The sequence below is a fragment of the Chryseobacterium sp. CP-77 genome, from assembly GCF_036362765.1.
GTDB lineage: Bacteria > Bacteroidota > Bacteroidia > Flavobacteriales > Weeksellaceae > Chryseobacterium > Chryseobacterium cupriresistens.
Window position 1 is genome coordinate 1,095,759 of the sequence record NZ_CP143637.1, and the last position, 115,343, is coordinate 1,211,101.

General features: G+C 36.4%; 110 protein-coding genes (2 of these 110 cut by a window edge). 42 read left to right on the forward strand and 68 right to left on the reverse strand.

Annotation, left to right across the window (positions count from 1 at the left end):
* On the reverse strand, positions 1–1,054 hold the 5' portion of the coding sequence (locus V0410_RS04825; protein WP_330746543.1) for a M14 family zinc carboxypeptidase. The gene continues 56 nt to the left of window position 1, outside the view; 1,054 of the gene's 1,110 nt are visible here — the first part of the coding sequence; its start codon is at positions 1,052–1,054; the stop codon falls past the left edge of the window.
* Positions 1,055–2,023: 969 nt separating this feature from the next.
* Here V0410_RS04825 and V0410_RS04830 point away from each other — a divergent pair.
* A complete protein-coding gene (locus V0410_RS04830) occupies positions 2,024–2,560 on the forward strand; it encodes a helix-turn-helix transcriptional regulator (RefSeq protein ID WP_330746544.1) in 537 nt (178 codons plus the stop codon).
* A gap of 431 nt (positions 2,561–2,991) precedes the next feature.
* Here the strand turns inward: V0410_RS04830 and V0410_RS04835 are convergent, their stop codons facing one another.
* From V0410_RS04835 to V0410_RS04990, 32 genes are all read right to left on the reverse strand, one after another.
* Entirely contained in the window at positions 2,992–4,158 is a 1,167-nt protein-coding gene (locus V0410_RS04835; RefSeq protein WP_330746545.1) for a proline dehydrogenase family protein, read from the reverse strand.
* A 63-nt stretch (positions 4,159–4,221) separates the two neighbouring features.
* On the reverse strand, positions 4,222–5,151 hold the full coding sequence (locus V0410_RS04840; RefSeq protein ID WP_330746546.1) for a UbiA family prenyltransferase: 930 nt from the start codon (positions 5,149–5,151) through the stop codon (positions 4,222–4,224).
* Positions 5,152–5,161: 10 nt separating this feature from the next.
* On the reverse strand, positions 5,162–6,088 hold the full coding sequence (locus V0410_RS04845; protein WP_227942248.1) for a mevalonate kinase family protein: 927 nt from the start codon (positions 6,086–6,088) through the stop codon (positions 5,162–5,164).
* 147 nt (positions 6,089–6,235) lie between these two features.
* On the reverse strand, positions 6,236–8,398 hold the full coding sequence (locus V0410_RS04850; RefSeq protein WP_330746547.1) for a T9SS type A sorting domain-containing protein: 2,163 nt from the start codon (positions 8,396–8,398) through the stop codon (positions 6,236–6,238).
* Between the two features lie 159 nt (positions 8,399–8,557).
* Complete coding sequence (locus tag V0410_RS04855) at positions 8,558–10,048, reverse strand: MFS transporter (protein WP_330746548.1); 1,491 nt, start codon at positions 10,046–10,048, stop codon at positions 8,558–8,560.
* A gap of 295 nt (positions 10,049–10,343) precedes the next feature.
* Complete coding sequence (locus tag V0410_RS04860) at positions 10,344–11,522, reverse strand: acetyl-CoA C-acyltransferase (protein WP_227942249.1); 1,179 nt, start codon at positions 11,520–11,522, stop codon at positions 10,344–10,346.
* Positions 11,523–11,578: 56 nt separating this feature from the next.
* Positions 11,579–11,989, reverse strand: a complete 411-nt coding sequence (locus V0410_RS04865; RefSeq protein WP_330746549.1) for a hypothetical protein — start codon at positions 11,987–11,989, stop codon at positions 11,579–11,581.
* 1 nt (position 11,990) lies between these two features.
* Positions 11,991–12,395 (reverse strand): hypothetical protein, encoded by a 405-nt coding sequence (locus V0410_RS04870; RefSeq protein WP_110010253.1) that lies wholly within the window; start codon positions 12,393–12,395, stop codon positions 11,991–11,993.
* 298 nt (positions 12,396–12,693) lie between these two features.
* Entirely contained in the window at positions 12,694–14,076 is a 1,383-nt protein-coding gene (locus V0410_RS04875; RefSeq protein WP_137904919.1) for a nucleoside permease, read from the reverse strand.
* Between the two features lie 22 nt (positions 14,077–14,098).
* A complete protein-coding gene (locus V0410_RS04880; RefSeq protein ID WP_330746550.1) occupies positions 14,099–14,698 on the reverse strand; it encodes a bifunctional nuclease family protein in 600 nt (199 codons plus the stop codon).
* 190 nt (positions 14,699–14,888) lie between these two features.
* Positions 14,889–15,836: an electron transfer flavoprotein subunit alpha/FixB family protein gene (locus V0410_RS04885; RefSeq protein WP_227942253.1), complete on the reverse strand. Its 948-nt coding sequence runs from the start codon at positions 15,834–15,836 to the stop codon at positions 14,889–14,891.
* A gap of 40 nt (positions 15,837–15,876) precedes the next feature.
* Entirely contained in the window at positions 15,877–16,623 is a 747-nt protein-coding gene (locus tag V0410_RS04890) for an electron transfer flavoprotein subunit beta/FixA family protein (RefSeq protein WP_047429867.1), read from the reverse strand.
* Between the two features lie 198 nt (positions 16,624–16,821).
* Positions 16,822–17,529: an SDR family oxidoreductase gene (locus V0410_RS04895; protein WP_330746551.1), complete on the reverse strand. Its 708-nt coding sequence runs from the start codon at positions 17,527–17,529 to the stop codon at positions 16,822–16,824.
* A gap of 80 nt (positions 17,530–17,609) precedes the next feature.
* On the reverse strand, positions 17,610–18,533 hold the full coding sequence (locus V0410_RS04900; RefSeq protein WP_330746552.1) for a T9SS type A sorting domain-containing protein: 924 nt from the start codon (positions 18,531–18,533) through the stop codon (positions 17,610–17,612).
* A 211-nt stretch (positions 18,534–18,744) separates the two neighbouring features.
* Positions 18,745–19,665 (reverse strand): T9SS type A sorting domain-containing protein, encoded by a 921-nt coding sequence (locus V0410_RS04905; protein WP_330746553.1) that lies wholly within the window; start codon positions 19,663–19,665, stop codon positions 18,745–18,747.
* A 210-nt stretch (positions 19,666–19,875) separates the two neighbouring features.
* On the reverse strand, positions 19,876–21,255 hold the full coding sequence (locus V0410_RS04910; RefSeq protein WP_330746554.1) for a dipeptidase: 1,380 nt from the start codon (positions 21,253–21,255) through the stop codon (positions 19,876–19,878).
* A 157-nt stretch (positions 21,256–21,412) separates the two neighbouring features.
* The gene (locus tag V0410_RS04915; protein WP_330746555.1) at positions 21,413–21,667 is read right to left on the reverse strand and encodes a hypothetical protein; all 255 of its coding nucleotides are present in this window, start codon (positions 21,665–21,667) and stop codon (positions 21,413–21,415) included.
* A 140-nt stretch (positions 21,668–21,807) separates the two neighbouring features.
* Entirely contained in the window at positions 21,808–22,956 is a 1,149-nt protein-coding gene (locus V0410_RS04920; protein ID WP_330746556.1) for a class I SAM-dependent methyltransferase, read from the reverse strand.
* A 33-nt stretch (positions 22,957–22,989) separates the two neighbouring features.
* The gene (locus V0410_RS04925) at positions 22,990–23,271 is read right to left on the reverse strand and encodes a GxxExxY protein (RefSeq protein WP_330746557.1); all 282 of its coding nucleotides are present in this window, start codon (positions 23,269–23,271) and stop codon (positions 22,990–22,992) included.
* Between the two features lie 173 nt (positions 23,272–23,444).
* Complete coding sequence (locus tag V0410_RS04930) at positions 23,445–24,608, reverse strand: methylmalonyl-CoA mutase family protein (RefSeq protein WP_330746558.1); 1,164 nt, start codon at positions 24,606–24,608, stop codon at positions 23,445–23,447.
* 103 nt (positions 24,609–24,711) lie between these two features.
* Positions 24,712–25,068, reverse strand: a complete 357-nt coding sequence (locus V0410_RS04935) for an FtsB family cell division protein (RefSeq protein WP_002979124.1) — start codon at positions 25,066–25,068, stop codon at positions 24,712–24,714.
* A 3-nt stretch (positions 25,069–25,071) separates the two neighbouring features.
* Positions 25,072–25,686, reverse strand: coding sequence for a uridine kinase (udk, locus tag V0410_RS04940; RefSeq protein ID WP_002979122.1), 615 nt, complete (start codon positions 25,684–25,686; stop codon positions 25,072–25,074).
* A gap of 217 nt (positions 25,687–25,903) precedes the next feature.
* A protein-coding gene (locus V0410_RS04945) for an IS3 family transposase (RefSeq protein ID WP_330746536.1) occupies positions 25,904–27,156 on the reverse strand; the annotation gives its coding sequence in 2 pieces (ribosomal slippage) (positions 25,904–26,829 and positions 26,829–27,156; 1,254 coding nt in all).
* Positions 27,157–27,249: 93 nt separating this feature from the next.
* Positions 27,250–27,555 carry an ATP-dependent Clp protease adaptor ClpS gene (locus V0410_RS04950; protein WP_099049883.1) on the reverse strand — a complete coding sequence of 102 codons (306 nt, stop codon included), beginning with the start codon at positions 27,553–27,555 and terminating at the stop codon, positions 27,250–27,252.
* A gap of 10 nt (positions 27,556–27,565) precedes the next feature.
* Complete coding sequence (locus V0410_RS04955; RefSeq protein WP_330746559.1) at positions 27,566–28,924, reverse strand: hemolysin family protein; 1,359 nt, start codon at positions 28,922–28,924, stop codon at positions 27,566–27,568.
* A 268-nt stretch (positions 28,925–29,192) separates the two neighbouring features.
* Positions 29,193–30,056, reverse strand: a complete 864-nt coding sequence (atpG, locus tag V0410_RS04960) for an ATP synthase F1 subunit gamma (RefSeq protein ID WP_227944405.1) — start codon at positions 30,054–30,056, stop codon at positions 29,193–29,195.
* 76 nt (positions 30,057–30,132) lie between these two features.
* Positions 30,133–31,710, reverse strand: a complete 1,578-nt coding sequence (gene atpA / locus V0410_RS04965; protein WP_227944406.1) for a F0F1 ATP synthase subunit alpha — start codon at positions 31,708–31,710, stop codon at positions 30,133–30,135.
* Positions 31,711–31,726: 16 nt separating this feature from the next.
* On the reverse strand, positions 31,727–32,266 hold the full coding sequence (atpH, locus tag V0410_RS04970) for an ATP synthase F1 subunit delta (protein ID WP_110010269.1): 540 nt from the start codon (positions 32,264–32,266) through the stop codon (positions 31,727–31,729).
* Between the two features lie 2 nt (positions 32,267–32,268).
* Positions 32,269–32,766 carry a F0F1 ATP synthase subunit B gene (locus V0410_RS04975; protein WP_110366266.1) on the reverse strand — a complete coding sequence of 166 codons (498 nt, stop codon included), beginning with the start codon at positions 32,764–32,766 and terminating at the stop codon, positions 32,269–32,271.
* A gap of 89 nt (positions 32,767–32,855) precedes the next feature.
* Positions 32,856–33,047, reverse strand: coding sequence for an ATP synthase F0 subunit C (gene atpE / locus V0410_RS04980; RefSeq protein WP_027384648.1), 192 nt, complete (start codon positions 33,045–33,047; stop codon positions 32,856–32,858).
* A 60-nt stretch (positions 33,048–33,107) separates the two neighbouring features.
* Positions 33,108–34,205, reverse strand: coding sequence for a F0F1 ATP synthase subunit A (gene atpB, locus V0410_RS04985; protein WP_330746560.1), 1,098 nt, complete (start codon positions 34,203–34,205; stop codon positions 33,108–33,110).
* Between the two features lie 59 nt (positions 34,206–34,264).
* Positions 34,265–34,636, reverse strand: a complete 372-nt coding sequence (locus V0410_RS04990; protein WP_330746561.1) for a hypothetical protein — start codon at positions 34,634–34,636, stop codon at positions 34,265–34,267.
* Positions 34,637–34,812: 176 nt separating this feature from the next.
* On the opposite strand from V0410_RS04990, the gene ffh reads away from it, so the two are divergent.
* Positions 34,813–36,174, forward strand: a complete 1,362-nt coding sequence (ffh, locus tag V0410_RS04995; RefSeq protein ID WP_330746562.1) for a signal recognition particle protein — start codon at positions 34,813–34,815, stop codon at positions 36,172–36,174.
* 68 nt (positions 36,175–36,242) lie between these two features.
* Here ffh and V0410_RS05000 read toward each other — a convergent pair whose 3' ends face one another.
* The 6 genes from V0410_RS05000 to V0410_RS05025 form a co-directional block, all read right to left on the reverse strand.
* Positions 36,243–36,896, reverse strand: a complete 654-nt coding sequence (locus V0410_RS05000; RefSeq protein WP_330746563.1) for a porin family protein — start codon at positions 36,894–36,896, stop codon at positions 36,243–36,245.
* Between the two features lie 84 nt (positions 36,897–36,980).
* Positions 36,981–37,643, reverse strand: a complete 663-nt coding sequence (locus tag V0410_RS05005; protein ID WP_330746564.1) for an outer membrane beta-barrel protein — start codon at positions 37,641–37,643, stop codon at positions 36,981–36,983.
* A 75-nt stretch (positions 37,644–37,718) separates the two neighbouring features.
* Entirely contained in the window at positions 37,719–38,375 is a 657-nt protein-coding gene (locus V0410_RS05010) for an outer membrane protein (protein ID WP_114821338.1), read from the reverse strand.
* A gap of 462 nt (positions 38,376–38,837) precedes the next feature.
* Entirely contained in the window at positions 38,838–39,335 is a 498-nt protein-coding gene (locus tag V0410_RS05015; RefSeq protein WP_330746565.1) for a hypothetical protein, read from the reverse strand.
* A 132-nt stretch (positions 39,336–39,467) separates the two neighbouring features.
* Positions 39,468–40,133 carry a porin family protein gene (locus tag V0410_RS05020; RefSeq protein WP_330746566.1) on the reverse strand — a complete coding sequence of 222 codons (666 nt, stop codon included), beginning with the start codon at positions 40,131–40,133 and terminating at the stop codon, positions 39,468–39,470.
* A 118-nt stretch (positions 40,134–40,251) separates the two neighbouring features.
* Complete coding sequence (locus V0410_RS05025) at positions 40,252–41,211, reverse strand: PhoH family protein (RefSeq protein ID WP_002979097.1); 960 nt, start codon at positions 41,209–41,211, stop codon at positions 40,252–40,254.
* 133 nt (positions 41,212–41,344) lie between these two features.
* Between V0410_RS05025 and V0410_RS05030 the strand changes: the two genes are divergently transcribed.
* The 7 genes from V0410_RS05030 to rplI all read left to right on the forward strand — a co-directional run bounded on the left by V0410_RS05030 (position 41,345) and on the right by rplI (position 47,253).
* Entirely contained in the window at positions 41,345–42,172 is an 828-nt protein-coding gene (locus V0410_RS05030) for an SAM hydrolase/SAM-dependent halogenase family protein (RefSeq protein ID WP_062675025.1), read from the forward strand.
* Positions 42,173–42,235: 63 nt separating this feature from the next.
* Complete coding sequence (locus tag V0410_RS05035) at positions 42,236–43,543, forward strand: dihydrolipoamide acetyltransferase family protein (RefSeq protein WP_330746567.1); 1,308 nt, start codon at positions 42,236–42,238, stop codon at positions 43,541–43,543.
* A gap of 263 nt (positions 43,544–43,806) precedes the next feature.
* A complete protein-coding gene (locus tag V0410_RS05040) occupies positions 43,807–44,442 on the forward strand; it encodes a hypothetical protein (protein WP_330746568.1) in 636 nt (211 codons plus the stop codon).
* Positions 44,443–44,483: 41 nt separating this feature from the next.
* Complete coding sequence (locus V0410_RS05045; protein ID WP_330746569.1) at positions 44,484–45,857, forward strand: chloride channel protein; 1,374 nt, start codon at positions 44,484–44,486, stop codon at positions 45,855–45,857.
* 113 nt (positions 45,858–45,970) lie between these two features.
* Positions 45,971–46,312, forward strand: a complete 342-nt coding sequence (gene rpsF, locus V0410_RS05050; RefSeq protein ID WP_034695444.1) for a 30S ribosomal protein S6 — start codon at positions 45,971–45,973, stop codon at positions 46,310–46,312.
* 32 nt (positions 46,313–46,344) lie between these two features.
* Entirely contained in the window at positions 46,345–46,647 is a 303-nt protein-coding gene (gene rpsR / locus V0410_RS05055) for a 30S ribosomal protein S18 (protein ID WP_002979091.1), read from the forward strand.
* A gap of 108 nt (positions 46,648–46,755) precedes the next feature.
* On the forward strand, positions 46,756–47,253 hold the full coding sequence (rplI, locus tag V0410_RS05060) for a 50S ribosomal protein L9 (RefSeq protein ID WP_047429787.1): 498 nt from the start codon (positions 46,756–46,758) through the stop codon (positions 47,251–47,253).
* A 271-nt stretch (positions 47,254–47,524) separates the two neighbouring features.
* On the opposite strand, the gene V0410_RS05065 is transcribed toward rplI, so the two are convergent.
* A complete protein-coding gene (locus tag V0410_RS05065) occupies positions 47,525–48,331 on the reverse strand; it encodes an AraC family transcriptional regulator (RefSeq protein WP_330746570.1) in 807 nt (268 codons plus the stop codon).
* 136 nt (positions 48,332–48,467) lie between these two features.
* Between V0410_RS05065 and V0410_RS05070 the strand changes: the two genes are divergently transcribed.
* The 3 genes from V0410_RS05070 (at position 48,468) to V0410_RS05080 (ending at position 52,690) form a co-directional block, all read left to right on the forward strand.
* On the forward strand, positions 48,468–49,802 hold the full coding sequence (locus tag V0410_RS05070) for a TolC family protein (RefSeq protein ID WP_330746571.1): 1,335 nt from the start codon (positions 48,468–48,470) through the stop codon (positions 49,800–49,802).
* Positions 49,803–49,807: 5 nt separating this feature from the next.
* Positions 49,808–50,854 carry an HlyD family secretion protein gene (locus V0410_RS05075; RefSeq protein ID WP_330746572.1) on the forward strand — a complete coding sequence of 349 codons (1,047 nt, stop codon included), beginning with the start codon at positions 49,808–49,810 and terminating at the stop codon, positions 50,852–50,854.
* A gap of 273 nt (positions 50,855–51,127) precedes the next feature.
* Entirely contained in the window at positions 51,128–52,690 is a 1,563-nt protein-coding gene (locus tag V0410_RS05080; protein WP_330746573.1) for a hypothetical protein, read from the forward strand.
* A gap of 2 nt (positions 52,691–52,692) precedes the next feature.
* Here V0410_RS05080 and V0410_RS05085 read toward each other — a convergent pair whose 3' ends face one another.
* Both V0410_RS05085 and V0410_RS05090 read right to left on the reverse strand, forming a co-directional pair.
* Positions 52,693–53,202 (reverse strand): hypothetical protein, encoded by a 510-nt coding sequence (locus V0410_RS05085; protein WP_330746574.1) that lies wholly within the window; start codon positions 53,200–53,202, stop codon positions 52,693–52,695.
* Between the two features lie 17 nt (positions 53,203–53,219).
* Entirely contained in the window at positions 53,220–54,899 is a 1,680-nt protein-coding gene (locus tag V0410_RS05090; RefSeq protein WP_330746575.1) for a hypothetical protein, read from the reverse strand.
* Between the two features lie 190 nt (positions 54,900–55,089).
* Between V0410_RS05090 and V0410_RS05095 the strand changes: the two genes are divergently transcribed.
* The gene (locus V0410_RS05095) at positions 55,090–56,451 is read left to right on the forward strand and encodes an aldehyde dehydrogenase (RefSeq protein WP_330746576.1); all 1,362 of its coding nucleotides are present in this window, start codon (positions 55,090–55,092) and stop codon (positions 56,449–56,451) included.
* A gap of 82 nt (positions 56,452–56,533) precedes the next feature.
* Here V0410_RS05095 and V0410_RS05100 read toward each other — a convergent pair whose 3' ends face one another.
* The gene (locus V0410_RS05100) at positions 56,534–57,106 is read right to left on the reverse strand and encodes a thioredoxin family protein (RefSeq protein WP_330746577.1); all 573 of its coding nucleotides are present in this window, start codon (positions 57,104–57,106) and stop codon (positions 56,534–56,536) included.
* A gap of 81 nt (positions 57,107–57,187) precedes the next feature.
* Here V0410_RS05100 and V0410_RS05105 point away from each other — a divergent pair, with 81 nt between their 5' ends.
* The 3 genes from V0410_RS05105 (at position 57,188) to V0410_RS05115 (ending at position 59,831) form a co-directional block, all read left to right on the forward strand.
* A complete protein-coding gene (locus V0410_RS05105; RefSeq protein ID WP_227944412.1) occupies positions 57,188–58,072 on the forward strand; it encodes a lysophospholipid acyltransferase family protein in 885 nt (294 codons plus the stop codon).
* Positions 58,073–58,078: 6 nt separating this feature from the next.
* On the forward strand, positions 58,079–59,056 hold the full coding sequence (locus V0410_RS05110) for a glycosyltransferase family 2 protein (protein WP_330746578.1): 978 nt from the start codon (positions 58,079–58,081) through the stop codon (positions 59,054–59,056).
* Positions 59,057–59,276: 220 nt separating this feature from the next.
* Positions 59,277–59,831, forward strand: coding sequence for a 3'-5' exonuclease (locus V0410_RS05115; protein WP_062675053.1), 555 nt, complete (start codon positions 59,277–59,279; stop codon positions 59,829–59,831).
* Between the two features lie 67 nt (positions 59,832–59,898).
* Here V0410_RS05115 and apaG read toward each other — a convergent pair whose 3' ends face one another.
* The 7 genes from apaG to glgB form a co-directional block, all read right to left on the reverse strand.
* On the reverse strand, positions 59,899–60,288 hold the full coding sequence (gene apaG, locus V0410_RS05120) for a Co2+/Mg2+ efflux protein ApaG (RefSeq protein ID WP_062675055.1): 390 nt from the start codon (positions 60,286–60,288) through the stop codon (positions 59,899–59,901).
* A gap of 80 nt (positions 60,289–60,368) precedes the next feature.
* Positions 60,369–61,622, reverse strand: coding sequence for a 2-oxoglutarate dehydrogenase complex dihydrolipoyllysine-residue succinyltransferase (gene odhB, locus V0410_RS05125; RefSeq protein ID WP_110010291.1), 1,254 nt, complete (start codon positions 61,620–61,622; stop codon positions 60,369–60,371).
* A 39-nt stretch (positions 61,623–61,661) separates the two neighbouring features.
* Positions 61,662–64,478, reverse strand: coding sequence for a 2-oxoglutarate dehydrogenase E1 component (locus V0410_RS05130; RefSeq protein WP_330746579.1), 2,817 nt, complete (start codon positions 64,476–64,478; stop codon positions 61,662–61,664).
* A gap of 125 nt (positions 64,479–64,603) precedes the next feature.
* Positions 64,604–65,644, reverse strand: a complete 1,041-nt coding sequence (locus tag V0410_RS05135) for an SRPBCC domain-containing protein (RefSeq protein WP_202840721.1) — start codon at positions 65,642–65,644, stop codon at positions 64,604–64,606.
* A gap of 255 nt (positions 65,645–65,899) precedes the next feature.
* Complete coding sequence (locus V0410_RS05140; RefSeq protein WP_330746580.1) at positions 65,900–67,168, reverse strand: glucose-1-phosphate adenylyltransferase; 1,269 nt, start codon at positions 67,166–67,168, stop codon at positions 65,900–65,902.
* A 94-nt stretch (positions 67,169–67,262) separates the two neighbouring features.
* Positions 67,263–68,669 carry a glycogen synthase gene (locus V0410_RS05145; RefSeq protein ID WP_330746581.1) on the reverse strand — a complete coding sequence of 469 codons (1,407 nt, stop codon included), beginning with the start codon at positions 68,667–68,669 and terminating at the stop codon, positions 67,263–67,265.
* Between the two features lie 3 nt (positions 68,670–68,672).
* On the reverse strand, positions 68,673–70,619 hold the full coding sequence (gene glgB, locus V0410_RS05150) for a 1,4-alpha-glucan branching protein GlgB (RefSeq protein ID WP_330746582.1): 1,947 nt from the start codon (positions 70,617–70,619) through the stop codon (positions 68,673–68,675).
* 199 nt (positions 70,620–70,818) lie between these two features.
* Here glgB and V0410_RS05155 point away from each other — a divergent pair, with 199 nt between their 5' ends.
* The 9 genes from V0410_RS05155 to V0410_RS05195 all read left to right on the forward strand — a co-directional run bounded on the left by V0410_RS05155 (position 70,819) and on the right by V0410_RS05195 (position 80,540).
* Complete coding sequence (locus V0410_RS05155; protein WP_330747662.1) at positions 70,819–71,940, forward strand: alpha/beta hydrolase; 1,122 nt, start codon at positions 70,819–70,821, stop codon at positions 71,938–71,940.
* A gap of 90 nt (positions 71,941–72,030) precedes the next feature.
* Entirely contained in the window at positions 72,031–73,446 is a 1,416-nt protein-coding gene (locus V0410_RS05160) for a M17 family metallopeptidase (RefSeq protein ID WP_330746583.1), read from the forward strand.
* A 141-nt stretch (positions 73,447–73,587) separates the two neighbouring features.
* On the forward strand, positions 73,588–74,802 hold the full coding sequence (locus tag V0410_RS05165) for an ATP-grasp domain-containing protein (protein ID WP_330746584.1): 1,215 nt from the start codon (positions 73,588–73,590) through the stop codon (positions 74,800–74,802).
* Between the two features lie 111 nt (positions 74,803–74,913).
* The gene (locus tag V0410_RS05170; protein WP_110010303.1) at positions 74,914–75,627 is read left to right on the forward strand and encodes an alpha/beta hydrolase-fold protein; all 714 of its coding nucleotides are present in this window, start codon (positions 74,914–74,916) and stop codon (positions 75,625–75,627) included.
* Between the two features lie 53 nt (positions 75,628–75,680).
* Positions 75,681–76,634, forward strand: coding sequence for an ATP-grasp domain-containing protein (locus tag V0410_RS05175; RefSeq protein ID WP_330746585.1), 954 nt, complete (start codon positions 75,681–75,683; stop codon positions 76,632–76,634).
* A gap of 31 nt (positions 76,635–76,665) precedes the next feature.
* On the forward strand, positions 76,666–77,787 hold the full coding sequence (locus V0410_RS05180) for a carboxylate-amine ligase (RefSeq protein WP_202840733.1): 1,122 nt from the start codon (positions 76,666–76,668) through the stop codon (positions 77,785–77,787).
* 33 nt (positions 77,788–77,820) lie between these two features.
* A complete protein-coding gene (locus tag V0410_RS05185; RefSeq protein WP_330746586.1) occupies positions 77,821–78,654 on the forward strand; it encodes a type 1 glutamine amidotransferase in 834 nt (277 codons plus the stop codon).
* A gap of 225 nt (positions 78,655–78,879) precedes the next feature.
* Positions 78,880–80,058, forward strand: a complete 1,179-nt coding sequence (locus tag V0410_RS05190; protein WP_330746587.1) for a hypothetical protein — start codon at positions 78,880–78,882, stop codon at positions 80,056–80,058.
* Positions 80,059–80,081: 23 nt separating this feature from the next.
* A complete protein-coding gene (locus V0410_RS05195; protein ID WP_330746588.1) occupies positions 80,082–80,540 on the forward strand; it encodes a hypothetical protein in 459 nt (152 codons plus the stop codon).
* Between the two features lie 240 nt (positions 80,541–80,780).
* Here the strand turns inward: V0410_RS05195 and V0410_RS05200 are convergent, their stop codons facing one another.
* Positions 80,781–81,191, reverse strand: coding sequence for an N-acetylmuramoyl-L-alanine amidase (locus V0410_RS05200; protein WP_330746589.1), 411 nt, complete (start codon positions 81,189–81,191; stop codon positions 80,781–80,783).
* Positions 81,192–81,764: 573 nt separating this feature from the next.
* Here V0410_RS05200 and V0410_RS05205 point away from each other — a divergent pair.
* Genes V0410_RS05205 through V0410_RS05215 form a run of 3 tightly spaced genes read left to right on the forward strand, consistent with a single transcriptional unit; the run spans position 81,765 to position 83,619 of the window.
* A complete protein-coding gene (locus V0410_RS05205; protein ID WP_330746590.1) occupies positions 81,765–82,223 on the forward strand; it encodes a hypothetical protein in 459 nt (152 codons plus the stop codon).
* Position 82,224: 1 nt separating this feature from the next.
* Positions 82,225–83,163: a 4Fe-4S dicluster domain-containing protein gene (locus V0410_RS05210; protein ID WP_330746591.1), complete on the forward strand. Its 939-nt coding sequence runs from the start codon at positions 82,225–82,227 to the stop codon at positions 83,161–83,163.
* Positions 83,164–83,166: 3 nt separating this feature from the next.
* The gene (locus tag V0410_RS05215; RefSeq protein WP_330746592.1) at positions 83,167–83,619 is read left to right on the forward strand and encodes a hypothetical protein; all 453 of its coding nucleotides are present in this window, start codon (positions 83,167–83,169) and stop codon (positions 83,617–83,619) included.
* A 62-nt stretch (positions 83,620–83,681) separates the two neighbouring features.
* On the opposite strand, the gene cphA is transcribed toward V0410_RS05215, so the two are convergent.
* Positions 83,682–86,312 (reverse strand): cyanophycin synthetase, encoded by a 2,631-nt coding sequence (cphA, locus tag V0410_RS05220; protein WP_330746593.1) that lies wholly within the window; start codon positions 86,310–86,312, stop codon positions 83,682–83,684.
* A gap of 201 nt (positions 86,313–86,513) precedes the next feature.
* On the opposite strand from cphA, the gene V0410_RS05225 reads away from it, so the two are divergent.
* From V0410_RS05225 to V0410_RS05235, 3 genes are all read left to right on the forward strand, one after another.
* Positions 86,514–87,401 (forward strand): cyanophycinase, encoded by an 888-nt coding sequence (locus tag V0410_RS05225; RefSeq protein WP_002979057.1) that lies wholly within the window; start codon positions 86,514–86,516, stop codon positions 87,399–87,401.
* Between the two features lie 410 nt (positions 87,402–87,811).
* Positions 87,812–88,654, forward strand: a complete 843-nt coding sequence (locus tag V0410_RS05230; RefSeq protein ID WP_330746594.1) for an isoaspartyl peptidase/L-asparaginase — start codon at positions 87,812–87,814, stop codon at positions 88,652–88,654.
* 99 nt (positions 88,655–88,753) lie between these two features.
* A complete protein-coding gene (locus tag V0410_RS05235; RefSeq protein ID WP_110010931.1) occupies positions 88,754–88,990 on the forward strand; it encodes a YtxH domain-containing protein in 237 nt (78 codons plus the stop codon).
* Between the two features lie 92 nt (positions 88,991–89,082).
* Here the strand turns inward: V0410_RS05235 and V0410_RS05240 are convergent, their stop codons facing one another.
* The 7 genes from V0410_RS05240 to V0410_RS05270 all read right to left on the reverse strand — a co-directional run bounded on the left by V0410_RS05240 (position 89,083) and on the right by V0410_RS05270 (position 94,444).
* Entirely contained in the window at positions 89,083–89,874 is a 792-nt protein-coding gene (locus tag V0410_RS05240; RefSeq protein WP_330746595.1) for a class I SAM-dependent methyltransferase, read from the reverse strand.
* A gap of 59 nt (positions 89,875–89,933) precedes the next feature.
* On the reverse strand, positions 89,934–90,470 hold the full coding sequence (locus V0410_RS05245) for a PH domain-containing protein (protein WP_330746596.1): 537 nt from the start codon (positions 90,468–90,470) through the stop codon (positions 89,934–89,936).
* A 64-nt stretch (positions 90,471–90,534) separates the two neighbouring features.
* Positions 90,535–91,182 carry a GNAT family N-acetyltransferase gene (locus tag V0410_RS05250; protein WP_330746597.1) on the reverse strand — a complete coding sequence of 216 codons (648 nt, stop codon included), beginning with the start codon at positions 91,180–91,182 and terminating at the stop codon, positions 90,535–90,537.
* A gap of 16 nt (positions 91,183–91,198) precedes the next feature.
* Complete coding sequence (locus tag V0410_RS05255; RefSeq protein WP_330746598.1) at positions 91,199–92,047, reverse strand: PH domain-containing protein; 849 nt, start codon at positions 92,045–92,047, stop codon at positions 91,199–91,201.
* A 100-nt stretch (positions 92,048–92,147) separates the two neighbouring features.
* Positions 92,148–93,518: a histidine--tRNA ligase gene (gene hisS, locus V0410_RS05260; protein WP_330746599.1), complete on the reverse strand. Its 1,371-nt coding sequence runs from the start codon at positions 93,516–93,518 to the stop codon at positions 92,148–92,150.
* A 123-nt stretch (positions 93,519–93,641) separates the two neighbouring features.
* On the reverse strand, positions 93,642–94,097 hold the full coding sequence (locus V0410_RS05265; RefSeq protein WP_228406545.1) for an HRDC domain-containing protein: 456 nt from the start codon (positions 94,095–94,097) through the stop codon (positions 93,642–93,644).
* Positions 94,098–94,111: 14 nt separating this feature from the next.
* On the reverse strand, positions 94,112–94,444 hold the full coding sequence (locus tag V0410_RS05270) for a single-stranded DNA-binding protein (protein ID WP_047429680.1): 333 nt from the start codon (positions 94,442–94,444) through the stop codon (positions 94,112–94,114).
* A 350-nt stretch (positions 94,445–94,794) separates the two neighbouring features.
* On the opposite strand from V0410_RS05270, the gene V0410_RS05275 reads away from it, so the two are divergent.
* Positions 94,795–95,157, forward strand: a complete 363-nt coding sequence (locus V0410_RS05275) for a helix-turn-helix domain-containing protein (RefSeq protein WP_330746600.1) — start codon at positions 94,795–94,797, stop codon at positions 95,155–95,157.
* Positions 95,158–95,341: 184 nt separating this feature from the next.
* On the opposite strand, the gene V0410_RS05280 is transcribed toward V0410_RS05275, so the two are convergent.
* On the reverse strand, positions 95,342–96,367 hold the full coding sequence (locus V0410_RS05280) for a methyltransferase (protein WP_330746601.1): 1,026 nt from the start codon (positions 96,365–96,367) through the stop codon (positions 95,342–95,344).
* A gap of 106 nt (positions 96,368–96,473) precedes the next feature.
* Positions 96,474–97,265 carry a hypothetical protein gene (locus V0410_RS05285; protein WP_330746602.1) on the reverse strand — a complete coding sequence of 264 codons (792 nt, stop codon included), beginning with the start codon at positions 97,263–97,265 and terminating at the stop codon, positions 96,474–96,476.
* A 526-nt stretch (positions 97,266–97,791) separates the two neighbouring features.
* On the opposite strand from V0410_RS05285, the gene V0410_RS05290 reads away from it, so the two are divergent.
* The 10 genes from V0410_RS05290 (at position 97,792) to V0410_RS05335 (ending at position 104,969) form a co-directional block, all read left to right on the forward strand.
* Positions 97,792–98,613 (forward strand): DUF2971 domain-containing protein, encoded by an 822-nt coding sequence (locus tag V0410_RS05290; protein ID WP_330746603.1) that lies wholly within the window; start codon positions 97,792–97,794, stop codon positions 98,611–98,613.
* Between the two features lie 119 nt (positions 98,614–98,732).
* Positions 98,733–99,326, forward strand: a complete 594-nt coding sequence (locus V0410_RS05295; RefSeq protein ID WP_330746604.1) for an HPP family protein — start codon at positions 98,733–98,735, stop codon at positions 99,324–99,326.
* 5 nt (positions 99,327–99,331) lie between these two features.
* Positions 99,332–99,676 (forward strand): hypothetical protein, encoded by a 345-nt coding sequence (locus V0410_RS05300; RefSeq protein ID WP_110010942.1) that lies wholly within the window; start codon positions 99,332–99,334, stop codon positions 99,674–99,676.
* Positions 99,677–99,701: 25 nt separating this feature from the next.
* Positions 99,702–100,610 carry a TIGR01777 family oxidoreductase gene (locus V0410_RS05305; protein ID WP_330746605.1) on the forward strand — a complete coding sequence of 303 codons (909 nt, stop codon included), beginning with the start codon at positions 99,702–99,704 and terminating at the stop codon, positions 100,608–100,610.
* 4 nt (positions 100,611–100,614) lie between these two features.
* A complete protein-coding gene (locus V0410_RS05310) occupies positions 100,615–101,205 on the forward strand; it encodes a Crp/Fnr family transcriptional regulator (RefSeq protein ID WP_330746606.1) in 591 nt (196 codons plus the stop codon).
* 52 nt (positions 101,206–101,257) lie between these two features.
* Positions 101,258–101,617 (forward strand): DUF4406 domain-containing protein, encoded by a 360-nt coding sequence (locus V0410_RS05315; protein ID WP_202840771.1) that lies wholly within the window; start codon positions 101,258–101,260, stop codon positions 101,615–101,617.
* Positions 101,604–102,185, forward strand: a complete 582-nt coding sequence (gene nudK / locus V0410_RS05320; RefSeq protein WP_330746607.1) for a GDP-mannose pyrophosphatase NudK — start codon at positions 101,604–101,606, stop codon at positions 102,183–102,185. Before V0410_RS05315 ends, nudK begins: the two co-directional genes overlap by 14 nt.
* A 90-nt stretch (positions 102,186–102,275) precedes the next feature.
* Positions 102,276–102,959: a DUF2306 domain-containing protein gene (locus tag V0410_RS05325; RefSeq protein ID WP_330746608.1), complete on the forward strand. Its 684-nt coding sequence runs from the start codon at positions 102,276–102,278 to the stop codon at positions 102,957–102,959.
* A 547-nt stretch (positions 102,960–103,506) separates the two neighbouring features.
* Positions 103,507–104,271 carry a hypothetical protein gene (locus V0410_RS05330; RefSeq protein ID WP_330746609.1) on the forward strand — a complete coding sequence of 255 codons (765 nt, stop codon included), beginning with the start codon at positions 103,507–103,509 and terminating at the stop codon, positions 104,269–104,271.
* 251 nt (positions 104,272–104,522) lie between these two features.
* Entirely contained in the window at positions 104,523–104,969 is a 447-nt protein-coding gene (locus tag V0410_RS05335) for a KTSC domain-containing protein (protein ID WP_330746610.1), read from the forward strand.
* A 301-nt stretch (positions 104,970–105,270) separates the two neighbouring features.
* On the opposite strand, the gene V0410_RS05340 is transcribed toward V0410_RS05335, so the two are convergent.
* The 7 genes from V0410_RS05340 to V0410_RS05370 form a co-directional block, all read right to left on the reverse strand.
* Positions 105,271–108,459: an efflux RND transporter permease subunit gene (locus V0410_RS05340; RefSeq protein ID WP_330746611.1), complete on the reverse strand. Its 3,189-nt coding sequence runs from the start codon at positions 108,457–108,459 to the stop codon at positions 105,271–105,273.
* A gap of 7 nt (positions 108,460–108,466) precedes the next feature.
* A complete protein-coding gene (locus V0410_RS05345) occupies positions 108,467–109,528 on the reverse strand; it encodes an efflux RND transporter periplasmic adaptor subunit (protein WP_330746612.1) in 1,062 nt (353 codons plus the stop codon).
* A gap of 9 nt (positions 109,529–109,537) precedes the next feature.
* On the reverse strand, positions 109,538–110,890 hold the full coding sequence (locus V0410_RS05350) for a TolC family protein (protein ID WP_330746613.1): 1,353 nt from the start codon (positions 110,888–110,890) through the stop codon (positions 109,538–109,540).
* 90 nt (positions 110,891–110,980) lie between these two features.
* The gene (locus V0410_RS05355) at positions 110,981–111,574 is read right to left on the reverse strand and encodes a TetR/AcrR family transcriptional regulator (protein WP_227943757.1); all 594 of its coding nucleotides are present in this window, start codon (positions 111,572–111,574) and stop codon (positions 110,981–110,983) included.
* 366 nt (positions 111,575–111,940) lie between these two features.
* Complete coding sequence (locus V0410_RS05360) at positions 111,941–114,508, reverse strand: hypothetical protein (RefSeq protein ID WP_330746614.1); 2,568 nt, start codon at positions 114,506–114,508, stop codon at positions 111,941–111,943.
* Between the two features lie 23 nt (positions 114,509–114,531).
* Positions 114,532–115,260 (reverse strand): GLPGLI family protein, encoded by a 729-nt coding sequence (locus V0410_RS05365; RefSeq protein WP_330746615.1) that lies wholly within the window; start codon positions 115,258–115,260, stop codon positions 114,532–114,534.
* A gap of 66 nt (positions 115,261–115,326) precedes the next feature.
* A protein-coding gene (locus tag V0410_RS05370) for a hypothetical protein (RefSeq protein WP_330746616.1) crosses the window boundary here: on the reverse strand, positions 115,327–115,343 show its 3' end. The gene runs 268 nt beyond the window's last position; 17 of the gene's 285 nt are visible here — the last part of the coding sequence; the start codon falls outside the window, past its right edge; its stop codon occupies positions 115,327–115,329.

The following is a 115,343-nucleotide window of genomic DNA, read 5'->3' on the forward strand; positions in this document are numbered from 1 at the left end:
AAATAAATTTCTTTCCGGTACAGTCTATTTCCAGCCAGCCCTTCTTTTGTTTCACATCTCCGGCTTCCATTACGAAAGGAATAAATGAGATGTCACTTTTCCCATCTTCTTTGATTTCCCTGTACTGTACTGCAATATCCAGAATACATTCATGCTCTGTATTCAGCTTTACATTTCTGTAAATCAAGTCATAATGGGTTTCCTGGTTTTCAGGGATTTCAAGGTAAGTTTCCCAGCCTGTAGTATCAGAGTTCAGTTCACTGATTGCTTTCAAAGCATAATAAAGAGCAATTGTATAGTATTTTCTTGTTCCTGTACGGGTATAATCTTCTACAAAGTGCCCGCCTTCAAATAAGATGGTTGGCATCCCTGCTTTGATAAAGTTATCTCCGGTAGAAGTCGGATAAAATTCATCAGAATATCTTCCGATCTGGTTGGGAATCATTTCTTTTAAATGGTTGTACACGCTTCCAATGACTGCCATACATTTTTTTCTGTTTTCGGTAATGGTACGTTCTACATTTTCAGAAGGTGCCAAAAAGGAAAGCGTGGCAGGATGAATACCATCAGTGGTAAAAATGGTTCTCTGCTCATGAAGATTTAAAGCATAATCATATTTTTTGGAAGCTGCTGCTTTTTTCAGGAATTTAATCTCCTTACTTGCTTCGTTATGAAAATCTCTGTTCAGGTCAATATCGGCTGCATTCAGCCTGGTCCATCTTTCGGATCCATCCGGATTCAGCATGAATATAAAATCAAGTGTTATTTTACTGAACAAATCATCTTTCATTTCGGGAGCTTTATCAAGACTTATCAGAAGGTCAAGCATAGCATGGGTGGCATTGGATTCATTTCCGTGCATTTGTGACCAGGCCAATACCTGAATGTTTCCGGTTCCGATGCTTAACTGATAAATCGGTTTATCTAAATAGGATGTTCCGATCTCCCGAATATAATCGCTGAGATTGGCCTGTAGATAAGAAAATAATTTTTCAGGGGAAATATAGCGATTTGAGAAATCGGGGTTTTGAGAATAGATCTGTTCAAAATTCATTGTAGGAATAGTTTACAAGAATCAAATTTAGCCATTTTTAGCCAAAAACTTAAATTAACATTTGTAAATATTAGCAAAATTCACAAATTTACATTTGACATTCGCTTTGAAAACTGTTTACAAAGTTTAAATTATTCAAATTGAGCGTTATAAAAGTAAGTTGACACTTGTAACATTATTAAACAGCACTGAAGGACAATTTGTCTGTGGATAAAATTGTGGATTGCGAATAATTCAATAACAAATATTTAAAATATTAAAATTCAGCACTTTATAAAGTTTAATTCAACTGTATTTATAACTGTACTTTAAGTGTAAAAATAGAGCATTTTTGCTATTTGAGAGTTATTTTACTAAACATAAAAATTGTGGAAAACCAAGTTGTTTAGTAGTGTATACATATGTAAAATCACAGAAAAATCAAATGGATGTCTGAAAATTATTCAAATAATACTTTTTATCAGGAGTTTTAATCTTTGATAAAATGAGTTGCTTAACAGGAACAGTATTTTCCCCTCAATTTGGCCAAATATGGGCCAAAATAGTGTATTTACATCAGTAATTTACTACTGTAAACTCTATTAAAATTGCTTTATATGTGTTTTATAAGGTATTTATCGATAATCTTATTTCCGGAAACGATTTAAGTGGTTTAATAATGTATATTCTGTTTTTAAAGCTATTTAATGGATAAAATAGCTCCATCGATGGGCTTAATTTACATTTTTAAACCAGTTTTTTTAAAGAATCGTAGTCTTTTACCAGATCGAAACTATCTGTCTACAGCGGTAATGGTAGATTCATCTGATAAGTAAATACAATTGTAATTTACATATAATGATTTGATTTTAAAACAATTAAAACCTTGTTACAAATGTATACAAAAGGAATTTCAAATTATTTACATTTGTATTTTGCATTTGTAAATTATATATGTTACATTTGTAAAATAATTAAAGGCTTATTTTTATGAGTTTAAATGAAAGAATTTCCAAAATTATAGAGTATTCTCGTCTTACTCCTTCTGAGTTTGCAGATGAGATTGATGTACAGCGTTCATCCATTTCACATATCACATCAGGAAGAAACAAACCGTCTCTTGAATTTATCATAAAAATAAAATCCCGTTTCCCGGAACTTCTTTGGGACTGGCTGGTTACTGGTGAAGGTGAGATGCTGAAATCTCAACTGCCGGAATCAGAAATTAACGAAGAGCATACCGAAGAGGAAAAAATAAAGACAACTCCACTACCCGATCTTTTTACTATGATGAATGATGATGATGAATTCGGAAGTGATGAAACGGAAGCAGAACCTTCAATATCAAGTCCTGGAGAATCGTTTATACCGGCCCATGATAAAGCTCCGGAAAAAATATCGGATTCTCAGCGATTAGAAAATTCGGGTGATCATATTTTGGGACAACTATTTGGTAATCAACAAAGTAAGATAAAACGTATTGTTCTGTTCTATGAAAACGGAAAATTTGAAAGTTTTGAGCCTTAAAAAACCTGATCAAGGAAATGATCAGGTTAAAAAAATATTTGAAGAAGAAAACTAAAGCTATTGCTTTATTTTATTTTTAAAAAATTTTCACGGATACCAGTGACAGAGTTTTTACCTTTTATGATCGTCTGATCCCCTACTATATTTTTATAATTTAGTTTTAATAAGAGTGATTAGTGTATTGGATAGTTACTGTCATAGGACAGAAGTGTATTAGTAAATGAAGATATTGTTTTATGTTTTTTTATAGCTTTATCAAATATAACTATTTTAAATCAAATCAGCAATAAAAACTGAATTATTTTACACTATAACCAACACATCTTATCATTACATTCATTATCATTAATTTACTTTTCATTTCCATCTTTTAATTCCAATAAAAAAGACCTGCAAAACTGCAGGCCCAATATATATTGTGGACAATATTATTATTTCTTTCTTCTTTCCAATTCTTTTTTGATCAGTCCAAGCTCTCTTCCGGTTTGTCCGGCTACAGAGGTGTTTTCTTGGGCTCTTCTCGTCAAATAAGGCACGACATCCTTTACAGGTCCGTATGGAAGATATTTAGCCACATTGTAGCCTTTATCAGACAAATAGAAGGTGATATTATCACTCATCCCGTAAAGCTGTCCGAAATAGACGTGCGGATTGCCGTTTTCCAGAGATTTTGCCTTCATTTTATCCATAATCAACTCTGAGGAGATTTCATTATGGGTACCAAAGAATGCTGAAACCTTATCCAGGTGATCCATCACAAAATCAATTCCTGCATTATAGTTCTTATCTGAAGCCTCTTTGGTTGGCTGAATAGGATCTGCGTACCCTTTTTCTGCGGCTCTGGCTCTTTCTTTTTCCATGTAAGCACCACGAACGATTTTGTAACCGATGAAGTAATTTTTCTCTCTTGCTCTCTGAAGATGTGCCTCCATATACTCCAGTCTTCCGGTTCTGTACATCTGGATGGTATTCCAAACGATAGGTTTCTGCTGGTTATATTTCTCCATCATTTCTTCACAAAGATGGTCTGCTGCATCCTGCATCCAGGTTTCTTCAGCATCTACCATTACTTTTTTATCATGTTCGTGACAAAGACTGCATACTTCATCAAATCTTTTTACCACTCTTTCCCATTCTTCTTTCTGGCTGGTAGTAAGCTCAGCGCCTTTTCCAACAGCTTCATAAAGATCAATTCTTCCGAATGCGGTAGGTTTAAATACAATAAAAGGAATTGCCGGATTTCCTACTGAGAATCGTACAATGTCCTTGATTTCTTTGCAAACCGCATCAAAAGTTTCTTCATCTTCTTTCCCTTCGATGGAATAATCAAAAATACTCCCAACTCCTCTTTTGAACAGTTGCTTTACAACTTTCATGCTTTCTTCACGGGTTTCACCACCACAGAACTGCTCAAATAAGGTATTTTTTACAATTCCGGTAACGAAAGGGAAATTATTGTGTACTGTGAAATTCAGAACAGATGTTCCAAGGCTTGTAAGAGCGGGCTGTTCAATCATTTTAAACATCCAGTAAGCCTTTCTCAGTTGTGCATCAGACTTGTCTGCAAATGCAATTTTAGTATCATTAAAAATGGGCATTCCTATTTATTAAATTTAGTTATGCAAAGGTAATAATAACCTCAGTTTATTTAAAGATTTTTTTTACAATTTATGCTCTATTCCATTTAAAAGCATGGCGATGATTCCCACAAAAACCCAGAATCGTAACACGTTCAATGTAAGAAAGTTACTTCTTCTGGAAGCATTTAAAAGAAGATATATGCATACAATCATGACAAAAAGCCCGCCGGCAAAATAATAAGCCATGAATCCGGTAGTGCTGGTTTTCGTAATAATATTCATTGAAACTGCCATGGTAATGATCAATAAAGAAGTCAGAATAATTTTTGTATTTCTGCTTTTAAAATAATTGGGAATGGTAGTATATCCGAAAGCTTTATCCACACTTCTGGTAAGAGTATCTTTCACAATATCAATACATAACAGGATAAGGAATAGAAAAACAGCCATCAGGAAAACCTTTTTGGAAAAGGTTTCGTAATACACCATCATTCCAAAGAACGGATATAGCGTCAGACTGACAAAAGTAAGATTGTTCAGGATCAGTATTCTGCTCAGTTTATGGCTGTAAAACCACATAAAGAACTGATAGACCAGGAAAAAAACAAATACATTATGAGAAATTATCCAGGCTACCCCCAGAGAAATTGCACTTAGTGCCAGGTAGGCATAGAGAAAATATTTCTGTTTGATGAAGCTCTGAACCCTTGTTCTGAAAGGCTTTACTACATGATCTTTCTCCAGATCGTAAAACTGGTTGATAATACCACCTGCCAGAATTGTAAGGACGGTACAAAAAATAATACCGTGAACTTTAAAATCAAAGACAAATTTTCTGAAGGATTCATCCTGATTGAACAGGAAAAAAGTAGAAACATAGAGAGCAAACGTCAGCAGAGCCGCTACAAAAAACCGTGCTCCGAGAAGAAAGCCCACGAATTGTGAAAATCTGTAGAATAGAGATTTTGAGAGATAATTTTTAGATTGGAAAGGTTCTTTTTCAGAATTCATTCCAATCTGTTTAAAATCTGTAAATCACTTCTTTTTGGAAGCCGTCAAGCATTTTTTCTGCTTTTGCATAGTCTTTGGTAAATCCTAAGATATAGCCGCCTCCACCGCTACCGCACAGTTTCAGATAATAAGCGTTAGAATCCAGACCTTTTTTCCAGATGTTAAAAATACTTTCAGGGATCATAGGACGGAAATGTTCATAAGCCCAGTGAGAAAGCTTTTTAAGATTTCTGAAGAATGGATTCATGTCTTTTTTAAGGAAAGATTCGATACATGCGTTGTTATAACGGATGAACTCTTCTTTCAGGGTTTTACGGAAACCTTCTGTTTTCATTTTTTCGAAGAAAATCTGGATCATAGGACCTGTTTCACCAGTCATTCCGGAATCGATCAGGAAAATAGCTCCTTTTCCTTCTTCGCCTTCGGGAATATTTACCCTGTCTAAATTTTCTTTATTTTCGATAAGGATTGGCAGATTCATATAACAGATCAGTGGATCCATTCCTGAACTTTTTCCATGGAAATAACTTTCCATTTCACCGAAAACAGCTTTTAATTTTTTAAGATTATCTTTTGAAATGTTTTCAGGATTTAGTTTGCTGACTGAATATTTTTCAAAAATAGCAGCTACCAAAGCCCCGGAACTTCCCACTCCATATCCCTGAGGAATATTGGAATCAAAGAAAAGTCCGTTTGAAATATCATTTTTAAAGCTCTCGATATCCAGCTTAAAGTCGTCGGAAAGATCAAGTGCTGTAAGAAATTCAGAATATTTCTGCAAATGTCTGTTGGAATTAAGTTCGAAATCAGAACTCAAATCTGAGAATTTCAAAGTCCCTTTATAGAAGCTGTAAGGTACAACAAGCCCCTGGGAATCTTCAATCATTCCGTATTCTCCAAACAGGATTATTTTTGCATAAAATAAAGGATTGGTCATATTGACAATAAATCTTTTTGCAAAGTTAAAATTATTCCGCTGAATATAAGCAAAACTCAGGCCGAATTGTCTTCTATTTTACTTTCTTCAGTTCTCTATTTATTAAAAATAGGAAAAAGCCTGATATTTTCAGGCTTTTATTTAAAATTACTGCTTGATCAATTTCTTATTCACAGTTTGCTTTTCAGTTTCAATACTGATTACATAATTTCCTGTTTTAATAGAAGATAAATTAATCTCGGTTTTATTACCTTTCAGGGAAGAAGTTGATGTAACCAATCTCCCTGCTTCATCAAAGATTTTATAAGATTTTAAATTTTCTTTTGATGAAATAATGATTGTTGTTTTTGCAGGATTTGGATATATGGAGACTATATTATCCTTCACATCTATATCTTCAACTCCTAAAAATTTACATAGAAACCCTGCATTCCATCCGTTTGCTGTGCCAGCTTCATTGGAGAAAAACTCGACAGTAATAGCGCCGGTAGGATCTGTGGAGACAAACGGTCCAGGAAGTAGTGTTCCTGTCAAATTATTACCGTTTGGAAATAATGGAGCCCCTGCTGAAGGTCCATTATATACATACATATAGTCTTTAAAATTTTCCAAATTAAATTCATTGAAATACAATGTCAATTTTGAGTTGGAAAGTGGGTAAAAAGTTTTGGTTAATTTTTCATTATTGGTATATCCTCCTGAAAGACCTCCAGAGTCTGTAAAGCGTACACCTGAACACCAATCTCCATCCGTTAAAAATGTTCTATGCTTCTGAAATGCCAGAGGTCCAGAGCATTCACTTCCAATGAATATATTGTAGTAAGTATTTGGAGTCAAATTATTTAAAACAAAGCTATTAGAATTAGTAGTTCCTGACTGTACAACTGTTCCATCAATTTTGCAAAGTTTATATCTCCAGGACGACATACTTCCATCTAGAATAAAAATATCTGCAGAATTTTGAGTTACACCAGAAACACTAACATCCAGTACGGTAATCTCACATGAAGAAGTACAGTTCATCCCAAGACAAGATTTAGAATTAATGATATTTCGTATTAGTTCGGCAGGCTGCGTTCCAAAACCATTACTAAAATTGATTCCAACCCCAGAAACCAGGTGACAATAGCTCATTATTGTTCCTCCTGCATTTCCCGGCAGTGGTCCGGGGCATGTACTTCCCTGAGATCCGGCCAAAACTCCACATCCATCAATAGCAGTATTATTTCCATTCCATGCACAGGCGTGCGTATGTGGAGATCCTAAACCATGTCCCATTTCATGTGCAATTATAAAGATATTCCAGGAATACAGTGGAAACTGCTCATAGTTTGGGCGAACAGGAGAATAGCAATATTTCAAATCCGAACAAAGTGAATTAATATAGGCTACCCCTGTACTTGAAGGAGAAGTTACTAAGCTTGCAATATCTCCATTAAACAAAATTCTATTATTACTAAACATGGCTAAATTCGCATCATGCCCTGCTATATAAGGATCCTGTGTTGTCCATACATAAATTTCACTTAAAGATATCCTGATATCATCATTAAAATACAATGTTTCAACGTTATTATGCATAGCCGTCATCCAATTAACAGTAGCTGTCATATTGAAACCGTTATTTTCATAGGGTTTATATCCTACCTCATAATAGGTCCTGACGCAATTGTCAGTTACTGTCTTTTGGGTTAACTGAGAAGGTTGAGGAGATTTTTGCAACTTGTTTTTCATCAATTCATCTGCTTTGCAAACAAAACTGTTTTGTATGGCCAGTTTAGAGTCTGAATAGCTTACAAAAGTTTCTGAGTCTTTAAGCTTTCCAACAACCACATTCCCCAGAGCAGGTGTGGAAATAATTCCTACCACATCATTATCAAAAAAACTAAAGGCTGCGAGGGAATTATCGTCCCCTTTCACAATACCCCGATAATAGATCCCAGGTTTGTAAGAGACCAGTTCATCCTTTTTGGTTTTGACATTAAATCCTTCTGCAAAAATTGATTGTTTATAAAGTTGAACTATTATTTCTTTATCATCCTCAAAAGGAAAAGACACTTCGAGAAGTTCAGGGCTTTCCGCGAGTAATCTCATCAGCTTAGGCATATTCAGCCTGAATACTGTTGCATCGGCAGCTGTTTTCCTCAAATCTGACATGTCACCGTCATCTTTCACATCAAATAAATCATACTTAGGTGCCCGGTAGTTTAATTTTTCGTATTCATGGATTTTACGGGCTAAAGGTTTTAAATTTTGCCCAATACAAAAAATGCCCAATAGTAATGAGCCTAATAGTAAGAGTTTTCGCATTATTAGTTTTTTTTATAAAAATAAGAATATTCTCTCAATTATAGCAATGTAAAATGTTTAAATACAAAAATTTGTAAATAATAGACAATAATCAAAACAATAATGGAAATTATTATTTCAGTGCAATAAAAAAGACGTTAAAAATAACGTCTTTCAATTTTATAATGTTTCTCTGTCTTTTCTCATTTTAACCTTCAGGAATCTGATTAAAATCAATCCTGCGGCGAAGAATATAGTCATGGACAATGCTGCAATACGCATATTATTGAAATGCTCGATCAATGTTGCAAAGATAAATGTTCCAATGATAATAGCTATTTTTTCCAACACATCATAGAAGCTGAAATAGGTTGTATTCTCCATTGAGTTCTCAGGAAGTAGTTTTGAATAGGTGGATCTCGACATAGCCTGAAGACCACCCATTACCAACCCTACTACTGCAGCAACTCCATAAAACTGGTATTCTACTGTTGGGTTTTCTTTGTTCAGGAAATAAGCCCAAAGACAAGCTACAATCCATAGGATGATCGCAATTGAAATAACATTTTTGTTACCGATTCTCTTAGATAATCTTGAGAAAATAACGGCTCCAATGATCGCTTCAATCTGAATCACCAAAAGAGTTCCGATCAGCTTATCCTGAGCAAGGTTAATTTCACTTTTTCCAAATAATGTTGCCATAAGGAAAATCGTCTGCATTCCTACACTGTAAAAGAAGAAGCTCGACAGGAAGAATTTCAGATTTCTATCTTTGAAAAGCTCTCCTCCTACTTTAAACAGTTCGTGGAAACTTTCTTTTGCAATATCTTTATAGAAGCTCAGGTTATCTTTAAATACTTCAAAGAATCCTCCCTGTTCTTCATGTTTTTTGAAGATATTCTTATAGTTCAGCAGTACTAAATCTTTAGGCAGTTTATCTTTCACATCCCCAAACTGAGGAAGGTGCTTGAAGGTATATTGAGAAAACCCGAACCACCATGCTCCTGTTAAAAGGAAACTGATTCTCGTAAACAGTAACTGCTGCGCGGCTCCTTTCGCAAAAACCTGAATCAGTACCAAACAGATTACGACCAAAACTACGGAACCGATGTATCCGTAAACATATCCTCTTGCAGAAAGAGCGTCCTGTCTGTCCGGTGTGGCAATATCCGGAAGGAAAGAGTTGTAAAAGACTAAACTTCCCCAGAAACCTACACTGGCTGTAATACTGAATAAAAGTCCTAAAAATACGTTATGCATTCCCGTAAACATAGCCAATCCCATACAAGATGTGGCACCAAGATAGCAGAAAAACTGCAGGAAAGATTTTTTGTTTCCGATGGTATCGGCCAGAGAAGACAAAAACGGAGATAACAATACTACGATAAAGAATGATATCGTGAGAGAATATCCATACACGGCATCCGGCTGATATTCCTCACCGAAAATTCTGATCATATGCCTTACCGGAACATCAATCCATGTTTTTGTTTCCGCTACATATTCCTTTTTCTCGTAAGCAGTAGTAAGAATTGAGTAGTAAATGGGGAAAATGGTAGAGGTAATCACCAGGGAATAAACAGAATTTGCCCAGTCATATACAGCCCAGGCTTTCATAATTTTCGGATTATTCTTTATGTTTTTAGGCTGTCGATTCTCAGTTTCAGACATTTCAAATATATATTAGTAGCACAAAAATAGAAAAACTACGGAATATTCTACAGTTTTTAATATTATTTTGAAAATAATAATTTTAAAGTATTGAAATAATTCAGCAAAGTTTTAATCCTATTTTATACCATCAGAGGTTAAATCATATCTGTTGAAGGTATACGGCCTGCTATATCTATGTCGATAAATTATCTGGCTGAAATGGTAATTTTCAGACCCTGTAACTAAAAAATCGGGGTTTTTGAACCCCGATTTTTATATTTTAAACCACAAAATGCGGTTATGTACTTATCAATTATAAGTTTTCAATTACAATAGCAGAAGCACCACCACCACCATTACAGATAGCAGCAGCTCCGTATTTCGCATTATTTTGCTTCAATACATTGATCAATGTAACGATGATTCTTGAACCTGAACTTCCCAGTGGATGCCCTAATGCTACCGCTCCTCCGTTTACGTTTACTTTAGCAGCATCCAGTCCTAAAATCTTGTTGTTTGCCAGTCCTACCACTGAGAAAGCTTCGTTGAATTCGAAGAAATCGATATCGGAAACTTCTAATCCTGCTTTTTTAAGCGCGATAGGTAACGCTTTTGCCGGAGCTGTTGTAAAGTTTTCAGGCTCCTGTGCTGCATCAGCATAAGAAACGATTTTTGCCAGAGGCTTCAATCCAAGTTCTTCCATTTTTTCTTTGGAAACAAGGATTAATGCAGAAGCACCATCGTTCAGAGTAGATGCGTTTGCTGCTGTTACTGTTCCTTCTTCTTTTTTGAATACGGTAGGAAGTGTTGAAATTCTGTCAAAGTTGACTGCTTTGTATTCTTCATCTTCAGCAAAAATCACAGGCTCTCCTTTTCTCTGAGGGATAGAAACCGGTACAATTTCTTCGCTGAATTTACCTTCGCTCCAGGCTTTTGCTGATCTTTTGTAAGATTCGATAGCGAAGTTATCCTGATCTTCTCTTGTAATATTATAGTCTGTAGCACATTTTTCTGCACATACTCCCATATGTACTTTATTGTACACGTCTGTAAGTCCGTCAAGTACCATTCCGTCAAGCATCTTGATATCGCCTAACTTTGTAGCCACTCTTGCATTGTAATAATGAGGAACTAAAGACATGTTTTCCATACCTCCGGCAACAATTACATCAGCATCACCAGCTTTGATCGCCTGCGCTGCCATTGTTACAGCCTTCATTCCTGAAGCACAAACTTTATTAACTGTAGTAGAAGGTGTATTGATTGAAAGACCTGCTCCTATAGCAACCTGACGAGCCGGCGCCTGGCCTTCTCCAGCCTGAAGAACATTCCCCATATAGATTTCCTGAACAATATTAGGATCTAAACCAATTTTATCTAATGCTCCTTTTACGGCAGTTGCTCCCAGTTTTGTAGCCGGAACTGTTGATAAGCTTCCCATAAAACTCCCCATAGGTGTTCTTACCGCGGAAACAATGAATACTTCTTTCATGTATATAATTTTTATTTAGCTGAAACGGAATAAAAATCCCGTTTTATAGTTAGAATTTATTTCACTTTTATATATACCACGTCAAATTGAGTCCCTTCAATTTTGGTATTCACTTTCAGAAGATTATCCTGAGTAGCGACTATTTTATTATTGAAGACGTCTCCTATCTGTGCAGGATCATTTTTATCGGATTTCTCTATCACGATTGCTTTATAATTGCAGTCATCCACAAAAACCAATGTCGATTTGATATAATCTTTTCCATTATTGAAATATTCGGTTTGAACATTGTCTTTAATGGTCATATGCCATATTGATTCCGGATAATTGGGTCTTAGAAATTTTCCTTCTTTTATGTTAGTACACTTAGGCGGATTATCCGGTTTTTTCTGTTCTGTTGTCTGAGCATGCACCTGTACAGCGGTCGTCAACAAAATTCCTGCTGAAAATATTTTTAAAAAGTTCATATTATATTTGTGTTCTGTTATTTACTTTTTTATTTCCTCCTGCAAAAACCATCAGAAAAGCACCTAAAAACTCTACAGCCCAACCCCATTTCAGCTTAACGATCCCTGCAAAAGTTTCCTGCCAGGATTTGAATGGTAAAAAGCTAAAGTATTGCAGCGACTGCATTTTCACAGCAACTAAGGTAAATCCGAATAGAAGAATAAGGAGAATACCAAAGAACCTTACAATTTTTGCACTATTGTTTACGATCCCAAAAACGGCACATGCGGAGAAAATCCAGCATGCGATAGCCAGATAATGATCAAGCTTCCAATAGTTCCAGTTCCCTATTACAGGTACATGTACCAAGGGTAGAAAACTACCTACAATTACTAACAGTAATCCTAATAACTGAATATTTTTCATATTTACTAAAGTGCCAAAATACAAAAAAAAACACAGTTTTAAATAGGGTGATTTAAAAATAGAAATTCTGCACCCGAACACTTGTTAGTCATAAAAATGATTCAATATTTTTAATTATTATATAAAGAAAAATACAATTTATTATCAAATTAAAAATTAACATTTACTGTTCTATATCCATCTGAAGTCCATAATTTTCTTCTGCAAAGCTTTATTTGATAAAAGGATATTGGAATATAAAAAAATTGCATCTTTTTTCAAAAATGCAATTTAATATTTTAATAAAAATAAGTTTCAATTAATGTTTCACTGAGGATACATCTTCCGGGTTATGTTTATGCTTGAACAATACCGCAAAGAAAATCGCCAGTATTAATGCGTAGATTGCGAAAGAAAGCCATATCTGCTGCCAGTCTTTCACCATTACTATAGAAGAAAGAGTTCCATCTGTATTCACAGCTGCATTGAAGCTGTTCTTTAAAATGTTCAGGAAAGTAGGATTATCAGGTGTCGTTTGCAGATAAGCAGACAGATCTGAAGCTGTAGAAAACTTATGGGTAAAGAACTTGTCAATAGCCCATCCTGCGGCATAACTTCCGAAAACTGCTCCAAAACCGTTCGTCATCATCATGAATAATCCCTGAGCTGAAGAACGTATCTTTTTGTCAGTAGTTGTTTCTACGAAAAGCGATCCTGAGATATTAAAGAAATCGAAAGCCATTCCGTATACAATACACGAAAGGATGATTAACGAAAGTCCAAATCCGTCCGGCACCCCATACGCAAAGAAACCGAACCTTAATACCCAGGCCAGCATAGACATCAGCATTACTTTTTTAATTCCGAATTTCTTCAGGAAGAAAGGAATTGCCAAAATAAACAGGGTTTCTGAAACCTGGGAAATTGACATAATGATGGTAGATCTCTGTACCACGAATGAGTCTGCATATTTAGGGAAATTAGCAAATTCACTTAAGAATACGTCACCATAGGCATTGGTAAGCTGAAGCGCAGCTCCCAAAAGCATTGAAAACATAAAGAATAATGCCATTTTATAGTTTCCAAAAAGCTTAAATGCATTCAAGCCTAATTGCTCGGATAATGGTGAGTTTTTATCAATCAGTTTTTGTGGTGGGCATTTTGGAAGTGTAAGGGCATAAATTCCTAAGAAAATTGCTACAACACCTCCGATATAAAACTGACCTTCTGTTGCTTTATTTCCACTAAGGTTGGTGATCCACATGGCAACAATAAAACCAATAGTTCCCCATACACGAATCGGCGGGAAGTCTTTCACCACATCCAGATTGTTATTTTTCAGGATTGTATAAGAAATTGAATTGGCCAATGCGATGGTAGGCATGTAGAAACACATGGCCACGAGCATTACCGAAAAGAAGGAATTCGGATCTGCAGAATGAGGCAGTATAAAAAGAATAACCCCATAAAGAATGTGTAATACTGAAAATATGCGCTCCGCATTTACCCAGCGGTCAGCGATAATTCCAGTAATGGTTGGCATAAAGATGGAAGCTATTCCCATTGTTCCGAACACAGCTCCAAACTGAGTCCCGTCCCAATGCTTTGTACCAAACCAGAAGTTAGCCATCGTAATCAGCCAGGCTCCCCAAACAAAAAACTGGAGAAAACTGAGGATGGTCAGTCGTAATTTTAAATTCATAGTTTATAAAAAAAGTATCTCTTTAGTCAATTTTCTTTTTCCTCCTCTTGATTTCTTCCTGGATTTCAAGGGCGGTATCATAGTCTTCTTCTTTAACGGCTTCATCCAATAATTTCTGAAGTTCTTCCATTGAAAGAGATTTTAAGTTATCTTCTGTCTGTACAGTTTCTGAGAAAGATTGATCTTCTTTTGAAACATCTTCCAGTTCCAGTAAAATTCCGGCTTCATTTAAAACCTGCTGTGTTGTAAATATAGGCGCATCAAATCTTACGGCCATTGCAACGGCATCGGAAGTTCTGGCATCAAGGATCAGTTCTTCGTCGGTTACTTTATTTTTAAAGTTGATATTGGAGAAGAAAACTCCGTCTACAATCTGATAGATAATGACAGAAATCAGCTCATAATTGGCAGAAACTATAAATTTTGTAAATAAATCATGAGTAAGAGGACGCGGTGGATGAATATCTTTCTCCAATCCGAGAGAGATAGACTGAGCTTCGAAATTTCCTATAACAACAGGTAATTTTATGTGTGTTTCTTCATGCTCCAGTAACAATGCGTACGCCCCCGACTGGGTCTGGCTGTACGATATTCCGCGAATAATTAGCTGCTTATAATCCATAGCTACAAATATAGATTAATTTTTTGTTGTGTTTTCACTTTTTTACGCAAAAATAAAAGCCCGGAAAGCCGAGCTTTTATCTGTATTGTTGATGATTGTCAAACGTCAATAGTGAATTTTGCTTCGCAAGTGAATTATTTCATTAAAAAATTGACGAGCAAAGCGAATTGACTATTCACAATTCACTTTCTTATCCTTTAATTGCTTTAATTTTCTCTGTTAGTGCAGGAATAATCTGGAAAGCATCTCCTACTACTCCGTAGTCAGCAGACTTGAAGAACGGTGCTTCAGGATCACTGTTGATTACTACGATAGTTTTTGAAGAGTTAACTCCCGCAAGGTGCTGAATCGCTCCTGAAATTCCTACTGCAACATAAAGATTCGGAGAAATTGCTTTACCTGTTTGTCCTACGTGTTCCGTGTGAGGTCTCCATCCGATATCAGAAACCGGTTTAGAACAAGCTGTAGCTGCTCCTAAAACGTTTGCCAGATCTTCAATCATTCCCCAGTTTTCAGGTCCTTTCATACCTCTACCTGCAGAAACAACAATTTCAGCTTCTTTAAGGTCTAATTTACCTGAACTCTGCTCGTGAGAAATCACCTTAGTATCTTCATTGGCAACAGATAAGTTTTTCACTTCTTCTGAACCTGACACTGCATTTTCTTTAACACCGAAAGCGTTTTGAGAAACAGTAACGATTACTCCGCTTCCTTCTGCTTTTGCGTGCATGAAACCTTTTCCTGAGAATGCTCTTCTTTTTACCTGGAAAGGAGAAAGGCTTTCTGGAGCTTCCAATGCATTGGTAATTAAAGAATAGTTCTTCATCACAGCAAGCATAGGAGCTACGGAAGAAGCGTCAGTAGTGTGAGGGAAAACGATAATATTTCCATCTGCTACTTCACTTACAGCCTGTGCAAATGCTTTTGCTGAGAAATTTTTAAGACCTTCGTCTTTGATATTGATAACGTTTGATGCTCCATATTTGTATAATAAATCTGAAGAATCAGTTGGGTTTACAGAGATTGCCGTAACGGTATCTCCCGCCTTATCAGCGATAGCTTTAGCATAAGAAACTGCTTCGAAAGCTGCTTTTTTGTAAACTCCGTTTATATTTTCTGCGTATACGAATACTGCCATTGTTTTACATTTAAGATTTAAAGATTGAAAAATTTAAAGATTAGATTACTTTAGCTTCTTCGTGAAGTAATCTTACCAACTCATCCAGATTATCAGGAGAAACCATTTTCACTGCGGCTCTTGGCGGAACGCTGTCATAAGATACTCCCTGAACTTTTACTTCTGAAGAAGAAGGCTCTACTACCTGCAAAGGTTTTGTTCTTGCAGACATAATTCCTCTCATATTCGGGATGATAAGATCTTTTTCATCTACCAATCCTTTCTGACCTGCAATAACTGCCGGTAATTTTACTGAAATAGTTTCTTTTCCTCCTTCAATTTCTCTTACTGCTGTAGCTTCACTTCCGTTCACGTCTAGTCCTACAGAAGCGTTTACGAAAGGCTGGTTTAATAGCTGAGCTACCATTCCCGGAACAGAACCTCCGTTATAATCGATGGATTCTTTTCCACAAAGGATAAGATCATATCCTCCGTTCTGAGCCACAGCTGCAATTTCTTTTGCTGTAGAATAGCTGTCTTTCGGGTCAAGATTTACTCTTACCGCATCGTTAGCTCCAATTGCCAAAGCTTTTCTGATTACAGGCTCTGTAGCAGCATCACCTACGTTGATTACCGTTACTGTTGCTCCCTGAGATTCCTGAAGTTTAACCGCTTTTGTCAACGCAAATTCGTCTAGAGGATTGATTACCCACTGAATTCCGTTTTTGTCGAAAGCAGATTTGTCTGCTGTAAAGTTAATTTTGGAAGTAGTATCCGGAACACTACTAATACAAACTAATATTTTCATATGTTGTTCTTAATTTTTTTATTGGTCATATGTAACCTTAAGGTTTCATGTGTCTATTTTATTTTTTCCCTTTTGATGCATAAAATTGTGACAGTTTATGCAGAGATTTTGTTTGAATTAATTTTTGCTAATATAAATAAAAAATATATTATGCATGCATAATACTTAGTAAATTATTATTCAATACATTAGATGTAGTTACTTCGCTGGTTTTGTTGCCCTAAACTCTATTTTACTCGGCAAAACCCTTGGGTTCATCTTTAAAATATCCAGCACAAGATTCCCCATATCTTCGGGCTGAATCTTCCAATTATCCTTTTCAGACGGAATATTTCCATTAAAATGAGTGGCTACTGATCCAGGCATAATTACAGTAGACTTAATATTGTATTTTCTTAAATCGATCATGGCAGCCTGAGTGAAGCCTACCACTCCGAATTTGGAAGCATTGTATCCAGTTCCGTTTTCAAAGAAATTGGCACCTGCAAGACTGGAAATGGTAATATAGTAGCCTTCTGTCTTTTTCAACTCTTCTACAGAGGCTTTTAAAGTATAGAAAACCCCTGTAAGATTGGTATCTATCATATCATTCCATTCTGCTGCGGTAAGTTCATCTACGGGCTTAAAAATCCCTAATCCTGCATTAGCAATAACATAATCCAGCCTTCCGAACTTTTCAACGGTATATTTTACAGCTTCCTGTTCGCTTTCGAGACTTCTTACATCAGAAACAATTCCCAAAACATTTTCTGAATATTGCTTAAGTTCTTCTTCCGCCTTCATCACATCTTCTCTTTTTCTTCCTGAAAATGCTACAGAAATGCCGTTTTCAATTAAAATTTTCGCAATCCCGAAACCTATTCCTTTGGTTCCGCCTGTTATATAAGCTGTTTTATGATCTGACATATGATTAAAATTTTTAATTCTCTAAAATAACAAAAACGCTCCAATTGGAGCGTTTTGCAGATACTAAGATTTATCAGTAATTATTTTTTGATGAACTTCTCTGTAAAGTTTCTTCCTTCTGTTTCCACATTCAATAAATAAGCTCCGGCAGATAGATTTCTAACGTTTACCTGATCACCATTGAGTGTTACATCCACTCTTTTTCCTGACATATCATATACTTCAACATGTTTGATTTTGTTAGGCGTTGTAATTTTTATCACATCAGTAGCCGGGTTTGGATAGATGGACAGTTTCACATCATTTTTAACGGCATCTTTCGTAGATAACGCTGCTTCATTATTGATTTTGATATTATCGATATAGGCCGAACCTCCATAGTTATCATGTACAAAATCCATTCTGTTAATATTATTGTTGCTGAATGGCTGTCCTGTATAGATCAGAGCATCATTCAGGAAATATTGGATTCCCGTAGCCGTAGAAACTATTTTTACCCTGTACCAAGTATTGGCATTCCAGGTCTGGTTGGTATTGACTAAATTATTTGAACCCGCTGTTGCAATCAGAATGCTTCCATCATAAGAAAAATCAATATAAGTAACGATCCCTCCTGCCCCTGTTGTACTTACTGTTCTAAACACAAAATCTGAACTTGATGTACTTTTCTGGGTAAGTCTTACATCAAATGATTGCGTAAAGCTGTTATATGTCAGGGGTGTCGCAAAGGTATAGAATCCACCCATTACCGGGTTCTGTTGCGGCCCATACGCTGGATCCGGAGTGATTTTAAAACTATTTGATCCCTGGCTTGCTATTTCAGATGATACCAATTGGCTTGTAATATACACCGGCGGCACTCCTCCGTCGTTGGTCGTAACCCAACCCTGCTGTCCATTAATGTTTCCTGCTGTATATCCTTCGCTGGCTTCGAAAGAAATGGTCTGCTGTGCAAAAGATGATATTGAAATCAACGAAATTGCGAAAATGTAAAGTTTCTTCATGATATTTTTTTAGTTTAAAGCAAATATATACGTTTTAAACCTAAAAAGCAAAACACGTTAATTTTTTACACGTATTAACAAATTAACATAATATTTTTAATCAAAAATAGTAAAGATATTAAATCCAAGAAAGAAGATCAATTCCGAAAAATCATCCATGAATACATTAAAACGCTAAAAAGATCCCATGTTTCCAGAGGTAAGAAATAATTTATCGGATGATCACTTTTTCTGTAAAATTTCCTCCTTCGGTTTTAACATTGACACTATATATTCCTGCGCTTAAGCCTTTTACCTCTATTTTATTGTTGTTTATTTCCGTCTTTATGAGTTTTCCTGTCTCGTCATAGAGGTCAATACTTTTTACTTTGGTGGCTGTATTAATATTGATAAAATCATGGGCGGGATTAGGATAAACCGCAATTTCCTTAGTATTTACTTTAGAATCATGTACCGCCATTACCCCCAGTTCACTATTAATTTTGATATGATCGATATAAGCTGATCCCAATGAATTATTATGAACGAAACGAAGCTGGTCTATATTTAAAGAATTGGCGGCTGTTCCTGTGTAGATCAGCACATTATTAAGGTAATACCGCACATCTGTGGCGCTTCCAACTATTTTTAACCGAAACCAGGTGTTAGGTATCCAGATTGAAGGCAGGGAAATCAGATCCGGTATACCTGAAACCGTGTTTAAAATCTTTACCGATCCTGTTTTTTCAAAATCCAATCTCACCACAGACTGGTCATCAATACTGTTTACGCCCTGAAAACCAAAATCAGAGCCGTTGAACTGTGATATACTGATATCGAATGATACAGAAAAATTGTTGGAAACCAACGGTGCCGGAAGGTTATAAAACCCTCCTATGATCGGATCATTCTGGGTTCCATATGTATTTTCTTTTACAATTCTAAGGGAACGGCTTCCATCACTGGCTTTATCCATGCTGATGGTCTGATGAGTAACATTTTGCGGTATACCTCCTGTGGGAGTACTGATCCAGCCTGCCTGACCATTGATATCTCCGGTGTTATATCCTTCATTAGGCTCAAAGGAAATGGTCTGCTGGGCTAAAATGCATATTGAAGATAGCAAAATTGCAATTGAGTAGTATTTTTTCATAGTAAATCAAGTTTTGTATTAAAAATATAAACTTTCAATGAATAGTGAAATAACTTATTGCAAATAAAAATTAACCCTTTTATTTTCAGTGAATTTAATTTTTAAAACTCTTAAAAAGGCTTTGCCGGCAGTTGATAACAGAATAATATAAAGCAAAAAAATAAGGTATCTCTTTTCAGAAATACCTTATGATATTGTAATATTGATCAATTACTTTGAATAATTCTCAAAGAACAATGGAATACTTTCAATCCCTTTATAGAAATTGAACAGCCCATAATGCTCGTTTGGAGAGTGGATCGCATCAGAATCCAATCCGAATCCCATCAATACAGACTTAGCTCCTAAAACCTGCTCAAACATGGCTGTAATCGGAATACTTCCTCCTCCTCTGTATGGAAGAACTTCTTTTCCGAATGCTGATTCCATTGCCTGTTTCGCAGCAGCAAATTCTTTTGTATTGGTTGGTAAAACGTACGGCATTCCTCCATGGTGAGGAGTTACTTTTACTTTTACTGTATCCGGAGCGATTTTTTCAAAATATTTCGTGAACTTTTCCGTGATTTCCTGAGGAGTCTGGTAAGGAACCAAACGCATTGAAATTTTAGCAAAAGCTTTTGAAGGAATTACTGTTTTTGCCCCTTCTCCTGTGTAACCACCCCAGATTCCGTTGCAGTCTAAAGTAGGACGGATAGAAGTTCTTTCTAAAGTAGTATATCCTTTTTCACCTTCGATATTGCTTAATCCGATTGATTTCTTGAATTCTTCCGGATTGTCTTTCAGTTTGTTCATTTCAGCTCTTTCAGCATCTGAAACAGTTTCTACATTGTCGTAGAACCCATCAATAGTGATATGACCGTTTTCATCAATCAGATTAGCGATCATTCTTGAAAGGACATGGATAGGATTTGGAACCGCTCCACCGTAAAGGCCTGAGTGTAAATCTCTGTTTGGACCTTCCACTTCTACTTCTACATAGCTTAAACCTCTTAATCCTGTTGTTACAGTAGGTTGTTCATTGCTGTAAATATGGGTATCGGAAATTAAGATACAATCGCAAGCTAACTTCTCCTTGTTCTCGTTTACCCAGTCTCCTAAGCTTACAGAACCCACTTCTTCTTCACCTTCTAAGATAAATTTAACATTGCAGGGAAGAGCATTGGTTTTCATCATGGCCTCAAAAGCCTTCAGATGCATGAAGAACTGTCCTTTATCATCAGCAGAACCTCTTGCGAAGATAGCTCCTTCAGGGTGTAATTCAGTTTTTTCAATATAAGGCTCAAAAGGTGGCTTTGTCCATAATTCCAACGGATCTGCCGGCTGAACATCGTAGTGTCCGTATACCAATACTGTAGGTAAGCTTTTATCTAAAATTTTCTCCCCGAAAACAATTGGATATCCTTTTGTCTGGCAAACTTCAACATTGTCAGCTCCAGCAGTCTTAAGGTGCGCCGCCACTACATCTGCACATTTCAAAACGTCATCTTTATACGCCGGATCCGCAGAAATAGAAGGAATTCTCAATAACTCAAATAATTCATCCACGAAACGCTGTTTGTTTTCGTTGATGTAATTTAATGTCTCTTGCATTGTAAAAATTTATTTTGTTAAAATTAAAAAAAATGCCTGGCAGGGACAAACAAAAAGAAAGGATTTTCCCAATCCCATGCTAATGAACCCTATAGCCCTCTTTTTAATAAAAAAATGCCCTGCAGAAACAGGGCACTTATATATTTTGTACTTCTAATTAGTGTTCAGCTTTTGGAGCTTTATCAGCTTCAGCAGGTTTTGCAGCAGCAGTACTGTCTGTTTTTGGAGCAGCAGCTTCTTCTTTATGCACTGCAGCAGCAGCTTCATGTCCGTGAGCTTCTCCCTGAGGAGCGTCAGAATATCTTTCTACTCCTTCTTCAAGTTTCAAAGTAGCTTTGTTTCCTCCTTGCGGAACTTTTTTACAGCTTACCGCTACCGTTGCAATCGCTAAACAGATAACTAATTTTTTCATATGTAAAATTATTTTTTTTAAAAGGTAATATGGAACCGCGCTATTTTTAATCTATTCTGACTCTCCAAACAGCAAGCGATTACATGCTTCAATTTTTGATTGCCCAAAAGTAAGAAATCCTGCTTTTTTCGGCAACATTTTTATACTGATTTTAATATTATTTTCCCTTTTTTGGATTGGGTAAAAATAAGATACTGATCTCCTCCGTCTTTTAAACCGTATTTCTTTTTAATTTCTTCAGGTTTTAAAGGGTAATTTTTTGCAATGATATTAAACTGCCCTTTCTTTTTAATACTTTTAGAATCAACAGATTCCATTTCCAAAATCCTTCCCGGAAAATTTTCAATCTTTTCAGTGGAAGTGTAAAGATGGCTGTTGGGATGAAGTTTTTTCAATCCGAATTTCAGGGAAATCAAATTAAAGACTCCCGCCTTCAAAATAGAATGGTTGGGAATATAAATGTATTTTTCCGGTTCAGAATATTCCGATTCTGCAGTTTCTTCTTCCCCAAATGTAAAGCTAAAGACAGATTCATTGCTTTCAAGGTTCACACAGTTACAGATGATCTCATCCGTATTTTCGCTGGAAAGAAATAAGACAACTTCTTTCACATCATTTTTCAGAGCAATAATATCCACTCTTGAAATACCTGGCAGCACCGAAACAAGATACTTAAGATCAATTAGCGGGGAAAGCTTTATCACCACAAGATCGGATATAGAGCATAATTTTTCCTGAATTTCAAGAATATCAGGAGACAGATCTTCCAAAAGAAAAACTTTATTTTTTTGCTCGTCTCTTCTGGCCGGGTCAAGATAAATGACATCAAAGTGTTCCTGATTCTCATTCAGAAAATCTTCGAGTTTTCTGTTGATAAATTTTGCCTTACGGCCCAGGACGTTCCAGTTATTTTCAACAATATTTAAAAGCGCGGTATTTTGTTCTACCAAAGTGATATCGTCAAAATTTCGGGAGAGATAATAAGCATCAATACCAAAACCGCTTGTGAGATCAATGAATTTCTTTCCTTTCAGAATTTCAGATTTATAAAGCGCCGTTTTTTCTGATGATGACTGTTCCAGATTAAGCTGTGGCGGAAAAAGAATACCTTCTTTTAAAAGAAAAGGGAATTTTCTTTCTGCGACCTGTTTTCCCTTGATCTGCTGTACAATTTCCTGCATAGAAATCTCCGGAAATGGTGATTTTTTTAATAATAGCGTATGTAAATCTGTTTTCAGATTTGCATTGATATAGTTTTGAATTTCTTTGTTTAGTAATTTACTTCCCACAGATTTCACAAATTGCACAGATTATTATGCTTATTAAATGTTTCCGTTTATTTTTCGAATAATACTTTTATCAATATAATCAGTATTGAAATTAACCAATATTCCTAATTTCAGTTTGGTCAATTTTAAATAGGTTAAGAGCTGCTTGTGATGAACATTAATTATTTCAGGAATTGATTTTATTTCAATAATAACTTTGTCTTCAACAATTATATCTGCAATAAAGCTTGAATCAATAAACACTCCCTTAAACGTAATGGGTATTGGAACTTGGGTTTTAACGCTTAAACCGTTATTTTTTAATTCAAGTGCCAAAACTTTCTCGTAAACTTTTCCAATAAACCTGGTCCCAACCCGTTATATACAGAAAAAATAGATTTCCTGATATAAAAGCTTATCTCATTTTCATTCATTTGTGTATAATTTAGTTTCTACAGTTGCACTGTAAAAAGCTGTGTCATCTGAGAAATCTGTGGGAGCAATTAAATTTATTCAAACATTTCCGCCCAGCGAACGGCTTTTATTTCTTTTTCGCTGTAAAGATCCGTGATGGACTTTTTAACGTCTAATTTAGGGTACAGATTCACTCCGATAAGCTTTATTTTCCCTTCTTCAATCCATTGCTGCTCTTCAATCGCATGATCATAGATTTTTTTCTGAATAACTCCCTGTTTCAACAATTCAAGATATCCGCCTGCTTCTTCAATCTCAACAAATAAAGCCCATGCTTTTTCTGCAAACTGCCGGGTGATATCTTCCACATAATAACTTCCGTTGGAAGCATCTTCAAATACGTTGATGATACTTTCATAGGCCAGAACTATCTGTTGTTTGAAAGAGATCTCTTCCGAGTTATCCGTACTTCTGTCTACAAGATAATTGTTGGAGAAAACAGCGTCTGCTCCGCCAATCATGGCAGAAGCAAGCTCCAACGTAGAACGGATCAGGTTATTTTCATTATCTGAAACAGCTTTATTTCTTAACGAAGTTTCAGCAAAGATGTAAGGAACTTCATCCAGTCCGTATTCTTTTGAAAGCTGGTTGAAAATAATCTTAAAAGCTCTCAGCTTAGCCATTTCAAAGAAATAACTTCCTCCTACAGCTATTCTGAAAATCAGTTTATTTAAAATTTCAGCTCCATAAACTTCTGCTAACTCCTTAGCTTTTGCAAGGGCAATTGCAAGCTGCTGATAGATAGCGGCTCCGGCATTCTGATGCAGTGAGATATCTACGCAGATATTTCTTCTAAAATCTTTTGAAAGTAATTCTTTTACCAGCTGATCATCAATACTTCCTTCTTTTTCATTAAAAACATCAATCAGTGAAAAATACTGGTCTTCTTCTTTAGGACTGATGTGCCCTGCAAGATCTTTATTATTCACAAAAATGGTTTTCTGATCCAGATTTTCTACATTCTGATCCAGCATAAATGCAAATACTTCTTCTTCCAGACTTTCGTGGTATCTTGCAACCAGATGGGTACTTTCTTCAACTCTTGGCAGGTTTACCAAAGGCTTCTGAACTTCAGTGTAAAAAGGCTTCACTTCTATTCCTTCCAGATTCTGTTTTTCTAAAACGGGATAGATATCCTCTGTTTTAAGTTGTTTTTTGACCAGGTTTTCCCAGTTTGAAAGTATATCTGTATTTGACATTAGTTTTTTATTTGTGAATTGTTAATGGTGAATTTTGCTTTGTAAGTGAAATTTAAAAACTAAAAATTCATTTCATCATCAACATAATTCTATTCAACTTTTATTACTTTTTAGCCACTTTTGTGCTGTCTACCACCAGAATGAAAATTTCTTCATTCGGTTTTTTCATAAAATAATTTTCTCTTGCGTATTTTTCTTTTTCTGACTTGTTGTTCATCAGTTTCTTATAAAAAGCATCATTTTTTTCGTACTCTTTTTTATAGTAATCCAGCTGCTCTTCATACTTATGAATCTCACCATTCAGTTCATTAATAACAAGAAATGAAGTTTTATCGAAAAAAATCATCCATACCAAAAACAGACAGATCGTAATGGTATACTTGTTCAAAACATATTTCTGGATAAGTTTGAATGTTTCAGATTTCGGCTGAATGTCTTTGATAAGGTTGTTTTCTTCCATTTTTTAATGTTTTTTCAACGAGTTTTTAATAACAGTAGTTAAAAAATCAATGGCTACGGAATTCTGTTTCATATTAGGGATAATAAGATCGGCCTCATTTTTAGAAGGCTCGATAAATTCCTGGTGCATTGGTTTCAATGTGGTCTGATAACGGTGCAATACTTCGCTCAGATCTCTTCCCCTTTCCTGGGTATCTCTCCTGATCCTCCTGATCAGTCTTTCGTCAGAATCTGCATGAACAAATACCTTCAGATCAAATTCTTTCAGCAATTCTTTGTTGGTCAAAACAAGAATTCCTTCTACTACCAATACGTTTTTAGGTTCTACAGTGACATGATCTCCTGTTCTGGAATGTGTAACAAAGCTGTAAATCGGCTGTTCAATCGGCTCATTGTTTTTTAAAGCTTTTACATGTTTTATCAGTAAGTCAAAGTCTATTGATTTCGGATGGTCGTAGTTCAGAGCTTCTCTTTCCGTCAATGTAAGACCCTGGTTGTCGTGATAATAATTATCCTGAGAGAGGATATTCATTCCCTCAATATCAAGCTGCTGAAGTATCTTATCAACAACTGTAGTTTTGCCGGATCCTGTACCACCGGCAATTCCTATTACAAGCATTGTTTTTTTGTTTCTTTATAGTTGGTACAAATATACTATTTTAGATAAAATATGACAATGTAAGAGTATTGAGAAATTAAAAGATTAAAGGATTTAAAGATTAAAATACATTCTGAAAACTGACAGGTCTTTATGATTTATTGGTATTACTCAACTTTCTTTTTGGGATTTTGACTAGTCCTGAAAAAGGTTGACTAGTTTAATATTTCAAATATACTTAAATCAGAGTAGGAATTTTCCTATTCTGATTTTGTTTTTTGTATGTTTTTAATTTCACGTTATTTTTCATATGCACTTGGCTGGGGATGTTATAATTTAGGGAAAAATGAGGTCTTAAATTATTATAATAATAAATTGATTGGTCAAGCTGCTGTGAGAGATTCTTAAAGTTTTCAAAAGTATCAATCAATCCAAACTCATATTTTAGAATGCCGTTTACCCTCTCTGCTACAGCATTCTCATAAGGATCCGAGTTCTCGGTCATACTGATAAGAATATCATTTTTCCTTAACGTTTCAGTATATTCTTTACTACAATACTGCAATCCTCTGTCTGAATGATGAATTAAAGAATGTTTATACACCCTGTTCTTTAGGGCTTGTTTTAATGCTTTCAATGTGGAGGCAGTCTGTAAATTATCACTTAGTTCATATCCTACAATTTTCTTTGAATAGGCATCGGTAATCAAATGAAGATAATAATTTTTCTCTTTAGTCTTCAGATAGGTAATATCTGCAACCCAAACTTTTTCTGAACATTTCAACTCCTTTTCTTTAATAATATTCGGGTATTTCTTCATCCAATGTCTGGAATTGGTTGTTTTAAAATAACTGTGTCTTCTGGGAATTAAAAGATAATTCGATCTTAAAAGTTGAAACAGCCGATCTCTTCCTATACGAAGATCCTCTTTTGAAAAATCATTTTTAAGTAATACATAAAGTTTTCGAGTCCCTATTTTAGGCATCTTTTTACGAATTGATAATACCAGTTCTATAATCCTTTTTTGATTATTGATAGAATCAGGCTGTTTCTTCCTTTTATAATAAGCTTGTTTACTGTATCCAAACAATCGGCAGATATCTTCCAGTGAAAGATTTGTATACGGCCTTATTTCCTGGATTGATTGGAACCAGACTTTTTTATAATTTCAATCTTCAACTCACGCTCTGCGATTTCTATAAATTTCTTAAACACTTTGAGCTCTTCTTCCTTTTTGGATAAAGCAGCTTCAAGCTCTTTAATCTTTTGTTTCTGTGGATCTTTCATAGGTCTGCCTTTACTTAATTGTTTTTCATAAGTAAAGTTACCATATTTTATTAACCAACTAGAAATGCATGAATTACCCCGAATATTGTATCGAGTTTGCAATTGGGATTTTGTATATAATCCCCGTTCATATTCAGAGACAACTTGCCGTTTGAATGCCTCACTGTATTCTTGGACAGGGGGCGATGTTTTTTTTAGATTCATAAGGGTGACTAATTTTATGGTTTTTTAGTCAACCTTTTTCAGGACGAGACATTTAATAAAAAAAACCGACAATTCATTTGCCGGTTTTTTATTTTATACGATTTCGCTTGTTAATTCGCGCGAAATTAATTTTTCATGCATAGGCTTCAAAACATCCATTGAGCCTGTTTTTACGGTACATTTGCCTTTGTAATGAACAAGGATCGTGCATTGCTCTGCCTGTTCCAGCGTATGCTTGCATATTTCGATCAGACAGTCTATCACATAATCAAATGTATGGATATCATCGTTATGCAGTACCAGTTTATAAACTTCATCCGTATCATCCAGAACAAGTACTTCTTCTTCGTACTGACGTTTTGGATTTTCGTAATCTTTTATGCTGTTATAAAAATTCATTTTTATTCTTTTAAACTTCTCCTATTTTGTCTGCCAGATTATCAATCGCATTAGGTTCCTGATAAACAAGTTCCACCAGTTCAACACTCTTGTTATTCATTTTCAGAATTTTAAAGTGATAGTCTGCAAGATCAAACTCCTGGTTTTCTTCAGGGATTTCTTCGAGCTCATAAAGAATAAATCCGGCCAGTGAGTTGTACTCGCTTTCTTCGGAAAGAGGAAGTTTTCTGGGAAGGAATTCATTGATTTCCTCCAAAGGCTGTGTAGCCTGTACCCAATAGGTATTATCCGCTATTTTATCAACGATTTTTTCTTCATCGTCTTCTTCATCCTGAATTTCTCCTACCAGTTCTTCCAGAATATCTTCCAGTGTAATAATTCCTTCAGTTCCACCAAATTCGTCAATAACAATGGCGATGTGCTGTTTTTTAAGCTGGAAAGTCTTCAGTAAGTCTGAGACTTTTTTGCTTTCCACCACAAAGAAGGCGTCACGCATTAAGTCTTTAAGATCTTCATGATCCAGATCTCCTTTTCTCTTCACAAATTCTCTTATAATTTCTTTTGTGTAGAAAATTCCGATCACATTATCAATAGAATCAATATAAACAGGAATACGAGAGTAACCGCTGTCCATTATTTTGTTGATAATATCATTGACATCTTCCTCAAAGTCTATGGAAGTAATATTCTGTCTTGGAACCATGATCTGTTTTGCAGAATGATCTGTAAAATCAAATGCATTTTTGATGATCTCATAATTCTCTTCTTCAATTTCTCCACTGTCTGCACTTTGCTTTACCAGAAGCTGAAGTTCTTCTGTGGAGTGAATTTCCTGTTCCGAAGCCGGGTGAATTTTTACCAGTCTTAAGAAACCATTTGACATGGAATTCATCAACCAGATAAACGGTTTAAAAATCGTATAGAAAACTCTCAACGGAACCGCTGTTGCCATTGTCGTTGATTCAGATTTTCTAATAGCGATTGATTTTGGTATAAGCTCACCAAACACAATGTGCATGATGGTAATCAATACAAAACTGGTTACCACTGAAATGGTGGTAATCGTTGTTTGTGTCAAGTCTATATTAAACGAATGAAAGAGGCTTTCAACCACGTGGTGCAAAGCACTTTCTCCTACCCAACCAAGGGCAAGGGAAGCCAATGTAATTCCTAATTGTGTAGCGGAAAGATATTCATCAAGATGCTTGATGATATGTTCTGCCTGCTTAGCCATAGAGTTTCCTTCTGCAGCTTTTAGCTGAATTTGAGAGTAACGAACTTTAACAATTGAAAATTCTGCGGCTACGAAGAAGCCATTGAGTAAAACAAGAAATAAGGCCAGCAAAAGCCTGACTATGTCCGAGTCCATTTAGAGATTGTATAAATTTTATTAGGTACAAAGATATGTAAAATAAAAATAACCTGAATCCGGGATAGATTATTTCGATGAAGGAATTTTCGGAAGAAAAAATGACACTATAAAATACCGCTATTTTCAAATAAAAAAAACAATTGAAACAACGACTCATTTTTCAACAGAAACGATATTTTTAAGTGGTAAACAGCAGTTTCAGCTTTCCAAAAACAAAAAAGCACCGATAATTTCGGTGCTTTTATGGGTATAGTAAAATAATTCTTTATGAATTTTTCAAAGCTTCTGCTCCGGAAACAATTTCCAAAATTTCGTTGGTAATTGCAGCCTGTCTTGCTTTGTTGTAGAAGATCACAAGATCGTTCTTTAAAGCCTGAGCATTGTCTGTTGCTTTGTGCATTGCCGTCATTCTCGCTCCGTGCTCAGATGCTACTGAATCTAAGATCGCTTTGAAAACCTGAGTTTTGATAGACTTTGGAATCAGGTTATCCAGGATTTCAGCTCTGTTAGGTTCAAAGATATAATCCGTTTCAACCTGCGGCTCAGTATTTTCCGGCATTGAGATAGGAAGAAGCTGTTCTGTAGTAACTTCCTGAGTAGCAGCATTAACGAATTTGTTATAGATAACATACACTTCGTCAAATTTACCTTCTCTGAAACTCGTCATTACCCCTTCAGTGATATGAGCAACTGCATCAAAGTTCAGATTATCATATACAGTGCTTCCATTAGTATATACCGTACGGCTTTTTCTTACAGCATCATATACTTTTTTACCTACAGGAAGAACTTCAATCTCGTACTGAGCGTTGTTCTGAAACTGAAGGTTAAGCTCTTTTACGATAGAAGAGTTAAAAGCTCCCGCAAGACCTCTGTTTGAAGTAACAGCGATGAATAATACTCTTTTAACCTCTCTTTTCTGAGCATATACAGAAATCTGATCAGGATCAGAGCTAGAATTTACATTCTGGATAAGCTCCTGTAATTTTTCAGAATAAGGTCTTAACATCACGATTGCATCCTGTGCTTTTTTAAGTTTCGCTGCGGAAACCATCTTCATAGCACGTGTAATCTGCATCGTAGATGAAATTGACGTAATTCTGCCTCGTATTTCTTTTAAGTTTGCCATTAATTTGGGTTCAAAGTTTAAGGTCTAAAGTTTAAGGTTTAAAACACTATATTTCAAACCTTAAACATTGAATTTTTTAGTTGTATTTAGAAGCTAAATCGTTAGCTGCCTGCTTAAGAACACCTGTAATATCGTTATCGATTTTTCCAGCCTTGATAGCAGCCATTGTATCCGGGTGCTTAGATCTAAGGAACTCGATGTATTCGTGTTGGAATTCTTTAATCTTGTTCAAAGGAACGTTTCTCATTAAGTTTTCTGTTCCGGCATATACGATTGCTACCTGACTTTCTACTGGAAGTGGTGCATTTACCGGCTGCTTAAGGATTTCTACGTTTCTTTCTCCTTTAGAGATTACTGCTAAAGTAGAAGCATCAAGGTCAGAACCGAATTTAGCAAACGCTTCCAATTCTTTATATTGAGCCTGGTCAAGTTTCAATGTACCAGATACCTTTTTCATTGATTTGATCTGAGCGTTACCTCCTACCCTTGATACAGAGATACCTACGTTGATTGCAGGACGAACCCCTGAGTTGAATAGATCAGACTCCAGGAAGATCTGTCCGTCTGTAATAGAGATTACGTTTGTAGGGATATACGCAGAAACGTCACCAGCCTGAGTTTCGATAATCGGAAGGGCTGTTAATGAACCTCCTCCTTTTACGATTGGTTTAAGAGACTCTGGCAAATCGTTCATTTGCTTAGCAATTTCGTCATCAGCGATTACTTTTGCAGCTCTTTCCAATAGTCTTGAGTGAAGGTAGAAAACGTCTCCAGGGTAAGCTTCACGGCCCGGTGGTCTTCTCAATAGTAGAGAAAGCTCACGGTAAGCAACAGCTTGTTTAGATAAATCATCATAAACGATAAGCGCCGGTCTACCAGTGTCTCTGAAGAACTCACCGATAGAAGCTCCTGCCATTGCAGAATATACCTGCATTGGAACCGGATCTGATGCGTTAGCTGCAACGATAACCGTATATGCTAAAGCTCCTTTATCAGAAAGTGTTTTAACGATTTGTGCTACAGTAGAAGCTTTCTGACCGATAGCAACATATATACAATATACTGGCTGACCAGCATCAAAGAATTCTTTTTGGTTGATGATCGTATCGATAGCAACAGTAGTTTTACCTGTTTGTCTGTCACCAATGATAAGCTCTCTTTGTCCTCTTCCTACAGGGATCATCGCATCAATTGCCACGATACCAGACTGTAAAGGCTCAGTTACCGGCTGTCTGAAGATAACTCCAGGAGCCTTTCTTTCCAATGGCATTTCGTATAAATCCCCAGTAATAGGACCTTTACCATCGATTGGGTTACCAAGAGTATCTACTACTCTTCCTAACATACCTTCTCCTACTTTGATAGAAGAGATTCTGTTTGTTCTTCTTACTGTATCACCTTCTTTTACTAATTTACTTTCACCAAGTAGAGCAACCCCCACGTTGTCTTCTTCAAGGTTAAGTACAATACCTTCTACATCACTAGAAAATTTCACCAACTCTCCGTATTGTACGTTTTCTAACCCGTATACACGAGCAATACCATCACCGATGGTTAAAACTGTACCTACTTCCTCAACGTTTGATTGAGTATCGAAGTTGGCCAATTGCTGTTTTAAGATCGCAGATACTTCTGCCGGATTTATTTCTGCCATTGTATGGTTGTTTTTCTTAATTTAATTGGAAATCTTTTTTAACTTGGTTCAATTTTGTCTTCACAGACGCATCTACCTGCTGGTCACCTACTCTCAGAATATATCCTCCAAGAATTTCAGGCTTCACATTTACTTTCAGATCAAAGTTTGAATCAGCATTTACAAGATTTGTAGATCTTAAAATCTGGTCAAGGTTCTCTTTTGAAAGCGGAGTTGCTGTAGTAAGCGTTACTCTTTGTACACCACTAAGGTCTTCTACTTTGTTGATAAATTCCTGAGCAATATTTTTCAATTGGCTTTCACGTCCGTGCTTAATAACCAATCTGATCAGGTTTTGAGAAGAAACAGATAAACCTTTGAATATTTCGTTTGCTACTTCTATTTTCTTTTTAGAATCGATGTAAGGAGTAAGGAAAAATCTGTTTAAATCTTTAGATCCAGCCATTACCTTTACTACATCTTTCATTTCAGAAAATACAGTAGCCGTTTGCCCAGCTTCGTTGGTGAAGTCAAGTAAACCTTGTGCGTATCTTTTAGCTACTTTAGATGTAAGCATTCTTAGTTAAGGTTTGATTTGTTTAAATAATTTTGAACTAATTCGTTTTGAGCTTCGCTGTTATCTAGCTTTTGCTTCAAGATAGACTCGGCAATGTTTACAGATAAAGTACCAATCTGAGTTTTGATGTCTGCCATTGCAGCATTTTTCTCAGCGTTGATAGTCTGTTTAGCAGCTTCGATCATTTTGTCTCCTTCAGCTTTAGCAGCATCTTTAGCTTCCCCTACGATTCTGTCTTTAATTTCTCTGGCTTCTTTAAGGATCGCGTCTCTTTCGATTTTAGCTTCACGAATGATTCTTTCGTTATCCTCTTTTAAAGTTTCCATTTCTTTTCTAGCTAATTTAGCTTGATTAAGAGCGTCAACAATAGATGTTTCTCTGTCGTCGATTGACTTTAAAATAGGCTTCCAAGCGAATTTACCTAACAAAAACAATAATGCTAGAAAAATAACAGACTGGATAATAAATAGTCCTGATGAAAACTGATGAATTAATTCCATTATATAAATGTATAAATAATTATTACTTTTTTTTTAAAATTAACATTGCTGCAGCCAACCGCTGCAACAATGTTTTTGTTTTGTTTGGCTTATGATGCGAATAACGCAGCAAATGCAACACCTTCAACTAGTGCAGCTGCAATAAGCATAGCAGTTTGGATTTTTCCAGATTGCTCAGGCTGTCTAGCGATAGCTTCAAGAGCAGCAGCTCCGATTTTACCAAGACCGATACCTACACCTAGTACGATAAGACCTGCACCAATAATTCTAGGGATTTCCATAATATATAATTTTAAAAAATTGTTTTAATATTTGTTTAATTTTCTCTTTTTAACTTTTAATTAGTGAGCAGCGTGATGTTCGTGCTCGTGTTCTTCTACAGCCATTCCGATAAATAAAGCAGATAGCATTGTGAAGATATAAGCCTGTAGGAATGCTACCAAAACTTCAAGTAAATAAATTACTAATGTTAAGAATGGGAATGCTACTCCTGCGATCCAGTTTTTAAAGATATAGATAGATCCAATCAAAGTCATTACTACGATGTGACCTGCTGTCATGTTGGCAAAAAGTCGGATCATCAAAGCGAATGGCTTAGTGATAGTTCCTAATAATTCGATTGGCAACATAATGAATTTCATTGGAACCGGAACACCTGGCATCCAGAAGATGTGCTTCCAATAATCTTTGTTCGCTGAGAATGTAGTAATCAGATACGTAAGGATAGCCAAGAAGAACGTCATTGTAATATTACCTGTAACATTAATTCCGAAAGGCATCAATCCTAAAACGTTAAGGAAAAGAATAAAGAAGAATACCGTTAATAAATAACCCATAAATCTCTTATACTTATGTCCGATGTTAGGAAGAGCGATCTCATCTCTTACAAAAATCACTAAAGGCTCTAAGAATCTTGCTGCTCCTGTAGGAACCGCTGACTTCTTATAAGATTTAGCCATTCCAACAAATAACACAAACATGAAAACAGCTACGAAGATGATAACCAATACACTTTTTGTAATAGAAAGATCTAAAACTTTCTCTTGCGTTGGGTGATGATCTTTATCCAGAGTAATTGTTCCCTTCTCATCAGTCTTATAGATTTTCTCATGATGTAATACATAATAAGCTCCATCTACTTCAGTTGGCTCTCCATGCATAAAACCTTCTTTGTTACTCATGAAAGAGTGGAAACCATTATCATAAAAAATAACAGGAAGAGGAAAACCGATATGATGACCATCTTTGTCAACCATCAATGTGAAATCATGAGCATCCAATAAGTGATGATCGATGAACTCTTTGTTTTCTTTAGTTACTTTGTCTTTCTCTGAAAGCTCTTGAGCAGGAGCATCACCAGTGGTGGCCTCACCATGCTGTGCAGACACTAAGTTTAATACAAAAATACTGTAAAATAAAACTGCGAATTTCTTAAACATTGATAGGTTTTTTTCGTTGTGCAAAAATATGATAATTTTTCTAGTTTCAATAAATAATTTTACTGTTTTTTATCATGATTAATTAACCCGATCGCATAGTATGTAAGCAGTGCTGTCAGGACAAAATAAGGTATGATAAAATGGAATTTGTAGCCGGGAATCACTTCAAAGTTCAGTTTTTTTCTGATTAAATACATTAAACCAAATTTTAAAAGGATTAAACCAATAACAGACAATCCTAAAAATTGAGGCGCTACTCTATTAATTAAGATAACAAGAGTGATCATCATCATAAACATGACACTTAGAAAAAGGTAAAATTTAATGATCACTATCTCATCCAGGTGAAAAACAAATTTCCACAGGGAAAAATGCACCAGGAAGGTCAGAAAGAATAAAACGACAACAAGAATATTGGGATTAATTTTCATTCTATATTTTAATTGATCGCAAAAATAGACTTTTTCTATCGTATTATACTATGATTTGATATTTATCATTTTTCTTCTTTGTAATAATATTACGTGTATATATAATATTACGTGTTCAAACACTTTGGATATCCTAAAAATTCCTTATTTTTGCAAACCTATAATTTACAATAAATATGTTTAATAGTTTACAGGATAAATTAGACAAGGCATTACACAATATTTCCGGAAGAGGAAAAATTACTGAAATCAATGTTGCGGAAACCGTAAAAGAGATCCGTAGAGCATTGGTAGATGCCGACGTTAACTATAAAGTTGCGAAAGATCTTACAAAGAGAGTTCAGGATAAAGCATTAGGAGAAAACGTTCTTACTTCCCTTACTCCGGGACAGCTGATGACGAAAATTGTTCATGATGAGCTGGTAGACCTGATGGGAGGTTCTCAGGAAGGAATTAATCTTTCAGGAAAACCTACTGTAATCCTTATTGCCGGTCTTCAGGGATCCGGTAAGACCACTTTCTCAGGAAAGCTTGCTAATTATTTACAGACAAAAAGAAATAAAAAACCTTTACTGGTAGCATGTGACGTTTACCGTCCTGCAGCGATTGACCAGTTGAAAGTATTGGGAGGACAGATCAAAGTTCCTGTTTATACTGAAGAAGGTGCTACTAACCCATCTACCATTGCTGAAAACGCGATCAATTTTGCAAAAGCCAACAACCATGATGTTGTAATCGTGGATACGGCTGGTCGTTTAGCCATTGATGAGCAGATGATGAACGAGATCAAATCTGTGCATTATTTCATCAAACCGCAGGAGACGCTTTTCGTAGTAGATTCAATGACTGGTCAGGATGCTGTAAATACAGCAAAAGCATTCAACGATGCCTTGAACTTTGACGGAGTTGTTTTAACGAAATTAGATGGTGATACTCGTGGTGGAGCGGCTTTAACGATCCGTTCTGTTGTTGAAAAGCCAATCAAGTTCATCTCTACAGGAGAAAAGATGGAAGCTTTAGATCTTTTCTATCCGGAAAGAATGGCGGACAGAATCCTGGGAATGGGAGACGTTGTTTCCTTAGTAGAAAGGGCTCAGGAGCAGTTTGATGAGGAAGAAGCTAAAAAACTTCACAAAAAAATTGCTAAAAACGAGTTCGGATTTGACGATTTCCTTAAGCAGATCAACCAAATCAAGAAGATGGGTAATATGAAGGATTTGATGGGAATGATTCCTGGAGTTGGAAAAGCAATCAAAGATGTAGAAATCAGTGATGATGCATTCAAACATATTGAAGCCATCATTTATTCTATGACTCCTGAAGAAAGAAGAAGACCTTCTATCATCAACACTCAGAGAAAAGGAAGAATTGCTAAAGGCGCCGGAAGAAAAATCGAAGATGTGAATCAATTGATGAAACAGTTTGATCAGATGGGTAAAATGATGAAGATGATGCAAGGACCTCAGGGAAAACAAATGATGCAGATGATGAGCAAAATGCCGAATATGCCTGGAATGGGTGGAATGTTTGGAAAATAAGAAAGACAAAATCATTCATAAAAAACTCTCAGAAATTCTGAGAGTTTTTATTTTTATACGGTATCTGTTTATTTAAACTTGTATCCTACTCCTAACTGGAAGAAATTCATTTTTAATTTTTCTCCATCCGCAGGATTTTTGATCATATTGGTAAGACCAAAACTGTAACGTGCATCTACAAATAATCCTTTATATACATCATAATCAGCTCCCAGGAACAAACCGAATTCTGTAGACTTCAGTCCATTATCAAAATAATTTTCAAGATATTTTTCACCTTCGTTGATAGCAGATGGATTGGACTGCGCCCCACTCACTTCAATTTTAGCTTTTGTATTGGTTCTGAAACTTACATATGGACCGGCATAAAGCCCTAGTTCAGGAGTTGCATAATACCTTGCAGATACTGGAATAACAATTCTGTTAAAATGCAGTTTTTCCGTCACAGTAACTCCGGAAGCTTTTACTACCGCTTTACCTCCCAGGTTAGCATACTCCACTTCTCCCTGTAACGCAAATTTATCGTTCAGTTTATGCTCAACCAAACCTCCGATATAAAAACCGGATTTGGATTTAAGACTTGCTCCTATCCCGTCAAAATTGACGCTATTGGCATCGGAATTTAATGTTGACAAAGCATAACCTGCTTTTACACCGAATGTAGTTTGTGCATTTAAACCTGCAAATAAAGCGATTGCAGACGCTAATAAAATTTTTTTCATGATTTATTGTATTAAAAAAATGTTCGCAAAAATACAAAAAAGCCTTGAGAAACCTCAGGACTTTCTTGCGATATGCTTTGTTTACTATTTTGCAAATACATATTTCACTCCAAAAGTCACGGAAGTTAAACTGATACCCAATTTGTAATCATTAGTTCTTTTCGCCCCTTCCAGGTCTTTTTTATAAGTATTGTATCCGAATTCTCCTATTGTAGCTTCAATTGACCAGTTCTTAGTCAGGAAATAATCCAGCCCCGGTTTAATATTCACTCCAATGGTAGTGTAGTTATTTTTTTCTTTAAACGGAGCAGAAAGTATTGGGTCTCCGCCATCACCTTCACTGTTAAAATCCAGTTTTTCCTTACCAAATTCCAATGGAACCTGTAATTGTCCGAAGATGTATAATTTATCAGATAAAGTCCAGTATTTTCTCACAAAGGGAGCAACAACAAATGCGTTATCTGTATTTTTTATTTCAATTGTATTAAGGAATCCAAAACCATTTACCGTATATTTTGTAACGGCACCTTTATAGCCTATCCCAAGTCCTACTGCTAAATTGTTATTAACGAAATATCCAGCTGTTGGAAGAATTCTGATCACATCATCCTTTGTTTTGGCTTCGAATTCATTCTTTTCACTGTGATAATATCCTACCTGTCCTGAAAGATAAGAAGTTCCTTTTGCAATCTGTGCATTTGATAAACCAAAAAGCACCACAGCGCCCATCAATACGATTTTTTTCATGATTATTATATTAGTTTTGTATAGAAAAAAAGCCCTAAGGGTTTCTCAGGGCTTTCTTGCTATATGCTTTGTTTATTATTTTGCAAATACATATTTAACTCCGAAAGTTACAGAAGATAAATTCAATCCGAAGTTGTAGTTGTTTGTAGCATCACCATCTTTTGGCTTGTAGTTGTTATAACCGAACTCACCGATAGTAGCTTCGATAGACCAGTTTTTGTTTAAGAAATAATCTAAACCTGGCTTAACAGTTACACCGATTTGAGTGTATTTAGCTTCAGTAGAAGTAGAGTTAGAAATTGTAGTGTTTCCAGCTGTAGTTACAGAGCTAGTTTCAGTTTCAGTTTTTCCGAACTGCATTGGAACTGCTAATTGTCCGAAGATATACAACTTGTCAGACAAAGTCCAGTATTTTCTTACGAATGGAGCAACAACGAAAGCTGGTTGCTTAACTACATTTTCGCTTACAGTTGTAGCGTTTCCGATGGTAGTAGTCGTAGTAGCTGTAGTTTTTTCAGTTTGGTATCCTACACCTAATCCGATTGCTAAGTTAGTGTTAACGAAATATCCAACTGTAGGTAATACGTTGAAGTTTTCAGTTTTAAGGTTACCGTTGTTCGTTTCTACTTGAGAATAACCAACAGATCCTGATAAATATGTAGTTCCTTTAGCAATCTGAGCGTTTGATAAACCAAAAAGTGCAACAGCACCCGCTAATAATATTTTTTTCATTGTAAAAAATTTTAATACTTTCTGAGGGCAAATTTACAGTGGTCCCCAGTAATATTAAAATTTGTTAATGTGATTAATATCATTACTAAAATATAGGGTTTTATAAAAATAAATCCTAGTTAAGAGATGTTATTAAGTTTTTCACAATTTTATGAATAAAAAAATCACTTTTTTTCAACAAGAGCTGAATATATTTAGTTTTTTAAATTTTGTATTTTTTACCAAAAGCCCATAAATTCAGGTGAAATGCTAAAGCCTATTAACTTAAAATGCTTATTTCAAAGCCATTAACTCTTAAAACTTAAACAAACGTTTATTATTTGAGGTTGTTTTTTCTTTTTTCCAATCCGTTCAAAATCCTCTTTATAAGAAATTACTGAGAGAAAAATCGATAAAGTCTTTATCTAAATAATCAAAAAACTCCGGCCTTCGGCCGGAGTTCTCATATGCAATTGCTTTTTCTTATTTCAAAAAGAAATTAAATCCTAAGTTTACAGCTCCTACGTTCCAATTATGTTTGTACCAACCATAATCACGTGTGTTGCTGATAGACTGATATCCGATATACAACTCTCCTTTAGACATCTGGTATCCAAATTTAGGTTGTGCATAGAAACCTCCATCTACCCCATCTTTTGTAGAAATACCATATCCAAGGTCTAATCCTACAAAAATAGGAGCGCCTTTAAACTTATATTTCCCTGAAACAGCTACAGGAATAAATCCGAAATCATCAAAGTTATCTTTTCCAAAGAAATGAGAATATCCTGTTGTTACCCCAAGGTCGAAACCTTTGGCAATATTCCACATATAAGCAGCATCCACTCCTAATGTAAATGAAGATACATCACTTGCATCAGATACAGGCACCCCAATATGTCCACCCAATTTGAAACCTTCCTGTGCCTGAGCAACACCTCCTAAAAGTGCAAAAGCACCTAGTAATAATAGTTTTTTCATTTTTTTAAGTTTAAATTTTACCCTGCAAAAATACTAATTATTTTCATCATTAGAATAAAATTGCCTTATAACAGAAAAAGCAGGACAAATTTTGCCCTGCTTTTATGATCATTTAAAATTAAATTTTCAGAATTAGTTTCCTCCGAATTTGAAACCTACGCCTACCTGTACGAAGCTGTTGGTTAACTTTTCATTCCCTTCAGCGTGTTTCGCAAGGTTAGAAACTCCAAGGTTGTATCTCGCATCAAAGAACAATCCGTTTTCCAATGCATATTCAGCACCAAGGAATGGAGCAATATTCAAAGTATTCATTTGATCTTTAATATCTCTTTCGTCATTAGCATCAATCTCGAATCCAGGAATTCCGAATCCAAAATCAGCAGTAAGCTTTTGCTTTGCAGAAAGGATCACTCCGAAGCTGGCCCCTGCAGAAACTGATAATCCTTCAGTAATAAAATACTTGGCAGAAATAGGAACTAATAAAGTATGATAAGTCTGCTTTGCTTTTACATTTAAAAAGGTGGTCGGATCTTCCGGATCAGCTTCAGCCAAATTTACCTTTCCTCCAAGCGGAGAATATAACAGTTCTCCCTGTAGGGCAAATTTATCACTCAGTTTATATTCAGCGATACCACCGATATAAAATGTATGTAAAGGATCTGAAGTTTCAGACTGATTGTCACCTTTCAATTTAACTGTAGAGTAAGAGTATCCGGCTTTTGGACCAAATCGAAATTCCTGTGCGTTGGCACAAATTCCCATAGCAGCGACTGCTGCAACAAGTAAAAGTTTTTTCATGTTTAGTTAGTTTTTACATTTAAGGTGTGCAAAGCTAACTATTTTTTTCAAATTAACAAATTTTAACCAACTTATTTAAGGTTAATAAAAGGTTAATAGAAACTTTTACTCATTTTTACTAGTCGTTCCTTAATCTTTTCTCTTCGTCGTTATAGGCAAGGATAATCTTTCTTACCACCGGGTGCCTTACCACATCTTCTTCTGTAAGGTGTACAAACCCTATTTCTTTTACTCCATTTAAAATTCTCATAGCCTCTTTTAGTCCGGACTGTTGATTTTTCGGAAGGTCAATCTGACTTGGATCTCCCGTGATAATGAACTTGGCATTCATTCCCATTCTGGTAAGGAACATTTTCATCTGGGCATGAGTGGTATTCTGTGCTTCATCCAGAATCACAAAAGCATCATCCAAAGTACGTCCTCTCATGAAAGCCAATGGTGCTACTTCAATCACTTTCTTCTCCATGAAACCTTCCAGTTTCTCATGGGGAATCATATCACGAAGTGCATCGTACAAAGGCTGTAAATACGGATCCAGCTTTTCTTTAAGGTCACCAGGAAGGAATCCAAGGCTTTCTCCTGCTTCTACGGCCGGTCTGGTAAGAATAATTCTTTTCACTTCTTTATCTCTTAAAGCCCTCGCTGCCAATGCCACACTGGTATATGTTTTTCCTGTACCTGCCGGGCCGATGGCAAAAACCATATCCTTTTTTTCTGTTTCCTTTACCAGTTTTTTAAGATTGGTCGTTTTAGCCTTAATTACTTTGCCGTTGACTCCTTTTACGATAATATCCTGATCGAATACCAATTGTTTTTCGTTTTCGTCTTTAATATTCAATATATTTTCAACATCTTTCAGTCCTATTGAATTGTTTTTGGAGATAAAACTGACAATATCGTCAAGTTTTTGCTTCAGTATGTCTAAAGCTTCCTGATTTCCCATGGCAAAGATAAAATGATCTCTTCCTGTAATTTTTATGGTTGGAAAGCTTGATTTTATTAAGTTGAAATATTGGTTATTAACTCCATAGAAGATTTTCGCGTCGATATCTTCCAAATCATATGTTAATTCAAACATGCAGTATTTTTATTTTTAGATTTTAAAATTAAAGCTTTTTTTCAAATTTATATCAAATTCTTTTCAACAATCTTTCGGGCTTTCTTTTTATTTTAAATAACTTTGCAATACTACACTATTCTATAAATTGCTCATGTCAATTATTACCCTTACTTCGGATTTCGGAAATTTAGATTACAGAGTTGCCGCTGTGAAAGGCAAAATTCTGTCTCTAAACCCTGAGGTTAATATTATTGATATCACCCACGAAATCCAGGCATTCAATCTTATACAGACTTCATATATTGTAAGAAATGCTTATAAATATTTTCCCAAAGGAAGCATTCACATTCTTTCTGTAGACAGTTTTTACAGCAAATCAAGAAAGAACATCCTCTATAAAGCAGACGGATCTTACTTCCTGGCGGCAGACAACGGCCTTTTGAGCCTTATATTTTTTGATATAAAACCGGAAGCCATCTACGAGCTTACGCTGAATAACCGTTTTGATGACGTTATCAACTTCACTTCTACAGACATTTTTGTTCCTGCAGCAGTACATCTTGCCAATGGCGGACTTCCTGAAGTTATAGGAAGAAAAATCAGCACAGCAAAACAGCTGATGTTCCCGCGGGCGGTTTATAATGAATCGGAAGGGATGATTATTGGCGAAGTGACTTATATTGATAATTTCGGAAATATAATATCAAATATCAATAAAGATTTTTTTGAGAACATCAGTAAAGGTTACAACAGTTTTACCATAAAATTCAGAAATTTAAGCCTTTCAAGAATATTTTCCAGCCACACGGAAGTTGTTTCAGACTGGAAAAGGGAGACCGAATTTCACGGACAGTCTGCGGCCATCTTCAATGATAGTCAGTTATTGGAGCTTACCATCTACAAAGGAAGCAAGAAAAACGGCGCTAAAAGCCTGTTTGGACTGAATGTGGGAGAAAATATTTATATCGAATTCAGCTAAGATTATATATTTCTTAAAAAAACCGATTTTTTTTATATATTTGTCAAAATCTAAAAATCAAAAATGGCAGAATACAAATTATTGCTTCCTTCCATGGGAGAAGGGGTTATGGAAGCGACAATTATCACTTGGTTATTCAATGAAGGTGATAACGTAAAGGAGGATGACTCCGTAGTAGAAATTGCAACAGATAAAGTAGATTCAGACGTACCGACACCAGTTTCGGGGAAAATTGTGAAAATTTTAAAGCAAAAAGATGAAGTTGCAAAAGTAGGTGAAGCCATTGCTATTTTAGAAATTGAAGGAGAAGGCTCTGCTTCAGAAGAAGTAAAAACTGAAACTCCTGCAGCTGCTCCGGATGCTGAAACTTTAAAAGCGATTGAAGAGCCATTGCAAACAGTAGCTGCTTCAAACGTAGAATTCTCAGGAGATCTTTATCTGTCTCCACTTGTAAAATCTATCGCACAACAGGAAAAAATTTCTGAAACTGAACTGAAATCTATCAAAGGAAGCGGTTTGGAAGGAAGAATTACCAAAGAAGATATATTAGCTTATGTTGCCAACAGAGGAAGCCAGCCAGCTCAGCAGGCCGCTCCGGTACAGACAGCTTCTGCTCCACAACCGGCAGTATCAGCTCCGGCAGCTACTATTCCGGTAAGTGCAGGTGATGAGATCATTCCAATGGACAGAATGAGAAAGATCATCGCTGAAAACATGGTGAAAGCAAAACAAATTGCTCCACACGTTACTTCTTTCATTGAAACAGACGTTACCAACGTTGTAAAATGGAGAAATAAAAACAAAGCTGTATTCGAAAAACGTGAAGGTGAAAAACTGACTTTCATGCCTATTTTCGTAAAAGCGGTAGTGAAGGCAATCCAGGATTTCCCAATGATCAATGTTTCTGTCAATGGTGAAAACATCATCAAAAAGAAAAACATCAACATCGGTATGGCTACTGCCCTTCCGGACGGAAACCTTATCGTTCCTGTGATCAAAAATGCGGATCAGTTATCTCTTTCAGGGCTTGCAAAAGCAATCAATGACTTAGCTTACAGAGCAAGAAACAAGAAATTGAGACCAGAAGATACTCAAGGGGCAACGTATACAATTTCTAACGTAGGAAGTTTCGGAAACCTTATGGGAACACCGATCATCCCTCAGCCTCAGGTAGCTATTTTAGCCATCGGAGCAATCGTTAAGAAGCCTGCAGTTCTTGAAACAGCTGATGGTGACGTAATCGCGATCAGAAACTTAATGTTCATGTCTCACTCTTATGACCACAGAGTGGTAGACGGTTCTCTGGGAGGAATGATGCTGAAGCACGTTCACGACTACCTTGAAAACTGGGATCTGAACACAGAAATATAAGTAATAAATAATCAGTAATAAGTAATTTTGCTTATTGTTGATCATATAAAATGAAAACCTTCGATTAAATCGGAGGTTTTTTGTTTTTTTACTACTTAAGCTTAACAACATCCTAAAACACTAAACATTCCATTGAATAAATATCAAATATTCAACAAAACCAATAATTATCTATCAAATCAGTAATTATTTAAAATATTTATATACTGTACTAACTTTTTTGGAAATTAGATCGATTAGCATTATTTTTAAACAAAATATTATTGAGAAAAATGGATCCGGATTACAGGAAATATGATGTCACAAGGTTTTTTGATTTCACAGAACAGGATGAAAAACTCATTACTGAAATCTATGATCTGCTTTCTCTATCGTATGATATTACTGTCATTGATGTCAAAGAGTCCCCATATGAACAGTTTAGTTCTTTTGATATGTATCCGTTATTTATTCCACGCATCTGTTACCTGGTGAAGGATATGAATAACAGCAATAACTCTTTCTATCTTTTTATCGTCAGTAAAGTGGGAATAAATTCCAAAGGCGGACGTTTAGATCGTAAATATGACACTATCCAGCTTTGGGGATTAAAAAAAATTGAAGAAGATTTTGGGTATATTTCCATTAATAAAAAGAAGCTAATGGATAAGATTGCAGGAATCTTCAACAGTTTCTCCATTAATTTTAAAGATCCTGACTTTAAAGATTTTTATGTCGTGGGAAGTGATTCGTTTAAAACCATGAGCTTTTTGACCCAAAAAAGAAAAGAAACAATAAAAAGCTTCTCTGATGAAGGCTTTAAGCTTGAAGTCAGAAACAGTATTTTAAGTTTTGGTATACCTGATATGCTTACGGTTGAAAATGCTGAAATCACCTCAAAGTTTTTAAACGAAATATAATTTCCAAAATTTACCGTAATTTCATCCCTCAAAACCTGCAGATGCTGAAAATTTTCGCCCTCATAAAAAGATCTCTCAAAAATTCCTTCGACAATATCCGGAATGAACAGCTTAAGCATAATCTGCTTCAGGCCATTCCTTTTTGGATAGGATCTGTCATAACAGGCTTTTTTGCTGTCATGTACGCACAGGTATTTGCATGGGGTGAACATCTCATGAATTTCATTTTCAACTGGCATGCATGGATGATCTTTATTATTGCACCTGTTGGATTTGTACTTTCCTGGTGGCTGGTAAAAGAATTTGCGCCGAATGCCAAAGGAAGCGGGATTCCTCAAGTGATGGCGGCTGTAGAACTGGCCAATCCGAAAGAACATAGGAAAATCCGGAATCTTTTAAGTATTAAAATCATTTTTTTCAAAATACTTTCTTCCGTCATTCTTGTAATCGGAGGAGGTGCTGTTGGACGTGAAGGACCAACGATTCAGATTGCAGGTTCAGTTTTCAGAAAAGTGAATGAATACCTTCCCGAATGGTGGCCAAAGATTTCCAAAAAAAATATGATTATGACGGGAGCGGCAGCAGGACTTGCAGCAGCATTCAATACTCCGTTGGGAGGAATTGTTTTCGCTGTGGAAGAGCTGTCAAAAACCCATATCAATTACTTTAAAACAGCCTTATTTACAGCAGTAATCATTGCAGGTCTTACGGCACAAACATTAGCGGGATCTTATTTATATCTCGGCTATCCTAAAACCAATGATGTTTCTTTAATGGTTATGTTTCCTATTATACTGGTAGCTGCCACTGCCGGCATTCTGGCTAGCCAACTCTCTGTTACCATGCTTAAAATCAATAGCTGGAAAAAGAAAAAACTGAAAACAGATAAAGCCAACGTGGTCTTTCTGATCATTTGTGCCTTAATTATTGCTTCCATCGCTTATTTCATCAACAGAGAAGTTCTGGGATCAGGAAAAGAAATTATGGAGCGTGTCCTTTTTACTAAAGATAAACATGAAGACTGGTATGTTCCCATTCTGAGAATGCTGGGTCCTGCCCTTTCCTTTACTTCCGGAGGTGCAGGCGGAATTTTTGCTCCGGCTCTTACTGCGGGAGCAAGTATAGGTTCTGTTATTTCAGGAATTATTCATTTAACACCCAACGAAACCAATGTGGTGATTCTGGGCGGAATGGTTGCTTTCCTTACCGGAATTACAAGAGCCCCGTTTACTTCAGCGATTATTGTGCTGGAAATGACAGACAGACATTCATTGATATTCCACCTTATGCTTGCCGGAATGGTTTCTTCTATTGCTTCCATCCTGGTAAGCAGACATTCTTTATATGATGTTTTGAAGGTGAATTTTCTGACGGAAATCAGATCCAATGATGAAACTGAATCCAGAAATCTATAAAAAGATGAATAGACATTCTAAGGAAACGCTAACTATTTCACCCATCCTCTTGCATATAAGAAATATATTTTCTACTTTTGCACCTCGAAATAATTAACAAATTTTTTAACATTATGAACAATTACGAAACTGTTTTCATTTTAACTCCCGTTCTATCTGAGGCACAGGTAGAGGAAGCAGTGAACAAGTATGTAGATCTAATCAAAGAAAAGAACTGCGAAATCGTTGCTAAAGAAAACTGGGGATTAAAAAAATTAGCTTACCCGATTCAATTGAAAAAGAATGGGTTCTATACTTTAATCGAATTTAAAGGAGAAGGTACTGTAGTTGCTGATTTAGAATTAGCATTTAAGCGTGACGAAAGAGTAATCCGTTACCTTACTACAAAACTTGACAAGCACGCTGTAGAGTACGCTGTAACAAGAAGAGCTAAAGTAAAAGCAGCTAAAGCTTAATTATTAACCCTATTTTTTAAAAAAGACAAGACATGGCAATAGATGAAATGGCTAAACAAGCCTCAGCAGGAGGAGAATCAGAAGTAAAATTCCTTACTCCGCTTGATATCAATACAAAATCTGAAAAGAAATATTGTAGATTCAAAAAATACGGAATTAAGCACGTTGATTACAAAGATGCTGATTTCTTATTACAATTTGTAAACGAGCAAGGTAAAATTTTACCAAGAAGATACACTGGAACTTCTTTAAAATACCAAAGAAAAGTTTCTGCTGCTATCAAAAGAGCAAGACACCTTGCTTTACTACCATACGTAGCTGACTTATTGAAATAAGACAAAATAAATAAGAGAAGAGGCTTTTCCTCTTCTTTTGTTGCTGAATACATCATTAATTCTAACTTGATTTTAGATACACCTAAAATCTAAAAAAGGACAACAACAATGGAAATTATCCTAAAAAAAGACGTAGAAAACTTAGGACTTGAGTTTGATACAGTAAACGTAAAGCCAGGTTATGCTAGAAACTTCTTAATTCCTCAAGGAATTGCTCTTTTAGCTACACCTAAAAACAAAGCTGCTTTAGAAGCTACATTAGAAGCTAGAAAAGAAGAAGAAGCTAAATTAATCGCTGCTGCTAACGCTGTAGTTGAGCAATTGAAGAAAACTTCTATCACGATTCCTGCAAAAGTAGGTGCTGGTGACAAATTATTCGGATCTATCAACAATGCTGATCTATCTGCTGCTTTAGAAAAAGCTGGTGTTTCTGTAGAGAAAAAATACATCAAAATTCCTGGTAACACGATCAAAAGAACTGGTAAATTCGCAGCTCTTATCAGACTTCACAGAAATGTTGAGTACAACTACGAGTTTGATATCGTATCTGATGCTCCAGTGGAAGCAGCTCCTAAAAAAGAAGAAGCTAAAACTGAAGAAGCTTAATAAGCAACTGAGAATTTCTCACAATACAGACCACTTCAATTTATTGAGGTGGTTTTTTATTGAACTACCCCGTCTTTTTGCTTTGCAAAAATCCACCCGTTCACAGGAAGGGGAATGTAGGAAATCTTAACAGCTATTACTCGTTAAATTAACTTTTTCGCAACCTTACCTGTAAGAACAGGCAAGAAAGTTTATCCCGCACTATAAAACCCGTTACCTCGTAACACGCACCCCGTAACCCTCAAACACTCAAACACTCAAACACTCCCACTCACAACTTATCCCCTCTCAATTTATGCTGATACTCCGTAGGCGCCATTCCGATTACCTTTTTGAAGATATTACTGAAAGACGAGAGGCTGTTGTACCCTACCATCATGGCAATCTCATACATATTGTACTTTCCTTCCAGCATCAGTTCAAGGGAACGGGTAATTCGCAACGCTCTCAGAAAGCGAACGTAATTCATGCCCAGAATCTCTTTAAATTTCCTTGAAAGGGTTCTTGTACTCATTCCGAATTCTTTTGCCGTAGATTCAATCGTGAGGGGTTTCTCAAGGTTAGCATGAATATATCTTGCAATCTTCAGCAATGTTTCATCTTTTGGAAAAGGGTGCTGTATCGGAAATGCCAGATGTTTATGTTTCTTTTCCTGTAAAACTCCTTTAAGAGCTTTGAGAAAATAATATTTTGAGGTATCATTTTTTGTGATTTTTCCATCCCAGTCTTTAGTATAGAAAATCATCTCACGAAGAAGATTATTGACAGAATAAATATTGATTTCATCAAAAAAGCCACTTTCATTTTCTTCTTTCTTAAAATAAAAGTTATATAAATCGACCTTGGGGCTGGTTGAAAAAATATAATGCGGTGTACCGGCAGGAATCCACATAAAGCATCTGGCAGGAAGATACCAGTGTTTCTGATCCGTGAAAACATGTACAATACCGCCTTCTGCATAGACTAATTGTGCAGAACTGTGATAATGAATCTCTGTGGTAACATTTCCTGTGAGAACATGATAGATGTAAAATTCGGCATCATCTTCTTCTACCGCTTTAAAATGGCTGTCGTTCATACTCTAAAGGTAAGAAGAATTTTTAAATTGGCGTAAATGAGCAAATATTTTTCTGTTTTCACAAATAGGGTCTGCAGCATCTCATCGTAACTTTGCTGCATCAAAATCATTTTAGCAAAAATCCTTTAATTAATTTATGAATATCATATTTAACGCATGCCGGTATATGTGCATTGCGTTGTGCTTATTATTGAGCAGTTTTTTACATTCACAGATGATCGATTACCAGCATCTCGGCTTACAGCAAGCTGTAGAAATTGGTTTGAAAAATAATAAAAACATACAGATCAGTCATCTGAAACAGGAAATGTCCGTTACCAAAGAGAAAGATCTCAAAATGGAAAAACTTCCGGACATTGAATTCCATACAAGCTACAATCAGGTAACCAACCTGTTCCAGCATCAGAATGGCGTATTTAATAAAGCGACCAAGTACGATGTGATTAATGGAATGTATGATTTTACATTATCCGCTTCCATTCCGGTGTACATGGGAGGAAAAATTAAAAATACGGAAAAGAAAGCGGCTATAGATACTGAAATTTCAGCTTTAAAAACTCATCTGGACGAAAGACAGCTTAAAATGTCCATCATTACGGCTTTTCTACAGATTCATCATTTAAAAGAGCAGCAGAGCCTTATTAATGATAAAATGAAGGAAGATTCCGTCAACATCAGGCAGGTAAAAGCATTGAAAGCTAATGGTGTTGTAACGGTCAATGAAGTCTTAAGAACTTCTTTACAGCTTTCCAATCATAAAATGAGCTGGACGGAACTGGATAACGATATTCAGATTGCAGAGCACAAACTGAAAACAATTCTTTCGCTTCCGGAAAATCAGGAAATGCATGTCAATACAGAAGATCTTATTTCAGACAATGCTGCCATTCCCTATGTTGATGAGCTTACAGAAACAGCTTTAAACAAAAATGAATCTGTTGAAATCACCCATAAAAATCTTTCTCTTAAGGAACTGGATCAAAAGATCACCAAAGCGAATTATTTACCCAAAATTACGGCTGGCGGAGAATATTTTCTAAAGTATCCGAACATGATGTTTTTCCCTCCGGAACCTTATGCGTATCGTTTGGGAATGGTAGGTGTAAACCTTACCTATCCTATCGAAAATCTGTACAAAAATAAATACAGAATGCAGGAAGCACGGGAAAATATTGATCTTGCCAAACTTCAGATTGAAGAAAACGAGGAAAATGTAAGACACAATGTTTATGAGGCTTATAAAAAGTTTGAAGAGACAGACCAGAAGGTAAAAATTGCTGAAGAAGCGATTAATCAGGCTAAAGAAAACTACCGCATTGTAAGAACAAAATATGCCAATAAACTAAGTCTCATCACTGAACTGATAGATGCAGACAATGCTTATCTGGAAGCTGAATCTAATCTTATTTCCGTTAAAATCAACAGACAACTTAAATATTACCAACTCCAATATACGATTGGAAACTTATAAAAACTATGGCACAGAAACAATTGACACAAAAGGAAAAAAGAATCAACAAGTCCATTACTTTACTGGCCTGGATTCTGATCATCAGCGGAATCACGGGAATGATAAGTTTTTATCTTTTTTCGAGAAAGAATGTGACAACGAATGATGCACAGATTGAGCAATATATCACACCTGTATCCAGTAAGGTATCAGGTTTCATCAAAACGATACGGTTTAGCGAAAATCAGTTTGTACATAAAGGCGACACTTTAATTGTCATCGACAACAGAGAGTTTGTGAATCAGGTACACATGGCTGAAGCGAATCTTCATGCCAATACAGCAACCATCAGCACTATTGAAAGCGGTGTCAGCACCAAAGAAAGTGATACAAAGATTATTGATGCTAAAATTGCCTCTGCAAAAATTGATATCTGGAGAACGGAGCAGGATTTTAAAAGATATAAAAACCTTTTGGCAGAAGATGCTGCTACCGAACAGGAATTTGAGAATGTAAAAGCTTCTTATGAACAGTCAAAAGCCAATCTTTTGGCATTGGAACAGCAGAAAAATGCCGTAAAAGCAGGAGCGAACGAACAACAAACCAAAGTGGCTCCCGTAAAAAGCCAGATCCAGCAGAGTTCTGCCAGTCTTAACAATGCGAAGCTTTATCTTTCTTATACTGTAATTACGGCTCCTTATGACGGATGGGTCGGAAAGAAGACCATTCAGGAGGGGCAGTTGATTAAAGAAGGTCAGGCCTTGGTACAGATGGTCAGCAAAGAGAAATGGATCATAGCCAATTACAAAGAAACACAGCTTGGGCAGATTGATCAGAGCAAGGAAGTAATTATTACTGCGGATGCTTATCCCGATGTTGAGTTTAAAGGAAAAATAATTTCCGTTTCCCCTGCTTCAGGTTCCCAGTTTTCCTTGGTAAAACCGGATAATGCCACCGGAAATTTTGTAAAAATAGAACAAAGATTTCCTGTAAAAATTATCCTTGATAATAACAAAAACAATGAAAAGCTGCTTTCCGGAATGAATGTTCTGGTGAGTGCGAAGAAGATTTAAGTTTGAGAGTGGGAGCATTTTAGGGTTATAGAGTATAAAAATATCAGGTGTTATTACCATTTTCAAATTCTCTCATTTTCAAATTTTCAAATTAAATTATTTTTTTAGCGAAAAGGCAAACCGCAAAATAGCAAATCTGCCAATTTTTTCTTTAAGCATATTGGCCGTTTTACCTTTTACTTTTACACCCTTTTGCCCTTTGTCTTTTCGCGTTTTTCATTCAGATTAAACAGCAGAAAAACGATTTTTTGCTTTTTATCCACCATAAAAATTATGCAACACAATTCAGTTTATCATAAATGGGTACCACAATGGCTGAAACTGCCACTTCTTATACTGGCATTGTTTCCCCACCTGATGTTGTTGTCGCTTTTACATTCGAACAGCGCCTTCACATCTTCTTTTATGGATGTCGATTCAGATGACATCCAGTATTTAATGATTTTGATGTACGGGACATTTGTGGTTACCCTTTTAGTATTACAGAGATTTATGGCATATTTCAGCGTGAAATACTATGTTTTGCTGATGGCCTCGATTTCGGTGATTATTCTTTATGTTTTATCAGTCACCAATGATTATCATGTCATATTGGTCATCCGGTTTTTGGAAGGAATTTTCGGTTTGCTGGAAGGTGCTATTTTCCTGCCTTTAATTATTGCAGAATTAAAAACAAAGCACGCCAAAGTCTTAGCATATCTTTTTATGTATACGATTATGCTGACCGGAGGAACTATTACGACTTCCCTGTTAAAGTCAAGTATTGAAGATTATGATTTCCAACATATGGTTCTGATGATGGTCTACTTCCATGTGTTTGTACTGATCATCGGTATTGCTCTGTTCAACAGAAACAGATTCTTTCCTAAAAAACCTTTGTACCAATTGGATATTACAAGCTGGTTTTTGCTTTGGGTATGCCTGCAGGCTGGCGGCTATGCCATTATTTATGGAAAAAGACTGATGTGGTTCCAATCTGATACCATTATCATGTGTCTGTTTATATTTCTTCTTTCCGGAGGGTTATTTATGTTGAAACAAAGAAATTCCAAGAGACCGTTGTTCCATTTCGAAGTTTTCAGTTCCAAAAATGTCATTGCGGGAATGATCCTGTTTTTCATTTTTTATCTGATCCGTTCCGGGTTGAATAATGTCTACAGCATCATGGCTACCGTATGGAAATGGCCCTGGGATTATATTGTGAACATCCAGTACTGGAATGTGGCAGGAACTCTTTTGGGTATTTTGTTGTCAGGAATCTGTCTGGTTCGGGGAATTTCCTCAAGGATTGTTTTCTTTACAGGATTTCTTTTACTGGCCATTGACTGTGCATGGTTTACCTATACTTTTTATCCTGACACTACCCTTTCTACCATCTGTCCGCCCTTATTTCTGCAGGGAGCTGCTCAGGGATTGTTATTTACGCCGCTTGTTTTCTTTTTAATTTCAGGAACACCGGAAGAATATGTATCCAATGCTACCGCGCTGGGAACCACCACCCGTTTCTGGACAACCGCTATCGGTTATGCTTTGATGCAAAATCTGATGTTATTTTTAACATTAAAACATTCCGACAGTCTTAGCGCTAATCTCACAGATACGAATCCTGTCTTCTATAATCAGTGGAATCAAATCTTTGGAGCCAATATTTCCAAACTACCGGTTAACGATTCTTTATCCATGACAGCCGGTGCTTTTAAAGCTAAAATAACCGCTCAGTCAATTCTACTTTCCAATATGGAAATTTTCACGGGTCTGTTCTGGCTGGCTCTTATTACTGCAATTGGGCTGCTGTTGTATCATCCTGTAAAAATAGCAGTACGAAATATTATGTAGAATTACTCGCCCCAAAAAGACCACACAGTTCCGTTGAAAACTGCTAATTGCTTTTTCTGGGTATCATAAACCATCATGCCGGCTGCAGGAGAAATAATATTGAGATGAGGAGAAGCTACTTTCGGTAAAATCATGGCTTTATTACTGTCTTCAAGCACAAGAATTCCTGAAACGGAAGATGGTGTGCCTACGGAAACTTTTGCATCAGGCTGATCTGCCAGACTATCCTGCAGACTTGTATCCGCAGTACCTGTTGTATCTACGGAAAGATCTTTCCAAAGGGTATTCTGATACACTTTCACCTTCATATCCGAAGTATCAAAAACCAGAGTACCATTCTCAGGATTCTGAATGCCCGAGGTATTAGTTACCCAGGGAAGAACAATCCCGCGGTTCTCACTCCCGAATTCAATAGATGATGAAGCCGATTCTAAAACAGTTTTCCCTAAAGCAACCTGTGCATTCAAAATTCCGGAAGCTGTTATTATAATGATTAAGGCTATTTTTTTCATAACGATTCAGTTTTTTGTTAATCCGGGCAGGTTTGGGTATTGAAACATTTCCAGCCTGCAGCTGTTCCGTCAATATTAACCTGCAGACAATTTTGTGTGGTATTGTAAACCATCATTCCTTCTTTAAGATCTGCCTGTGGAATGGCTGCTACCTGAGCATCGGTAAGCCTGTTAAGAACAAAGCCTTTATTTTTTGATTCCAGTACAGCCCACGCACCTTTTCGTACACCCGGCCAGTTGCTTCCTCCTTTATCTGCCCTGCTTAATGAAGTGATTCCAAAATCCGGAGAAAGAACAGTTCCTGCTGTAGCTGCAGGTTTATAACAAGGTACAGTCCCCTGAATCGTAACGGTTACCGTTGCCGTATCACAATTTGACGGAGAAGCCGTCTGACAGATCTGATAGACTAAAGTATAATTGCCTGGAGGCGTTCCAGGAGCTACCAGAATATGTCCATCCGTAGTATTCAATGAAATATTGGGATTTGAGGTGGATACCTGAGATAAAATAACATTGGAAAGGGTTGCCTGTGCTCCGCCATACGTTTCAAAGTCGTTATCCAGTACAATTCCCACAGAAGATCCTCCTGCAGCAATAGTATAGGTATCATCTACCGCCATTGGGGGAAAATCTCCATTAATGGCAGGACAAAATCCGGGATTAATAATCAAAGGCGCACTACAGCTGTTGGTAGAAGCGCAATCAAAGGTAACATTCGTCAGAAAACTTGGATTACTGTTCATGAAAACCGTGCCCGGGTCAGAAACACCTGTTGTTCTTCTGAAATCAAGATTGGGTCCTACAGCCACATTTCCCACCTGAATAGGATTTTGCAACACGATATATCCTTTTTTTGTGGATGAAGCAGGTCCCTGAATGGCAGCATTCCCTCCCTGATACTGGTTCAGCGCCAGTTCCCCTTCATTGTAAATAACCGCATCAGCAGGGGCATTATTTATATTTCCCGTAGAGGTAAAAAGTCCAAAATTGTAAATTTCGCTGCTGCTTCCGGACAAATTAATATCTCCCCCGACTGTAAAAATTCCAGTATTGATAATTTTACCGCCATTAATATTAAATCCGTTCTGAGAGATAATGGTTCCACAATTGACATACACACTCTGTTCGTTATTCCCGTAGTTGCCGCCAATAAATATCAATCCGCCCCCTTCGTTCCTGAATAAAGTGGTAGCAGAGCTGCTCATATTCAGGTTGCCGTTAATATTCAGATTTCCAAAATTATCAATCTTATTAGTGGAATTATCCCCTAATTGCAAAACTCCCATTTCTATAAGTCCCTCATTGACAATTTCATTAATCTGTCCGTCTATGGTGAGATTTCCATTCCCTCCTCCTACTGTTATATTCCCGGTATTATAAACATGAACATTGAGATTGGCAACACTTGTTATGGTCTGATTAAAATTAAGTGTTCCATACACTTCAAGGCTTACAGGAGCATTGGCCGCTCCGCTTATACTATTCTGAAACTGCAAGGTAACACCGGAAGCAACGCAAATCTTAGCATTTGTCCCGAACGTCGGATTATTGAATGTCATATCGGAAGTAAAGCAGACTGTTGTATTATCAGGAAAATGATAATTGGGGTCGGTAGGGTTTTGAACACCGCAGCCTGTACATTGTGCGTAACTGAAATAATAAAAGAATAAAGGGAATAAATAGAATAATTTTCTCATCCTTAGATTTTATATAAATAAAACTACAAAATTTTTATCACCAAATAATGAATTTCATAATATTTATCACTATATTAATTAAAAAATAATATAAGATGATTTTATTCAAATCAATATTTAAATATTATTAATAAATTTCCAACCTATACGATCCAGAAAATAAGAACGTTTAATAATATAAAAGTCACCGATGGAAATTGAGAGTATTCTACTGAAGCAAAGAGATTTTTTCAAAACACAGCAAACCAAAGGCATTGCTTTCAGGAAAATGTATCTTGAAAAGCTTAAAAGCCTTATTATTTCCAATGAAAATAAGCTGTATGAAGCGATTAACAAAGATTTTGGAAAATCAAAATTCGATACTTTTACTACCGAACTGTCTTTTATTCTGAATGATATCAATTATTATCTTAAGAACCTAAAATCCCTTTCAAAGCCTAAAAAAGTCAGAACCAATCTTGTTAACCAATTGGGAAGCAGTAAAATTTACGCTGACCCGCTTGGCTGTGTACTCGTCATCGGAGCCTGGAATTATCCTTATCAGCTATCACTTTCTCCCATTATTGCGGCAATGGCTGCCGGAAACTGCTGTATTCTGAAGCCCAGTGAAATCGCTGAAAATACAATGAAAGCAATGGCCTCCATTATCAATGAAAACTTTCCGCCTGAATATCTGTATGTGTATGAAGGTGGTATTGATGAAACCACAGCTCTTTTAAAACTAAGGTTTGATAAAATATTCTTTACCGGAAGTACAAAAGTCGGAAAGATTGTTTATAAGGCAGCAGCAGAGCACCTTACTCCGGTAACCCTTGAACTGGGCGGAAAATCTCCGGCTATTGTCACTAAAAATGCCAATCTCGAAATAGCAGCCAAAAGAATTGTGTGGGGCAAATTTCTCAATGCCGGACAAACCTGTGTCGCTCCCGATTATTTGTTGGTAGAAGAAACCATTCAGGAGCAGTTTCTGGAAATGTTGAGAAAATATATTAAAGAGTTCAGATATGATCAGGATTCTGAACAGTATACAAGAATTATTAACCTAAGGAATTTTCAACGCCTGGTACGTCTTATTGATAAAGAGAAAGTCTATTCCGGAGGTTATTTTGACGAAGAAAAGCTCTATATCGAGCCTATTATTCTGAATCATATAGACTGGAATGACGAAATCATGCAGGAAGAGATTTTTGGACCTCTCCTGCCAGTCATCAGTTTTAAAAATTACAATGCAGCACTCAACTCCATTTTAGAACTCGAGAAACCGCTGGCAGCTTATCTTTTCACCAATGATTCTGAAGAAAAAGAAAACTTCACCCGTAAATTGTCGTTCGGAGGAGGCTGTATCAATGATACCGTGATGCATTTAAGCAATGATCATCTTCCTTTTGGAGGAGTGGGCAATTCAGGGATTGGGAATTATCACGGAAAATATGGTTTTGAAACCTTTTCACACCCAAAAGCAGTTCTTGAAAAAGCAACCTGGGGAGAACCGGATATCAAATATCCGCCTTATTCTGATAAAAAATTAAGCTGGATTAAAAAGCTATTATAATTTGTACGGATTAGTATTTTTATACCCTTATACTAACCAGAAAATAAAAAAACTGCCTCATTTCTGAAGCAGTTTTATATTTTTATCCTTTCTTTGGGGCCCAGGTAGTAAAAAATTCTTTTACTTTTTCTTTACTGTACCCTTTTCCTTCTTCCAGAACATCACTTTGCTGAACCTTAATCATTTTCCCATCCTTATCCAAAACGATAAAAACCGGATAACCAAATTTTTCACCCGGATTTCCATACTGGGCAAAAACCTTTTCATTCTTATTGTCCGGAGAAAAGTTCAGGTGGTAGTATACATAATTCTTATCTACTAATTCCTTCAGTTCAGGAGTAGTCTGTACGTAATTATTAAAACGAAGACACCAGATACACCAGTTTCCACCAGCCTGGATCATCACATTCTTTCCTTCTTTCTTAGCCTGGGCAACCAGTTTATTAATATCAGCCTGAGCATCAGCTTTTGGGTCATAAGGTTTAGGAAGCTTAGCCTTTTCTTCAGCTGCCTTTTTCTGAGCTTCTAATTTAGCCTCCTCTGCAGGCACTGTAAGTGCTGTTTTTTGTTTTCCTTTTTCGGGCGAATTTTTTGCATTTTGCGAAAAAGCAAAAGTACTTAATCCCAGGAAAGCGAATATTATCAATTTTTTCATAATATAAAAGTAAAAAAAATAACATATATCCTTTAGCAAAAATAGAACCATAATTTTATTATCACTAAATTTGCGTGTTTTATGAATTTTCTAATCAAAATATTATTCCTGATCTCAAAGCTTCCGCTGAAAATACTCTATGTTTTTTCGGATGTTATCTTCTTCCTGAATTATTATATTGTGGGATACAGAAAAGAGGTTATTACTCAAAACCTTAGAAACTCTTTTCCGGATAAATCTGAAGAAGAAATTAAAAAGATCCGAAAGAAATTCTACCTTAATTTTTCAGATTATCTGGTAGAAACGATTAAATCTTTCAGCATTTCGGAAACAGAATCCAGAGTGAGAATGCAGCACATCAATCAGCATTTATTTCACGAGGCTAAAGCGGAAGGAAAAAATATTATTCTTTTGGCAGGGCACGTTTTCAATTGGGAATGGATCAATGCACTGGCAAGAATTATTCCTCAGGCGCACTGTCATCCGGTTTACAGAAAAGTAAACAGTGATTTCTGGGAAAATCAGATGAAGAAAGTCCGGAACAAATTTGGAAACGAGGCATTGGAAGCCAATGAGGTTATTCTGAATATTTTCAGATCTAAAAACAACGGTGACTCAGCTTATATGTTTGTCGCTGACCAAACGCCTCACCATGCTCATGTCACTTACGGATTAGAATTTCTGAACCAACGTACTCCTGCTTTCATAGGTTATGACAGGCTGGCCACAAGAATGGATCTTGTATTCATTTATTGTGAAATGAAAAAGGTAAAACGCGGCTATTATCAGGTTAATTATCACAGAATATATCCGGATGGTGAAAAGTTTACAGAAAATGAGGTCGTGAGAAAATTTCATAAATTATTGGAAAACACTTTACACAAATATCCTGACAATTACCTTTGGTCACACAGAAAATGGAAATATCAGGACTCTATCAAAAACTTTGATTCCGAAAAAAAATAGGTTGACATGCAGAAAAAACTGGCAGTTGCCATCTTAAACTGGAACGGCAGAAACTGGCTTGAGAAATTTCTTCCGGGTGTAGTTCAATTTTCTCAGAATGCGGACATCTATGTGATAGACAATCTTTCTACGGATGATTCTGTTGAGTTTCTACAAAAGAACTTTCCCACGGTACATATTATTAAAAATGATCAGAACTATGGGTTTGCAGGCGGCTATAATGAAGGATTAAAATCCATCAGACATGAATATTACTGTCTTCTCAATTCTGACGTAGAAGTTACTGAGAACTGGACAGAACCTGTGTTGGAACTATTAGAAAACACCCCTGCTATATCCGCAGTACAGCCCAAAATTTTATCTTTTCATAACAGAAGTTATTTCGAATTTGCCGGAGCTGCCGGCGGATTGATAGATAATCTTGGGTATCCTTACTGCAGAGGAAGGGTTTTTGATGATCTGGAAGAAGATAAAGGCCAGTATAACGATGAAACAGAGATCTTCTGGGCATCAGGGTGCTGTTTTTTTATCCGTTCAAAAGATTTTTGGGAGCAGAATGGTTTTGATGCCAGATTTTTTGCTCACCAGGAGGAAATTGATCTTTGCTGGAGGCTTATTAATTCAGGAAAAAAGATTTATTATACCGGAAACTCCAAAGTTTATCATGTAGGTGGTGGAACACTTAACAAGCAGAGTGCACAGAAGACGTATTTAAACATGAGAAATAATCTTTCCATGATGCTCAAAAATCTTCCCTTTCCACAGGTAATTTTGATAATTTTAATCAGACTATGCTTAGATGGCATCGCCGGAGTGTATTTTGGAATTAAGTATGGCATTTCCCATCTGTGGGCTGTATTGAGAGCTCACTTTGCGTTTTATAGTCACATTCCGGGAACTTGGAAACTTCGCCAAAGTCATCAGAAGAAGGATTTTTATCAATCAAAATGGCTGATTTTTAAGCATTTTTTAGGTCGCAGATGAGAGGTTATAGGTTGCAGGTAATAGGAATTAGGGATTAGGGATTAGGGATTAGGGATTAGGGATTAGGGATTAGGAAAATTACAACTTTCTTACTTATCATGAACTAAGATTTATTAGAGTAAAAATTTATAACTTCAATTAACCTTAAACTTTAAACTCTAAACTATAGAACCAGCAACTATCAACCCAATAACAACTAACAACTTATAATAAAAAAACAATGGATTTCTGTGCAATAGATTTTGAAACGGCAACACACGAGAAAAGTTCAGCGTGTGAGATGGGGATTTGTATTGTACAGGATTCTAAAATTGTAGAAACAAAGACCTGGCTGATCAAACCGCCGAGTTTTCCCTATTTCAGTAAATTTAACATTGCGGTGCATGGAATTCAGCCGGAGGATGTAAAAGATGCCCCTACCTTTGATGAAATATGGTATGAAGCTCAGGATATGATGTACGGAAGTCTTATGATTGCTCATAATGCAGGCTTTGACGCCTCTGTTTTAAGGGGATGCCTGCAGCATTACGGAATGTTTACTCCCAACTTGAACTATCTTTGCAGTATTCAGCTTGCCAAGAAATCATGGAATTATCTTCCTAAATATGGGCTGAAGCCATTAGCAGAATATCATCAAATTGATTTTACCCATCACAGAGCAGGAGCTGATGCGGAAGTATGTGCCAAAATATCTCTACTGGCATTTGAAAAACTCTTCCTCACCAGTAATGATGAAGTAAATGAGTATATGAAAGCAAAAATTAAAAAGCTTTAGTTATCTTACAAACAATAGAACCCGGGTTCTTTGTAAAAACCTGTACTTTCTGACAGGACATCTGTTATTAATTACTCAACACTTCAGACAACAGATTGAATTTTGGAATATCAATTTCAAAAGTTTCCTGTGTCTCCATGTTTTTAACCAGGTATTTTCCGCTCATATTCCCCACTCCGGAACGGAGCATTACATTGGAAAAATAAGCAAAATTTTCATTGGTTCCTATCTCGGGAGTCAATCCGATCACTCCGTCGCCTATAATTTCTGTGTACCCGAATCCGACATCAAAAATCAACCATTTTCTTTTCAATACTTTGATAGGAAAGCTTCCGTCATTTTCTATCGTGATATTATATTTAAAAACGTAACGGTTTTCGGATGGATAACTGTTTTTACTATCATATTCAGGGATTACTGAAACTTTGATATTGGAAGTCATTTTTGAAAACATCATTGTAGTATTTTCTTAATAAATACAAAAATCTCGCCTTTTTTAAGGCGAGATCATATATTATGTTATAATTTTATTAAAAACTATAATCCAAGGCCTTTTCTTTCGTCACCTCCCATTAAAATTTCAACAGGGTTGTCGATACCTTCTTTTACCGCTACAAGGAATCCTACAGATTCTTTACCGTCGATAATTCTGTGGTCATAAGACATTGCAACATACATCATTGGTCTGATTACTACCTGTCCGTCAACAGCAACCGGTCTCTGGATGATGTTGTGCATTCCTAAGATTGCAGATTGAGGAGGGTTGATGATTGGTGTAGACATCATAGATCCGAAAGTACCACCGTTTGTAATGGTGAAAGTACCACCAGTCATTTCATCAACTGTAATTTTACCGTCTCTTACTTTAGTAGCAAGATCTTTGATGTTGGCTTCAACAGCGCTGAAAGACATGTTTTCTGCATTTCTCAATACAGGAACCATTAATCCTTTAGGACCTGAAACCGCAATTGAGATATCGCAGAAATCATAGTTTACTTTGAAATCACCATCGATAGATGCGTTTACATCAGGATACATTTGTAATGCTCTTGTAACAGCTTTTGTGAAGAAAGACATGAAACCAAGTCCAACTCCGTGTTTCTGAGCAAATTCTTCTTTATATAGTTTTCTCAATCTGAAGATTTCAGACATGTCAACTTCGTTGAAAGTAGTTAACATCGCTGTTTCATTCTTCACAGAAACTAATCTCTGAGCAATTTTTCTTCTTAAAACTGAAAGTTTAGTAGTCGTAGTAGATCTTGAACCTGTTGCAGTAAGAGGGCTTCCTCCTAATGCAGGTACTGCTGCTAATTCAGCATCAGTTTTAGTAATTCTTCCGTCTCTTCCTGTTCCTGAAACCTGAGCAGCATCCATTCCTTTTTCATCAAGGATTTTCTTAGCAGCCGGAGATGGAGCTCCTGTTGCATAAGTTTGTGGTGCAGCTACCGGAGCAGCAGGTTTTGGAGCTTCCTGTTTAGCAGGTTCAGCAGCTTTCGGAGCTTCTTCCTGTTTTGGAGCTTCAGCAGCAGGTGCAGCACCTTCCGGCTTTTTAGCATCCATATCAATTAAACAAACTACCTGACCTACTTGTACCACATCACCTTCTTCTGCTTTTAAAGTGATTACACCACTTTGTTCTGCAGGCAATTCAAGAGTTGCTTTATCTGAATCCACTTCGGCGATAGGTTGATCTTTTTCTACATAATCACCATCTTTTACAAGCCAAGTTGCAATTTCAACTTCTGTAATTGATTCGCCCGGTGAAGGAACTTTCATTTCTAAAACTGACATATCGAGTATTTTTTATTTTTTAATTGATTATTATTTAAATTAAGCTGTAACGGGTCTTTTTGCAGGAGCATCATCTCTGTCGAAAACTCTGTTGATCACTGCATTCTGGTTTTTCTCAAACATTTTGTGGCTACCTGGAGCCGGAGCACCGCTTGGTACCGGAGCAACTACCTGGATTCCTGTATCTCTGAAGTTTCTCAGGATATAAGACCATGCCCCCATGTTTTCAGGTTCTTCCTGAGCCCACACCAGTTGTTTTCTGTTTTCATATTTGTTGAAGATCGCTTCAATAGCATCTGTCTGAAGCGGATATAACTGCTCGAATCTTACCAAAGCAATGTTTTCACAGTTCAGTTCTTCTTTCTTCGCCAATAATTCGAAGTACAGTTTACCTGAACAAAGAACTAATTTCTCTACTTTTTTAGGATCTGCAGCAGGATCGTCTAATACCGGCTGGAATGCACCGTTTGCAAAATCTTCAAGCGGAGAAACCACTTTAGGGTGTCTCAACAGAGATTTAGGGCTCATTACGATCAATGGTTTTCTGAATGACCATTTCAACTGTCTTCTCAATAAGTGGAAATAGTTGGCAGGTGAAGTAATATTGGCTACTACCATGTTTTCGTTAGCACAAAGAGTAAGGAATCTCTCCAATCTTGCTGAAGAGTGCTCTGCTCCCTGACCTTCTGAACCGTGAGGCAATAACATTACCAATCCGTCCTGGATTTTCCATTTTTCTTCTGCAGCTGCCAGATACTGGTCAACAATAATCTGAGCTCCGTTCACGAAATCTCCGAACTGAGCTTCCCAGATGGTTAATGTATTTGGAGAAGCCATTGCATATCCGTAATCGAAACCAAGTACACCATATTCTGAAAGGTGAGAGTTGAATACATCAAATCTGTTTTCAGAAACGTGTCTTAACGGGATATATTCTTCTTCTGTATCTTCTGTTTTTACTACAGCGTGTCTGTGAGAGAATGTACCTCTTTCCACATCTTCTCCGGAGATTCTTACATTGTGACCTTCCACAAGAAGTGTTGCATAAGCTAACCACTCTCCTAACGCCCAGTCTAATGAGTTGGCCTCAATAGCTTTGATACGGTTTTCAAAAAGTCTTGTAATTTTATTAATGAACTTTTTGTCTGCCGGAAGTGTAGACATTTTAAGCGCCAGTTCTTTCAGTTTCGCCAGATCATATTTTGTGTCTACCGGAGACTGAACTGCTCCTCTCTTACCAATTGGATAATTTACCCAATCTTCAGCCATGAACACATCCATAACGTTTTTCTCAATCTCTTTGGAAGCATCAAAATCTTTATCCAGCAGCGCTTTGAATTCCGTTTCCATTTTAGCGATTACATCGTTTGAAGTAATGCTGTCCTTAAGCAATTTATCTTTATAAATTTCTCTTGGATTCGGGTGTTTTGAAATGGTTTTATAGAGGTTAGGCTGAGTAAATCTTGGCTCATCCCCTTCGTTGTGACCGTATTTTCTGTATCCTAAAAGGTCGATATAAACGTCTTTACCGAATTTCGCTCTGAAATCAGCAGCAAAATGAATGGCATGAACAACCGCTTCAGCATCGTCAGCGTTTACGTGCATTACAGGAGATTCTGTAACTTTCGCAATGTCTGTACAGTATGTTGAAGATCTTGCGTCCATGTAGTTGGTTGTAAATGAAACCTGGTTATTGACAACGATATGAACAGTACCTCCTGTTCTGTATCCTTCCAGCGTCATCATCTGAGCAACCTCATAAGCAATTCCCTGTCCTGCAATAGCACCGTCACCGTGGATGATGATTGGCAATACTTTAGAATAATCTTTGTATTTGTCATCTACTTTTGCACGGCAGATACCTTCTACAAGGGCAGCAACTGTTTCAAGGTGAGACGGGTTCGGAGTAAGGTTGATAGACACTTCTTCTCCGGAAGCTGTTTTGATCTTTTTAGAGGATCCTAAGTGATATTTAACGTCACCTGAGAATACATCTTCTTCAAATTCTTTTCCTTCAAATTCAGAGAAAATCTGCTTGTAAGATTTTCCGAAAATGTTGGTAAGGACATTCAGTCTTCCTCTGTGAGCCATTCCTAATACCACTTCATCTACTCCTAACTGAGAAGATCTTGAGATCAGCTGATCTAAAGCAGGGATTAATGTTTCACCTCCTTCTAATGAGAATCTTTTTTGTCCTACAAATTTTGTGTGAAGGTAGTTTTCAAAAGCTACCGCCTGATTTAATTTTAATAAGATTTCTGTTTTTTCGTTGGCAGAAAGACTTGGGTGGTTTTCATTTACCTGAAGCCATCTTTTGATGAAATCTTTTTCTTCAACGTTGTTGATGTGCATGTATTCTACCCCGATAGAATCACAGTAGATGTTTTCAAGATGCTTGATAAGGTCTGCCAGCGTAGCAGGCTCTTTCATTCCGGTTTCAACCGCACAGTTGAATTTTGTATTTAAATCTTCTTTAGAAAGGCCGAAGTTTTCGATGTCTAAAGTAGGGGTATAATGTCTTCTTTCTCTAACCGGGTTAGTCTTTGTAAAAAGGTGTCCTCTCGTTCTGTAAGCCTCAATAAGGTTTACTACTTTAAATTCTTTCTTGATGTGCTCAGGAACTTCTCCGTTGGATACTGCCTGAGAAATCTGTTGCTGAACTGCCGGGGCAGCGTTGGCTGACGCCTGAATAAATTGAGTGTTATCGTCATCTCCGTAGTTCTCCAAAGCAAAATCGAAGCCTTGAAAGAAAGCTTTCCATGATGGTTCAAGAGAGTCCGGGAATTTTAAGTACTGTTGGTATAAATCCTCAATTAACTGAGAATGAGCTGCGTTTAGGAATGAAAATCTGTCCATTATTACAGTTTATCTATTTATTAAAATTTATTTGTAGAATTAATCTTCAAATTTAATAAAAAAAACCGAGTTAGAACAGTCTGAAACCGTTAAAAAAACTTAAGAAAAAATAAATTAAAAAAAAATCACTTATACACTGATAATGAGAGCTTAACGTTTACCTCCTGACCTTCCATAGGACGTTCAATAAAGGTCTGGCGGATATCTCCGAAGCGCATCTCGTCTTTTTTGGCTTTCTGAATGAGCTGCTGGATTGCCCGAATTCGCCCCTCGTAGTTCCCTTTGTAGTAAATTACATAATTTTGAGACGGATTTACGGACCTAAAATTGAAATTATTATCAGACACTCCGATTTTCTTGGAAAGTGGAATTCCGAGGAAATAAGAAACCTCTTTGTCTTTGTAATTATCGGCGTCTGTAATCAGGATCGGGTACCCGAATTCATCGTCTCTTTTCCCGAGATCCATCGTCACAAAATTATAGACTTTGTTATAATTCATGACGATATTTTTGTAAAGAGCATCTTTCTTGTTTGAAGTACTTACATTAATTCCCAACAACAGCTTGTCTTCTTCATTTTCCACCATTAGACTATCATATTTGATAGCCGCCATCTGGTTATCTTTTTCTACTTTATTTCCTAAAGAATTTTTAAGATTCACCATACTTTTGTTGATATTTTCAGCAAAACGGTCTTCAGTCCAGAAATTTTGCACTCTTCTCCAGACCGCTAATTTGGGGGTGTGAACATACCAGATAATTTTTGTTTTTTCTGCAGAAACCGGTTTGAATTTAACATCAACCAATGTCGGATTTTCGTTTTTATCTTCAAAAAGCTGGTATTTCAATGTCTTATTGAGGTTCTCATACCTGATGAACATTTCTCCATCAGTATCATTTTTAGGGTCTGCATAGCTGATGGCACTTCCCTGTCCTTCGTAAGGCGTATAATAATCAATATCTATGGATGGTGAGCTGGTAAAAAAGTTATTCCATCTTGTAAAATTCTGAAGATTATTAAACTGGGCAAAAACCTTATCCACGGGATAATCAATCTCTTTTTCAATCGTAAAGTTTTTACTTTCGTCCACAAAATAGTACATGGAAGCAGCATAAGCTCCTCCCAAAAGGATAATAATTACCGCTAAGATTTTAAAAATACGCATCGTACAAAAATAATACAAATATAAAGAGTGACCAATATGCTGATCACTCTGATTATATGTTTAACAATAATTAACCTTGTTATAGGCTGGAAGCGGGGTGAGGGAAGCTGGAAGTTACTATTGTGCAGATCATTACTATTTTTTTTGATTAAAACATCCGAACTTACCCAATAAACCTGACGTTTATATGAAGAGTCTACTTTTATACTCCGTTCTTCAATAACTTCCATCTTCCAGCACCCAACTTCCCTTCTCTTACCCGATATGTGTTCCGGGGGCAATGACAGCGCCTTTCTTTACTACCACAATCCCATCCTGAACAGAATAGGTTCCATAATCTCCATCCGGAATATGTTTTCCGCCGATAATCTTCACATTGTCCCCAATATAACAGTTTTTATCCAGGATTGCTTTTTCTATATAGCAGTATTTTCCGATTCCCATATTGGGACGTCCTCCTCTGTCATTGATGACGATTTCTGTCGTGTTCTGGTAGAAATCAGCTCCCATAACATAGGAATTCACGATGGTACTTCCTTTGTCAATTCTGGTTCTGTTTCCGATCACGGAATTTTCAATTTTATCTGCCATAATGATACATCCATCCCCAAAAACAGCTTTGCTTACATAGGAACCATTGATTTTTGACGGCGGAAGCATCCTTGCTCTGGTGTAGATCGGAGATGAAGAAAAAAGATTAAATTGCGGCAGATCAAGGCAGAGGTCAAGATTGGCTTCGTAGAAAGATTCAATCGTTCCGATATCCGTCCAGTAGCCTTCATACTGATAGCTTAATGTCTTGTATTTTCCAATGGAACTTGGAATAATATCTTTTCCGAAATCATCACCTGCTCCTTCATCAAACATCTTTTTAAGAATATTCTTTGTGAAAATATAGATTCCCATGGAAGCCAGAAACTCTTTTCCGGTGCGCTTATTTTCTTCTGAAACTTCGGATTTCATACCTCCCAGCATATCAAAATCCGGTTTTTCATGGAAAGAAGTGATATTTCCTTCGTCATCGGATTTTAAGATTCCAAAACCGGTGGCATCTTTTGCATTGACCGGAATGGTAGCGATGGTAAGATCTCCCCCGTTTTCAATATGGAAATCCAGCATTTCCCTGAAATCCATCTGATACAGCTGGTCTCCTGAAAGAATCAGGATATAGTCGTAATCATATTTTTCAAGATGCTTCATCGACTGGCGGACAGCATCTGCAGTACCCTGGTACCAGCTGTCATTTTCCACATTCTGCTCGGCTGCCAGAATATCGACAAAGCCTTTGCTGAAGATGTCAAAGTGATAAGAATTTTTAATATGTGAATTGAGAGAAGCAGAATTAAACTGCGTTAACACCAGAATTTTATTCAATCCTGAGTTCAGACAGTTTGAGATAGGAATATCTACCAGTCTGTATTTTCCTGCAATAGGAACAGCCGGTTTAGATCTCGTATACGTTAACGGGAATAATCTTGTTCCTCTGCCTCCTCCTAAAACAATAGAGATTACATTTCGATTCATAAATATCTTGCGTTTTATTTTATTAAGTTTACTGTTCTGTTTTTAGTGTTTACTGCTACTTTAAAGCATTCTTTGTTTTCATATTAAATTCAAATCAGCTATTATATAAAGCTATGTATTTTTCTGCAGATTTCTCCCATGCAAAATCAAAATTCATATTGGCATGGATAAGATCTTCCATAACCCCTTTTTGATTATAAATCGCCAATGCCCTGTTCATCGCATGTACAACATCATCTACACCCGGATAAGTAAAGTTCAGTCCTGCTCCGCCGGTTGAAATATCTTCCACCGTGTCTCTGAGCCCTCCTGTATATCTTACCACAGGAACGGTGCCGTATCTCATAGAATACATCTGGTTCAGTCCGCATGGCTCTACTCTTGAAGGCATCAGAAGAAAATCTGCCGAGGCATATATCTTATGGGAAAGATGCTCTTTATATCCGAGATCCAATGCAAAATTGGTATACGTATAATCGTATTCTTTCAGCTTATTTTCTATGTAGGTATTTCCTGATCCGAGAATCATAATATTTAAAGCGCCATAACTCTGCTTAATACTTCTCCATACAACATCCGGCAGCAGATCTGCACCTTTCTCTGTAGCGAATCTTCCGATAAAAGCAAATAAGGGAAGTTCGGGTTTTAATCCATATTCTTTACAGAGATTTTCTTTATTTTTTTTCTTTTGAGCGACTGCATTTGTACTGTTAAAATTAAAATCCAGCATCGGATCGGTTTCCGGATTCCAGACTTCTGTGTCAATACCGTTGATGATTCCGTACGCTTTTCCGAATTCCTGGCGAACCAGACTTTCCAGTCCGCGGAAGCTGATGAAGAGTTCTTCAAGATATCCTTCCGAAACAGTAGTGAAAGCATTGGCACATTTGATCATGCTGGCCAGAGGATTCATCAATCCGTTCCAATCCATCAGTCCCCATTTGTATGCATCGAAAGAAGGCATATATTGTGCCATAGTCCAGCTCATCATGCCCTGATATTCGCCATTATGAATAGTTCCTATTGTTTTTACTCCTTTTAAGAATTCAAATTCATAACAGTTTTCTACCATAAAAGGAACGAGACCGGTATGATAATCATGGCAATGAAGTACATCAGGGCGGATTTTCATCGCAGAAAGCCAATGCAAAACGCCATGCTGGAAAGCCAGAAACTGGAAGTTTTCATCCTGGTATCCATAAGGGTTGTCCCTGTCCAATAATCCCGGAATTCTTACCATATACAGCTCAAATCCCAGAACATTGGTCTTCTCTTTCAATACCTGAACCTGCAGCATATTGGCTGACTGATGAATAAACCCGTCAAAAACCAGATCAAATTCATGATCATATACAAAGGATTTGTTGTACCACGGCATTACGACCCTGGCTTCTACTCCTGCTATTTTATTCTGATATTTTGGTAACGCTCCCACCACATCTGCCAGACCGCCTACTTTTGCTACGGGATAACATTCTGTACTTAAATGATAAATAACCATTCTTTATCTCTTATGTTTAATTCTGTGTAATTTATATTTTTTATCTTTCTTCTGACGTAAAACTATTCCGGCCAATGGCGGCAGCTTCACGGTCATTGTTTTTGGATAATTTCTCCATTCTTCATACTTCTCTCCCAGGATTTCAGGTTCTACTCCGCTTCCACTGTACTTTTCATCATCTGAATTCAAAACAACCTCCCAGTGGGTGCCAGCAGGAATTCCTATCTTATAATCCAATACGTTGGGTGCCAGGTTTAAAGCTACCATCAGAACATCATCTTTCTTTTTTCCTTTTCTGAGGTAGACATACACCGAGTTTTCCAGATCATCTGCTTCCACCCATTCAAAACCATTTCTATCAAACTGATTTTCATAAAAGGCAGTTTCTGACCGGTACAAATGGTTCAGTTCCTTCACCATTTCCTGCATTCCTTTATGAACAGGGTATTTCAGCAAATGCCAGTCGAGGCTTCTGGTAAAGTTCCATTCACTGGTCTGCCCGAATTCATCGCCCATAAAAAGCAGCTTGGCTCCGGGATGGGTATACATATAAACATATAAGGTACGGAGATTGGCAAATTTCTGCCATTCATCCCCTTTCATTTTATAAATAAGACTTGCTTTTCCGTGTACGACTTCATCGTGTGACAAAGGCATCATATAATTTTCATTATACATATACATGGAAGCGAAGGTCAGTTTATGATGATGAAATTTACGGTTAATAAAATCCTCTTTGAAATAATCCAGCGTATCATGCATCCATCCCATCATCCATTTCATTCCGAATCCTACACCGCCGTCATGAACAGGTTTTGTAAGCATGGGAAAATCTGAACTTTCTTCTGCGATGGTAATGATATTATCTCCAAATTCTTTGTAGACAGCTGTATTAAATTCCTGTAGAAAGGCTTTCGCTTCCAGGTTCACATTGGTGCCATATATATTAGGCTCCCACTCCCCTTTATTTCTTGAATAATCCAGATGAAGCATTGAAGTCACGGCATCCACACGCAATCCGTCAGCATGATAACGATCCAGCCAGAACATGGCATTTGAAATCAGGAAGGATTTCACTTCATTTCTTCCGTAATTGAAAATATGCGATTTCCAATCCGGATGAAAGCCTTTTCTCGGATCTTCGTGCTCATACAGATAGGATCCATCAAAACGGTGAAGCCCATTGGCATCTCCCGGAAAATGGGACGGAACCCAATCCAGAATAACGCCTATGTCATTATTGTGAAGTTCATCAATAAGAAACATCAGATCCTGTGGTGAACCAAAACGTGAAGTTGCTGCATAAAAACCGGTAATCTGGTATCCCCAGCTCGGCTCGTAAGGATATTCCATCACGGGCATGAATTCCACATGGGTAAACCCCATTTCTTTGATATAAGGAACGAGCTTTTTCGCAATATCCCTATAGTTTAAAAAACGTTGAGGCTGATCTTCTTCCCTTACCCAGGAACCCAGATGTAATTCATATACCGATAGTGGAGCTTCCAGCCTGTTTTTTTTCCAGCGGTAATCCATCCACTCCTGATCATTCCATTCGTACCAGGTTGTAGAAACCAGAGAAGCAGCCTGAATATTCTGTTCCCAGCTCAATGCATAAGGATCACTTTTTTCAAGAATTTCGCCTCCTTGGGTTTCAATAGCATATTTATACAATGTTCCCCAGGTTAATCCTTCAATAAATCCTTCCCAAATCCCGGATTCATCCCATCGTGGAAACAAAATATGATCTTTATGATTCCAGTTGTTAAAATTTCCGATCACGGAAACTTTCTTTGCGTTAGGAGCCCAAACGGAAAAATATACGCCTTTTACGCCCTCTTTTTCTGCAGAATGTGCTCCAAATTTACCATACAGCTTATAGTGCCTACCTTCTTTAAAAAGATACACATCATGATCGGTGAAAAGCGTGTAGGTCTTAACAGAATTCATCAAGATCAGTTTATATTTATATTTTCCCTGAAACTACGAAAAATACTGACAATAGCGATGAATTATTCATCAAATAATTATCAACATCGTTTCATGTTTTGTCTATCTATCAAATATATCATTTTTTAACTCACATTTTTTATGATTTCAAAACAATCTTTTTTTATAAATTTAACATCAATATTATTAAACACCTATGATGAGGTTTGAACTTTATACAGCAGAAATAGATGACAGGCCGGTATTTATCACCGGAAATTTCAATAGCTGGAATCCCAAAGATTACCATTTCCAGCTTAAACAAATTGATCCTTCCGGTTATTTTATAGAAATCGAAGATCAGCTCCTTCCTGATGATATTGAATACAAATTCACAAAAGGAGGTTGGGAAAACGTAGAACTGGATCAATATGGAAATATCACTCCCAACCGGAAAGCGAAAAAATCTGCTGGTAAAACGTCCGACTCCGTAGAAAAATGGAGATTGAACTGGGGACCGTTCAAAGAAGAATATTATCCTGTAGCAGAAGTTATTTCTGAAAATTTTTATATCCCGCAGCTTGACCGTTACCGCAAGGTTTGGGCACTCCTTCCTTATGATTATCACACGACAGATAAACGATATCCTGTTTTATACCTTCAGGATGCACAAAATCTTTTCAATGAAGGAAGCGGTTTCGGAAACTGGGAAATCGATAAAAAACTGTCTATCCTTGCAGAATACGGACGTGGTGATCTTATCATCATAGCGATAGAACATGGCAGCGAGGAAAGAATCAAAGAATATATTTTTGATAATGATCATGTAGCCAACGGTTCCGAAGGAAAAAAGTACATCCGTTTTATTGCCGATACTTTAAAGCCTTTTGTGGACGAAAATTACAGAACTAAAAAAGACCGCGACAACACCGGAATCGGGGGCAGTTCATTGGGAGCATTGATCAGTATATACAGCGGATTTCTTTATCCTGAAGTGTATTCTAAACTACTGATATTCTCACCTTCTCTATGGGTAGAACCGAATAACAACTTTCCGATGATGAATTTCCGGGTTCCGTTTAAAACGAAGATCTATCTTTACGGCGGAGGTCAGGAAGGTTCTAAAATGGTCAAAAGAATTCATATTTTTGAAGAATATCTGAAAAGATGGGAAGAGAAAAAGCTTTTTGATTTTGAATTCAAAACCAATATCAATCCTGAAGGCACCCACAATGAGTTTTACTGGTCTCAGGAGTTCCCAAGGGCTATAGAATGGCTGTTCTATGATAACACAGAAAATCCTGTAGAAGTAAAACCACAACAAAAAAGCATCAGGAACTAAATGCATAAAAACTGCCGCAGAAAATGTAAGCCGGCCAGGAACAAAATGAAGGCGCACTCTTTATGAATTTAGAAATTATAACATCTATTTATGAAACTAATCAATAAAAAAAACAAAAATTACACTCAGGTTTTCCAACTGTTTACGGAGGAAGAATGGACGAAAACCAGTAAAAATTTCAACAAAAACATTTCCAATTTTTTCACCGGAAAGAAATACGAAGTTTTTGTCAATGCTCATGAAGAAGGAATTACGTATTTCATTGGATTAGGAAAATCTGTTTTACAAAATTTCGAGATCCAGCAGGTGGCAGCTAAATTTTCACAGACACAGAAAGACAAACTGCTGGCCGTACCTACATTAGCCCTTGCTGACTTCCTGAATGAAAAGCAGTTCGAAGAGTTTGTAAAAGGACTTTTAACAGGAACTTACAACTACCCTTTTGATAAAAAACACGCTTTCTGGAATACGAAATTTGAATTGCACTTTGAAAATTTAAGCCAGAAAAAATTAGATCATATCAGCCAGAAAGCAGAAGCATTGGTTAACGGACAGACTGCCTGCCAGGACTGGCTCAACAAACCAGCCAATCTTAAAAAACCGGATATCTTAAGCGCATACCTTAAAAATCTGGCTAAAAAATATGACTTAAAATATACTGCTTTTAACAGAAAGAAATGTGAAGAGCTTGGATTAGGCGCTTATCTTTCTGTGAACCAGGGAAGTGCTTATGATGCAGCCTTCACTATTTTAGAGTATAAAACGACAGCGAAAAATGCCAAGACTTTCGGATTAGTAGGAAAATGTATTCTGTTTGACACCGGAGGAATATCAATAAAAAGCTCTGCCAACCTGCATTATATGAAATCTGACATGGGCGGAGCTACCGCTGTTTTGGGAACGTTAATCTACGCCGCAGAAATGCAACTTCCGGTAAACATTGTTGCTGTTCTTCCTATTACTGATAATGCGGTCTCTGAAAAGGCTCTGCTTCCGAGTGATGTGATTACAGCCTACAACGGAAAAACGATTGAAGTACTTGATACTGACGCAGAAGGCAGATTAATTCTTGCAGACGGTTTATCTTATCTCGCTAAAAACTACAAAACGGATTTCCTTATTGATCTGGCAACATTAACGGGAAGCTCGGTGAGAATGTTCGGAGACACCTGTGCTGCTATGTTCTCTAATAACGAGGAACTGAAAAACAACTTAATCAAAACCGGTGACCAGACCAATCAGAGGGTTTGGAATCTTCCTTTATGGGATGTCTGGAAAGATGATATCCAGTCTGATGTAGCGGATATCAAAAACATCTCTCTAAAGCCTGTGGGAGACTGTATTATTGCAGCAAAATTTTTAGAACATTTCATTGAGAGCCACCCAAAATGGGCACATTTAGATATTGCCGGAGTTGCCTTTGGAAGCGTGGGTTATGCTAAAGAAAAAGCAGCAACAGGTTTCGGTGTTCAACTCCTCGTGAATTTAATTGAAAATTATCACTAAAAATTAGTTTTTTACAAAAAAACTCTGTATAATTGATTAGTGGATTTTCAAAAACGCATCATATTTTATTTTTTGATATTAATAAAATAACACACAAATGCTTTTATTTTTGAAAATTCACTAAATCTTAAAAAACATTATATGGAGAAGAAAACTATTGTGTGTATTTCGTGCTATTACAAAGGCTACGATTTTATGGACGAAATGAAGAAGCTCGGCAATAAAATCATCCTTGTAACCTCCGAAAACCTCAAAGAAAAAAACTGGCCCTGGCATGCGATTGATGAAACATTCTATATGCCCGAGCTAAAGCCTTCCGTATGGAATCTGGAGCACCTGATTCAGGGATTTTCCCACCTGATGAAGACCAGAAAAGTAGATGCTGTGGTGGCTTTGGATGATTATGATGTTGAAAAAGCAGCGTTAATCAGAGAAACATTCCGTATTCCCGGTATGGGACAGACAACCCACCGATATTTCAGAGATAAGCTTGCCATGAGGCAAAAAGCAAAGGATTCCGGGATCAGCGTTCCTGAATTTACCGCTGTGTTCAATGATAACGAAGTGGATGAATTTACAGACCGCGTTCCTGCTCCATGGGTATTAAAGCCGCGCTCTGAAGCATCCGCCTCGGGCATTAAGAAAATAACCTCCAAAGAACAGCTTCTTGAAGCCCTGGAAATACTGGGAGAAGAACGCCATCTTTTTTTACTGGAAAGTTTTAAACCCGGAGATGTTTACCATGTGGACAGTCTTACTTTTAACAAAAAAACAGTATTCACTTCTGCCTCAAAATATCTTGCTCCTCCCATGCAGGTTTCTCACGAAGGCGGGGTTTTCAGATCCAAAACATTAGGAAGGTATTCCGAAGAGTTTAAGGCACTGGAAGATATCAATGCCAGAGTTCTTTCCAATTTCGGGCTTGTCAACGGAGCCACCCATACAGAATTTATCCGTGGAAAAGAAGACGGAAAATGGTACTTCCTTGAAACCTCATCCAGGGTTGGCGGCGCTCATATTCCGGATCTGGTTGAAGCATCAAGCGGGATCAATATCTGGAGAGAGTGGGCTAAAATTGAAGATGCTCTTCTGAGAGGTCATGATTACAGCGTTTCTCCGCCTACAGGCTATTATTCAGGCCTGATTGTAGCTCTGATTAAAGATAAAGAACCAGATTACAGCAGATTTGAATGTGAAGAGGTTGTCAAATTTCTTCCCATAGATTATCATGTCGGAATTGTTTACAAATCCGGAAATGCTTCTGTTGTACAGGACAGACTGGATTCTGCAGCGGAAATCATCCATACTGATATGCTGAACATTCTGCCTCCCAAAAGTAATAAATTGAGTTCTTAACAATGAAGCTTGACATTGATATTCAAAATGTTATTGAATTCATAATATACAATCCGCTCCAAGATTCCCTACTAAAATGTAATTTAGAAAAGATAAAACCAAATAAGGAAAATGCCTCACATAGAACATACAGAGTATTATTCAAATATATTGGGAACAAGTCTCAAAGTAGAAGTGACCGGACATTACGGCCATCCTATCATTATGTTTCCAACTTCCCAGGGACAGTATACCCAAAATCATGATTTTCATCTCAACGGAAGCATCAACTGGTTCATAGAACAGGGAAAAGTAAAGCTTTACAATGTACAGACCATCGACAGCTGGAGTTTTTACGATGAAAAAATCTCTCCTCAGCAAAGAATAAGAAATTATGAACGGTATGTACAGTTCCTGCTTCAGGAATTCGTGCCTTATATCCAAAAGCTTCATAAAACACATCGTGTAGCAGTGGCCGGAGCCAGTTTCGGGGGATATCATGCCGCTAATTTTGCTTTCAGATTTCCGGATTTGGTTTCTCATCTGTTTTGCCTTTCCGGCGCCTTCAGTATAAGGAATTTTATGGATGGTTATTCTGATGATCTGGTATACTTCAACTGTCCGAGAGAGTTTGTACGGAATGATGAAGCCTGGAAATATAAACACATGCATATTGTACTGAGCACTTCCGATCAGGATATCTGCAGGGATAAAAATGTTGAAATGGCTGAAATCCTCAGGATAAAAGGCATAGATTTCTGGTACGATGAAAGAAAATGGATAGGCCACGACTGGCCGCTATGGAGAATGGTTTTCCCTACTTTTATAGGAGCCTTTTTCTCTTAAAAACAATGAAAAGACAAATAGAAAAAAATATACCCACCTTAAAAACAAAAATTATGACAAAAAAAGTAGGAATTCTTTTCGGTATGGAAGACACGTTTCCCTGGGCATTTATAGACAAAGTAAATGAAATGGGAGGTGGAGATATCATTGCTGAACCCGTTACTATTGATAAACTGGAACAGGGTGCAGATTATGGTTATGCAGTGATCATCGACAGAATTTCACAGGACGTTCCCTTTTACAGAGCTTATTTAAAAAATGCTGCCCTTAACGGTACTTATGTAATCAACAATCCATTCTGGTGGAGTGCTGATGAGAAGTTTTTCAACAATGCCCTGATGTCCAAACTGGGAATTCCGCTTCCTAAAACGGTTCTGCTTCCGTCGCACCAAAGACCGGATAATACTTCAGAAACTTCATTCAGGAACCTGAAATTTCCTCATGACTGGGAATATATCTTCAATTATGTAGGGTTTCCTGCTTACATGAAGCCTCATGATGGTGGCGGCTGGAAGAATGTTTACAGGGTAGAGAATCCTGATGACCTTTGGAACAAACTCGGAGAAACGGAACAACTGGTGATGATGGTACAGGAGGAAATTATCTTTGATGATTATTACAGAGTGTACTGTCTGGGCCAAAAATATGTCCATATCATGCCTTATGAACCGAGAAATGCACCTCACCTGAGATATGCCACCACCCATCAGACACAAGGTGAAGAGCTTGAAAAATTGTTGAAAACCATTCATGATTATACGATTAAAATGAATCAAGCTTTAGGATACGATTTCAACACCGTGGAATTTGCGGTAAGAGACGGTATTCCTTATGCGATTGATTTCTGCAACCCGGCTCCTGACGCAGACCGCAATTCTGTAGGGGAAGAAAACTTTGCATGGATCATAGAGCATGCCGCCAAACTGGCTATAGAAAAAGCCAAGGAGTATGTTCCGGGGAAACCTAATATTGCCTGGGGAACCTTCGTGAAAGATTCCATAAAATAATATTGAAAAAGAATTAAAAAACACAAAATAAATGCATCATCAGTTTACTATTGGAATTGAAGAAGAATATCAGATCATCGATGTTGAAAGCAGGGATCTGGTTTCTCACGTTTCAAAAATCATTGAGGGCGGCAAAGCGGTTTTAAGCGAAAATTTAAAACATGAAATGCACGAATCCATGATTGAAATGGAAACGGGAATCTGCCAGAATATTCAGGAAGCCAGAGCTGAATTAACGAATTTAAGGCGCCATCTTATCAATATCGCCCATGAGCAGGGACTGCGTGTTTCCGGAGGAGGAACCCACCCTTTTTCTCACTGGTCTGAAAACAATATTACCCAGGGAGAAAGATATATTAAAATCGTAGATGATATGGGAGATGTAGCCCGTGAAAATCTTATTTTCGGACTGCATGTTCATATCGGAATTCCCAACCGTGAAGAAGGTGTAAGAATTCAGAATGTGATGAGATATTTCCTTCCTCACGTCTATGCCCTTTCCACCAACTCCCCTTTCTGGATCGGAAGATATACAGGTTTTAAATCGTACAGACAGGAAATCTTCGTCAAATTCCCAAGAACCGGTATTCCGAGTTACTTTAACTCTCTGGCAGAATTCGACAGTTATGTGGATCTTCTGGTAAAAACAGGAACCATCGACAATGCCAAGAAAATCTGGTGGGATTTACGGGTACATCCGTTTTATCCAACTATCGAATTCAGAATCTGTGACATGCCGTTAAGAATTGACGAAACCGTTTGTCTTGCGGCCATAATGCAGAGTCTTGTTGCGAAAATATATAAACTGCACCAGCAAAATCTCAGCTTCAGAAGCTATAGAAGATTACTGCTGAACGAAAATAAATGGCGTGCCTCGAAAAGTGGTATTGAAGCCCATCTCATCGATTTTGGAAAAGAAGAATCCGTACCTTATCCTCATTTGTTGAAAGAACTTTTAGAGTTTATTGATGATGTGGTAGATGATCTGGGATGCCGCCAGGAAGTGGAATATGCCTGGAAAATCCTTGAAAACGGAACCGGTGCAGACCGGCAGCTTCAGATCTTCAAGGAAACAGGTGATCTGACGAAAGTGGTTGATTATATGATCTCTGAAACGGAGTATGGCATCACCCATGGTGAACCTGCTTCATAATTTTTTTGGTAACTTTACAAAAAATATGATGTAATGAAAGATATTCGAATTGCTCTGCTGGACATGAACAACAATCATGTGAATCAAGGTTTTAGAAACATTAAAGAAATTTCCGAAACTTTTCAGCAGAACTCTGAAGAAAATGTGGTGATCAAAACGTTTGATGTAAGGTATAAAGATGAAATGCCTGAAATAGGTGACTTTGATATTTTCATTTCTTCAGGCGGGCCTGGCAATCCACACCGGGAAGGTCTGGCCTGGGAAGACAAATTTGCTGATTTCTTAGATGCTGTTTTTGAGCATAATCAATATCATGAAGATAAAAAATACCTTTTCCTGATCTGCCATTCATTTCAGCTGGCAAGTATCCACTGGAACCTGGGGAATATCTGCAAAAGAAAGTCTTATTCTTTCGGAGTAATGCCTGTTCATAAAACAGAGGAAGGCCAGGAGGAGTTTTTATTCAAAAATCTTAAGGATCCTTTTTATGCGGTAGATTCCAGAGCTTATCAGTTTATCGAACCGGATCACGAACGTTTCCAAGAATTGGGAATGACCATCATGGCGATTGAAAAATTCCGTCCTCATATCAACCTGGAAAGAGCGGTAATGGCCGTTCGTTTTTCGGAGGAGATATTCGGAACACAGTTTCACCCTGAAGCCAATCCTGAATCTCTGATCGAAAACCTGAAGGATGAAAAAAACAAGGAAGCCATGATTGAAAATTTCGGGATGGAAAAATATCTTGAAACGATAGACAGAATAGACGATGAAGATAAAATCGTTCTGACCAGACATCAGATACTTCCGAGATTCCTTCAGTTTGCAAAAAAAAACATTTTGAAAGAAGCTGAGACTTTGGCTTAATCAATACAAACCACAAAAGTCACAAAAGGGATTGGGGTATTACAATCATAAAAGCTGTTGAGAAGAGCACATAAGCTTTCTTGAAAATCAAAGATTTCCCAATTAAATAGGGATTTTATAAAAGTGTATTGTAAACTTTTATATTCTAAAACTTTTGTGCCTTTTGTGGTCAAATCAAATCGGGCAGAAACGTCCGATTTTTTAACACCACAAAAGAAAAAAAATATGATCCCAGAATACAGAAAACAGTTCAATCAGGAATTTTCATATGAAAAATACCATCAACTCAAAAACATACTGACTGAAAAAGCTGGAACAGCACCTGGTTTCAGAGTTTCAGAAAGTCCTATTTTTCTGACTAAAGAGTTTGAGAAAAAACTGATAGACGCCAGTGAAAGTATCATCAGCCAGATTAAAGCAATTCCGGCAGAACTCCTTCAAAAAGCCATTCCTGAAAACTGCAGGGTTCCCAATGATACCCATCAACCTCATTTTTTCACCATAGATTTTGGAGTCTGCAAAAGCGAAGACGGAGCAATAGAACCTCAGCTGATAGAACTTCAGGCATTTCCTTCTTTGTATGCTTTCCAGAAAGTATATGAGGAAACGTATTGTGAAGTCTACCCTTTTCTTTCGGAGATAAAAAACCCTATGCCCCACGAAACCTTTAAAAACTATTTGAAGGAACTGATTGTAGGTGATGAACATCCTGAAAATGTAATTCTGCTTGAAATCTTTCCGGAAAAACAAAAAACGGCGATTGATTTTGCTTTGACCGAGAAATTGCTAGGCATCAAAACAGTATGCCTGACAAAAGTAAAAAAACAGGGCCGAAAACTGTATTATGAAAATAATGGTAAGCTTACCGAAATTAAGAGAATCTACAACCGGGTTATATTTGATGAACTGGACAATATTCCGGATCTGCATACAGAATTCGATTTCCGCGAGGAAGTGGATGTAAATTGGATTACCCACCCAAACTGGTTCTTTAAAATATCAAAATTCCTTTTGCCTTTATTACAACATCAGTTTGTTCCGAAAAGTTATTTTCTGCATGAATTTCCGGAAAATGAAAACCTTGAAGATTTTGTATTGAAACCATTATTTTCATTCGCAGGAAGCGGAGTTAATCTGAATCCGACAAAAAAAGTTACAGACTCTATTCAGGATAAGGAAAACTATATTTTGCAGAGAAAAGTCTATTATGAACCCATTTTTGAAGATATCAACGGAGATTTTTCAAAAGCAGAGATCCGTTTGTTGTATATTTGGCGGGAAAATGACGAACGCCCTATCCTATTGGAAAATCTGGGAAGAATGACTAAAGCCGCCATGGTGAATGTAGACTTCAATAAAAAAGACGCCATCTGGATTGGTAGTTCGAATGCTTTTTTCGGATAAAAAACTTATAAAACTAATACAACATGGAAGAAAAGCCAACCGCTTTTGCAGAATTTGAAAACCACACTTTAACACGGAGAAGAGATCTGTTACCTGTCTGGATTAAAATTTTCCTATGGATCTTTTTAATCGGAGGAGCACTGGCTGCTATCTTTTTACTGGCAGGCTCTCTGATGACTCATGTCTCTTTATCTTTATACGGAATGAATGCCAATCATCCGTATTCAATGACCGGACTTTTGATCTGTGTCTTGTTTTTATTTAAAGGGATTGTAGCCTACGGACTTTGGTTTGAACAAAAATGGGCACCACAGGCTGCCATAGCAGATGCCATTATCGGGATTACTGTCTGCCTTATTATGATGGCCATTATTCCGTTTATGTACCCATCAATCAGCTTTACCCTCAGGTTAGAACTTATTCCTTTGTATTTTTATCTTAAAAAAATGCAGAGCATCAAAACAACCTGGGAAAATTTATAGAAACAAACCTCCGGAATTCCGGAGGTTTTATTTTTTACTCCTTAAGTCCTCTCCAATAATAAAAATCCCCCTAAAAAGGAGGATAAAATTGACATGTATGCTGTGTTTTCACAAACATTGTAAATATACGGATAGACTATTGGCATACTCTACGGAAACATTAAAATTTGATTTTCAATTATTTATATGTTATATTTTCTTTAAAGCTATTTAAAAACCGTCTTACAGTCCTTCCCCTTATCATAACCCAGCATATTCTTTCTTCGCATCAAAGCTAGGGCAAGCTTTATAGACATTTGGAAAATCTCTATGCCCCTGAATTGTAGCTTTAGGAAATGTTGATTTTAATTCTCTTAACAGCTTTACCATAGATCTTTTTTGGTCTTCCGTTCTTGTATCTTTTGGATGGTTGTTTTTATCAATGCCTCCAATGTATGATATATTGATAATTTGGGAATTCCATCCTGCAACGCCATTGGATACCTGATCAATTGGCAAAGTGTTTACTATTTTTCCATCAGCTTTTATCATATAGTGATACCCTGTATTTTTCCATTTCAGGTTTTCCTTCCAATACCTTTTAATGCTCTCTATTGTAACATCTGGCTGTGTTGCTGTACAATGTATAACGATGTAATTGATTGTTCTCATGGATTTCATTTTATTTATGGTTGAGCAAAATTAAATCTGTAACTCCCAAAATAATGAGGGAAAAACACCCTATTTAAATTGACAGGCAGGATGCTTGAGTAGCTGATGCGGTCATAGGAATTGCTATTGGTCTTATGATGATGGTCATTATCTTGTTTGTCACTCAAACAATCAGCTTTACAGTCCAATGAGAACTCATTCCCTTGTATTTTATCTTAAAAATGTAGCATATAAAGAAAACCTGGAGAAGCTTATAGAAACAAACCTCCAAAATTTCGGAGGTTTGTATTTTTTCATATATTCTAATTCTCTTTCATGATGCGTTCATCTATTTAGCATTAATCATCATATATCCCCTTTCATAAAGGGTTTAAAGGCTCTATTAGCAGTGATTTATTTTATGTTTATTGTATCTTTGCTGCAGAAAAAAATGATGTGAGCCTCCTATCCTATTTGGAAATTCTTAATTAAAAATCAAAATTGGGATGGGTTAATGTAGATTTTAACAAGATGATTCAACAGGATAAGAAGTTCTAAAGTTTTTTTTACAAAAGCTAAAATTTAACTATTAGAATGAACAGAAAAACATTTATTCAAAAATCTTTTCATGGAATTTTATATGCTGGGTTAAGCACTACTTTACTATCCTGTGTACAAGATAATTTTAATGATGAGATTAATAGATTCAACAATGATGATGAATTAAAGAAAAGATTTAAACCAATTTATATAATTAATGAGGGCTCTGATATCAAAGGTAGAAAATCAAAATCAGTAAATTTTGACAGGAGAAAGATTATCCTTATGGAATTTGTAAGTCTGGGATATATTACCTTAAATGAGTCTATCAGTGAAACTAATAAAACCAATAAGAATTTAAAAATAATGAAGTTGAATGATGAGTTTTCATGTGTTCTTTTCAAGGAACCAATTCAAATAAGCTTGCCCAATACCTTTACAAAACTTAAGTTTCAATATATACATTACAATGAGCTTAGCGAAAACTTTACAAAAAAAGAAATAATATTTTAAGATGGCTTTTATTATTGGTGAAAAAATCCTCGTACAGGGGGAACATTGTATAGAATGTACTATGTGCGTTCCGGAGTGTCCGGAACAGGCTATAGATGATACTGAAATGTATTTGGATGTAGGAGGATATGTATCTCTTAAAGGGGTAACCATATCTATAAATGTAGAAAAGTGTACCGGTTGTGGTGATTGTATTCCAGTATGTCCTACTTCAGTATTTTCTTACTTAAATCAACCTAATTCTGGTGGCAATAATAATGGAGGAGGTACCACTGGTGGTAATCAACCCGATGAGGATGGGCAGGATAAAGATCCTTGTTTAAAAGCTGCCAAACCATCGGCTCACGCAACACAGCTATCTCAAACTGACGCATTTAATAATGCATTCAATACAATTGGAGGAATGAATGACGGAAAAGAGCATGGATATGTACTCGGAAGCCAAAATGGAGCTATTGTTTCTACTGACATACAACATGGAGGTCCGAATAACATGACTTTAAATCACAATTTTGAAAATCCGGTAGGGAGCATACATATTCACCCTGCCAACGATTCTCCACCCTCTGTAGGAGATGTATATTCTCTCATTAACGCTTATAACGGGAATAATACTTATAGTACCTATTATGTAATGAATCCCGATGGTACAGTTTATGCTCTGGTAGTAACCGACCCTGCTGCTATGAACCAATTCTTACAAAACCATCCTTACACACAAATCCCGGGATATGCCCCCAATTTCCCACCACCATTATTTGATGAATGGAATGATTTTGATGGAAGTTGGGAAATGTCACTATCCCATATTCTGGATAAATATGATGCAGGAATGGCTTTATTAAAAAGAGATCATCAGGGGAATTTTAAAAAAATAAACATTGATTACAAAAAAAATCCAGACGGAACTATTACAAACACTCAAACAACCTGCCCTTAAGTCATGAAAAATATACTTACTTTCACCTTACTGATAGCTCTAAGCTTTTTTTATAAAATGAATGCACAGGAAAAAGTATCCTCAAAGCAAACCGTCGGAAGATTTGAGGCTAAAAAAAATAATTATACAGGAAAAAAAGTCAAGGACCTATTAAAAGATTTAAAATTGGATATTCAACTGGTTACTTTTGGAGGAGGCTCACCCGAAGCTAATAACTTTATCACCCTAAGGTTTATTGATGATGTAAGAAATTCTGATAAAAATGCAAAGTCGGCAAAAATCACACTTTTTATTAAAGAACATGACAGTGCCACCAACAAGTTATTCCAAAGTACTTCAGGTGTCAAAAAAAGAATTAAAAGAGATCCTGTAAAATATAAAACCAATGAAGATATGTTAAAAGGATATGAAAATCTAACTATAATAGAAATTTATGCTAACTCTGAAAAAAAATAATTGATCCTTTCAATCTGCAACAAAAAGAATCGGCTGAACCTTTGGTTCAGCCGATTCTTTTATCATAAATTCTTATCGTCTTCCAGCAATTCCTTGGCCTGATATTCCTGAACCAGATCAATAGCATTGGAAATAACATCACTTAAAGCTGTGATAAATGTTCCTTCTTCCGCCATTCCTATCGCATGTTTTAACGCTTCAATTTCTTTAGGAATGATCTCATAACTGACATCTCTTCCTGCAGAATTAATCCCGTCGATAATCAATCCGTTGATTTCCTCTTCGGTTCTTCCGCGAAGGTGTTTTTCGTTTCGGATGATAATATAATCGAACATTCTTCCGGCAATTTTTCCGCATTCTCTGATATCGTTGTCTCTACGGTCTCCAACACCGGAAATAATCCCGATCTTTTTGGTAGATTCTACATTTCTAAGATAATCTTCTATGGCTTCGTATCCTGAAGGATTGTGGGCAAAGTCGATCAGTACCTTAAAGTTTTTGAACTTAAAGACATTCAGTCTTCCCGGTGTCAACTGAGCACTTGGAATAAACGTTCTTAAAGAATTGGAAATATCCTCAATTCCAAATCCGTAAAGGTAACTTGCCAAACTGGCTGCCAATACGTTTTCAATCATGAACCTGGCCTTTCCTTCCATCGTAATCGGGAAGTCTTTGGCTTTTCCTATTCTGATTTTCCAGTCTCCTTTTTTGATGGTTACAAAACCTTCTTCATACACACAGGTGATCTTTCCTTCTTTGGCAAATTTTACAATATGAGGATTGTTTTCATCCATACTGAAAATAGCCACATTGGAATCGAGATCATTCACAATCTTCATGGAGTATTCATTATCTGCATTCAACACACTCCAGCCGCTTTTTTTCACACTATCCAGTACAACACGCTTTACCTTGGTAAGATCTTTTAAACTGTGAATATCGTTCATTCCCAGGTGATCTTCCTCGATATTAGTCAAAACTCCGATATCACATTGTGAAAAACCAAGTCCGGAACGTAAAATACCCCCTCTTGCGGTTTCCAGCACTGCAAATTCTACGGTAGGATCTTTTAAGATAAACTCTGCAGAAAGCGGCCCTGTAGTATCTCCTTTTGACAGCATGGTATTTTGAATATAAATTCCATCCGAAGTTGTAAATCCTACTCTGTAGCCATTGCTTTTTACAATATGAGAGATAAGTCTTGTTGTGGTTGTTTTTCCATTGGTTCCTGTTACTGCAATGATGGGAATGGTAAAAGGTTTCCCCTGAGGATAAAGCATATCAACCACCGGAGCAGCCACGTTTCTTGGTAAGCCCTCACTTGGTGCAAGATGCATTCTGAACCCTGGTGCTGCATTGACTTCAATAATGGCGCCGCCACTTTCCTTTAAAGGCTGGGTAAGGTTTTCTGCCATCACGTCAATTCCGCAGACATCCAACCCGATAATTTTAGAAATTCTTTCAGCCATTGTGATATTTTCCGGGTGTACCATATCTGTTACATCGATGGACGTTCCTCCGGTTGAAAGATTGGCTGTTGATTTCAGGTACACCACTTCTCCCCTTTGAGGAATAGTCTCCAGCGTGTACTGAAGTTTATCCAGTAATTCTAAAGTGTCTTTATCCACTTCAATTTCAGTAAGGACATTTTCATGGCCATAGCCTCTTCTCGGGTCTTTATTTTCTTTTTCAATAAGCTGCTGAAGATTCAGTTCTCCATCTCCCACAACATGGGCTGGAACTCTTCTGGCTGCAGCCACCATTTTATTATTGATCACCAGTATACGGAAGTCGTAGCCTGTGATATATTTCTCAACAATTACTTTTCTTGAATATTTCTGAGCATGTTCAAGACCTATCTTAGCAGCATCCCAATCGTTGACATTAATGGAAGAACCTTTTCCATGGTTTCCATCCAAAGGTTTTAAAACAATGGGATACCCAATTTTTCTGATGACTGCATTTAAATCTTCTTCATCTGTTACCAAATCTCCAATCGGTACGGGAATAGCTGCATCATGAAGCATTCTCTTTGTTAATTCTTTATTACATGCGATATCAACAGCAATAGAACTTGTGTTCCCGGTAATGGTAGCCTGAAATCTTTGCTGGTTCACGCCATAACCAAGCTGTACCAATGAGTTTGTCCCCAGTCTGATCCAAGGAATTCTTCTGGATGCCGCTTCTTCTACAATACTTCCTGTGGAAGGTCCTAAACGGACGCGCTCCCTGATTTCTTTTAATCTATGGATACAAGCATTCAAATCATAGTCTTTGCCTTCAATCAGTGCTTCTGCAATTTTTACAGATTCTTCTGCAGCAAAGATCCCTGCATTTTCTTCGATATAATTGAATACCACGTTATACACTCCGGGAGTTTTTGTTTCACGGGTTCTTCCAAACCCTACATCCATTCCTGCCAGGGTTTGTATTTCCAAAGCGATATGCTCAATGACATGTCCCATCCAGGTTCCTGTTTCCACTCTATGGAAAAAACCTCCCTCCACTCCTTCCGAGCATCGGTGCGTCATCAATGATGGGATTAATTTTTCAATCCTTTCCCGGAATCCTTCAATTTTATTGGTAGGATAATTCTCCATTTCTTCTAAATCCAACCTCATCTGTATCAGCTTCTTTCTTCTGATGCTCCAGATGTTAGGACCTCTTAGTGCCTGAATCTTTTCGATTTTCATAGTCTATTGGCATTTTAACAGTTAACAATAACTCCTTTCATAGCCAAAGATAATGTAAAACCCTAAACGAAACTATACCACATTTAAAGATTCATTAAAAAAAAATTAATTTTAATTAACATTCCTAAAACATTAAAAATCAACTAAAGATGGCATGAAATTGGCCAAAGAATGTGAATTATTTTTTAATTTTGCACAATGATGAAACCTGTTGGAAAATTAATAGTTATCGGAGGCGCTGTAAACAAAGGAAGTTTTGCTGAAACCGATTATGATCAGAATATAGAAAAGAATCTTAATTTTTTTGAACGTGGGATCCTGCGAAAGATCATCAACGAATCAAAACTAAAGGAAAATTCTGTCATTGAAATTGTTACCACTGCCTCTCAAATCCCTCAGATCGTAGGTTCCGAGTACAAAAAAGCATTCGAATTTCTTGGAGCTAAAAATGTAAATGTTCTGGACATCCACAACCGTGAGGAAGCCAATTCTGATGCAATGGTCGCAAGGGCCAACGCTGCCGATGTGATGATGTTTACCGGGGGAGATCAGCTGAGACTGACCTCTATTCTTGGAGGAACAAGATTTCATGATACGGTTTTATTAAAATACCAGGAACAGGATTTTATTTACTCCGGAACTTCTGCGGGTGCTGCAGCAGCTTCTGAAAATATGATCTATCAGGGAAGCAGTTCTGAAGCTTTATTGAAAGGAGAAATCAAAACTACTCAGGGCTTAGGGTTAATTGATAATGTTATTATTGATACTCACTTTGTACAGCGGGGAAGAATCGGGCGTCTTTTCCAGGCGGTAGTGAACAATCCGAGAACACTGGGAATCGGATTGGGTGAAGATACAGGGCTTTTCATTCATAATGATGTAATGACTGCTGTAGGTTCAGGTCTTGTTATTCTGGTAGACGGAAGGTTTATCAAAGATACCAACCTTACCAATATCAACCTTGGAGAGCCGATTTCTATTGATAATTTAACGGTACACGTGATGTCTATGAATGATCATTATGATCTTACGACAAAAACGCTGACGATTGAGAATTCGCAGTTTAACCCTATTCCACAGGATAAATAGAACAACAAATACAGCTATACAAACGGGACCTCGGTTCCGTTTTTTATTTAACATTCGTATTTTAAGTTGGGCTAAAGCCGATGGATTTAAAACGTTTATAATAAGGCGGGCTTTCTTCGTCTCCGCTCAGAATTATAGCCCACCTCTATTGATGTTGATATCCAGATGCATAATAGTTGCTTAACAACATTATCTTTTATCTTTTATCTTTTATCTTTTATCTTTTATCTTTTATCTTTTATCTTTTATCTTTTATCTTTTATCTTTTATCTTTTATCTTTTATCTTTTATCTTTTATCTTTTATCTTTTATCTTTTATCTTTTATCTTTTATCTTTTATCTTTTATCTTTTATCTTTTATTAATTAACTTCGTAAAAGAAATCATTTATCAACCATCATCTATAATTTTATGAAAGTAATCATCCACGGCGGTTTTTTCTCTGAAAGCGACCAAAGCCATGAAGTAAAAACAGCAAAACAGGAGTCGTTAAAACAAATTGCTCAAAAGGCATTCGATTATCTTAAGACCCATTCGGCTTTTGATACTGTTGCTTATGCTGTATCCTTGCTGGAAGATGATCCGTTATACAATGCCGGAACAGGTTCTCAGATCCAGAGTGATGGTGTTATCCGTATGAGTGCTGCCATTATGAATGGAAATACCCAGAAGCTAAGTGGTGTCATCAATATTGAAAATGTACAGAATCCCATTTTTGTCGCCAAAGATTTGATCAATGAAGATGACAGAGTTTTAGGGGGAAATGGTGCCAAAATCTATGCTACGGAAAATGGGTTTGAAAATTTTTCTACAGAAATTCCTCAAAGAAGAAAAGAATATGAAGCTAAGCTAGCCAATGGAGGTAAAGGAACTGTAGGCTGTGTTGCAATTGATCATGAAGGGAAACTGGCTGTTGCTACGTCTACCGGAGGTAAAGGTTTCGAGATTCCCGGAAGAATTTCAGATTCTGCCACAGTGGCCGGAAATTATGCCAATGCCTTCTGTGCGGTAAGTTGTACAGGGGTTGGTGAAGACATTGTAAGCAATGCTACTGCTGCAAAAATTGTAACAAGAGTTACGGATGGAATGAGCCTTCAGCAGGCTTTCAATAAAACATTTGAGGAGCTTAAAACCATTGATGGGTTTGCAGGTGCTATCGCTATTGATAAAGATGGAAATGTACATCATCAGGATTCATATCCTACTATGGTTTTCGCCAGTTTTGATGGTGAAAAACTTGAAGTCTTTTCCTAAATTTAACATTTATTTATAAGTCCATTTATTTTTTTGGCACGTATTTTACATTATTCATAACAACAAATTTTAATATTAATACTTAAAAAAATAGAAATCATGGGAAACAAGACTAAAGGCTTATTAGCTTTACTAGGATTAGGTGCATTAGCTTACTGGAAATATAAGAATTCAAGCCCTGAAGATCAGCAAGCGGTAAAAGATAAGATCAATACAGCTAAAGATAATCTTAACAAATGGGGAAATGACCTTAAGAGCAAAGCCAATGATGTTGCTTCCCAGGTTCAGAATAAAGTGGACGAAGCAAAAACAAAGGCTGAGGACTCCCTGAGCTAACCAACACAGAGCAGTTTTTTTTAACATTCATATATAGGAAAAAGTCATCGTAATAGTAATTGCGATGACTTTTTATTAGGATTAAAATAATCTTATATTTTCTCTGCAATCAAAGCGAACACCAACGGTATTTTATTTCCGAACTGTGGAATTCTCCATTTTCCTTTTTCAAATTCATCTACATGTCTGAAGCACGGATAAGGTGACCAGTCAAATTCCTGAAAAGTCTCCAGTTTCAAACCTTTTTTCATTAAATTGTCCAGCACTTCTGCTAAGGAGTGGTTCCACATGACATACTCCTGTACAATAGGTGCAGACTGATCTGCATACGTTCCTTCATAAGTTTCCACAATCGGTTTTTCATTGAAATAATGGTAAGCAACTTTTGTAAAATCATCATCAAACATCCAGACAACAGGATGAAACTCTGCCATAATAAACTGCCCTCCCGGCTTCAGAAAATGATTGATAATTTCCGCCCATTTCTCAAGATCGGGAAGCCAGCCAATGGTACCGTAACTTGTATAAACGATGTCAAACTTATGATCCAGAACATTCGGCAGCTCATATACATCTGAACAGATAAATTCTGTGTCTGTACCGCATTGCTGTGCAAGTTCTCTGGCGGTATCAATAGCTTTATCAGAAAGGTCAATTCCGGTCACTTTTGCTCCCATTCTTGACAGGGAAATAGAATCCTGTCCGAAATGGCACTGCAAATGCAGAATACTTTTTCCTTTTATATCTCCAAGAAGCTCCAGCTCTATGGAGTTCAGCGAAGTTCTGCCTTTTAAGAACTCATCTACAAAGTAAAAATCCGATTTCAGATGAGGTTCTACTTTGGCATTCCAGGATTTTTTATTGATTTCTAAGTAATTTTCCATTGTTTTAGTTTAAAATGGGAGTTCCACCCATCAAGTAATTTCATTATTCAACACAATGATTACAATTTCTCCATCAATTTTTTCTTTTGCTCCAAAAATTCTTCCTCACTTAGAACTCCGGATTCCTTTAATCTTCCCAATTGTTCCAGCTGATCTAAAATACTAGGTTCGGATTTACTCTGAAAATGTTGTTCCAGACGGGACATGAAATCTCTTACTTTTTCACAAAACAGCTCAGCATGATACTTTCCTACTCCGTCAATCTCTACAACATCATCACTAACCTGAATATCTATAGAGGCGAGTAAGAATTCCTTTTCATATTGGATGGAGCTTATTTTGCTGTAAGAAAAGTCTTCTACTTTCAATCCGTACATGAACTCCTTATCCACAAAAATCAGTCTTCTGTCGGTGGCTACCAGGATGATATGATGATTGTTCAGTTTATTTCTGCCTTCTACGAGATAGACAATTCTTTCGTCCGGTGAAAGGATATCCGGTAATTCATGAATTTCTTTCCGGGCAAATATGGTAGGGCTGATATCCAGTTTTTTAAGCTCTTCTCTTATTTCGTCAAGTCTTGATTTTTCACTCATAGCGTTAGTTTTTTGGGTCTAAATTACTCTTTATAAGTAATAAAAATTTAATTCAATAAAAATATTAGTCTCCTGATGGTATCACAATGGAAGTATGCAAACAGTATAGCTTCCAGCCTAAGGTTTCATACAACAGCTTTCCTTCTTCCGTTGCCACTAAAATATTCTTGTAAAAACCTTTGGATAAAGCGATCTTCTCCAGTTCTTTCAATAAAAAACGGGCGAGCCCTTTCCTTTGATGATTTTTTTCGGTAATAATCCTGTCATACACAGCAACATCATCTATAAGAGAGATACGTCCTATAGAAGCCTGCTCACCATTCTCCGCTACAATCGTGATAACAAAGGTTGTATTGTACTCAGAAAATTCCAGATGGTATCCTTCTGCAAGACTTGTGTCCGGAAAATTCATCGGATGAAAACACGTCATCATATATCCCTGTGGCTGCAGTTTCCACCTTTCAGGAATTTGATCTGTAATTTGATCGGGGGGAACAGATGCTTTCAGATAAATCCAGGGCTCGGTAATTGAATTGGCAAGCTGAAAAAAATCGTCATTAAGCTCAGGAAATACAAAACGTTCTTTTTGTTTTTCATCTCCTACAACCACATGAAATCCGGATTTATAGGGAACGGCAAAAGGTACTTCTCTTGATAAGCACCAGCCTTTAAGCCAGCTTTCTACTATTTTTGCAGATACTTTATCTTTCATGATTGGTATAAAATTTTTATGGTAATTGCTCCAGCAGTTTCTTTTTTTGCTCTGCAAATTCGGCATCGGTTAAAATTCCGTTCTCCCTCAGCTTACCCAGTTTTTCAAGCTGATTTAAAATTTCGTCTGATGAGACTGCAATACTTTTGCCTGCTGTACCCATTTGTTTTGGAGATTGATCCTTAGAATTATTATAAATGGTTTTTATCGTATCATAGAACTTCTCTGCATCTTCCTTATCCATATAGCATTCAAACTCCACTATTCTTTCTTCCAGATGCAGTTTAATAATCGGAGATCTCGGATGGGTTACAAAGCTCACCGACTGTATGTTTTCATTAGGGTAAATAGTAATCTTTGCGGCACCAAACATTCCTTTTGATACAGAAATCATCCTTTTGGGTGTTGCTACCAATACTCCGGCATCCAATGTATTGACAAACTGAGCATCGGTAATCGCTGTGATCTGTTCATCTTCTGAAATCAGATAAGGAAGCTCTTTGATTTCTCCTTTGGTAAACATGGACAGATTAGCATGAAGCATTTCCAGTTCGTTCTTTATTTTCTGATGTCTTCGCTTATAAACTTCTTTTGAGATTTGATGAGAATCATAGAGTATCGTTGCAGGAAGATTCTGCTCTGTAGTCATCACAGCCTGAACGTCTTCAGCTTTTTCTGCACTCAGCATTTTATTGATATCCTTAATGCTGAATTTATTAAGATTGTAAAGCAATTCTTCATTGATATCGCTCACTTTATTCAAACATTTGTTGCATAAAACATTACCATCCGAAAGTGAATTCGCTCCCAGAAGCGTATCCATGGATGTTAATTCTGTATTACACAATGCACAATTATTAGTCATTCCTTTTTTATTCAAAAGTATTTAAATTCTCAACATCCATCAAAAAAAAACAACCACAAAAGTAATTTGCAGTTGTTCTGTTTTTATATAATTAAAAAAATTATTCTCCTAAGAACTCTTCTAAAGAAACCGTTTTCTGTACTCCTGCTTCAAGATCTTTAAAAGTAACCGTATTATTTTTGATTTCTTCTTCACCCAGGAAAACCAGGTTCTTTATGCCTTTCTTTTCAGCATACGTAAACTGCTTGTTGATCTTTGCATTTTCAGGGTATAGTTCTGCAGAAATCCCTTTAGCTCTCAGCTTCATGATCAGCTTTAATGCATCTGTGATTCCTTCACCTCCAAAGTTAGCAAACAGATATTCTATTTTGGCTGATGCTTCTTCAGGGAAAAGGTTGAGTTCTTCCATGACCAGATAAATTCTGTCTAATCCGAATGAGATTCCTATTCCTGGAATATTTTTAACGCCAAAAACTTCAGTAAGATTGTCGTATCTACCGCCACCTCCGATGGATCCCATAGCAACTTCATCCGCTTTCACTTCGAAAATGGCACCCGTATAATAATCCAGTCCTCTTGCCAGGGTAATATTGAAGACCAGGTTTTGAATATCCACACCAAGGTTCAGAGATTGGGTAAGAACAAATTCCAGCTCTTCTACTCCTTTTAGTCCGATTTCGTTCCCTGCAAATTTTTCTTTTAACTGAAGAAGATTTTCCAGAGCATCATCCGACTGGCTGAACAGGAAATCCAGCTTGTCAATAGATTCCTGAGAAATTTCTCTTTCCAAAAGTTCTTTTACAACTCCATCTTTCCCAATTTTATCCAGTTTATCAAGAGCAACAGTGAAATCAATCAGTTTATCTGTGATTCCTGCATATTCTGCCAATCCGGAAAGAATCTTTCTGTTGTTCATATGAATGGTTACAGGAACTCGCAGATCAGCAAAAGATTTCAGATACAACTGAACCAGCTCCACTTCCTGTAATAAACTCTCACTTCCTACTACATCGGCATCACACTGATAAAATTCTCTGAATCTTCCTTTCTGGGGTCTGTCTGCTCTCCAAACCGGCTGGATCTGAGAACGTTTGAACGGAAACGTCAGTTTACCATGATTCATCGCTACGAATCTTGCAAAAGGTACGGTAAGGTCATAACGAAGGGCTTTATCTGTAAGACTCTCTGCACTGAATGGTTTTTCCAATGCTTTTTGAAAGTCATGAAGCATCTGAGTTTTTTTCTCTTCTTTCGCTTCGTTGATGCTTGAATTTAAAATTTTAAAAATCAAGCGGTCACCTTCTTCTCCGTATTTTCCTGTCAACGTAGAAAGATTTTCAAAACTAGGTGTTTCCAAAGGCTGAAACCCGAATAATTCAAAATTATTCTGTAAAATATTGATGATATATTTTCTTCTGGAAACTTCCTGTGCCGTAAAATCTCTCGTCCCTTTTGCTAAACTTGGCTTCATTTATTGTATGTCATTTTGATAAATGCAAAAGTAAGGAATTGAAAGGAATTTTACACAGTATAAAAAGCTGAAGAAAGTGTTTCCCCCAGCTTTTCCTTTACTATTATCAATTATTCCAAAAAATCATACGCTTTCAAGAATCTCAAGAATCTCTTCACCATAATTTTCAATCTTATGCTTTCCAAACCCTTTGATTTCAAGCAATTCTTCCTTCTTAGCAGGTTTATACTTGGCTACAGATATCAGTTCTTTGTTGCTCGCGATGAAGTAAGTGGGCAGGTTCTGTTCTCTGGCTTTTTCCGATCTCCAGAATTTGAGAGCATCCAGAATTTTTTCTTCATCGGTATTCAAAAGATCAGTATCGGCAGAGTATTTTACTGCCTTTGGTTCTTTTACTGTACTTTTTGTGGGCTTTAATTCTTCAAAATACAATATAACAGACCAATAACGTTCTTCGTTCACAAAAGCTGTTTCTACTTTCATAATCTCATTGGCGTCCAGGAAATCATCCAGCATTTTCTGATCTTTGTAGAGAAATTCTTCCGGAAGTCTGATTTTAAAAACTTTTACTTTCATCATTTGTGTTTTTAGAATTATTTACCTCCTAATAAAAGAATCTCGTCTACCCGAATTTCTGTGATATACCGTTTTACCCCATCTTTATCATCATAGGATCTGTAGGTGATTTTGCCTTCTATGGCAATTTCTTTCCCTTTCGATACATACTTTTCAAAGATTTCTGCTGTTTTCCCAAAGGCAATCAGATTGTGCCATTGTGTTTCTTCTACTTTTTCTCCTTTCGCATTCGTGTAGTGATCGCTGGTAGCTAAAGATACACTTGCTTTTACGTTTCCATTATCGAAGTTTACCATTTCAACTTCTTTACCTGTGTAACCAATTAATGTTACTTTGTTTCTTAGTGACATAACTTTTAGATTTTAAAGATTAATAAATTCAGATAAGAGACGTTCACTGTTTTTCTCAAATCTCTGTTGCAAAGATTGCGATGTTCCGGTAAGACAGTCGGTTATAAACTATTTAAATCCGTTTGTAGTCGTTTGTAAACGAATAATAAAATAAATAGAATTCTATATAAAACAATATTTATCAAGCTTAAAAAGCAATAATGTTCACTTTTAAAGTAAAAATTAAACAATGAAAAGCCTTATCCTAAAATAAAATTCTTCTTCTAAAAAACATTGAAAAATAGATGTATGACAAGGATTTTTTTCTTTTTAATTTAATTTTTTTTTGCAAATTTGTAAAAATGTCTGATATGCAAAAAGAAAAACTCCGTACAGTAAGAAAGATGAAAGGTTTCACTCAACAGCAAATGGCTGAAGTGATCCCTACCGACGTCTCCAACTATAGCAGAAAAGAAAGCGGTACTGTATCTATAACACAGACAGAATGGAACAAACTTGCCCAGTTTTTAGAAGTTCCTATCGAAGAGATTTACGAAGAAGAGGAAGCTAAAATTGTTATTGAAAATCCTGTTTTTAACGATAATAATGGAGTCAATGTAGGTAATAGTAATGCTACAGCAAATATTAGCAATGAATTAAGCATAGAAATCATCAAAACGATGCAGGAATACATTGGTCTGCTGAAAGAAGAAATCAATAGATTGAAAAAGTAACAGTATAAAAGTTATTACGAGTAGAAGCTATCGCTGAAAAAATAAATTTATATTTTTTCAGCGATAGTTTTTTTTAAAATAAGCATCAACCGCTTTTTTTACAATAAACAAGATAAAAAAGGCACTCAACAAAATTGTTGAGCGCCCCCTACTTAATCATGCAACTAAAAATAAAAATTGAAACTTATATTTTTTCACATTCAATAATGCTTTTTGCATCTGTTCCGATGTGAATAATCTGAGTAAAGTGTAATCCTGCTTTTTCAATAAGCATTTTAAACTCACTTAAAGTTCTTTCTTTTCCCGTAAGGCAGGCCAGCATAACAATGTCCAGAAGTTTGGCAATATGGGGTTTATTTAAAGAATCGTCCGGGATAACTGCGTCTATAATTAATAGTTTTGCGCCTTTAGGCATTGCATTATAGCAGTTTTTAAGAATTTGTACACATTTATCATCATTCCAGTCATGCAGGATCCATTTCATGGTATATAAATCTGCACCTTGCGGTACTTCATCAAAAAAGCTTCCTATTGCTGTAGAACATCTTTCATTAAGATTTTCAGGAATCATTGTGATCGTTTTTTCAATGACATTGGCTTCATCAAAAATAATCCCGGAGCTTTGCGGAGCATTGTTCAGAATGGTATGGATCATGACCCCATTACTGCCTCCTATATCAACAATTTTTTTATAAGGTTTAAAATCATAGTTTTCTATAATCCCTTTTAGTTCCATGCCGGACATTCCTGTCATTCCCTTTCCAAAGTTTTCACCTGTTTCGGGAAATTCTTTATAAAAGCCCCAAAGATCTTTTCCATGAATTCTTTCAAAAGGAATTTTGCCTGTCTGAACAGCATAGGTCAGCTCTCCATAACCCGGAAAATGTTCATTCATAATGGTCAGGACAAAATTTTTTGCTGTTCCGGGAACATCGGTTTGCAGGGCAGCTCCGAAATCATTCAAAATAAAAGTTTTGTTTTCTGATTCTTCAAATATTCCGGCACCACATAATGCTCTCATTACCCGGTACAGCTGGCCTTCATGCGATTGTGTTTGTTCTGCAAGGAAAGAAATAGTTTTCGGACCGGAGGCCAGCCAATCAGCAATACTGAGCTCAGCAGCTGTTTTTATACATCCGGTGAGCCATAAACCACCCAGCATTTCAAACATTTTAAAAGTAAACTCCGGTTTAATGGATTGTTTTTCCATAATCATATTGGATTGTCATCTACTGCGTGTGAAAACAAGAACAAACTGATGAGTTTGTTCTTGTCTGACATGTGTCAAATTTGAAATTAAGCTTTAAATAATGAGATTAGTCTTTTGCCTGGGAAATCCTTGTTACACTGCTGATAGTAGCATCCAATGCGGTATCAGATTTTATTTTAATAAGATATCCGCTGCCTATAGACAAAGGATCGGCAACACTCACCAGGTAAAAAACAAGATCTCCGGAGGTTACCCCATTGGGTGCAACAGCGGTTTGATCTATGGAGAATGTTGAAGGTGGAACAGGATTGGAAAGGTTTACCGTCACGAAGGCTACAGAACCATTATTCTTGTTGGCATAACTTACAATAACCCTCCACATATGAACCTGTCCGGCAATAGGGTTTTCTAAAAACCGTCCCGTTGCCGGATCATATATATCTCCGGGTACGGGGTTGATAATATTTTCCGGCCATGTGGTTGTAGGAGATGATGCAAAGTCTGTCACAATATTCATTGGAGTTTGATAGACTATGTTTTGGTACGTCATTAAAGGAACTCCTCCGGAAGATCTGAATGCAAATGTGGGTTTTACTCCTGCCCCGCTATTGAGCTTAACAACTCCTTCATTAGCGGTTGTTAATGTCAGGGAAGAAATTACGGTACTCCACTGGGTTCCATTATAATACCTTAAGGTTTTATTGGTGGTATCGTAGATAATCATTCCTGCTGTAGGTGTTGTTACATTGGCCGGAGGATTGGCATTTCGGGAAAGTATGACTGCAGAATTTGCAGAAGTAACATCCAGAACTCCTTGTGGAGACGTCGTATTAATCCCTACCTGTCCAAAAATGAATGAAGAGCATAAAACGCTGAGTAATAAATTGGATTTTTTCATGGTTTGTTTTTTTGATGCATTAAAATTACAAAAAAACACAATACAGTGAAATAAAAATTAAAATTATTTATTGAAAATAAGACTGTTAAGCATAACAATAAACATTTATTTATAAAAAATTCATTTAAAACATCGATAAACTCTAAGTTTTTCAAAATAGAGTGAATTACATAAAATATATACTCTTTCAAAAAAAATAGCTTTAGTGAATATATTCTTTACCCTGGACTCAACTATCCAACACAAGTACAGCAACTACAATATTTCAACTCTTAAAAAATAATAATCCTGCAGGCGAGTTTATCTCACCTTCTTTTTTCAACCCAGCGGTTATCCATTTGCAAACGGATAATTCTGTATCTTTGTGAAAATTCTTCTTCTACCTTGTCATCATTATTTTTTCATTTCATACATTTTTATTAGTTTAGTTTCATGAAAAATATTGGTAACGTTTGGTCTAAAATCGAACTAATGTTTAGCTTTCCTCACATTTTTCGTAGGCATAATTCTTATCAAAAATTAACTTATGATTTTATATAAATATTTCCCTGAGAACATCAATTCTCTAAAGGCTCTCTCTTGTAAATCTGTCTGGATGAATTCAGCTCTTAAAATGAATGATCCTTTAGAATCATTGTCATTAATTAGTCAAGAATACTCTCAAGAAGATTTAAATCAATACAGAAAGCATATAAAAGAAAGTGAAGTTATTACAAAATCAGATTGGTTAAATTATAATAATGAGCAATTAATTGAATGTTTGAACTTCCTACGTAGAAATATTTTAGCTGGACTTTGCTTTTCATCATTCTCAGAAGATTACAATAATATTTTAATGTGGTCACATTATGCCTCATCACATACCGGTTTTTGTCTTGCCTTTGAATTTTCTGAGGATTTATTAGTTGAAAATGATTTGATTAAAGTTAAATATTCAAATAAAGTAGATTCATTAAATATTAAATCTCTAATGTGCGATGACAATTCTCCACATAAAGATTTAGTAGAGATGAAAAGAGATTTTTATAAAAGCTTAACTGTTAAATCACCTCATTGGAGTTATGAAAAAGAATGGAGAAAATGGGGATCCTCAGGATATGAGGATTTTGATGGTCGTGCGAAAATTGTGAAAATCTACTTTGGATACAGAATTGATAAAGAATTTGAAAACATTGTACGAAATATATTAAAGTCTGTAGAACTTGAAAATATAGAAATAAAATATATGGATATACAAGATAACTCAACAAATCTGACTACAATCAATGAAGAAGATTATAACAAAAATTTCAATAAAAGACAAAAATTGGTTGAAGGAACATATGTAAATATAAAATCCTTTATATAGAGAAGTTACAGCTAAAAAAATGTTAGGTTTATATCGGAATTGAAAATCCTTCCCTATTTTGTTATAAATACTTTTCCATAGACAATTTAATTCAAATTATAAAAAATAAAGAAGAGTAAATGAAGAAGACATTCAAAAGAACATTCAGGGTTTCAAAATATGTGATCTATAAAGAAACACTTGTAGATTACAAGGAACATTTCTGGTCATTTTTGGGCGCATTTTTTGGAATCGGGATTATTGCCTTTATCCAGTCCCATTCACTGGCAGAAACTGAGAATATATTCCTGATCGGTTCTTTTGGGGCATCGAGTGTTCTTATTTATGGAGCTATTCAGAGTCCTCTGGCCCAACCACGGAATCTTATAGGCGGACATGTCCTGTCGGCATTGGTGGGCGTTACTGTTTATCAGTTTGTTCCGGATGTAATCTGGCTTTCGGCACCTTTGGCAGTAGCATTTTCCATTGTGCTGATGCAGTATACAAAAACTTTGCATCCACCAGGTGGCGCTACAGCGCTGATCGCAGTAAGTTCTACAGGAAAAATTCCTGAACTGGGATATTGGTATGTTCTCTCCCCTGTTCTTTCCGGGTGCATTATTCTTTTGATTGTTGCTCTGTTTTTTAATAATATTACACCCAACAGAAGCTATCCTTCTCACAGCATGTTCAAAAAGCTGTTGAAAAAAAGACACCACCATCACTTAAAATAAAAATTATGAATTGTCTGGAATGCGGTGAGAAAATCATCGGAAGGTCTGATAAAAAATTCTGCAACGATGCCTGCCGGAACGCCTATAATAATAAGCAGAATAAGGATTCTAACAATCTTATGCGGAATGTTAATAACAAACTCCGTAAAAACTACCGCATTCTGATGGAAATCAATACCGATGGCAAAACAAAAGTCCCCAGATCCAGACTGGATGGCTTGGGTTTTGATTTCGATTATTTTACCAACCTGAAAGTTTATAAAAATGGTTCTGAATACAAGTTCATTTATGATTACGGTTATAAACTTCTGGAAGATGATTTTGTACTGATTGTAAAAAATCAGGCATAAACCCACCCACCACAAATATAGAATTATGAAAGAAGTTGTCCTGATCACCGGCGCCAGCGGCATGATCGCTAAAGAACTGGCAAAAAAAATAGGGAATGAATACGAGATCAGATTTCTGACCCGGAAAAAAAAACATGATTATGAGTATGAATGGGACATCAAAAAAGGAAATATAGATGAAACAGCCTTTAACAATGTTTCACACATCATTCACCTTGCAGGTGCCAATATTTCAGAAAAGCGCTGGACTCCGGAAAGAAAAAGAGAATTGATTTCCAGCCGTGTAGATTCCGCAGAATTACTCCGAACCACTTTAAGAAAAAACAGGATTAAGCTAAAGTCTTTTATTTCAGCTTCTGGAATTAATTTTTACGGTACAAAAACCTTAGAAAAGATTTACACAGAAAACGATCCTCCGGGTAATGATTTTCTAAGTGAAGTGGTGGTTTTATGGGAAAGAGCTGCTGATGATTTCAAGGAACAGGATCTGGCAGAAAGGGTTGTCAAAATAAGAACTGCCGTGGTTCTTTCTGAAAAAGACGGAGCTTTAAAGAAAATGATCCCTCCTATCCAATATTATATCGGTTCTCCGCTGGGAAGCGGCCAACAATATATGCCATGGGTTCATATTGAGGATATCTGTTCTATCTACGAATTTGCATTAAAAAATCCGACAATGGATGGTGCTTATAATGCAGTTTCTCCGCAACATGCCACCAATAAAGATCTGACAAAAAAGATTGCCAAAGTACTTGGAAGACCTTTGCTGATGCCCAATATTCCAGGATTTGTTCTGAAACTGCTATTCGGAGAACTGGCAAATGCTATTCTGGAAGGTTCCCGAGCTTCCTCAAAGAAACTTCAGGATGAAGGTTTCCATTTTAAATTTCCGGACTTGAATAAGGCTTTGGAAAATCTCTTACAAAAGCAATAACAGAATGGAGGAAGAACTTTTAATCCTAAAAAACATTTCCAGGCATATTTCACTTACCAATCAGGAGAAATCTTATTTTATCTCTCTATTAAAAGAAAAAAAGGTTGCCAAAAAAGAATTGATTTTACAGCAGCAACAAGCGTGTAAAGAGATTAATTTTGTTCAGACAGGAATTTTAAGAGCTTTTCATATGGATACCACAGGAAAAGAATCCACCATCATGTTTGCTGTTCCCGACTGGTGGATCACTGATATGTATTGTTTCATCAATCAGAAACCTGCCATGCTGAATATTGAAGCATTAGAAGAAAGTTGTATTTTGCAGCTTCAAAAAGATCATCTGGATGCGCTTTATCACAAAGTTCCAAAATTTGAACGCTTTTTCCGGATTATGATGCAGAATGCTTACATCAGAGAACAGCTCAGAACGATTGAAAATCTTTCTCTACCGGCAGAGGTACGTTATTATAACTTTCTAAAGAAATATCCTGAAGCGGTAAAACGGATCAGGCAAAAACAAATTGCTTCTTATTTAGGTATTACTCCTGAATTTTTAAGCCTTATAAAGTCCAAACAAAAAAACAGTTTCTCTTAAGCTATATTATTTTTTTTATTCTGAAAGTTCTGTTATTTTACTCAAAAAAATTATGTTTATACTTATTGCAGGCCCTTACCGTAGTGGAACGAATGATGATCCGCTGCTTATTCAGCAGAATCTTCACAATCTTGAATCTGTTGCTCTTCCTATTTTCAGAAAGGGACATATCCCAATTATCGGAGAATGGGTTGCATTACCATTGATCAACCTTGCCGGTTCTGCTCAAATAGGTGATGAAGCATGGCAGGAAATACAATATCCCGTAGCTCATGCCCTACTTGAAAAATGTGATGCAGTGCTACGTATAGAAGGAGCATCAAAGGGAGCTGATGAAGATGTAAGAATAGCTAAAGAAAGAGGTCTTACCATTTATTATAACCTAGAAGATATTCCTTATGCAAAATCCTGATATAACTATCCTTCAGACAGAAATCCTTTCAGATAACTGGTATACTTTAAACAAAGTTACCTACTCTGTTTTAAAAAAGAACGGAACTACAGAAACCCAGAGCAGAGAAGCTTATGACCGAGGAAACGGAGCCGTAATCCTTCTTTACAATACAGATTCAAACACCGTTATTCTTACCAGACAATTCAGATTACCTACTTATATCAACGGAAATTCGACAGGCATGCTCATTGAAGCCTGTGCCGGACTTTTGGATAACGATAATCCGGAAGACTGTATCAAAAGAGAAACAGAAGAAGAAACCGGATATAAAATTTCCAAGGTTGAAAAGGTTTTTGAAGCCTATATGTCGCCCGGATCTGTGACGGAAATTCTTTATTTCTTTATTGCAGAATATTCTCATGAAATGAAAATCAATGATGGAGGCGGACTGGAAGAAGAAGGGGAAAATATAGAAGTTCTTGAATTATCTTTTGACGAAAGCCTGAAAATGATCGAAACAGGAGAAATCAAAGATGCAAAAACCATCATGCTTCTGCAGCATCTGAGGATTAAAGGAATCTTGTAAAATAGAATATGAGTGATGATTGACACAGAAAACCGCTTATTTGAATAAAAGCAATACCTTAACTCCGGTAGTTTATACGATATGAAGTCTTTGGGAATACAGATAATTAAAGCTGGTGCTTTATTTTTAGTCTTTCTTTTCAGCATCCTGATGCTGAAAGTAATTTCCCAATATACTTCTTTGGATAAAAATACCGGATTTCTGGCTTTCAAACAAGAAGTAGTCGGAAATCCATACTGGATGGCTTTTTTCTACATTCATATTTTTTCAATAACACTTTGTCTGCTCGCTGGTCTGACACAGTTTTCGAACCGGTTTTTAGCGGAAAACAGAAACCTTCACAAGCTTATCGGGAAAATATATGTGTACAATATTCTGATCATCAATGTTCCCGCGTGTTTTGTACTGGGACTTTTTTCAAATGGCGGGCTTATCGGAATTACAGGATTTCTTGTACAGGACGTACTTTGGGCTTATTTCACTTTTGCTGCCGTATTTTTTATCAAAAAAGGAAATGTGAACAGACACAGAATGTATATGATCTTCAGCTATGCCGTCACCACTACAGCGATTACTTTCAGAATTGTTAAAAATCTGTTGTATAACGAAGCTTATCATGACTACAGTCTCTTTTATGGTTTGAATGTCTGGGCTGCCCTTTTTATCAACCTTTTCCTTGCTTATTTAATTCTTAGAAAAAACTCCTGGTTAACGGGAGAAATCAAGGGTAGAAAAGAAAATATACAGACTGAGGAACGACATCAGAAAAAATGACGCAATAAATATGAAAGTGTTAAAAATCAGTTCATATTTGCTTTGCCTGGTCCATTTACCGAAAAAGCGCATGATGAGGTAAGAAATGCCTCCAAAAACTGCGATAATAAAAAGAAGAAAAAAATAATAGATCATGGTTTTGTGTTAATTGATGTAAATCTATCATTTTAAATTTAGAAAAACAATCAAACTGAGGAACTGATCTCCACTAACTTTATTTGAGGCAAAAATCCACAATTCCGGCAAGGTTTAAATTATAACCGGATGTGTAAAGAATTCAATCCTTTTGTTTCCATAACCCGGATTACAGTCTTATTGGAGTAAGCAATTATCATTAACAAAAAAACCTCTGTATCAGTTTATTACTATCTATTTTTTAGGATTTGACACCCCTGAATTCTGAAAATACAAAAACGAAAGTATAAAATCCATATAAAATTTGCAAAATCAATTGAGAAAATCTATTTAATCCTTTATATTTCGAATTTAAAGCCTTAATTTTGCACTGAAATTCAGAAAATTCGGATTCTTTCAACAGGTTATGTACATGAAAAAAATGATGATCGGGCTTGCTTTGGCCTTATCCATTACTATCTGGGGACAAAAAACTCCTGCAAAAGCAAACAGTCTGACCCCTTACAGCTATCAGACTTTTAACTGTGACAATAAAGGGTATTTTGACCCGGCAAAATATAAAAAAGAAGAAATAGACGGCGTCAATAAACTTTTGTATCAGTTCAATGGGGTTGTATTTGATACCCAGCCTGTTTTTAAACTTACCCAGCTTGAAGAAATCCGTAAAAACAGAGAAACGTATTTGCAGGAACTGGAAAAGCAGTATGAAGAAAAGAAAAAAGAATTGTACAGCCTTAAAGTAATTGATCTTCCAAAATGGAAAAAATTAATGGAAGAAACCATCGATTCTTTTGAAAATGAATACCAGCTTAATAAAGAAGAAATCCTTGCCTATTCTGATCCTACCACACTGAGAAACAGTAAATATTACAATACCTGCAGAGAACAGATTGACGCCATATCGTCTCCCGACAGAGAAAAGATGTTTGCCGCATGGAGAGCATATACTGAACTTAAAAGTAAAAATAATGCTGATCCAAAGGGTGTAATGGCAAGATTTGATGCCAAAATGAATGATCCGCAGAGAGAAGACTACGCTTTGATCGACATGATAGGACTTGGTTTTCACAACTGTGCCAACAGCAGTTTCAGACAGAAACGTAATGACGAGGGAACTTCTTACAAGGATTTTGATAAGATTTTTACCAAGCTGAAGAAAACTTGTGATGAACCTTAGGATTGATGTAAAACCTGAAAGATTAAATATAGCAGCACTCAGATTGGGTGCTGTTTTTTTGTATTCCCAAATTGAATAAAAATTACGATCAAAGTTTAATCGGCTGTGAAAGTTAACTATACAGGATTCTACAGCAGTTAATCATCCTAATTTAATGCTTTAAAAACAGCTAAATAAATTAATAATGAATAAGTTATGGTTTATCAGATTTAAATCCGTAATTTTGCACCCCGAAAATAAGGATTAGAGATATGAAAAAAATTGGTGAGCACAGAACACTTCTTGGAGTTGATAAAAACGTTACTTTAAAAGAATTAAAGACGATTTACAGAAATGTGATGAAAGATACCCATCCTGATAAATTCATTAATGATGAAGCAGGAAAGCAGGAAGCTGAAGAAAAGAGCAAATCTGTGATTGAAGCCTACCACTTTTTGGTAAGTATCAATCCTGAAACGCAGGAAAAATATAAAGAAGAATATACTGAAACCATTACAAAATCCAATATTCAGGATTTTTATCTGGAGAAATCAATTTTAACGGTTCAGCATCTGAACGGGAATATGTATGAATATATGGGCGTTCCAAGAAATACATACATTAAAATGATTAATGCTGATTCACCAAGCCGTTTTGCAAGAAGACATATCTACGGAAACTTCGTTTACAGAAAGTCCGGAGAGGCTATGGCAGATTAATTTTTTCCATTACAATATTTTAGAGCTTCCAGCAAAACTGGAAGCTCTTTGTTTTATGTTTTGGGCTAAAGCCGAATAATGAACGTTATAGAATTAAGCGGGCTAAAGCCCGCTCCTATTGAATATTTTCTGATTGCGTAATTAATTATCAATAGAAATGGGCTTTAGCCCATTTACAATAATAAAAATAATCCAACGGCTTTAGGAGCCAAAACCTATATAACCCAAATCCTGAATATTATTTACCAACAAAAAGCGCCTCAGGAAATCTGAGGCGCTTTCGGTTAATTAAAGGTTAAATTTATTTATCTAAATGCTTCGGAGTAAATCCGTCTTCATTCAATTCTCTGTGTACGTAATCTGCTTTCATTTCAGCTTCGTAGTCTACTTTCTTATGTTGTCCCATTCTTCTTAAAAGAGAGTCAAATAATGAATATACTACCGGTACAATGATCAGGGTAAGGAATAGTGACGATGTCAGACCACCGATTACTACCCATGCAAGACCTTTGTTCATCTCTGCTCCGGCACCTGTTGCCAATGCGATCGGTAACATACCGAAGATCATCGCAATGGTGGTCATCAGGATCGGACGAAGACGTGCGTGGTTCGCCTGTACCAGGGCATCGTGAGTATTGGCACCTGCTGCTTTTCTTGCATTCGTAAAGTCAACGATAAGGATCGCATTCTTCGCTACCAGACCAATCAACATGATCATCCCTAACATGGTGAAAATGTTCAGCGAGTTGGCCGTTAAGGCAAGGATAACCATTACCCCGATCATCGCCAACGGAATTGAGAACAATACCACGAAAGGATATACAAAACTGTCATATAGTGAAACCATTACCAGGTATACCAATACGATAGCGGCCAATAATGCAATTCCCAATGTACCGAAACCTTCCTGCTGGTTTTCCATATCTCCACTCCAGATGTAATCTACACCTACAGGTTTTTTATCGCTGTTCATGAACTGGTTTGCCCATTCATTCGCTACGTCCCCTACCGGTCTACCAACAGCTTTCGCTCTTACTTTTACAGATGGAGATTTATCTCTACGTTCAAGCAAACTCGGTCCTGAACCCATTTCCACATTAGCAAACTGACTTAAACGAACCTGCTGCCCCTGAGGGTTTGTAAACATAAGGTTTTTAACGTCATCAATAGATTGTCTGTTCACATCTCCGAAACGGATATTGATATCATATTCATATTCTCCCGCTCTGAATTTTCCGTCTGTATTTCCGTTGAATGCAGTCTGCATCGTCTGTCCTACACTTGAAAGATTCAGGCCTAAAGCTGCCATTTTATCTCTGTCGATACTTACTTGAACTTCAGGGCTACCTGTATCGGTTGACAATTCTGCGTCTACTGCTCCGGGAACTTTTTTCAGCAATTCAAGGATTCTTGTTGCTTCTTTCACTGCTGTAGCGTTATCCGGAGCGGTTACTACCATTTCAATAGGAGCATTTTCCGCACCCATGATACCGATTGGAGCAGTTTTAAACTCAACTCCTGTGAATTTCTCTTCCAGCTGTCTTTTTATTTTTGCAGCTTTGATGTTGGTACTTTCAGAACGTTCAGACTTATCAGTTAAGTTCACCTGAACCTCAGATTGGTAAGTAGTTGCCTGAGCACCACCAAAACCAGTAGACTGCTGTCCGACTGTTGTGATAAGATCTACAACATCTTTATCATTTCTTAAGAATTTCTCAACATCTAATGTTAATTGGTTTGTCTTCTCAACGGTTGCATCTTTTGACAATTCCATTTGTACCAGGAACTGGCCACGGTCGATTGGCGGGAAGAACTCACCTCCGATGAATCCGAATGCTACCAGCATGAATGAACTGATTAAAATAATAAATGTGATCACCACTGTTGAAATTCTTCTTAACGTCGTTTTCAGACACCATTCAAGGATATCAGTGATCCAGTGTGTAAACTTGTCAATTAATCCTTCAAACCAAAGAATGAATTTCTCGAACCAGTTTTTCCCTGTTAAATGTTCCAGTTTACCGAATCTTGATGATAACCAAGGAATAATGGTAAATGAAGCCAATAAGGATAACAAGGTGGCAATAACTACCGTGACGCAGAACTGTGCAAGGATGTTGGCTACAAGACCTGAACTCATTGCGATCGGTAAGAATACCACCACAATTACCAGGGTAATTGCCGCAACGGTGAATCCGATCTCTGAAGCTCCGTCATACGCTGCTCTGATCTTACTTTTACCCATCTCCATGTGACGGTAAATGTTTTCCAGTACTACAATCGCGTCATCCACAAGGATCCCAACCACAAGGGATAGCCCCAGTAAACTCATTAAGTTCAAAGTATATCCCATTAAGTTCATTCCGATGAACGCCGCCACCAATGAAGCCGGGATAGAAACCATTACGATGAATGCGTTTCTGATACTGTGAAGGAATAGTAACATTACAATTGCCACGAGGATAATCGCTAAGAATAAGTCGAAAATAACGTGGTTGGCTGATTCAAGGGTAAATTCTGTCGTATCGTTTACGATTTTTACTTTTACTCCCTGAACTTTATAGGCTTCTTCTACTGTTTTGATGGTCTTCTGAACACTTTCAGATACTGCTACCGCATTGGCATCAGATTGTTTTTTAACCTGCATCAAAATCGTAGGAAACTGATTGAATCTCGCTACTTTTTCAACATCCTTCTGAGAGTCGAAAACGGTTGCGATATCAGATAAACGTACCTGAGCTCCGTTTTTATTGGAAACGACAAGGTTGTTCATTTCCTCCGTAGACTTATACTTTCCTGAAAGTCTGATCGTAGATTTTGTAGTTCTCGTCTTCAAACTTCCTGTAGGGAAATCTAAGTTTGATGAAAGAATGGCCTGTTGTACGTCTCCAATTGAAAGTCCGTACCCCTGTAATTTTTTCTCATCAAGATTTACCTGAATCTCTCTCTCCTGTCCACCTACAAGGTCAACCTGAGCTACACCGTTTACACGTGAGAAAATAGGTTCAATCTTTTTATCCAATAAGTCATAAAGGTCCTTACTATTCAGTTTATCTGATGAAATACTCATCGTGATAATCGGTAAATCATCTAAGGAGAATTTATTCAGAGACGGTGCCTTCACGTCTTCCGGAAGGTCTGCCAGAATAGCATTTACTTTTCTCTGCGCATCATTTAAAGCGTAATCTACATCGGCTCCATCATTCAGCTGAACCATGATTACAGATAAGCTTTCGTATGAAGAAGATTCTACTTTTTTAACGTTTTCCAAAGAACCTACAGCATCTTCAATTTTTCGGGTTACGGAGGTTTCCACCTCTGCAGGTGAAGCTCCCGGATAGACCGTAGAAATGGTTACCATGTTGGTTTCAAACTTCGGAATCAATTCGTATCCCATGAGTGTATAACTCAGGATACCTCCCAACGTCAGAATTGTAAATAATACAATTACCAGCGAGGGTCTTTTGATCGATATTTCTGCTAACTTCATAGATCTGCTACTTTACAATGTTCACTTTAGATCCGTTGTCCAGGTTGATCTGTCCGCTGGTTACCACCTGCTCTCCTCCATTCAATCCACTTAAAATCTGAACTTTATCTCCATAAACTTTTCCGATGGTTACTTTGATCAATTTAGCAACACCATTCTGAACAATGAATAATTGTCCTGAGCTTACTCCATTTACAAACGCTTCTGCAGGAACGGTAAGCATATTCTGAGTTTCTGCACCGTTGTTTGTACTGAATTTAGCTGTTGCATACATACCAGCCTTAAGGTTTCCTTTGTTTTGTACTTCGATTTCAACAGGGAAATTCAGAGAAGCATCACTTTTAGGAGCGATGAAAGTAATTCTACCTACGAAAGAATCTTCCGGAAGAACATTTACTTTAATCGGAACTTCCTGACCTAACTGGATTTTTCCGATCTGGCTTTCATCTACCAAAACAGAAAGTTTCAGACTGTTGATATTAACGATTTCAAACATCGATGTTCCAGGAGAAACCACCGTTCCGGGCTCAACCATTTTCTTGTTGATCGTACCGCTGATTCCTGCACGGATGCTTGTATCATTTACTTTTACACCTTGTGCTCTTACTGCAGCCTGAGCATTTTTCAGCTGTAGTCTTGAGTTGTCAAGCTGTTGTTTTGTAACTCCGCCCGTTTTATATGCGTTCTCATAGCGTTGGTTATCAATAATAGCATTCTGCAGATTGTTCTGAGCCTGGGTAACATCTACTTCGATAGCATCTTTTTTAATAGTTGCCAAAACCTGTCCTGCTCCTACCCTTGAACCTTCTTTTACCAAAACGCTTACAATACGTCCTGATATTTCAGAAGACTGGTTCATTTCCTGCTTAGGAATAAAAGTTCCGTTGGCTGAGTAGTCTGTATCAATATTTTCTCTTGTAACGGTTACAATATTAACATTGATCTTATCCACCTGCTTGGCAACTTCTTTTACTTCCTGCGTCTGCTTTTCTTTGTTACCCGCAATCTTGTAAGCGGCTAAACCTACCAGTACAGCTGCTACGATGATATATATTAAAGTTTTTTTCATTTTAGTTTATTATAAGTTTTGTAGTGTGTTTAGTTCACCCTTAGCTTTTATCAGCTTGATCTCTGCCTGTTTATAATCCAGCAATGCATTAGAATAGTTCTGTTTTGCCTGCGTAAGAGCATTTTCAGAATCCAGCACTTCCGTAAGTGTTGCCAGTCCATACTGGTAGTTTGACTGGGTATTTTTCCGAACTCTTTCCGCCAATCCTACATTATCTTTCATGCTTTCGAGATTGATCAATGCATTTTCCATATTGGTAACGGCATTTTTATAATCTAAACTTAAGCTCAGCTGAGTGTTTTCAATATCAACATCAAGATCCTGAATATCTATTTCTGCCTGGTTGATCTTCGCTTTGGTAGCTCCACCTGTGAAAATAGGAATATTGACATTCAAACCAATTGCTGAAAAATCACTCCAGAGAACACCTTTACTAAGGCCATTGGTCAATGGGAATTTGGCTCCGTTGGCTCCCCATCCGTAGTTCGCTGTAAGATTTACTGATGGATAAAGATAAGCTTCAGTCGCTTTTTTATTGAAAACCAAAAGTTCCCTGTTTTTATTTAAAACTTTAAGCTCCGTACGATCATTAAGATTTACGTTGCTCGCAATCAATTCAGGTTTTGGTTCGATTTCTTTTTCCTCAAGCTCGATGTCTGTAGAAATCGGGATTCCCATATAAAACTTAAGGGCATTTTTTGAAAGTTCCACAGAATTGATTAAAGCCTGCTTGTTGGAACCGATATTGGTAAGCTGAACATTGGTTCTGTCCAAATCGATTGCTTTTGCCAGACCGTTATCAACCAGACTTTTAATAACATTTCTTACTTTTTCAGTGTTGGCATAGCTAGCTGTTACCGTTTTAAGGTTTTCCTCCTGTACGAACACCTGATAATAAGCTGTTGCAACATTTTCAATAATCTGTTCATTGGTTAACTGAGCATTCAGTACATAAAACTCTCTTGTTGACTTTGCAGCTTTCAATCCTGTAAATACTCTCTGATCAAAAATCGCCTGCTGAAGCTGTACAGAAGCTGTTGAACCCCACGGCTGCCCAAACTGAGCTCTGATCTTCTCTCCTCCAAATTCCAGCAAAGATTCCTGAATAATCGGATTATAGGTTAAACCTGCCGTAGCAGTGACCTGAGGAAGGGCACCGGCTCTGGCTTCATCAATCTTGTATTCGGCTTTTTTCACCTGTAAAGCAGCTTTTTTAGCTTCTGCTTTATTTTGAAGTGCCTGTTTAATTGCTTCCTGCAGGGAAACCTGCTGCTGGGCAGACATCAGTGTTGAGCCGAAAATCATAAATGCTGAAGCTATCCCAATTTTTAGCTTTGTAGCAGTTATACGTTTTCTATTCATAATTTTATACTTCGTTTATTTTTTATTTAATTTTCATTCATTATTTATTTCTATTTGACGAATCATTTTCAGAAATACTTTAGTTTTTTTTTAGTTTTTGAACAACATATTGATAATAATCTCTCTTCTTTCAGAAATAATTTTATCATATTCTTCATCATTAATTAATAAATTCTCCATGAATAATGGTCTTATGGCGCTTGGGAATACCAACAGCGAAACCATGTTCAGAATAAACTGAACCGGTGCCATTTTCTCAATATTTCCCAATTCCATTTCTTTTTCAATATCCTTGTACATATCGTTCAGGATATCCTCTTCAATCTCTCTGTGATGGCAGGTTCCTTTATTGATCTGTGACACAATATACGTTTCCAGATACGGATATTGAAGGCTTGTGGAAAGACTGCTTTCTATGAATTTGCTGATCTTCTCTTTAAAAGGAAGAGCTGAATTCTGAATAATCTTCGACTTTTCCTGTTCTACTCTTTGTGCTTCATCAAAGATGATCTGGATTAGCTTATCTCTTGAACGGAAATAATAATTAATAAGGGTTCTGTTCACTCCTGCTTCATCTGCAATCTCCTGCGTAGTAGCATCAAACTTTCCTTTCACAAAGAATAAATTCTTCGCTGTCTCCTTGATCAATTCCTGTGTTTGGTCTTTTTTTGCTTGATTTGACATTTTTGTTAAACAAATTTGTGCAAATTTATATTAAAAATTATTTTTGACAAAATTGTTAAACATAAAAATTAAACAAAAATGTCATGACATCGATCATGCCTTCAAATAAAAAGCGAAATAAAAATGTCTAAAAAGAATTTTCTTTTTAGACATAATGATACTAGCTTCTCTTATCGAAGAATCTACAAACGTTGGATACTATTATACTTGCAAGAAACCAGATACTTGTAGCTTCATTGATACTGTCAAGCGTAGTAGAGAAGCTTCAAAAGAGTGAATACGGCTGATTTACTTTAATAGTTGTAATAAAAAGGATAAGATAGATCATATAAGGTATTTGCTTATATTTATATAATAAAAAATAAATCAGAAATTATATTTAAATCCACCCATAATATATCCGTGTAATGCTATAGTTGAAGTTTCATCCCTTCCTAAAAGTGAAACAGAGCTATTTATATAATTAAATGAGTTCAGATTCAATATATTATTCATAGCCAAATTATATTCTAAGACAGAATTTTCTTTCCTGTATGAAATTTGTCCTCCTAATAGAAAATTCTTTATTATATTTTGTTGCGTTTTTTGAATGAGGTATTCTCCCAGAAAACTTCCAATCCATTCATTTTTTATATTTGTTCGAATTCCTAGAGATAATTTTAAATTCTGTTGACTTGAAGTAGTATTAAAAAGACTTTGATTAAAAAATGATTTGGTATATGTATATCCAAAATCAAATTGTATAGGTATTTCCTTAAAATTCGTTAAGAACTTTTGTCCTAATTGAAAATTTTTCAAATTAGTCTGATTAGTTTGATGGTTAATAAAATTATTAGTACGACTATATGATCCTGTAAATTTAGATTTGAGCGAGAGAAAATCCCCTAATCTTCTATCATCAGAAACAAGTAAGAACCAACGGTCATTTAAACTGCCCAGAACATTCAAAGTTTCCGAAAACATCCCATAGTTAGATACATCTGATGTAAAATTAGAATTTGCTTTTTCATACATCAACATTGCAAACAAATAATTTCCTTTTTTCAAATTGAAACGAATAAAATTGAATTTGAATGTTTCAGTATTAATCAAAGTTTCTGGAAACAAGGAAACATTACGCATATATGATAAATCACGATTATAATTTTCATCATATAATAATTGGGTAAATTCGGGAGATTTATACTTATTAAAATATTCGAGCGTTAAAGCTGTCTTTGTATTTGACTTTGGCTGAAATTTTATCTTTATTTTTTTTTCAAAGTAGTGTTTCTCACTCTGATTAAAATTGAGAAAATGAGAACTAATTGCTCCAAAAAAATCAAAGCTGCCCAAATTTTTTTGAGTAAAAATTTCATTTAAAAAATGATAAGTTTTAAGTTTCCTCGCTTCTGATTTATTGGTAAAAGCTTCTAATAATAACGCATTTTCATTTTTATTAGAATATCCTGAACGAAAATTAACCGTAATAAATTTGAAATCATTTTTCAGAAAAAAGTCCAAAGCATACTTTTTAGAATCTGTGTCTAAAATCTGTGCTAATTTATTAAATGAATTTTGAAAAATATTTTCTGTGGAATTTATATCTAATGTTGATTTATAATTATTTTGTTGTTGTAAAAAAGCAAGGATTATTTTAGAACTATTAATTTTTTTGTTCCAAGAAAGAAAATTCCCAAATGTTGTACCTCTAACAGTATTTTCAATATCAAAAATACTGTTTTTAAGAAATGTATTTCTATTTATATCTTGGTCGAAGTTATCTTCCGATGGATTATATCCAAAACTGTAATAAAAAAAACTGCTGTCTGAAAAAGTTTTTTTTACTTTGATTTGAGTTGTTCCAAAATATCCATTATTTTTTTCCAAACGACTTTCATAGAAATTATAGTTTGTTGGTTGCTCTGGAAATGCTGTCCTATTAATTGTTGAGAGTTTCTCTAATTTTGAGCGATCAAAAATTGAAAATGCAGTTACAGATACTTCCTTTCCAGATTTTGAGTATTGCAAAGCTCCAAATTGATTATCTTTTGATTTAACTTTTCCATCATTATTCAAAAAAGTAGGAGTATCTATACCTGTTCCTCCATCTATATTAACTGCTTCTTCCTGTTTATTCATGTCATAAAAATCCATTATTCCTATGGGATCTTTTGCAATGGAATTGACATCTGTAATTAAAGCTAAATTTCCAACCTTACTAAATTTGAATAGATTGGCATGAGCAAGATAACTATTTTTATTTCCATAATTGGCTTCAATGTTCCCTGTAATTCTTTCTTTATATTCATCTTTAAGTTTTAAGTTCAATGCGGTAGATTGATTTCCACTAACTGTTGTATAGTTCTGCCAAAAATCAATGCCCTCAATCATATCAGCAGAAATATTTTGTGTAGACATTGTATGATTTCTTCCAAAAAGTTCGTTTCCATCAATCAAAACTTGTCCTACAATATCTCCATTATGGGTTACTTTTCCATTTTCATTGATCTCTAATCCTGGTAATTTTTTGATCAGATCTTCTACGGTTCTTTCAGTTCCATCTTTAATTGCCTTAATATTGTACGAAATAGTATCACCCTTTGCAGTTGCAATCTTGGGCCGTGATTTTATTTCTACCTCTTTTATCTCTGTGATCTGTTGCTCCAACGTAATTTCAAAATCTGACTTTTCCGATATATTAATTTCTACAAATTTTGTTTTGTAGAGTAATGAAGTAAATTTTAAAGTATAAACTCCTTTTGTCGAGATATTAATATTACAAATTCCTTGTAAATCAGTTTTTTTGAATTGCAATGTTCGTCCATTTTGTTGAAGTTGGACATTGATGTTATCAAGTTGTTTTCCTTGCTGGTCAACAACCTTTATCAAAATATTTTGTGAAAAGTACACACCGAATAAAAAAAGAAATAACAATGTAACAACATCTTTCATACTTTTTAATATTCAATTTAATTCTACTTAGAATTTTGCATTTTTTGTTTAAATGCATCTAAATTTTCTCTTCCATTCTTTCTCATTTTATCCCTGCCTTCTTTTATTTTTGTCTCCAATTCTAGTCCTTTATAGACAGAAAGCTTGGAGTCCATTTTTTTTATTTCGTGTTCTTTACAATCTTTGGAAATATGAGTGGCATAACACAAATATTTAGAATTTTCAACTTTCAAAACCAAACCTGGCAGGCTGTTAAAATTATAGGGTCCTGCAGACACTGGAATTTCCTCAGTATACCATACTTTACTGATAGTATTACCTGTTTTGACAATTGCTAGTTTACAGAGATAATTTTCAATAGTCAGATTTTCATCCTTATATTCAATCTCAGAGCTGCTGTCTGGATAATATCCATAGAATTCCTCAACTCTGTAATCGTTTAACTGATAATAACTGTTTTGGTTTTTAAATTTAAAGTATTCCTTTTTTTGTTTTTTATTTATGTTTTTTTCATCCGATACTAGTTCTGTAAAATAAGAATTTCCCTCATAATAGTAGAGAATACAAAACTCGGGGCGCTTTTTTAGCTGTTCTATTTTTTTCAGCATTTGATCTTTCATTTCATCAGATAACTTTGCGCCTCCCCAGGAAACATTAGTTTGATGAATAACTTCGTAGTTTACTTTTAATTTTTCCTGTGAATGGATAAATATTGAAAAAAAGAATAAAAAGAATATAAAAGATTTATACATTTCAAAATAAATTTAGAAAGATAAGAGACTTAAATAAGCCTCTTATCAAATTAAGTATAGTACTAATTAGTACCAAATATAGA

Coding starts and splice junctions, on each gene's coding strand:
- V0410_RS05105 (WP_227944412.1), top strand. CDS start 57,188: ATGAATTTTCTAATCAAAATATTATTCCTGATCTCAAAGCTTCCGCTG.
- V0410_RS05110 (WP_330746578.1), top strand. CDS start 58,079: ATGCAGAAAAAACTGGCAGTTGCCATCTTAAACTGGAACGGCAGAAAC.
- V0410_RS05205 (WP_330746590.1), top strand. CDS start 81,765: ATGAACAGAAAAACATTTATTCAAAAATCTTTTCATGGAATTTTATAT.
- V0410_RS04905 (WP_330746553.1), bottom strand. CDS start 19,665: ATGAAAAAATACTACTCAATTGCAATTTTGCTATCTTCAATATGCATT.
- V0410_RS05090 (WP_330746575.1), bottom strand. CDS start 54,899: ATGAGAAAATTATTCTATTTATTCCCTTTATTCTTTTATTATTTCAGT.
- atpE (WP_027384648.1), bottom strand. CDS start 33,047: ATGGAAATCCCTAGAATTATTGGTGCAGGTCTTATCGTACTAGGTGTA.
- V0410_RS05240 (WP_330746595.1), bottom strand. CDS start 89,874: ATGGAAAATTACTTAGAAATCAATAAAAAATCCTGGAATGCCAAAGTA.
- V0410_RS04835 (WP_330746545.1), bottom strand. CDS start 4,158: ATGCCCATTTTTAATGATACTAAAATTGCATTTGCAGACAAGTCTGAT.
- V0410_RS04830 (WP_330746544.1), top strand. CDS start 2,024: ATGAGTTTAAATGAAAGAATTTCCAAAATTATAGAGTATTCTCGTCTT.
- V0410_RS05335 (WP_330746610.1), top strand. CDS start 104,523: ATGAAAAAAATTGGTGAGCACAGAACACTTCTTGGAGTTGATAAAAAC.
- V0410_RS04935 (WP_002979124.1), bottom strand. CDS start 25,068: ATGGAAGAAAACAACCTTATCAAAGACATTCAGCCGAAATCTGAAACA.
- V0410_RS05025 (WP_002979097.1), bottom strand. CDS start 41,211: ATGTTTGAATTAACATATGATTTGGAAGATATCGACGCGAAAATCTTC.
- V0410_RS05115 (WP_062675053.1), top strand. CDS start 59,277: ATGGATTTCTGTGCAATAGATTTTGAAACGGCAACACACGAGAAAAGT.
- V0410_RS05130 (WP_330746579.1), bottom strand. CDS start 64,478: ATGGACAGATTTTCATTCCTAAACGCAGCTCATTCTCAGTTAATTGAG.
- apaG (WP_062675055.1), bottom strand. CDS start 60,288: ATGATGTTTTCAAAAATGACTTCCAATATCAAAGTTTCAGTAATCCCT.
- V0410_RS05365 (WP_330746615.1), bottom strand. CDS start 115,260: ATGTATAAATCTTTTATATTCTTTTTATTCTTTTTTTCAATATTTATC.
- V0410_RS05135 (WP_202840721.1), bottom strand. CDS start 65,644: ATGCGTATTTTTAAAATCTTAGCGGTAATTATTATCCTTTTGGGAGGA.
- V0410_RS05295 (WP_330746604.1), top strand. CDS start 98,733: ATGAAGAAGACATTCAAAAGAACATTCAGGGTTTCAAAATATGTGATC.
- V0410_RS05200 (WP_330746589.1), bottom strand. CDS start 81,191: ATGAGAACAATCAATTACATCGTTATACATTGTACAGCAACACAGCCA.
- atpA (WP_227944406.1), bottom strand. CDS start 31,710: ATGGCAGAAATAAATCCGGCAGAAGTATCTGCGATCTTAAAACAGCAA.
- V0410_RS04950 (WP_099049883.1), bottom strand. CDS start 27,555: ATGAATTTTTATAACAGCATAAAAGATTACGAAAATCCAAAACGTCAG.
- V0410_RS05065 (WP_330746570.1), bottom strand. CDS start 48,331: ATGAACGACAGCCATTTTAAAGCGGTAGAAGAAGATGATGCCGAATTT.
- V0410_RS05225 (WP_002979057.1), top strand. CDS start 86,514: ATGAAACCTGTTGGAAAATTAATAGTTATCGGAGGCGCTGTAAACAAA.
- V0410_RS05140 (WP_330746580.1), bottom strand. CDS start 67,168: ATGAATCGAAATGTAATCTCTATTGTTTTAGGAGGAGGCAGAGGAACA.
- V0410_RS05305 (WP_330746605.1), top strand. CDS start 99,702: ATGAAAGAAGTTGTCCTGATCACCGGCGCCAGCGGCATGATCGCTAAA.
- V0410_RS05045 (WP_330746569.1), top strand. CDS start 44,484: ATGCTGAAAATTTTCGCCCTCATAAAAAGATCTCTCAAAAATTCCTTC.
- rpsF (WP_034695444.1), top strand. CDS start 45,971: ATGAACAATTACGAAACTGTTTTCATTTTAACTCCCGTTCTATCTGAG.
- V0410_RS05230 (WP_330746594.1), top strand. CDS start 87,812: ATGAAAGTAATCATCCACGGCGGTTTTTTCTCTGAAAGCGACCAAAGC.
- V0410_RS05185 (WP_330746586.1), top strand. CDS start 77,821: ATGAAAGATATTCGAATTGCTCTGCTGGACATGAACAACAATCATGTG.
- hisS (WP_330746599.1), bottom strand. CDS start 93,518: ATGAAGCCAAGTTTAGCAAAAGGGACGAGAGATTTTACGGCACAGGAA.
- V0410_RS04890 (WP_047429867.1), bottom strand. CDS start 16,623: ATGAAAATATTAGTTTGTATTAGTAGTGTTCCGGATACTACTTCCAAA.
- V0410_RS05075 (WP_330746572.1), top strand. CDS start 49,808: ATGGCACAGAAACAATTGACACAAAAGGAAAAAAGAATCAACAAGTCC.
- V0410_RS04880 (WP_330746550.1), bottom strand. CDS start 14,698: ATGGATTATAAGCAGCTAATTATTCGCGGAATATCGTACAGCCAGACC.
- V0410_RS05080 (WP_330746573.1), top strand. CDS start 51,128: ATGCAACACAATTCAGTTTATCATAAATGGGTACCACAATGGCTGAAA.
- V0410_RS05170 (WP_110010303.1), top strand. CDS start 74,914: ATGCCTCACATAGAACATACAGAGTATTATTCAAATATATTGGGAACA.
- rplI (WP_047429787.1), top strand. CDS start 46,756: ATGGAAATTATCCTAAAAAAAGACGTAGAAAACTTAGGACTTGAGTTT.
- V0410_RS04870 (WP_110010253.1), bottom strand. CDS start 12,395: ATGAAAAATATTCAGTTATTAGGATTACTGTTAGTAATTGTAGGTAGT.
- V0410_RS04840 (WP_330746546.1), bottom strand. CDS start 5,151: ATGAATTCTGAAAAAGAACCTTTCCAATCTAAAAATTATCTCTCAAAA.
- glgB (WP_330746582.1), bottom strand. CDS start 70,619: ATGAATTCTGTTAAGACCTACACGCTTTTCACCGATCATGATGTGTAT.
- V0410_RS05235 (WP_110010931.1), top strand. CDS start 88,754: ATGGGAAACAAGACTAAAGGCTTATTAGCTTTACTAGGATTAGGTGCA.
- udk (WP_002979122.1), bottom strand. CDS start 25,686: ATGCTTGTAATAGGAATTGCCGGTGGTACAGGATCCGGCAAAACTACA.
- atpG (WP_227944405.1), bottom strand. CDS start 30,056: ATGGCAAACTTAAAAGAAATACGAGGCAGAATTACGTCAATTTCATCT.
- V0410_RS05160 (WP_330746583.1), top strand. CDS start 72,031: ATGAAACTAATCAATAAAAAAAACAAAAATTACACTCAGGTTTTCCAA.
- V0410_RS05010 (WP_114821338.1), bottom strand. CDS start 38,375: ATGAAAAAAATATTATTAGCGGGTGCTGTTGCACTTTTTGGTTTATCA.
- V0410_RS05285 (WP_330746602.1), bottom strand. CDS start 97,265: ATGAAAAAATCCAATTTATTACTCAGCGTTTTATGCTCTTCATTCATT.
- V0410_RS05210 (WP_330746591.1), top strand. CDS start 82,225: ATGGCTTTTATTATTGGTGAAAAAATCCTCGTACAGGGGGAACATTGT.
- V0410_RS05290 (WP_330746603.1), top strand. CDS start 97,792: ATGATTTTATATAAATATTTCCCTGAGAACATCAATTCTCTAAAGGCT.
- V0410_RS04900 (WP_330746552.1), bottom strand. CDS start 18,533: ATGAAGAAACTTTACATTTTCGCAATTTCGTTGATTTCAATATCATCT.
- V0410_RS05265 (WP_228406545.1), bottom strand. CDS start 94,097: ATGATGAAAGTAAAAGTTTTTAAAATCAGACTTCCGGAAGAATTTCTC.
- V0410_RS05195 (WP_330746588.1), top strand. CDS start 80,082: ATGGAAGAAAAGCCAACCGCTTTTGCAGAATTTGAAAACCACACTTTA.
- V0410_RS05165 (WP_330746584.1), top strand. CDS start 73,588: ATGGAGAAGAAAACTATTGTGTGTATTTCGTGCTATTACAAAGGCTAC.
- V0410_RS05190 (WP_330746587.1), top strand. CDS start 78,880: ATGATCCCAGAATACAGAAAACAGTTCAATCAGGAATTTTCATATGAA.
- V0410_RS04915 (WP_330746555.1), bottom strand. CDS start 21,667: ATGAAAAAATTAGTTATCTGTTTAGCGATTGCAACGGTAGCGGTAAGC.
- V0410_RS04875 (WP_137904919.1), bottom strand. CDS start 14,076: ATGAATTTAAAATTACGACTGACCATCCTCAGTTTTCTCCAGTTTTTT.
- V0410_RS05175 (WP_330746585.1), top strand. CDS start 75,681: ATGACAAAAAAAGTAGGAATTCTTTTCGGTATGGAAGACACGTTTCCC.
- V0410_RS04850 (WP_330746547.1), bottom strand. CDS start 8,398: ATGCGAAAACTCTTACTATTAGGCTCATTACTATTGGGCATTTTTTGT.
- rpsR (WP_002979091.1), top strand. CDS start 46,345: ATGGCAATAGATGAAATGGCTAAACAAGCCTCAGCAGGAGGAGAATCA.
- V0410_RS04975 (WP_110366266.1), bottom strand. CDS start 32,766: ATGGAATTAATTCATCAGTTTTCATCAGGACTATTTATTATCCAGTCT.
- V0410_RS05355 (WP_227943757.1), bottom strand. CDS start 111,574: ATGTCAAATCAAGCAAAAAAAGACCAAACACAGGAATTGATCAAGGAG.
- V0410_RS04910 (WP_330746554.1), bottom strand. CDS start 21,255: ATGCAAGAGACATTAAATTACATCAACGAAAACAAACAGCGTTTCGTG.
- V0410_RS04855 (WP_330746548.1), bottom strand. CDS start 10,048: ATGTCTGAAACTGAGAATCGACAGCCTAAAAACATAAAGAATAATCCG.
- V0410_RS05100 (WP_330746577.1), bottom strand. CDS start 57,106: ATGAAAAAATTGATAATATTCGCTTTCCTGGGATTAAGTACTTTTGCT.
- V0410_RS05145 (WP_330746581.1), bottom strand. CDS start 68,669: ATGGTTATTTATCATTTAAGTACAGAATGTTATCCCGTAGCAAAAGTA.
- V0410_RS05350 (WP_330746613.1), bottom strand. CDS start 110,890: ATGAATAGAAAACGTATAACTGCTACAAAGCTAAAAATTGGGATAGCT.
- V0410_RS05345 (WP_330746612.1), bottom strand. CDS start 109,528: ATGAAAAAAACTTTAATATATATCATCGTAGCAGCTGTACTGGTAGGT.
- V0410_RS05215 (WP_330746592.1), top strand. CDS start 83,167: ATGAAAAATATACTTACTTTCACCTTACTGATAGCTCTAAGCTTTTTT.
- V0410_RS05000 (WP_330746563.1), bottom strand. CDS start 36,896: ATGAAAAAAATTTTATTAGCGTCTGCAATCGCTTTATTTGCAGGTTTA.
- V0410_RS05360 (WP_330746614.1), bottom strand. CDS start 114,508: ATGAAAGATGTTGTTACATTGTTATTTCTTTTTTTATTCGGTGTGTAC.
- V0410_RS05315 (WP_202840771.1), top strand. CDS start 101,258: ATGTTTATACTTATTGCAGGCCCTTACCGTAGTGGAACGAATGATGAT.
- V0410_RS05300 (WP_110010942.1), top strand. CDS start 99,332: ATGAATTGTCTGGAATGCGGTGAGAAAATCATCGGAAGGTCTGATAAA.
- V0410_RS04860 (WP_227942249.1), bottom strand. CDS start 11,522: ATGAAAGAAGTATTCATTGTTTCCGCGGTAAGAACACCTATGGGGAGT.
- V0410_RS05085 (WP_330746574.1), bottom strand. CDS start 53,202: ATGAAAAAAATAGCCTTAATCATTATAATAACAGCTTCCGGAATTTTG.
- V0410_RS05255 (WP_330746598.1), bottom strand. CDS start 92,047: ATGACTAATAATTGTGCATTGTGTAATACAGAATTAACATCCATGGAT.
- V0410_RS04865 (WP_330746549.1), bottom strand. CDS start 11,989: ATGAACTTTTTAAAAATATTTTCAGCAGGAATTTTGTTGACGACCGCT.
- atpB (WP_330746560.1), bottom strand. CDS start 34,205: ATGTTTAAGAAATTCGCAGTTTTATTTTACAGTATTTTTGTATTAAAC.
- V0410_RS05280 (WP_330746601.1), bottom strand. CDS start 96,367: ATGGAAAAACAATCCATTAAACCGGAGTTTACTTTTAAAATGTTTGAA.
- V0410_RS05095 (WP_330746576.1), top strand. CDS start 55,090: ATGGAAATTGAGAGTATTCTACTGAAGCAAAGAGATTTTTTCAAAACA.
- V0410_RS05020 (WP_330746566.1), bottom strand. CDS start 40,133: ATGAAAAAACTTTTACTTGTTGCAGCAGTCGCTGCTATGGGAATTTGT.
- nudK (WP_330746607.1), top strand. CDS start 101,604: ATGCAAAATCCTGATATAACTATCCTTCAGACAGAAATCCTTTCAGAT.
- V0410_RS04845 (WP_227942248.1), bottom strand. CDS start 6,088: ATGACCAATCCTTTATTTTATGCAAAAATAATCCTGTTTGGAGAATAC.
- V0410_RS04990 (WP_330746561.1), bottom strand. CDS start 34,636: ATGAAAATTAATCCCAATATTCTTGTTGTCGTTTTATTCTTTCTGACC.
- V0410_RS04930 (WP_330746558.1), bottom strand. CDS start 24,608: ATGTCAAATACAGATATACTTTCAAACTGGGAAAACCTGGTCAAAAAA.
- V0410_RS05340 (WP_330746611.1), bottom strand. CDS start 108,459: ATGAAGTTAGCAGAAATATCGATCAAAAGACCCTCGCTGGTAATTGTA.
- V0410_RS05030 (WP_062675025.1), top strand. CDS start 41,345: ATGTCAATTATTACCCTTACTTCGGATTTCGGAAATTTAGATTACAGA.
- V0410_RS05310 (WP_330746606.1), top strand. CDS start 100,615: ATGGAGGAAGAACTTTTAATCCTAAAAAACATTTCCAGGCATATTTCA.
- V0410_RS05245 (WP_330746596.1), bottom strand. CDS start 90,470: ATGAGTGAAAAATCAAGACTTGACGAAATAAGAGAAGAGCTTAAAAAA.
- V0410_RS05330 (WP_330746609.1), top strand. CDS start 103,507: ATGAAAAAAATGATGATCGGGCTTGCTTTGGCCTTATCCATTACTATC.
- ffh (WP_330746562.1), top strand. CDS start 34,813: ATGTTTAATAGTTTACAGGATAAATTAGACAAGGCATTACACAATATT.
- V0410_RS05270 (WP_047429680.1), bottom strand. CDS start 94,444: ATGTCACTAAGAAACAAAGTAACATTAATTGGTTACACAGGTAAAGAA.
- V0410_RS04955 (WP_330746559.1), bottom strand. CDS start 28,924: ATGGACTCGGACATAGTCAGGCTTTTGCTGGCCTTATTTCTTGTTTTA.
- V0410_RS05070 (WP_330746571.1), top strand. CDS start 48,468: ATGAATATCATATTTAACGCATGCCGGTATATGTGCATTGCGTTGTGC.
- V0410_RS05035 (WP_330746567.1), top strand. CDS start 42,236: ATGGCAGAATACAAATTATTGCTTCCTTCCATGGGAGAAGGGGTTATG.
- cphA (WP_330746593.1), bottom strand. CDS start 86,312: ATGAAAATCGAAAAGATTCAGGCACTAAGAGGTCCTAACATCTGGAGC.
- V0410_RS05005 (WP_330746564.1), bottom strand. CDS start 37,643: ATGAAAAAAATCGTATTGATGGGCGCTGTGGTGCTTTTTGGTTTATCA.
- V0410_RS05275 (WP_330746600.1), top strand. CDS start 94,795: ATGCAAAAAGAAAAACTCCGTACAGTAAGAAAGATGAAAGGTTTCACT.
- odhB (WP_110010291.1), bottom strand. CDS start 61,622: ATGTCAGTTTTAGAAATGAAAGTTCCTTCACCGGGCGAATCAATTACA.
- V0410_RS05180 (WP_202840733.1), top strand. CDS start 76,666: ATGCATCATCAGTTTACTATTGGAATTGAAGAAGAATATCAGATCATC.
- V0410_RS05015 (WP_330746565.1), bottom strand. CDS start 39,335: ATGAAAAAACTATTATTACTAGGTGCTTTTGCACTTTTAGGAGGTGTT.
- V0410_RS05155 (WP_330747662.1), top strand. CDS start 70,819: ATGAGGTTTGAACTTTATACAGCAGAAATAGATGACAGGCCGGTATTT.
- V0410_RS04895 (WP_330746551.1), bottom strand. CDS start 17,529: ATGTCAGATCATAAAACAGCTTATATAACAGGCGGAACCAAAGGAATA.
- atpH (WP_110010269.1), bottom strand. CDS start 32,266: ATGCTTACATCTAAAGTAGCTAAAAGATACGCACAAGGTTTACTTGAC.
- V0410_RS05250 (WP_330746597.1), bottom strand. CDS start 91,182: ATGAAAGATAAAGTATCTGCAAAAATAGTAGAAAGCTGGCTTAAAGGC.
- V0410_RS04885 (WP_227942253.1), bottom strand. CDS start 15,836: ATGGCAGTATTCGTATACGCAGAAAATATAAACGGAGTTTACAAAAAA.